Origin of the sequence: Myxococcus xanthus (assembly GCF_006402735.1) — a bacterium.
Taxonomy (GTDB): Bacteria; Myxococcota; Myxococcia; order Myxococcales; family Myxococcaceae; genus Myxococcus; species Myxococcus xanthus_A.
In genome coordinates, this window is the sequence record NZ_CP017174.1 from 5234774 (window position 1) to 5350116 (window position 115343).

Below are 115343 nucleotides of genomic sequence, written 5' to 3' on the forward strand. Positions count from 1 at the left end.
ACACCGTCCAGCCACCCGGCACCTTGCGGTCGCAGCCGCGTCAAGTCCGCGCGCAGCAGGGTTCGCAGCTCCGCGAGCAGCGCCTGCTTCGCCTCCAGATCCGCGCTCTCGGGCAACACGAGCCGCTCCAGCTCGCGAAACAGCTCGCAGCCGTAGACCCAGATTTCGTCATCGGACACGGAATCCCGAGGCAAGTCGCGCAGCCGCTCCCAGAGCGTCCGGGCTCCCATCGGCCCCAACAACCGATAACGAAACGCGGAGACCGTCGACGCGGCGAGCAGATCCTCCTTCAGTCCCCACCAGGCCTTGAAGACGTCCGTGGGGCCAAAGCCCTCGCCAAACACCGTGTCCAGAACGGAGTCGATCCCCGCCACGCCTCGCTGCTCGCGCAGGGTCGACAACCGCTCCGCACCCACGCGGCGCCCCAGCAGCGCCAGCAACTCCCGGACGCCCAGGCCCGCCAGATGGGCGCTCGTGGGCAGCATCGCGAGGTCCGCGACGCGGATGGGAACAAGCCACGTCCGTCCCGCCGCTCGGAACTCCAGCTCGGCTCCCGCCGCGGCCAGCTCGAAGTCGGAGAGCACCACCGGACCTGAGCCCGGCCCCACGCCCTTCGCCAGCTCCCTGTCCAGGTACCACCAGGACCAGGACTCCAGTCCCTCTGGCCCCTGCTGACTCCAGGTGACGGTCAATGTGCGGATGGCCGCGTCATGGACGACATCCTCGAGCCACGCCGAGAAGTCGACTTCGGCCGCGGGCGCCTCGCGCTCCTCGAAGCGCGCCGACTCGAAGGGAGCGCACACCAGCGAAGGCAGCAGCTCCGACAGGCGCACCTCTCCGTCCAGGCAGAGCAGGACGCCCGCCTCGACATTGCCCCCCTGCTCCACCCCAGACGAGAGCGCGGCGTCGGAGGCGTTGGCGGACCCGACGAGCGCATAGGTCAGCGTCTTGCCCGCGTTCGTCACCGTCAGCAAGAAGAGCTTGGCATGCAGGGGGCGTCGGCTCGCGCGCCCGGAAGGTGTCAGCGTCGCCGTCGGATGGAGCCAGAGTTGGACCTCGTGCTCGCGGACGATGCGCTCGAGGATTCGGCTCGGCGCATGGACCGTCGGGGGCTCCACGGGCCACATCCGTCCCTCGGCGATTTCATGCTCGAACGCCTCGCGCTCGTACCGCCCAAGCCGCCCGGAGCCGAGCTGGATCTCCACACGTTTCGCCGTGACGCGATTGAGCCCGAAGTACTCCAGGCGCTCGATGCTCTCGCCGTCGACCTCCTCTCGATAGCGCGAGGCCCACAGCCGTCCTTCGCCCTCCGCGAGCACGGGCATTGCCCCGCGAATGGGAGGGGCGAGGGGTGCGTCCTCCCAGGGCACGCCAAGGTCCAGCGGAGGCGGACTCCCTGGGCGAAGCGCGAGCAGCTTGGAGAGCACCGACGAAAGCCCCTTCGTGTCATTCGCGATGTCGAGGTCGTCCTGTTCGAAGAACGGGGACAGGATGCCCACACGAGTGACTCGCGCTTCCTCGGGGAGCGCCTCTTTCAGATGATCGAGCATGGACGCGCTGAAGGTGTCCACGAAGAGCGCATCCGCGGGCGCGTGGCCGCTGGGGGGCGGCGTTCCGGAGATTCTCGCCACGAGCGCGGAGCGGACCAGCGTCAGTTGGGTTCCCGGGTGGGTCGCGAGCGCCGCGCAGCTTCTGAGGAACCTGTCTACCGTCCGTAGGAACGCCGCGTCGGCGGGGACGTCGTAGCGCAACGTGCGCGTGAAGAAGAGTTCGGCGTTCTGCTCGTGGCCCGGCCTGGTGGCATTGCCGGAGCCCACGGCGACGCGTGCCTCCTCGTCGTACAGCACCAGGATGACCTTCGGGTGGAACGTCCGCTCCCGGATGAGCTGGAGGTCATACGGCAGGCGACGACCACCCCTGCGGACATGGGCGTCGACGAAGCAGGCCACCGGTGTCTCGCGGAGCGCCGCACGGGCCTCCTCGTGGTAGCGGACAGCCTCCTCCTCCGGGTCCCCCTGCAAGCGCAGCAACGCACGCAGGATGCGGTCCTCGAAATAGGAAGGGTCGAACGTGTAGGAGCAGAAGACGGCCCCCAGGCAGGGCTGCTCGGAGACGAGGACCTGCTCGATGAGCCTCCGGGATTCGAGCATCACGCGGCACCTTCCAGAGCATCCTGCTCCCAGCTCATGGGCAGCCGTCCCAGGTCCGTAAGCAACGTGCGGACCACATCCAGCTTGAACGCCGGGAAACGGGCCGCCTCCGGACGCGCGGTATACGACGTGACGACAAGCACGAGCTTGCCGGCCTCGTTGCGAATCCAGCCTTCGCCGCGTCGCCGCTCGCGCTGTACATCGGAATGATAGGCCAGCAGCAGGTCGAGCGCCGCGAGTGGGTCCGCCTCCACCAGCGCCTCGACCAATCGCAGAAAGGCGGCACCATGCATGGGCAGGCGCCGGATCGCACCGACCTCTGGTGAGGACAGCAGCGCCGCGCATGCGCCCTTCAGCGGCTCGAGTGTCCGCGCATCGAGGGCCTCGCGCCCGATGCGCTCGCGGGGGGCGACCCAGCCGGCGCCATCCAGACAGGCATAGACCCGGTCGAAGGCCCCGACGAGCTCCTGCATCACCTCACCGAAGCGGCGCGCCGTCAGCAGGAGCGCCAGCAGCTCATCCGAGAGCCGTCCCAGCCGGCCCGCCAGCGCCGCGTCGAGGATGTCTCGCGGAGCAGAGACCCCGGCCTTCGCGGCTGACTCGACCAACTGGCTCATCGCGAACGAGTGCGGGTCCCGTGCGTGCACGAAGAGGGCCTCGAACAACCGGTGCTGCTGCGCGGTGCGTTCTCGTTCGACCAGGGAGGTCAGACGGCTGAACCGCCCCACCTGAGCCAGCGTCAGCCGTCCATGGGCCCGCGCGATGCTCGTCGCTTTCCTGTCCAGCGCCAGCAGCGCGTACTCCTCGTATCGCCCCCGGTGTTTGTTCTCCGAGGGCTCGTCCCAGAACGCGTCGATGAGCGCCAGCGCGCCCGGGCCCGGTCGCAGGGAACCCTCGATGACGAGCCCGGCGCGCCGCAGCGGCGCCAGGTATGCACCCAGGTTTCCCAGCTCCTGCTGACGGGAGATGAGCTGGAAGTCGAGCGGCAGGCTCGACGCTCCGGGGCGCCACGCATTGCGGACACCTCGAACGCCCCGCATGGAATCCCAATCGCCCCGAGGAAGCTGGCCTTCTCGGAACTCGAGCGTGGCCAGAGCCCAGAAGCGCTCCCAGCGCTCGAAGAGCTCTCGCCGCACCTCGTCCGTCGCGGGGTAGGAATGGTGCTCGATGGCCCGCTCCACGAGCTGCAATCCATAGAGCACCATCGCGTAGGCCTGGGCCCTGCTGGAGCGAGTCGTCAGCGTGGGCAACCCCCAGAGCCCCACCTGCTGCGAGACATAGTCGAGCGCGAGCGGGTCTTCAGAGGTCAGCTCGGGATTCTCCGCGGACGGGGCCACCCAGCAGAGGGCATCGGCGGGACTCTTCAACGGCGTGAGCATGGGCATGCACGCGCAGGCTCGCATCTCGGCGCCGTGCTGGAAAGACGGGGGACCTACCACCCGGGGAGTATGGCCCGTGTGTCATTGGGGACCTCTCCGGCCCATGACGCAGTGGCTCATGATGAGGCTTCTGAAAGCCGTGTCTTGAAAATGTTCCAGTTCTCCGAGAGTCAAAATTGCCACTATCCGCAGTGTGTCTTGTTTGGTACACCGCGTGCGGCCTCGCTGATTACTGCCGGATGGGGGCTGGCAGCGGGCTTTTCATCATCCCTGGACCTCATCAGCTCGAGGAATGTCAAATGTCAGGTCAAACCAAACTTCAGAACATCCATTTGGACGTCAAGGCGTGGCTCTATTCCCATGACATCGACAGCATGGTCGTGGGAGCCCGGAACCAGTTGCGGGAGCAGGTGGAACTCCTGGCGCGCAGCGCCTTCCTGGAAGGAGACGACGCGGCGTTGACCGAGGCGCACCGGGTGCTCTACGCCATCAACATGGCGCTGCTCACCGCCCCGTGGTCAGTCGAGCGCCTGAACGTGGGCGATCCGCTATTTGGCCAGATGAAAAGCATCCTGGAGAAGTGTTGGCACCAGGCCTCGCGGAAGAAATACGCCCCAATCCTTGCCGCATTGCCTCCCGCGTCACAGCTTCGTGATTGGGTTACGCAGCGCGTCCAATCTCATCCATCCAACGTCACGCACCCCATCTTCGCGTTCCTGCGTGACCAGGCCACCTTCGAGCAGATGCGGGAGTTCATCCTCCAGGAGACGCCGCTCGAATCGCTGTTCGGTGACATCATCGCGTTGATGATGCCGGGCGTGTATGGCGGCATCAAGCTCGAGCTGGCCAAGAACTTCTGGGATGAGGTTGGCCACGCGCAGGACGAGCGCGTCCACCGGAACATGCGCTTCCGGCTGATGGAGTTCCTGGACCTCCCGAAGGATGTCTACACCCAAAAGTTCGACCTGCTGGTGCGAGAGGAGCTGGCGCTCGTCAACATGTACATGAGCATGGCCACGAACCGCTCGCGTCTGACGGAGATCCTGGGCGCGCTGCTCGCGACGGAGACGATGATTCCCGGGCGCTTCGAGTGGCAAATCCAGGGCTGGCGGCGACTGGGCGTGAGCGACAAGCCGCTGGAGTACCTGCTGGAGCACACCACGGTCGACGTGGAGCACGCCAACGCCTGGATGGGGGAGATCATCCTGCCACTCCTGGAGCGCAACCCGGCCGTCCTGCCCGACATCGTGCTGGGCATCCTGCTCCGCCTGGATACCGCGGGGGCCGTGATTGACAGGCTCTACCCCCACATCAAGAACCTCAAGGTGTCCACCGTCGGGCCCTACCGCGGCTCGCACGTCGTCCCTTGATGCAGGGCGCCGTGGCGCTCACGCTCGAATCGACGCGTACCGACTGTCATTCCTGGCCGCCCCATGTCCCAGCAGGGCGGCCACGCCGAGGACTCAAAATTGCCATACGTCAATGTCCAGCTCACTGGAGATAGGCTTGCCGCGGAGCAGAAGCTGGAGCTCATCCAGCGCATCACGAAGGTCTTCGTGGATGTGCTCGGCAAGGACCCCGCGACCACGTTCATTGTCATCCAGGAAATCGATCCGGAAAACTGGGGCGTTCATGGTACGAGCGTGGCCTTGCGCCGCGAGGCCCGCGCTCGGGGTGAGAAGCTCTAGGCGCGGGGGCGCCGCGCCGAGGAATTGACGAAATGAGTCAACCGATTCCCATCTCCGGGGAGCCCGCGCCCGTGGCGCGGCCGGACTGGCCCGAGCTGGGGGCGCAGGCAAGTCATCTGCTCCCCAAGGACGTCTGGCAACAGGTCCGGGCGCTGCACAAGGCCCGACCCTGGCGCAGCGTGCTGCAATATCTGGAAGTCTATGCAGGGATTGCCCTGGCATTCGCCGCCGAGGCCTGGTTCCAGCATCCTCTGGTCACCCTGCTCGCCATCGTCGTCATCGCGGGTCGGCAGCACTCGCTCTACATCCTGAACCACGATGCGAGTCACTACGGCCTCTTCCGCTCCCACAAGGCCAATGCATTTGTCGGCACGGTGTTCTCGAACCTGGTGATGTTCCACCACCCGGAGGCCTGGTCCTTCGTCCAATGGCGGCGGGTGCACATGCTGCACCACCGGCACCTGTTCACCCCGGAGGACCCCAACTGGCTGGGCAGGCACCTGCGGGGAGATACCCAGCGCCCCTATTCGCCGGGGCGCCTGCTCTGGACGTGCGTCAAGGCGGGGCTCCTGAGCGTCCTCGAGTTCTTCAAAGGCCGCCAGGACTACGTGCCGCCGCAGGGAAACCACACCATCAAATGGCGGGACAACCACCTTCGAGCGCTGCTCCTCCCGTTCCGGGACGACGCGGAGATGGAGCGGGAGCGGCGCCTCAAGCTGCTCTTCTTCGCCGTCGCGCTGGGCGCGGTGGCGTACTTTGGCCTCTGGCGCCCCTTCCTGCTCCTGTGGCTGCTCCCCATGTACACCGTGTACCCCATGATTCTCACGCTCATGGACCTCACGGAGCACCGGTGGACCCGCGAGGAGGGCAACCTCAATGTGAACGCGCGCTCCACCCGGCTGGGGCTGCTGCCTACGATGCTCATCAGCAGGCTGCCGCGCACGCTGCACCGGGAGCACCATGTCTTCCCCGGCGTCGTGGCCAGGGACCTGCCCCGGTTGAGCGCGCTGCTGTGCCAGGCCCGTGTCTCCCCCGAGCCCGCCCAGGGGCTCTCCGCGCTCATGAGGGAGCTCGCGGACTCCCAGCCTTCTTCCCCTCGGTGAATCCGTGAAACCACAGCAGCGCGAACGTCCCGTCCCTCACTCCGCCGATGAGTTCAAGGTCCACGTCCACAACTCGGGGAGCGAGGGGCTGTTCACCAACGCATTCATCGTCGAGACGGCCCGGTCCGTGGTCGTCATCGACGCGATGATGCGCGTCTCCGATGCCCGGGGGGTGCGGGCGCGCGTCGAGGCGACGGGCAAGCCGCTCGTTGGCCTCATCGTCACCCACGGGCACCCGGACCACTACAACGGCGCGGCCGAAATCACCCGGGGCCTGGACGTGCCCGTGATTGCGACCAAGGGCGTGGACGCGGTCATCCGCCGCATCGACGACGCCAAGGAGAAGCAGTGGAAGCCCATCTTCGGCGAGGACTGGCCCGCCACGCGGCGCTTCCCCAACCAGTTCGTCAAGGAGGGGGAGACGTTGCACTTCGACGGCGTCCCGTTCACCGTCTGGGAGCTGGGGGAAGGCGAGTCCCACTGGGACAGCTACTGGGTCGTCGGCCGCGCCGCGTCCGTGGCGTTCGTGGGGGACATCGTCTTCGGCGGCGTCCACTCGTTCATGAATGACGGCCACTCCGCCCTGTGGCTGAAGAACCTGGACCGCCTGGAGGCGAAGCTCTCCGCGGACGCGCTGCTGTTCACGGGGCACGGCGCGCCCAGCGCCTCCAGGGCCAGCCTGGAGGCCCAGCGCCGCTACCTGCACCTCTACCGGAAGACGGTCCGTCAGCTCGCCCAAGGAAAGAGCACCCTGGACGACAAGGCCAAGGCGCGGCTCGTCCAGGTGATGAAGCAGCACCTGCCGACGTCCGACCTGGAGACGTTCATCACCGCGGGGGCCAACGCCGTCGCCGCGGAGCTGGCCCGGGAAGAGGCGGAACGCGCCGATGACTGAGGGCGCCGATGCCAAGGGGCGCCCCCGGGCCGCGGGCATGTCCGCGGCCGAGTTCCGGGAGCTGGGGCACCGGTTGGTGGACCAGCTTGGCGATTTCCTGGCCGCGCTGCCGGAGCAGCCCGTCCGGGCCGAGGACTCGGCGCCTCGCATCCGCGCGCTCCTGGACGCGGACGCCTTCCCGGAGCAGGGAATGGCGCCCGGCGTGGCGCTGGAGCGGGCCTTCACGCTCCTGCGTGAGCACGCCGTCTCCACGGCGCATCCTCGCTTCTGGGCCTACATCATGGGCTCACCGAGCCCGCTGGGAGCGCTGGCGGACCTGCTCGCGTCCGTCATCAACCCGCCCGTCACCAGCTACCCGACGTGCGCCATCACCGTGTCGCTGGAGGCGCAGACGGTGCGTTGGCTCGCCCGGCTCGTCGGCTTCCCCACGGACTGTGGCGGGCTGTTCCTCGGCGGCGGCTCCCTGGCCAACCTGGTCGCCATGCGCGCGGCCCTGCACGACAAGGCCGGCTGGGACGTGCGCGCGGAAGGGGTGCGGGGGCCAGCGGGCGCGCCCCTGTGCCTCTATGCCAGCGCCGAGTCCCACACGAGCATCGTGTCCGCAGCCAACCTCTGCGGCCTCGGGTCGAACGCAGTGCGCAAGGTCGACACCGACCGAAGTGGACGGATGCGGTTCAGCAGCCTGGCGCAGCGGCTCGCCGCTGACAGGAAGGCGGGGTTGCGGCCCTTCATGGTCGCCGCGACCGCGGGGACCACGGGCACGGGCGCGGTGGATCCGCTGCCCGACATCTCCGCCCTCTGCCAGGAAGAGGGGCTGTGGTTCCACGTGGACGGCGCATACGGAGCGCTGGCCGTGCTGTCACCCGACGCGCCACTGGAGCTGCAGGCCCTCCGGCTCGCGGACTCGCTGGTCGTCGACCCCCACAAGTGGATGTACCTGCCCGCGGATGTCGGGTGCCTGCTCACGCGAAACCGGCGCGTGCTGTATGACACCTTCCACCAGGGCGCCTCCTACTACGCGGACAGCGACGAGCAGCTCCTGCTGGGAGGCCCGGAGACGCTCCAGCTCCGGGACCTGGGGCCGCAGACCACCCGCAGCCTGCGCGCCCTCAAGGTGCGCTTGTGCCTTCAACACGAGGGACGGGCGGGCTACGCGCGGATGATTTCCGACGACATCCGGCTCGCGCGCCGGCTCTACGCCTGTGTCGAGGCCGAGCCCGAGCTTGAGCCGCTGACCCACGGCTTGAGCATCACCACGTTCCGCTTCATCCCCGCGGACCTCGAGCCCCAGGCGGAGGCGCACCGCGACTACCTCAACACCCTGAACAAGGCCCTGCTCAAGCGGCTGCAGCGCGGCGGCGCGGCCTACCCCTCGCATACGGACGTGGAGGGCCAGGCCGCGCTGCGCGTCTGCATCGTGAACAACAACACCACGCTCGCGGACATCGAGCGCCTCCCGAGCCTGGTGCGGCGGCTGGGCACCGAGGTCGACGCGGAGCTCCGGCCGGGACGCCAGAACCGGACGGCGTGAGCCTCGGCGCGCCCGTCAGCGGGCCGGCCCACCGGGCGCATCCAGGCCGATGGTGTTCTCACACAGGTGGATCCGGCCGCGTGCCCGGTTGGAGGCATCCAGGACACCCTCCAGGAGGCCGAAGGCATCGTTCAGCCAGGCGTGCTCCGCGCTGTTGCTGCGGAACATCACGGACGCGGTGCAGACGCGAGCCTGGTCGTGGGCTCGCAGCAGCGAGACGCCATTCAACTCCAGGAAGACCTTGTCCCCCGACGAGGTGGTGAGCACGCCCCGCAGCGCGGGCAGATTCACGTTGTCAGGCCGCTTCACCGGCGTATTCAAGAAGCGCACCGGGCCCGCGAGCCGCTCGCCGGTGAGGGCTCCGTCGACGATGGCGAGGTACTGGCCTCCACTGCCGAAGTCCAGGTACTCCATCCAGGTGTAGTGAAGGTCGAAGTCGGCGAGCGTGCTCAATCTCACGTGTGATTCCTCTCCGGGGGCGCCGCGCTCGCTACCTGGGGCCGTGGTTGGCCATCCAGGTTTCATGGATGTGCAGCCACACCACACCCCCGGGCGCGGCTGCGTCCGCCTGGAACAGCACCGTGGCGTACCTGCCCGTCTTCTGCCCGCCAGCCTCGCGCCACTCCACGTACCGCACCAGGGCGACCTCATCCCGGGCCCACACCGGAGCGAAATCATCGATGGTGATTTTCATGTCCGGCTGTGCGCCGAGGGCCTGGGAGAGCCGCTCCAGCAACACCGCCTTCTTCTCAGCCACGCCGCCCGGAGCATACAGCGTGCAGTCCGGCGCGAAGGCATCCGCCATCCGGGCCGTTCCGGACGCGGCGGCGGGGCCCGTCCCCCGAAGCCACGCTTCGAGGACACGGTGGAATTCAATGACTTCCGTTCGACTGAGTTCGACGATGCCAGACATGGTTCAAGGGCTCCGCTCGAGGGTGGCCTGGCGTCAGACCTGGCCTGACGCTCTCTTGCCTTGGGGCTCCACCGGCGCATGCGCTTCACCCGGGGGCGGAAAGCGGCGCCTGAAGTCGAATGCACGGGACGAAGGCCCTTCGCTCGCGAGCAGATCGAGCCGCTCCTTGGCCTCCGCGACCGTGGGAAGATGGCCGGCGGGCACCCACCAGAGCACATACGGCGGTCCCTCGACGGGAAGGAACCACTTCCGGCGGTTGCGGAAGGGCACCACGTGCTCGCTCTTGTAGACGAAGTCGAAGAGCGACTCGACCGACTCCCACGTCGACATGTTCAGCAGGATCAGCGGGTTGTCGAACCCCCGGACTCCGGTGGCGTTGCCGTCGTCCGTCTGCAGCCGCCAGACAAATCCAGGTGAGCGGTCCGCCAGCTCATTCACCGGCCGGAGCTGCGCGACAAAGTCTTGCATCAGGGGGTGGTCAAGGGGTTCGCGTGCCAGCGAAATCGCCAGCTGCGCGACATGGAATTTCTGGGTCGTCATGGGTGCTTGCTTGGCGTTTTGAAGTGAGCCACGACTATAGCCATTGGCCCGTCTGGCACCAAGCATTCTGGCCTCCGAGCAGATGAGGTGGTGAGCAGCGATTGACCAGCGCCGTTCGCGTTCGGGCTCGCGCTGCCGGTTGGGGCGAAAGGTGCTCAGCGCTCGTGACGACCGCGCGGTCGCGACCGGCTGCTAATGTAGACGGCCATGAGCCTCGTTGAACGACTGCAAGACTCAATGCGTCACGCCGCCAGGGAGCGCTACGAGTCCGTCCACACTCCGCCCTTCACGGCTTACTTCCACCCGTCGGACGCGCTGGTCTATTTGAACTACGCCATCCCGGACGGGCCGGTGACGGGCGACGTGAGCGAGCCGCTGCGGCAACTCAGAGCCGCGTTCGAACAGCGTGTGCGCGTTCCCCGATTCGAGTACGTCGACAGCCTGGCACCGCAGCTCGCAGACATCCTTCGTGGCGCGGGCTACAGGGTGGAGGCGGAAGCACAGTTGATGGTGTGCACGCCCGACAGCTACACGCCGCTTCCGAGCCCGCCAGAGCTCACCATCTCCGCGCTCACCTCGGACGCACCGTTCGAGGAGATGCGGTCCTTCTGCGCCACGACCCAGGAAGGCTTCAATCCGGGCGCCCCCGTCCAGGTGAGCGACGCTGAGGTCTCCAAGACGCTGGCGGATCTCAAGAATGGACGCGCGCTGCTGGCGAAGTGGGATGGCGTGCCCGTAGCCGGAGGACTGGTCACCCCACCCCACCAGGGCACGTCCGAGCTCGCTGGCGTTGCGACGCTCCAGGCATGGCGCGGGCGGGGCATCGGTGCGGCGCTGGTTTCTCGCGCGGCCCAGGAGGCCTTCGCCCATGGCGTGGACGTGCTCTTCCTCAGCAGCGTCACCGAAGAAGCGGGGCGACTCTACGAACGTGCCGGGTTCCGGTTCCTCACGCGCTTGCTGTTCATGGTCGACGCCGCAGCGGCGCAGGTGTCGCCATGACGTCGACTCGCACGGGTGCATCGAAGCAGCGACAAGGGCGGCCGTCTCGGCAGGCTCCGCGAGCGGCTCGGACTCAGGGCGTCGCGCCTCGCCCCACCGTCAATCGTGACCTCCGCGGGCAGTTGTTGCGGCTGGACCGCATCGACAACACCTTGCGTTCGGAGTGGGTTGCAACGGAGTTCAAGGACCGCGACCTCGAACGCAAGCTCCAGGCCCTCACCGACGCAGGCATCGACTGGCTGCGTGAGACGATCAAGGTCCACGGCTGGCCTGGGCATCGCCTCGTGGGCCGAAGCGGGGCCGCGGCCGCCTGGCGGCTGATCCAACATGCCGAGTGCTCGCTGGCCTTTCAGAAGCGCTGCCTGACGTTGCTGCGGGACGCGGCGGCGCGCGGCGACGTTCCCATCCAGCAGGTGGCCTACCTCACGGACGTGGTGCGCATGCGTGAGAGGAAGAAGCAGCTGTATGGAACGAAGTTCCGCAAGGTGAAGGGAGAGCTCGTCCCCTACCCCATCGAAAAAGAAGCCTGGGTCGACTTGCGCAGGAAGGAGATGAACCTGCCGTCGCTCGCCGCCTACGCGCGGAAGCTCCGCCGCGCCTTCCAACCCTCTTGACGGGAGCCGCCGTGCACCGCGCCTTCGATTGGCAGCCCTTCGTGAAGCAACATTGGGAGAAGACACCCGCGCGTCTGGCACTTCCTGCCCCCATCCTCCCCGCCGAGCAGGTCTTCCAGGCCGCGGTCTCCGCCTGTGCCCCCTTCCGCCATGGAACGCGCTTCCGCGCCCTTCCCGACGCGCGCTTCTTCGTGGAGGCCGCCAGGCTCGCCGCCCCAGGAACGCTCCTCCCCGGCGAAGACGACGCGTCCATGGAGTCCTTCTCCCGCCGCGCCTCCAAGCACCTGGATGGCGCGTCCTTCCAGCTCCACATCGAACAGCCGTTCATGTTCGACTTCACTCTCTGGAGCGCCTTGCGAGACTTCCTCCGGGGGCTGCTGGAGCGCGTGGGCGTCCCGGTGCTGCCCATGGCCACCGACCTGTTGCTGGGCCGCTTCTCACGAGGCCCACCAGGCGTCGCGAAGCGGCCCCACCATTCGCTGGTGACGCTGGTCCTCCAGGGCCGGCTGCGCGTCCGGCTCTGGAAAAAACTCTGGGGCACCCCTCCCAACGAGACCGAGGACTTCGAGCGCCACCTCGACAAGGCCACCACGCTGGAGGCCGGTCCGGGCGAGTTCCTCTACATCCCCTCTCGCTACTGGCAACTCGAAGAAGCCCAGGGCGACTGCATGGCCGTCCGGGTGTGGATTCCCGTCAAGGGAAGCCGGCCCACGGACGCGGTCAAGGACGTGCTCGTGGGGCTCCTCGAAGAGCAGCATGCCCACGACGAGACCGTGCCCTACCATCCCTACCCCTGGCGCCGGCCACGCACGGGCGCACAGGCCACCATTCCGTCCGTCGAGCAGACCGCGGACACCCTCCACACGCTGACTCGGGAAGAAGACGTCCAGCAGGTCCTGCGCCTCATCTGGGCCCGGAGGGTCAGCGCGTGCGCACTCGAGCCCGTGCCTCCGCCGGACCAGGCCCCTTCCCTGTCAGACACGGACCGGGTGCGGAAGACGCCTGCCACGGACATCATCCGGGTCAAGGACCCGTCGGGGCTGTGGATCTGGGCCGTCAACGGACATGCCTTTCCCGGTCCCAACGAAGCCGTGGGACAGCGGCTCCTCAATGCCCTGTCCTCGGAAGTGCCCCCTCGCGTCGGTGAGCTGTGCAACCTGGCTCGCCCCGGTCCTCATCGTGAGGCCATCCGCGCCTCGCTAGCGGCGCTTCTCCGGCTGCGCGGGATTCACGTCATCACCGGAGCGGAGGTCTGACGGATGCCCGCCTTGGAAATCGCAACCCGCTTCGACTGGGACACCTTCGTCAGGCGCTACTGGAACCAGCGCCCCGTGCTCTTCAAGGGAACGCAGGCCTCGCCCTTCACCGTCGGCGACGTCTTCGACGCGTCGGCCGGCGCCACCCAGCGCTACCTGTCCCGCAGCTACGCGCCGACGTCACGGCCAGACGTCACCTTCACGGTGGACCGCCTGCGGCAGCTCCGCTCCCGGGAGTGGCTGCCCCGCGCGTCCGACGGTTCCCTGGACGGGTATGACGCCCGCATCGCCTCGCAGCTGGGCGAGCGCCGGTACGCCCTCATCATCGCCACCCTGCACGCCTCCGGCTTCCGGCTCTGGTCACGGCAGCGCGCCTTCTTCTCCGGCCTGTGGCAGCACGTGGGCATGCCCGTGACGGGCGCCATCACCACGCTGTTCCATGGGACGTACGAACACAGCCCCGTGGGGGTCCACCTGGACCGCTTCACCACGTTCTTGTTCGCGTTGCGCGGACGCAAGCGGATGCGCTTCTGGCGCAAGCGGCCGTGGCGCGAGGACGTCTCCACCATCCTGGACTACCAGCCCTACCTGGCGTCTTCCTTCGTCGCGGAGGTCGAACCCGGCGACATCCTCTACTGGCCTTCCACGTACTACCACGTGGGAGAGAGCGCCGGCTCAGGCGTGGCCAGCAGCGTGAATGTCGGCATCCCCATCACCGAACACCGCGCCATCTATTCCGTGGACGACCTGCTGCGCGGGATGCTCGACGAGACGTCGCTCGCCGACCAGGAGTGGAAGCAGACGCGGCTCTCGCGGGTGTCTGCATCCCCCCTGGCTCGCGGAGCCCTGACGAAGAGCGGCGTACTGGCCACGGAGCTGCCCCGGGCGCTCACCGAAGCCGTGAGCGCGTTTCGCGACGTCAGCCACCCGAAAGAGGCGCGGCGGCACATCCAAGCCACCTGGCTCAAGCGGTTGACCTCGGGAGGCTTCGAGCCCGTGCCGCCGCCCACCCGTGAAAGGCCGTTGCGTGACTCACACCACGTGCGGGTGGACCCAAGCTTCCCCGTCCTCTTCGAACGTGACGGCCCCACACGGTGGATTTGTTCCGCAAATGGACATGCCTTGCGCGGCGTGGGTGGCGGACGCGCCGTTGAAATATTCTTCCGAAAGCTGAACTCCGGCGCGGATGTAAGCGTCAAAGAATTGCTGAGCCCGTTTCGGACACAACGCACTGCGAGGCATGACTCAGAAATCATTGCCGCGACGCATGAAGGAATGCGCGGACTCCTGAAAAAACTTCACGCCTTTCACGCAATCACTCTCAGCGCTTGACGCATTTTCCGTCAGCGCCCAGGCTTGGCCAGCAGTCCACATCCATCGACGGAGGAGAGTCATGACGAAGACGAAGGCGAAGGCCCCCCGGTCGTCCAAGCAGGCCAAGCAGAAGCTCGTGAAGCTGATGAACGTCATGGAGAAGGCCACGGTTCCCGCTGCCACGAAGGCCATGGCCGGAACCTGCATGCGCATCTACTGCTCCCCCTACTAATGCCCTCGGGCCGCTGGGAATCGTCCCAGCGGCCCGCTTCCCAACCTGCGCAGTGTGCCTCGCAGAACCGATGTAAGGCATTCTGGAGCATGCAGCCCCCCTCACTATCCTGTCACCCTCCTGAATCTCCCGAGGAGCCGTGACATGAAAAGCGCTGTCGACCTGCAGGGCAACCCACTGAGCGACATCTCCCTCGCCGCGATGCGGCGATGGCTCCTCGAAACGGATGTGCTGGGCTACCTGCCACAGATTGCCGCCACGGAGTCTGAAGGCCGCCTCTGGACGTACTACTGGTTCGGCGTCCGGCGCATTGATGAGTTCGTCCGCGCGAACGGGTACGCGGTCCTCGACGACGCCTCCGTCCTCACCGAGGACCTGGACGCCGTCGTGGCGCTGCGGGAGTTCATGGCCGCCGCGCCCCCACTCATGGACGGCCACCGGAGGCTCGTGGAGCAGCTTCGCGCCTTCGCCGCGGAACGGGATGCGCTGGACCAGGGCCGTCCGCTCACCGCGCACGAGCTGTTCTCCCTCTGGTACCTGAAGGCCGTGCCGGGCGCCTACATGGCGCAGCGGCTCCAGCTCGCGGACGTGGACGAAGCCACGGTGCGGCGCATCACGAAGCTCTCCGCCGTGGGACTCCAGATGTTCGATGACGGGGTGGACCTCCAGGCAGACCTCGACCGGGGGCGCCTGTGGTTGAGCGCCGAGGAGCTCGACTTGCTGGGGTTGTCCACGACGCCGCCCGCGACGCTGGCCACCACCGCGGGGGAGCGCATCATCCGGCTGCGCAAGGCCATCTGCCTCGAGTACTTCCTCGCGGTGTATGACGAGGCCTCCCGCATCGCCTCGCCGGAGAGCCGCAAGCGCGCCCAGTCCTTCGCGGAGGGCTGGCTGAGCTTCCTCCAGCAGGGCTACCTCAAGCTCTACACGCCCGGAGGCCCCAAGCCCTGGGACTCCGTGCAGCGCGTCCTGAAGGCGCTGCCGGGCTCGGAGACGGTGAAGCTTCCCGTGCTGCACTCGCTGTTCTCCCTCATCGCCGCCCTGCCGCTTCCGCCCGTGGACGTGGAGGCCTGCCGGCGGGAGCTGCAACAGCTTGGGGGCTGCCCACAGGCGCTGGCGCCAGAAGTGGCCCTGGACGTCATGGGTGCCCGCGAGGCGGAGGGGGACTCCGCGAAGTTCGACGCGGCCGGGCCGGAGGCTTCGGTGCTGGAGCGCGTGCTGCTGGCCTCACCCTCCAAGCACACGGCGGCGGACTTCGCGCGGCGCTGCCGCGAATCGACCGAGGGCTCTCCGTCCAACCTGCGCGACCCCAACCTGTCGGAGGTGTTCGCCAGTGGGCTCAAGCTCGCGGAGCGCTCCGCGCGGAACTCCGTCACCGCCCGGGAGAACTTCCTCCAGCAGCTTCGCCCTGGCTCACGACGGGCGCCGGTGGTGGACGCAGAGCTGGCCGAGCGGTTCTCCCGCGACGGCGCGGACTGGCTCGCGTTGGGAATCGAGACCCTCGCGGCGACGGCCCGCGGGGTTCGCGACGGCTGCCGGAAATAGGTCCTCTGTCCGTTACCCCATCCATCGTCAATGAATCCTGAATCCAGCATCGCGGCGGCCGAGTCTCCCTGGCTCGTCCGCCGCAAACCCCAGGCGTCGCCTCGTCTCCGGCTGTTCTGCTTCCCCTACGCGGGAGCAGGCAGCCTCCCCTACTTCCGTTGGCCGGACCTGCTCCCAGAGGCGGACATCGAGGTGTGCGCCGTGCAGCCGCCCGGCCGGGAGAACCGCCTGCATGAGCCGTCCGTCGAAGAACTCCCGCAGCTACTGGACGCGCTCGTCCGGGAGCTGTCGCCCCTCTTCGATGGCCCCTTTGCCTTCTTCGGCCACAGCCTGGGCGCGCTCATCGCCTTCGAGCTGACGCGCGAGCTCCGCCGCCGGGGCATGCCGCTGCCTGGCACGCTGCTCGTGTCCGGCTCCGAAGCGCCCTCCCGGCGCAGTGGACTTCCGCCACTGAGCGGCCTGCGACGAGACGACTTCATCCGCGAGCTGTCCGCCCGCTACGACGGCATTCCGCAGCAGGTCCTGGCGCAGCCGGAGATTCTGGACCTCATCCTTCCCATCCTGCGCGCCGACCTGAAGATTTCAGAGCGCTACTCCTACCAGGAGGAGCCTCCTCTTCCGGTGCGGCTGTGTGCCTTTGGTGGTACTCGCGATCCTCGCGTCTCGGAAGCCGCGCTCGACACGTGGCGACTGCAAACACAGCAGTCCTTCTCGATGAAGATGTTTCCAGGCGGCCACTTCTTTCTCAACGAGCTGACGGCCCAGGTGGTTCAGGCCGTCCATGCCGAACTCGCAGTCGGAGCAACCCCAGCACCATGAACAGAGACGACCTGCTCGATGTCCTGACCCGCTATGTCGCGGATGAACTCCTGGACGGGGACGCGGAGGACCTTGATTCCTCCACGCCCCTCTTGGAGCTCGGCGTGCTGAACTCGCTGGAGACCGCCCGGATGATGGGCTTCGTCCAGAAGAAGTACGGCATCACCATTCCCTCGGAGTCGCTGAAGGTTGAAAACCTCCAGACGATCTCCGCCATCGCCGACCTCGTCTACGACGCGAGGCCCCGGCAGCCGTAGCCGCTCAGCGGCCCCGGCGCAGCATGGCCTGGACGGCGTCATCGTCCAGGCTGTCTACGTCCGCCAGGAGCGCATCCAGCTCCGCGTCCTCGGGAGCCTCCTCCACGGGCGCGGCCGCCTCTTCCTTCAGGCCCAGGACCTCGGCCGCCAGGTAGTCCACCAGCCCGTTGACGGTGGGGTTGTCGAAGGCCACCGTCGCGGGCAGCGAGGTGCCCAGGCTCCGCTGCAGGACGTTGCGCAGCTCCACGGACATCAGCGAGTCCATGCCGAACTCGAAGAAGCCCTGGTTCGGGTCCAGTGGCTCCGTCGTGGGACGCCCCAACACGCCGTTGACCAGCTCGCCCACGTGCGCACGCAAGGCACCGCGCCGCTCCTTGAGCTCGAGCCGCTCCAGCCGCTGACGAATCCCCTCGCTCGCCGCGGGGCTGGCCTTCTCGATGAAGGCCTCGAACAGCGGCGAACGTCCGCGCCGCCCGAGCACCGCCCAATCCACGGGAAGAACACCGAGCTGACCGCTCAGCCCCAGGGACTGCTCGAACACCTGGAGACCGTCTTCCGGAGGAATCACGCCGAAGCCCAGCTGCTCCATTCGGCGGCGGATCTGCTCCTCCGCCGCCGCGCCCACCTCTGCCCAGGCGCCCCAGTTGAGGCTCAGGGCGGGCAGCCCGTCAGCCTGGCGGGAGCGGGCCAGCGCATCCAGGAAGGCATTCGCGGCCACATAGTTGGCCTGTCCCGCCGATCCGATGAGCGACGCCGCCGAGGAGAACACGACGAAGAAGTCCAGCGCCGTGCCTTGCAACGCACGGTGGAGGTTCCATCCACCGGAGACCTTGGGCGCGAAGGCCTTGGCCAGCCGCTCCGGCGTCATCTGCACGAAGAGGCCGTCATCGATGACGCCCGCGGAGTGGATGACGCCGCGCAGGGGCGGCACGCGTCCTGAGAGCCAGGCGAGGACGCGCTCCACGTCGGCGGCCACGGCCACGTCGCCCTGCACGCAGTGGATGGTGACGCCACGCTGCTCCAGCGCTTCAAGGCGAGCGCGCGCCTCGGGCCCCGGCTCACGCCGCCCCATCAGGACCAGGTGACGGGCTCCACGCTCCGCCAGCCGCTCCGCGACGATGAGCCCCAGTCCGCCAAGGCCACCCGTGACGAGATAGCTCGCGTCCGGCTTCAGCGCGGGCTCGCCGCTCGCCCCACGGAGCTTCCGGCTGCGCACCAGTCGGGGCACTCGGCGCGTCGTTCCTCTCAGCGCGATTTCGTCCTCGCCGCTGCCACCGAGCAGCTCGGCATGAAGCTGGGCGACTTCGTGCTCGGACGCGCTGGCGTCCAGGTCCACTCGCCGACAATGGAGGTCTGGATGCTCGCGGGTGATGGACTTGCCCAGGCCCCAGAGGACCGAACTTCCCAGGTGGGTGATGCGCTCCTTCTCCGAGGTCGCCTGGGCACCGCGAGTCACCAGCCAGAGCGAGGTGCTCTTTCCCTTGGCCTCGACGAGCGCCTGGGCGAGCGCGAGCACACGGGTGCCATGGCCCAGGGCCTGCGCGGGTACGTCGTCCCCACCACCGTCGAGGCTCCACAGGTCGATCACATGCAGAGGCCCTTGCAGCGCCTCCGGGCGCAACTGGCCCAGGAGCACGAGCGCCGAATCGCGGCCATCGACCGTGGCTCGCGCTCCAGCAGGGACCGTCACCACGTGCCAGCCTTGCTTCGTCAGTCGCTCGGCCAGGCGCGCGCCCAGCCCCGCCGCGTCGGCGAGGATGAGGCACTGTGTCCCAGCGTGCGCCGCCTCCGCCCCTGCCGCTGGAGCCTCCAGCTGCCGGGGTTGCCACTCCAGCTCGTACAGCCAGTTCTGGTAGCGCTTGCTCTTCGCGCCCAGGAGTCCCTCCCGGGTGATTCGCCGGAGCAGCAGCTTCTCCACCGTGGCCACGCGCTCCCCATCCGCCGTGAGCAACTGGATGTCGCACACGTAGCCCGGGCCCTTCGGGTCGTCGCTCCGCGCCAGGGTCGCGTGGGCCCACACCTCACCCAGCCCGCCGCGCTGCACCTGCACCTGGCCGACACCCACGGGGAGGTAGGCGGCATCCCCTTCCTCGTCGAGCACCGCGCCCACCATCTGGAAGCACGCATCCAGGAGCGCGGGCTGAAGCTGGTACTGCCCCGCATCCGCCGCAGCGCTGCCTGACAGGGCCAGGCGCCCCAGCACCGCGTTCTCACCCCGCCAGAGCGCCTGGATGCCTCGGAAGCTGGGGCCATACGCGAGCCCCGCCTGCCCCAGCTTCGCGTAGTAGCCCTCCACCGGCACCTCGCGAGTCAGCGAGGCGCGCAGACGCTCCAGGTCGACGCGCTCAGCTGGCGCGGCCGTCGTCGCGGAGAGCTTTCCGTGGGCATGGAGGATCCACGCGGGCTCACCCTCTCCCGTGCGCTCCTCCTGGCTGTGGATTTCGAAGCGCCCGGTGCGCTCACCTTCCGGTGAATAGAGCAGGTGCACCCGGCGCGCCCCTTCCTCCGGAAGGAAGAGGGCCTGCGAGAAGGTGATTTCGTCCACCGTCCCGCCCGCCGAGCCGAAGAGCGAAGCCCCCGCGGCGAGCCCCATCTCCACGTAGGCAGCTCCCGGCATCAGAATCTGTCCGTAGACGCCATGGTCCTTCAGGAAGGCGGGCTTCGCGGCGCCCACGGAGGACTCGAACTGCCGCATCTGTGAAGGCGACGCGTGCGGATGGCCCAAGAGGGGATGTCCTCGCGTGGCCCCTGCCTCCGGCGCTGTGCTTACGCCCGGGACGTCCCAGGTGGACCCGTTGAGGTCCATCCAGTGATTGCGCCGCTGGAAGGGATAGACGGGCAGCGCGACCTTGTGGCGCTCGCGCCCCTGGTCCACGCCCCGCCAGTCCACCGGCACGCCCGCGACGTGAAGGGCCGCGAGCCCCTCCAGCATCTGCTGCCAGTCCGAACGCTCCGGCCGCAAGCTTCCCACCCAGAGCGTGTCCTCCTTCGTGATGCAGGACTGGCCCATGGTCACCAGCGTGGGCTTCGGGCCGACCTCCAGGAAGGCCTTCACGCCGGCCTGCTCCAGCGTCTGCATGCCCCTGGCGAACATCACCGGCTCACGAAGATGCTGCACCCAGTACCGAGGCGTCAGGATTTCCTTCCCCGCCTCGCGCCCGCTCAGGTTCGAAATCAGCGGGATGGCCGGAGGCTGGAGCTTCACCTTCGCCACCGCCTTGGAGAACGCGTCGAGGATGGGGTCCATCAACGCGGAGTGGAACGCGTGCGAGACGCGCAGCATCGTGCCGCGCTTGCCCTTCCGCGTCAGCTCGGCCACGCATTCGTTGACGGCGGCCTCGCGCCCTGAAATCACCACGTTGCGGGGGCCGTTGAGTGCCGCGATGGACACCTGCCCGTCATACTGGGAGAGCAGCGCCTCCACCTCCGCGGCATCCGCGGACACTGCGGCCATCGTCCCGCCCGCGGGCAGGGACTGCATCAGCCGGGCGCGCGTGGCGATGAGTTCCAGTCCTTCTTCCAGGGTGAAGACGCCGGCCACGCAGGCCGCCACGAACTCACCCACGGAGTGTCCCATCACGAAGTCCGGCCGGAGGCCCCACTGCATCCACACCTGCGCCAGGGCGTACTCGAGCGCGAACAACGCGGGTTGGGTGAAACCCGTCTCATCCAGCCGGGCTCGCGCCTGCGCGTCACGCTCAGCGGGGTGCAGCAGGTCGATGAGCGACTGGCCCATCAACGGCTTCAGCACCGCGTCGCAACGCAGGAGCGTCTCGCGGAAGGTCGGCTCGGTGCGGAAGAGTTCCTCCCCCATGCCCAGCCACTGCGCGCCCTGCCCGGTGAACAGGAAGGCCAGCCGGGGCTCCCCGTCCGCCTTCCCGCACAGCACCGACGATGACGTCTGCCCGGACAGGAAGGACGTCAACTGCGCCTGCATGGCCTCCTGTGAGCTTCCCAGCACCGCGAGCCGGTGCCGGAAGGCGTCCCGCCCCGTGTTCGCGGTGAAGCAGATGTCCTCCAGCGCCTGTGACGCGAGCCCAGGGCCACCGAGCGCCTGCGCATAGCGCTGCGCCAGCTCGTTCAGCGCCTGGGGGCTGCGCGCGGACAGCGTCAGGACGTGCATCGGCCGCGGCGTCGCATCCGGCGTCCGGGCAGGCGCGGGCGGGGCTTCCTCGATGAGGACATGCGCGTTGACGCCGCTGAGCCCGAAGCCGCTGACACCGGCCACGCGGGGCCTGTCGCCCTTGGGCCACGGCGTCACCTGCGTGGGGATGGAAATCTGCAACTGCTGCCAGTCCACGGCCGGGTTGGGCGTACGGAAGTGCAGGTGCGGAGGAATCTCGTCCTGTCCCAGCGACAGCACGACCTTGATCATCCCCGCGGCACCAGCGGCGGACTCCAGGTGCCCGAGGTTCGTCTTCGCGGAGCCGACGAGCAAGGGGGCGTCCGCGCCGCGCCCGTGCCGGAGCACCGCGTCCAGCGCCCGCAGCTCAATCGGGTCACCCAGCGGCGTCCCTGTTCCATGGGCCTCGATGTAGTTCACATCCGCTGGGGCCAGGCTCGCCGACTCCAGCGCCTTGCGCAGCAGCTTCTCCTGCGCGGGCCCGTTGGGAACCGTCAGGCCGCCACTGAGCCCATCATGGTTCACCGCGGAGCCACGGATGACGGCGAGGATGCGGTCCTTGTCCCGCTGCGCATCCGAGAGCCGCTTGAGCACCAGGACGCCGCAGCCTTCGCCGCGCCCGTAGCCATTGGCGGACGCATCGAACGTCTTCGAGCGCCCATCCGGCGCCAGCGCCCGCATCTTCGACAGGACGATGTTGTTGTCCGGCCGGAGAATCACGTTCACCCCGCCCGCGAGCGCCAGCGAACACTCCCCCTGCCGCAGCGCCTGGCAGGCCAGGTGGGCGGAGACGAGCGCCGAGGAGCACGCGGTCGCGACCACCATGGACGGCCCCTGGAGGCCCAGGACGTAGGACACACGTCCCGCGGAGAAGCTCAGCTCGTTCCCGGTCCCCATGTACGGCAGGTCCCGCGTCTGCACCGCGTTGAAGGGAACGCGCCCGTAGTCGCTGCTCAGGAAGCCGACATAGACGCCCGTGTCGCTGCCCACCAGGGAGCCCGGGGCGATTCCGGCGTCCTCCAGGGCTTCCCAGGACACCTCCAGCATCAAGCGCTGCTGCGGGTCGACGTAGTTCGCCTCGCGCGGCGACAGGCCGAAGAACTCGCTGTCGAAGCCGGCGATGGGTTGGTTGAGGAACCCACCCTCACGGACCACCATCTTCCAGCCCGCGTCCGGGTCCGCCGCGTAGTACGCATCCACGTCCCAGCGGTCCGGCGGGACGGTGCTCACGGCATCGACGCCGCCGCGCAGCAGCTCCCAATAGGCGCGCGGGTCATTCGCGCCGCCGGGGAACCTGCACCCCATGCCGATGACGGCGATGGGCTCCGAGCGCGCGCGCTCCAATCCATCCACGCGCGCCCGGAGGGTCTTGATTGCCAATGCCGCCCGTTGCAAGGGCGTCATCGACTCCATCGAGAGAGCATTCTCCTCGTTGGACATCCTCACTCGAATGGACTCATCCGACACTGCCCACCCCTTTCGTTTCGACTAGCTGATGGAGATCTTTTCCAACGGTTCCGGTGCAGGGCTGGACGCAGCGGCCGGGCTGCTTGAATCCGGAGAGGTAGCGCTCGCCGGAGGCGCACGGCGGTCACTGGGCCGGGCGCCCGCCTCGGAACCCGTCGTCCCCTTCGGCCGCTTCGCGAGGATCAGGTCCCCCGCCTTCTGGATCACGTCGCCAAACGACACCCCGGACCGGTGCGGCTGGCCCGCCGCCGGAGCCGTGTGCGCCTGCTTCGCCCGGTCCTCGATGGCCGCGTCGATGTGCTGCAGCTCGTGAATCTGAGCATCGAGGATGTGCGCGACACCCTTGAGCGCCTCCTGCTTCGCGCGGAAGAGCTGCTGCACCAGGCCTCGCCCGCCCGGAATCAGGGCGTTGGTGAGCTCGGCGAACCGAGCGCCGTACTCCGGCGAAGCGCCAAAAGAACCCTGCGGATAACGATCATCTTGCGTGGACATCAAACACCTCTTTCTTTTTGGAAACTCACGATGAGCCGGTCACCCTCCATGCGGGCGCCCGACGTCGGGAGGAGTGCAATCATCCGAGGCAACACGACGTTGCGCCGGACGGCCCCGACCTGGATGACGAACTCCGCGCCGCGGCGGGAGAGCTCGACATCACTCTTCGCCACGAAGGGGAGCCGCACCTCCAGCGAATACGCATCCACTGCGTCCTTGCGGATGCCCAGGGCAGGGTGCGGGGCCATGAGACGGACGGGGTCCTCTCCCTGGTAGAGCTGCTCTGCGAAGACCTCGAGCGGCTTCTCCCCCACCACCTCGGTGGCCTGGTGCGGGACCTTCAACACCAGCAGCGACGAAAAGGCGCTCTGGAGCTTCTCCACGTGTGACTGCTGCGCCCGCACCCGTTCGGAGCCGGCGTCGGCGGCTTCCGGTGCGAGTCGGTTGATGACGACGCAGTCCACCGCGAGGCCGAGCAGGCTGAAGTACGTGTACGCCCGCTGCGCCTCCTGTCCGGACACCGTGTCCGCGGTGGTCACCAGCCGGAGGGTCGTCACCTCCGGGTCGTGCAGCAGCGCGTCCACGGCGGTCAGCCGGTCGCGAACCTCCAGGCTCGCGTCCGCGCCGTGGAGGCTCGCCGCCAGCAGGCGTGCCTTGCGCCCCGGCTGCGTGGGTGCCTGCTGCTTGCGCGCGTACCAGCTCATCGCCGGCACGGTGTTGAGCAACTGCAGGGCCGTGCGGGTGGACGGGCAATCCACGATGACGAGGTCGTGCTGCTGCTCGCGGAGGTACTCGTCCAGGCGGAGGAGCATGACGACGTGGGCCGCCTCGGCCGTCATCGCCACCTCCTCCGCGTTCACGCGCTCCAGCCCGCCATCCACGAGCGCGGCCAGTCCGCCCTGGCCCCCGTTCCATCCCCGGCGGAGCTCTTCTCCAACGTCCACCTCGTGGAAGGACAGGTGGTCGTTGACGCCCACGGGAACGCCCCGGGGGCCGGAGAAGAGTGGACTCTCGACGCCCATGGCGGCGCTGAGGCCGCGGGACAGGTCGAACGAAAGCACCAGCGTCCGGAGACCCCGGCGGGAAGCCGCCAGCGCCGTCGCGGCCGCCACCGTGGTCTTCCCTGAACCGCCGGTACCGGAGACAAGAATGATCCTGGCCATCTCAATCCACCTCTCGCGCTAGGTCGCCTTCGCCGCGTCAGACGCCCAGCCTGATTTCCCGATCCACGTCTGCGCACGGTTGAGCTGCGAGACGGTGGACTGGGTGCTCAGCAGGCTCTGGACGGTGGACTCCACCTGCTTGAGGTTCGCCGCGGAGAGCGTCTGGTCCACCACGGGATTCAGCCGGAAGTACTTCTTCCGCAGAATCATGCGGCACTGGTAGTCCGCCGCGTCCGAGCCGGCCTCCAGCATCATCTTCACGAGCACCATGGGGTCGTGGAAGTCCAGCAGCCACTTGGAGAAGCCCCAGTTGGCCACGCCCTTGCAGAAGTGCGGCGTGAGGTACGACGACATGCAGCCGTTGCCCACCGACATCATCAGGATGTTCGTCAGGTCGGGCGGCTCCGTCTCCAGCGTCTCCACCTTCTCCGAGCGGCTCTTGCGGGTGATGTTGTTGATGATCTGCGCCAGCGCCACCAGCGACGGGTTGTTGGCGAAGATGCCGCCGTCGACGTAGCCGCTGCCCTGCTCCCGGATGCCCTGGTAGACGGGGTAGGAGAGCGGAGGCGAGCCGCTGCGCATCAGCACGTCCACCACCAGCTCGTTGTGGTCGGTGTCGTTGTCCGGACCGGTGTTGTGGAAGACCTTGGCCTTCCAGGTCCGCAGCGACTTGCGGTGACCGTCGAGTTGGAAGGATGGCAGCGCCACCTTCCGCTTTAGGTCTCCCAGGCGCAACGTGGCGCCAAAGTAGCTGCAGAAGAAGTCGCGCATGTAGCTGGAGTCGAGCAGCGCGGCGTTGCCCGTCAGCGCCATGGCGGTCCGCCCCAGTGACACCGCCTTGCGGTTCATCTGGACGACCTCGCCCCAGAAGTCGAGGATCTTGGGGAAGGCGTCGTCGGGGTTCTCGTAGGTGGCGAAGAACGCGGCGTTGAAGGAACCCGCGGACGTGCCGGAGAACAGCTCCACGTCGTTCAGCAGGCTCTGCCCGCCTCCGCGGCTGGTCAGGGTCTCCTTCAACGACTTGAGCAGTCCCGCGGTGACATACCCCTCACCGCCGGAAATAGACGTACCATCCATTGCAAGGACTCGGTGCGGCATTACATGACCTCCATGGGGAGCTGCGCAGCCAGCCCCGTTGCTGGCATTTCCGCCCGAGACACTTCTGCGATTGGCGGGAACGTCAAAACCCTATCCAGACATTTCTGTATTTCAATTGCAAGCACGACCACGTTCCGCTCATCCATGATGAGCGTCATGTGATTGCCTGGAACCGGTATCACTTCCGTCCCCGAGAGTGCGAACCTGCGCACACTGTCGACGAGCGGGTCGCCGCCAATCGTCACAGGACCCGTCCTGAAAAGTGTGGCGGAGCCTCCGTACGCAGAGAACGTATAGAGTTGCTCCGAGCGGCGTGTTGCCAGGAAATTCCGGGCTGTCAGCGCGCTGTCTCGCAAGAAACGCCACAGGTATGAATACTGCCCATCTGTATCCCGACGAAGCAGGTCTGCCCATGCCTCGGGGAGGCTGATGCCCATCCATTCGCCTATCAATCTCAGGCTGGCGTAGTCCCGCGGCATCTGGGCCTCCCCCAGCACCTTGATGAGCTGGGAGCCCGCGGGAATCTCCTGCGGGGTGCCGTCATGCGCGGCCAACCGGTCCAGCGCCGCGCCGTCAATCAAGCCGAGCAGCGCCACCTGTTCCCCGAGCGCCTCGAGCTGCCGCGCCATCTCACAGACGACGAGCCCTCCGTAGGACCAGCCCGCGATCCGGTACGGCCCACTCGGTTGGACCTGCCGCAGGGCCGCCACATACAGCGCGGCGGTGTCCTCGATGGTCTCCGGTGGCCGCTGGTCGTCCATGACGCCAGGCATCTGGAAGCCGAACACGGGCTGCTCCGCGTCCAGGTGGCGGGCCAGGGTGACGTAGACGGCCGGGCTGCCCGCGGACGGCGGGGCGAGGAACAGCGGCGGTTTGTGCCCCAGGGGCTTCAGCGCCACCACACAGGCGGGCAGCTGGCGAATCAGCGCGGTGACCTTGCTGGAGTGTTCGTCAACCCAGTGCGCCAGGGCCTCCACGGAGGGCCGGTCGAACACCTCGTTGAGGGGCACCTCGATGCCCAGCTTCGCGGAGATGCGAGAGATGAGCGTAACGGCGAGGAGCGAGTGGCCCCCCAGTTCGAAGAAGCTGTCGGTGGGCGCCACGGTGCTCAGTCCCAGGAGTTCGCCGAACAGCGCCTGGAGCTGCCGCTCCGTCTCGGTCCGCGCCTCCGTGCGGGCCAGCGCGCTGGCCACGGGCGCTTCGGACACCACGGGCGGGAGCGCCTTGCGGTCAATCTTCCCACTGGGCGTCAGCGGCAGCTCAGGGAGGACCGCGATGACCTCCGGCATCATGTATTCGGGCAGCACCTCACGCAGGGACTTGCGCAGCACGGCCCGCAGGTCATCGTTCTCCATCGACTGGGGCTGCACGTAGGCCACCAGGCGCGGCGCTCCGCCTGGGAGACGCTGCAGGAGCACCGCGGCCTGGACGACGTCGGGATGGCGGCCCAGCGCGGCCTCCACCTCTCCCGACTCGACGCGGTGACCTCGAATCTTGAGCTGGTCGTCCTGGCGGCCCAGGTACTCGATGCGCCCGTCGGAGAGGTACCGGGCGTGGTCCCCCGTGCGGTAGAGCCGCGAGCCCTCCGTGCCCATGTCGAAGGGATTGGGGACGAAGCGCTCCGCCGTCAGGTCCGGCCGGCGCAGATAGCCTCGGGCCAGGCCGACGCCGCCGATGTACAGCTCGCCGGGTACGCCAACGGGCACCGGCTGGAGGTACCGGTCCAGGATGTACAACCGCATGTGCGGAATGGGCCGGCCAATGGGCACGCGCTCCGGCGGCGTCGCGCCATCCGGGAGCAGTGTCTCGAAGCAACACGCCACCGCGGCCTCGGTGGGGCCGTACTCATTGATGACGCGCGTGGGGATGCCCTGCTCCCGCCACGCGGCCAGGTCCACGCCGTGCAGCCCTTCTCCGCCCAGCACCACCGCGTGGGTGCGGCCCAGCACCTCGCGCGTGCGTCCCAGGCCGTTGAAGGCCCGCAGATGCGACGGCGTCATTTTGATGAAGCTGAAGCCCTGCTCGGGGTAGTCCCGGGACGTCAGCTGGTCGATTTCGTGGCCGCGCGGCACGAGGAACAGCGCGCGTCCCGCCAGCAGCGGCGCGAAGAGGCTCGTCAGCGTGCCGTCGAAGCTGACGGAGCCAATCACCGGGCTCCCCGTCCCTTCGCGAAGCCGGTACGCGTCCACACTCCAGCGCAGGTAGTTGACGATGCTCCGGTGCGTGATTTCCGTGCCCTTGGGCCGGCCCGTCGAGCCCGACGTATAGAGGATGTAGGCCAGTTGGTCGGGGAGGACGTCGCGGCGGAGTTGCTGGCCTGGCGCGGCGGGAATGTCCCGATAGCCTTCGTCCACGTGGAGCGTGACGAAGCCCCCCATGCCCCAGAGGCGCTCGGACAGCTTCGTGGAGGAAATCACCACCCGGGGCCGCGCATCCGCGACGATGTGGCGGAGCCGGTCCGCGGGCTCGTCTGCGTCGAGCGCGAGGAACGCGCCCCCTGCCTTCATCACCGCCAGCAGGCTCACGATGAGCTCCGCCGAACGGTCCAGGTAGACGCCGACCACCACCTCCGGTCCCACGTCCAAATCCTGGAGCGACGCGGCGACCCGGTCGCTGAGCTGGTCGAGCTCGCCGTATGTCAGCTCCCAGTCGTCCACGACGACGGCCACCGCATCCGGCGTGCGCAGCGCCTGGGCTTCGATGAGCGCATGGAGGCACGCGCCTTCCGCCTCCGGCGTCCCCGTGTCGTTCCACTGCCGGAGCACGCGCTCGCGGACATCCGAGGGGAGCACGGGCAGCTCGCCCACCGGACGCTGGGGCTCGGCCACGAGCCCTTCGAGCAGAACCTGGAAGCAGTCCATGTAGTGCTGGATGGTGCCCTGCTCGAAGAGGTCACGGTTGAACACCATCCGCGCCGACAACCGGTCGCCGTGGTCATCCACGAAGAGGTTGAGGTCGAAGCGCGATGATTCCGCTTCGAACTCGAGCGGCCGCATGCGGAGGCCCGTCTCGTCCTGGGCCTCGCCGGAAGCGCGGACCCAGGCGAACACGACCTGGAACAACGGGTTGAAGCCCAGGCTGCGCGCGGGCCTCAGCTCCTCCACGAGCAGGTCGAAGGGTAGGTCCTGGTGAGCGAAGGCATCGAGCACCGTCTCACGCACGCGCTCCAGCACCGTGGCGAAACCCGGGCTGCCACCGAGGTCCACCCGCATCACCAGGTTGTCCACGAAGAAGCCCACCAGCGGCTCCAGCTCCGTGCGCGTCCGGTTGATGGAGTTCGCGCCCAGGACCAGGTCCTCACGCCCCGTGAGGCGGTGCAGGAGCACGAAGAACGCGCTCAACATCCCCACGAACGGCGTGGTGCGGGCCGCGTGGCTCTGCGCCTTCAAGGCGGCGGTGAGCTGGGGGCCCACTTCGAAGCGGACCTCGCCGCCTCGGTTCGACTGCACCTTGGGGCGCGGATGGTCCGTGGGCAGCTCGAGCAGCGGAGGCGCCCCCTCCAGCTTCTTGCGCCAGTAGTCCACCAGCTTCTGGCGAACCTCGCCCTGGAGGTACTCCCGCTGCCAGACAGCGAAGTCGGAGTACTGGAGCGTCAGGGGCGGCAACGGCGAGGGCTGGCCGCTGGCGAAGCTGCCATACAACGTCACGATTTCGCGGACGAGGATGGCCTGCGCCCATACGTCCGCCGCGATGTGGTGCAGACAGAGCTGGAGGTACTGCCCCCGCGCGCCCCGCTCGATGATGAGCACACGCATCACGGGGCCCGTGGCCAGGTCGAAGGGCCGCTTGCCCTCACGCTGGAGGAAGGCCTCCACGCCCGCGGGTTCGGAGGCCAACACCTCGCGCTCGTCGAGCACGCGGAAGTCGAACCGGGGCTCCGGGTCGACAATCTGGACCGGGACGCCCGCGTGCTCGGCATAACGCGTGCGGAGCACCTCGTGGCGGCGGATGACCTCGGTGAAGCAGCGCTTCACGATGGCGACGTCGAGGTGACCGTCGATCTGCAAAGCCAGCATCAGGTTGTAGGCGGTGCTCCCGGGCTCCAGACGGTCCAGGAACCACAGCCGCGTCTGCCCATAGGAGAGCGGCGCGGGCCCGGTGCGTTGAACCGGGACGATGGGCGCCTCCTCCTGGCCCTGGTCATGGGCACGCAGGAGCTTGAGCAGCTCGGGTTTGTGTTCCGCCAGTGACTGCCGAAGCTCCGGGCTGGCGGCGCCTTTCGGTCCGCGAAGCCTCAGCGCGTCGCCTTCTACCCGGACTTCCAGGCCCCGCCGATTCAGCTCGGCGAGCAGTTCCCCCAGGTTCATACCGTCAACTCCTCGATGTCGGCTGCGGCCTCTGCCGCGGGAGCACGCGCGAGCAGATCCTTGAGCTCGAGCTGGGTACTCAGCGCATCCACAATCCCGTCGAGCGTGGTGCCGTCGATGAAACGCGCCATGAGCAGGTCCACACCCAGCTCGCGGCCAATGCGGTTCTTGAGCTCGACCGCGCGCAGCGAATCGAGCCCCATCTCGTTCAGGGAGATCTTCTTCTGGAGGACCTCGTGGTCCGGGGCGAAGCCCAGCAAGGGCCCCAGCCGGCTCTGCACGTATCGGGTCAGCAACGCTCGCCGGCGCTCTCCGTCCGCCCGCTTCAGCTCGTCCATCAGCTCATGCATCCGCGAAGCCGCCGCGGACCGGGCCTGCTCACGGAGCATCAGCTCGGAGAACAAGGGGCCATGGCCGGGCGAAGGCCCCGCCTCCATCGAGGAGACGCTGAAGGGCACCACGCCCACCTGCACGGCCCCCTGCTCCAGCAGCTGTTCGAAGACATGGAGTGCCACTTCGGGTGAGAGGCTGGCGGCATCCGACGCCTCCGAGCGGTCCGCGCTCTTTGCCGCCATGCCCGCGCCCGCCCACCTTCCCCAGTTGATGCTGAGGGCTGGCAGACCCTGGCGGTTCCGGTGATGCGCCAGTGAATCAAGGACACTGTTCGCCGCCACGTAGTTGGACTGTCCTGCCACGCCCACCAGCGAGGCCGCGGACGAGTACATGACGAAGAGGTCCAGCGGCATCCCGGCCGTGGCGCGGTGCAGGTTCAACGCGCCCTGCACCTTGGGCGCGAACACGCGCGAGAAGCGCTCCGCCTCCTGGTGCAGGATGACGCCGTCCTCCAGCACGCCCGCCGTGTGGATGATGCCTCGCAGGGACTGGCCCCGCTCGGACACGCCCGCCACCAGCCGCTGCACGTCCTCCTGTCGTGAGACATCCGCGCGCGCGACGTTGACGTTGACGCCCCGGGCGGTCAGCGCCGCGAGCCGACCGTTCGCCGCGTCCGAGGGCTCGCTCCGCCCCACCAGCAGCAGGTGCCGCGCCCCCGCCCCCACGAGCCATTCCGCCGTCGCGAGCCCCAGCGCGCCCAGGCCTCCCGTGACGAGGTAGACGCCATCCGGGCGGATACGCACGGGGGCAGTGCGTTCAGGTGGCTTGCCAGGACGCACCAGGCGCGCGCCCAGGAGCCGGCCGCCGCGCAGGGCCATGACGTTCTCCTGCGGCGGCTGCGCCATGAGGTGGAACAACCGCTCCAGCGATTCAGAGCCCGGCTCCAGGTCCACCATGCGGCACGCGAGCTCCGTGTGCTCGATGGCCACCGCGCGGCCGAAGCCCCAGAGCGAGGCCTGAGCGAAGCCCTCCACCGCATCCGTGGGCGTGGCGGCCACCGCGCTCTCCGTCACCATCCACAGGGCAGGCGGCTGCGCCCAGCTGACACGGGCCATCGCCTTCACGAGGTGAAGCGCGCCCACGGTGCTCGACGTCACCGCGCCGGAGAGGGCTTCTGGGGAACGGTCATCGAGCCCCCACAGGTAGGCCACTGCCGCCGGAGCCGAGCCCATGGCGGAGACGTCCTGGAGCAACCGGTCAAAGCCGGCCGCGTCATGGGGGTTGAGCCGATAGTGGGTCGCGTCGATGCGTTCGTAGGACGCACCGGGCGTGGCCACCACGCAGGACCAGGCGCGTTGCCGCGCCAACGTCCTGACTTCGTCCGCGACGCGGTCCGAGTCCACCAGCAACAGCCAGGCCCCGGACTGCGAAGCCACCTGGTCACGTGCGGTGGGCACGGGCTGCTCCCGCCATGCCAGCTCGAAGAGGAGTTCCTGCATCGCCCCGGAGAAGGCGGCCTGGAACGCGCGGCGGTCGACCTGCTTCAGCAGCAGGCCTTCCACCTCGGCCACGACGGCGCCATCCTCGTCCAGGATGCGGAGGTCGGCGCTCACCAGTCCCTCAGAGAGCGACGTGCCCGCCCCGGTTCGGGCATGCACCCAGATGCTGCTCCCGGGCCGCTTGAACCAACGCAGCCGCTCGATGGCGACCGGAATGCGCCCCTGCCCGTCTCCCGCCACCTGCGCGCCGCCGCCGATGAACGCCGCCGCCGCCGTCTGGAAGCACGCGTCGAGCAGCAGCGGATGCAGCCAGTAGTCCCCCAGACCGATGACGAGTTCATCGGGCAGCCGCACGTGGGCGAGGCATCCCTCCCCGCCGAACCGCAGCGCATCGATGCCTCGGAACGAGGGGCCGTACTCCAACCCGCCGTGCGCCATCATGTCGTAGTGCGCGCTGACGGAGCCCTGTTGGGGGAACGCCGGCAACAGCCCCGACTCCAGCGCCACGTTCTCCGGGTGTGCGCGGCCTTCGGTGATTCGACCTTGCGCCAACCGGGCCCAGCTCCGGTCCGACGTCCCTGTCCCCTGCCCGAAGATTTCGAAGCGGGAGCCCTGCTCCTCGGGCGTCAGGACCGTCTGGACGTTTTGTGCCTGTCCCTCCGCGAAGACCAACGCCCGCTCCAGCTCGATGGCCGTGAGCTCCAGGGGCTTCCCGCCCGAGGTCGCGTGGTGCGCGGCGCCGAGCGCCATCTCGACGTAGCAGGAGGCCGGCAATACCGGGTTGCCCAGCACACGATGCTCCTCGACGAAGGCGGGCTCGTGCCTGCTCAGCCTGGCTTCGAACCGTGACTCCTTGGCTCCCGCGAGCGACAGCGGTGTCCCTGGCAGGGAGTGCGCGTCGCCTCGCCCGGCATCGTCACGCGCAGCCTGGCCGCGGTGCTTCTCGGGGCTTCGCGAGTCCATCCAGTAGCGCTCACGCTGGAAGGGATGCGTCGGCAAGCAGCGTGGGCGCCGCTCGAACGGCGCATCGAACGCGGCCCAATCCACGTCGAAGCCGCGCATGTACAGCTCCGCCACGCTGGAGAGCAGCTGCGCCGTCTCTCCAGTGGACGGACGCAGGCTGGGAAGCCAGCACAGGTCCTCCGACTGGAAGGTCCTGCGGCCGATGCCAGCCAGGATGGGCGCTGGCCCCAGCTCCAGATAGGTCCGGTGCCCCTCCTCGCGCGACGCCTCCAGCGCCTTGCCGAAGGCGACAGGCTCTCGGATTTGACGGCACCAGTAGTCTGGCCGGGTGATTTCGTCACCGACACGCCGGCCTTCCAGCGTGGACACCAGCGGGATGCGTGGCGCCGACAGCGTGAGCCCTCGGAAAGCCTCCGCGAACGGCTTCAGCACGGGCTCCATCTGCGTGGAGTGGAACGCGTAGGACATCCGCAGACGCTTCGTCTGGACGCCCTGGCTCGTCAGGGCCTGCTCCACCTCGGTGATGGCATCGGGCGTCCCGGAGATGACCACGTCATCGGGACCGTTGACCGCCGCCATGGAAACCGTGTCGGCGTGCGGCGCAATGGCCCGGTTCACCGTTTCGAGCGACGCAGAGACCGCCAGCATCGCGCCCGTGCCCAGCAACTCGCCGATGAGCCGCGCGCGCGTCACGACCAGGCGCAGCGCCTCCTCGATGCTGAACACCCCCGCGACAGCGGCCGCGGCATACTCTCCCAGGCTGTGCCCGATGAGCGCCGCTGGCGTGACGCCCCAGGCGCCCCACAGCTCCGCCAGCGCATACTCCAGGGCCACCAGCGCGGGCTGCGCATGGCGCGTGTCCTCCAGGAGCGTCGCTGAGGATTCACCGAAGAGGAGCGCTTCGAGGCTGCAGTCGAGCAGCCCCTCCAGCGCCTTCGAGCACCGCTCCACCGCTGCACGGAACACCGGCTGTGTCTCGAAGAGCTCCCGTCCCACGCCGGGGCGAAGCGCGCCCTGCCCCGTGAAGAGGAAGACGGGCCGGGGGCTCTCCGTTCCGCGCAGGGGTTCGCGCGCCGGGCGCAGCTTCTCTTCGCGCAGCCGCGTCAGGTTCGCGCGCAGCTCCGCGGTCGTGGCGCCCGAAACGGCGGCACGGTGCTCGAACTGGGAGCGGCCCGTGTTCGCCGTGTAGCACCAGTCTCCCAGCGCCGCTGCGTCCTCCGGCAACGCGCGTTCCTGCGCTTCCATCAGCGCTTCGAGCGCGGCTTCGCTCTTCGCCGACAGCGTCAGCACATGGGCCGGGCGCTCCGCATCCACGCGGGGGCGCGCCAGCACGGGGGCCTCCTCCACCACCATGTGCACGTTGGTGCCACTGAAGCCGAAGCTGCTGACTCCGGCGATGCGGCGCTTGTCACCGCGCAGCCAGGGCCGCGTGGCCGTGGGGATGGTGACGGGCAGGTCGTCCCAGCGGATGTTCGGATTGGGCCGCTCGAAGTTCAGGTGGGCGGGGATGGCCTCGTTCTGCAACGCGAGCAGGACCTTGATGAGCCCCGCGATACCGGCGGCGGCCTCCAGGTGCCCGATGTTCGTCTTTACCGATCCGACGTACAGCGGCTCACCGCGAGCGCCCTTGCGCCCGAAGACGGACCGCAGCGCCTCCATCTCGATGGGGTCACCGAGGAGCGTCCCCGTCCCGTGGGCCTCGATGTAGCCCACCTGGTCCGGCTCCACGCCACAGCTATCCAGGGCCGCCCGGATGACGCGCTCCTGCGAGCGCCCGTTCGGCACCATCATCCCGCTGCTGCGGCCGTCATGTGTGACAGCCGAGCCCCGAATGACGCCGAGGATGGCATCGCCCTTGGCCAGCGCGTCCGACAGGCGCTTGAGTACGACGACGCCACAGCCCTCGCCGCGCCCGAAGCCGTCCGCGGACGCGTCGAACGTCTTGCAGCGGCCATCCGCCGCCAGCATGCGGTTCTGGCACTCCACCATCACCGTGACGGGAGAGAGGTTCAGGTTCGCGCCCGCGGCGAGCGCGAGGTCGCTCTCGTCGTTGCGGAGGCTCTGACAGGCCAGGTGGATGGCGACGGCGGACGACGAGCACGCCGTGTCCACGGAGACCGCGGGCCCCTGAAGGCCCAGCGTGTGGGAGATGCGTCCCGCGGCGACGGACGGGTAGTTGAGCGACGCCGAGTGGAACTCCATGTTCTCGGCGATGCCCAGCAGGTTGTAGTCGTTGTGCATCAGCCCCAGGAAGATGCCGGTGCGGCTCCCGGAGAGGCCCGCGGGCGGAATGCCGGCGCGCTCCAGGGCTCGCCAGCACTCCTCCAGCAGCATGCGCTGCTGCGGGTCCATGCCCTTGGCGTCACGCGGCGTGATGCCGAAGAAGCCAGGGTCGAACAGGTCGACGCCGTCGATGAACGAGCCTCGGCGCGTGTACATCTTTCCCGGGACGCCGGGCGTGGGGTCGTAGAACGCGTCGACGTCCCAGCGTGAGGCAGGCACGTCCCGTGTCGCGTCGCGGCCCTCGGCGAGCAGCTCCCAGAACGTCTCTGGCAGGTCACCTCCGCCGGGGAAGCGGCAGGACATGCCCACCACGGCGATGGGCTCGGCCGCCAGCAGCTCCTTCTTCGAGCGCAGCTGGCTCGCGAGGTACGCGAGCTTGACGACAGGCAATTCCGAAATGCGTGTAGATAGTTTCGCCATCAGGGTCTCATCTGGTGAGCGCGCTCTCCAGCTCCTGGTCGATGAGGGATGTCAGCTCCTGCTCCGACAGCCCTTGAATCTCCGCGGAGAGCGCGCCCTGCGCCTCCCGCGATGCTTCCTGCTTCTTCTGAGCCTCGGTCCCCATCCCCAGCTCTTCGGCCAGATGCGCGACGAGTCCGTTCACCGTGGGGAAGTCGAAAATCAGCGTTGAACGCAGGCTTCGCCCGAGGCTGCTCGCGAGCCGGTTCTTGATTTCGATGGCCAGCAGCGAATCGACGCCCAGTTCGAACAGGCGCTCGTTTCCGGACAGCCGCTCCGACTCCGGCATGCCCAACGTCGCGGACACCTGCCCCGCGACGTGCTGACGCAGCAACTCCGCCTTGCGATTCGGCGGCGCCGCGTCCAACTGCGCGCGGAAGGCCGGCGCTTGCACCCGCTGTGGCACGCTCCCCAGCAAGCCCTGGACGAGCGCCTGCCGCGCGAGCCCCGGCAGTTGCTCCGCCAGCCGCGCCCAGTCCACGGGGAAGACGCCCCACTGGACCTGCGCGCTCCCGATGAGCCGCTCCAGTACGCTGAAGCCCTGCTGGACGGGAATGGCGCCGAAGCCCTGCGCCCCCGGCCGCGCGGAGGCGGCCCGCTCCAGCCGCGCCGCCATGCCCGTCTCCGCCCACGAGCCCCAGTTGAGCGTCAGCGCGGGCAACCCCTCCGCGTGGCGCAAATGGACCAGCGCATCGAGGAAGGCATTCGCGGCGACGTAGTTCGACTGGCCCGGAGACCCGATGAGCGAGGCGGCGGACGAGAAGCAGACGAAGAAGTCCAGCGCCATGCCCTGGCTGAGCACATGGAGGTTCCACGCGCCCCGAAGCTTGGGGGCCAGCACCTCCCGGAACTGCTCGGGCGTCTGGTTGGCGAGCGTTCCGTCGCGGAGGACGCCCGCCGAATGGATGATGCCGCGCACGGGCGGGGCTTCGCGCAAGCTCGCGAAGAGGTCCGCCATGGCGTCGTGAGACGCGATGTCTACCCGTGCGACCCGCACCTTCACGCCCTGGGCCTCGAGCGCATCGAGCTGGGCGCGGGCTTCAGGAGCCGGAGCACTGCGCCCCATCAGGACCAGATGCCGTGCGCCCTGCGCCGCCAACCAGGTGGCGGCACGCAGGCCGAGTCCCCCCAGGCCTCCCGCGACGAGATAGGTGGCCTCCGCGAAGATGGACACCTTCTTCGCCGCGACCGTTCGAGAACGGGCCCGCTCGAGCCGGGGGGTGTAGAGACCGCCGCCACGAATGGCAGCGCCGGACTCCCCATCCGGCAACGCGAGCGCCCGCATGAATGTGCCCAGGTCTTCGGACCGGGGCTCCGCGGGCAGGTCGATGCGGAGGCACCGCAGTTCGGGCAACTCCGTCGCCACGGCCTGTCCGAAGCCCCACAGCGGCGCCTGCGCGACGCGGGCGCCGTGCGTATCGGAGGGCAGGCTTTGCGAGCCCCGCGTCACCAGCACCAGCCGGGGCGACGCTCCCTGCCCATGCGCCAGGGCCTGCGTCAACCGCAGCGCGCCCAGGCACCCCGACTCCTGAGCCGCGTCGAGCCAGGCGCCTGCGTCACCCGTCTGCGCCCCCTCATCGAGGCCCCAGAGGTACAACAGCCCCGTGGGAGGCTGATTCGCCCACGCCTTGACCAGCCGCGCAGAGTCCTCCGGGTTGGCGGGATTGATGCGGAAGCCCTCTAGCGTGCTGCTGAACGACTCCCCCTTGCGAACCAACGTGCAGCGCTCGCCACGCTGCGAAAGCACCTGCACCAGGTCCGATGCGAAGTCGTCCTCGCTGGTGAAGACGGCCCAATGTTGATTCGCGGAGCGGGCTTCCTCCGTGACGGCACGCGGCACCCAGTTGAGGCGGTACAGCCAGTCCTGGAAGTCGTTGTCGAGCCCGCGCAGCAACACATCGCGCTCGGCCTTGCGCACCGAGAACCCCGACACGACGGCCACCACCGCGCCCTCTTCGTCACACAGGGTCAGGTCCGTCGCGGAGAAGCCCTCCTGCCCCTCCCGGGGAGGCTGCGTCGCATACGTCCAGACGCGCTCCGGCAGGGGCCGGTACAGGTCGAGCGTCTGCAAGGCCACCGGGAGGTGCAGCGCGTCTTCCTCGGTGAGCTGCGACACCGCCGCCGCCGTGCGCAAGCAGCCGTCGAACAGCGCCGGGTGGACGCGGTAGTGCCCGCTCCGGTCCTCCACCCGGCCCAACGACAACGCGGCCCCAGTCCCCCGATGCAGCGACGTCAGCACGCGCAGGGACGGCCCGTAGTCGAGTCCGTGGTGCGTGAAGACGGCGGAGAGTTCATCGATGGAAACAGGCGTCGAGCAGCCACGGCCCCACGCCTCCCGATCCACCGATGGGGCCACGGCGCTCAGTGCCGACACCCGGCACGTCACATGGGTGACCCAGGCCGTGCGCGCGCCGCCGCCGCCCTCCTCCGAGCGCTCGTCCCCTCGGCTCACCACCTTGCACGCAAGGCCCGCCTCGCCCTGGTCCTCCAGCAACGTCTGGACGACCCGCGTCTGCTGTTCGGGAAGCACCAGCGGCTGAAGCAGGGAGATGTCCTCCAGCCGCAGCGACTCCGTTCCGAGCACCTGCGCCGCCGCCGAGGCCAGCATCTCCACGTAGGCAGCGGCGGGAACCACCGCCTTGCCGTACACCCGATGGTCCGCAACGAATGGCACGGTTCCCGCCGACAGCTCACTGGAGAAGACGGTCGTCCCCTCCTTCAAAGCGGCGGACTCCAGACGCGTCCCCAGCAATGGGTGAGTCGACGCACGGCGCGACGTGCGCGTCCACGGCGCGGGCACGTCCAGCCAATACCGCTGCCGCTCGAAGGGGTAGGTCGGCAGGGCCTTGCGAGTCCGCCCATAGCCCGCATCGAAGCGCTCCCAGTCCAGCCTGGCGCCGCGCACATACAGCTCGGACATCGCCCGGAGCAGGCCGGCCCAGTCGGAGCGGCGCGGGTGAAGCGTCTCCAGCCACAGCGCCTCCTCACCCGCCACCACGTCCCGCGCGAGGTTGGACAGCGAGGGCTTGGGGCCCACCTCCACGAATACACGCACCCCGCGCTGGAGGAGCGTCCGGATGCCCTCCTCGAAGCGTACGGGCTGGAGGACATGGCGGGACCAGTAGGCCGGCTGGGTGATGGCCTCGCCTGCTTCGCGTCCGTCGAGGTTCGAGATGAGGGGAAGGCGCGGCTTCTGGAAGGCGGCGCGGCTCGCGGCCCGCTCGAACTCCGCCAGCATGGGCTGCATCAGCGGAGAGTGGAACGCGTGTGACACCTTCAGCCGCCGGCTCTCGATGCCCGCCTCCACGAGCGCCTGGTGCACGGTGTCAATGACCGCGCTGTCCCCCGAGATGACGGTGTTCCGCGGCCCATTGATGGCCGCCAGCGTGACCCGGGGATGCCCGGCGATGAGCGGCAGCACGCGCGCCGGCTCAGCGAACACGGCCAACATCGCGCCGCGCTCGGGCAGCGCCTGCATCAGCCGCGCGCGCTCAGCCACCAGGGGCAAGCCGACCTCGGGCTCCAGGACACCCGCGAACATGGCCGCCGCGTACTCACCCACGCTGTGGCCCAGGACCGCGTCGGCGCGCAGTCCCCACGCTCGCAGCAGGTGCGCCAAAGCCAGCTCCAGCGCCACCAGCGCGGGCTGGGTGTATCGCGTCTCGTCCAGCGCCCCTTCCGTGTCCTGGAAGAGCACCTCGGTGAGCGGCCGCTCCAGGTGCGGCTTCAGGATGTTCTCGAAGCGCACGAGTTCCCGGCGGAACTCGGGCTGCGTGTCGAACAGCTCCCGGCCCATGCCCACGTACTGGGAACCCTGGCCCGTGAAGAGGAACGCGACGCGCGGTGCCTCGGCGTCGCGGCGGCCTTCCACGCAGGTCCCGGGGGCAGTGGGCGCTCCACGGCTGAACGCACGCAGCGCCTCGGTCAGCTCCTCGGAGGTCGAAGCCGTGAAGGCCGCGCGCTCTTCCATGGCGCTGCGGCCGGTGTTCGCCGTATGGCAGACATCCGCGAGTCCTTCCGTGGGGCACAGCGGCAGCTCCTCCGCGATGGACCCGGCCAACCTGCGAAGACTGGCGTTCGAGCGCGCGGAGAGCGCCAGGACGTGACGCGGGCGTTCCACCTCCCGGACCGGAGACTTCGGCCGTGGCGCGGACTCCAGGACGACGTGCGCGTTCGTCCCCGAGAAGCCAAACGAGCTCACCGCCGCGAAGCGCGACTCCGCCCCCTGCCACGGACGGCGCGACGTCGGCACTTCGATGGACAACTGCTTCCAGTCCACGTGCGGCGTGGGTGAGCGCAGGTGGAGGTGCGGCGGGACCTCCTCGTTCGCCAGGCACAGCGCGGATTTGATCAACCCCGCGATACCGGACGCACCTTCGAGGTGCCCCATGTTCGTCTTCACCGAGCCGGCCATCAGCGGCTGCTGCCGTCCCGTCCTGGCGCAGTAGACAGACGCGAGTGCCTCCAGTTCGATGGGGTCGCCCAGCGACGTCCCCGTCCCGTGGGCCTCGACGTAGCCCACCTTCGCGGGCTCCACCTGTCCGTCCCGCAGCGCATCCCGGATGACGCGCTGCTGGGCAAGCCCGTTGGGCACCGTGAGCCCGCTGGTCCGCCCATCCTGGTTCACCGCCGAGCCGCGAATCACCGCGACGATGGGGTCCCCATCCGCGATCGCGTCCGACAGGCGCCGCAGGAAGACGAGCCCACAGCCCTCCCCTCGGCCGATGCCGTTCGCCGAGGCGTCGAAGGTCTTGCACCGGCCATCGGGCGACAGCATGTGCGTGCGCGACTCAATCAGCGTCGCGACGGGAGAGAGGACCAGGTTCACCCCGCCCGCCAGCGCGAAGTCGCTCTCCCGCTGACGCAGGCTGCGGATGGCCAGGTGCACCGCGACCAGCGACGAGGAGCACGCGGTATCGACCGTGAGGCTGGGCCCTTCGAGTCCGAAGGAGTACGACAGACGTCCCGCGGCGACGCTCGCGCCATTCCCCGCACCGGTGTGGGCGTCGATGAGCTCCGGAGACTGGGTGGCAATCTGCGTGTAGTCCTGCCCCATCATCCCGACGAACACGCCAGTCCGCGTCCCGCTCAGGCTCGTCGGATTCCGGCCGGCGCGCTCCACGGCCTCCCAGGCGACCTCCAGTAACAGCCGGTGCTGCGGGTCCATCCGCGCCGCCTCACGCGGGGAGATGCCGAAGAAGCGCGGTTCGAACTGGTCGATGTCCCGCAGGAAGCTCCCGTGGCGCGTGTAGATGCCACCGGGATGATCCGGGTCGGGATGGAAGAAGCCGTCCGCGCTCCATCTGTCGGATGGAATCTCGGTGACGGTGTCCACGCCCTCTGAGAGCAGGCGCCAGTATTCAGCAGGGCTGGTGACGCCCCCCGGTAACCGGCAGCCAATGCCGACAATGGCAATGGCCCCGTGCCGCTCCTGCTCATGGGCATCGAGCTTCGACTGCGTCTCCTGCAACTTCAGGAGCGCGCGCTTCATCAGCTCGCCGTAGCTCGTATCGCTTCCTTGCGCTGACATCGATCCGTCCCTAGTTCATCTTCGACAGCTGCTCGGAGAGCAGGTGCGCGAGGTTGGCTTCAGCCAGCCCTTCCAGCGGGCTCTCGACCGAGGCGTCTGACTTCGACGTGGCGCGCGCTTCCTCCGTGAACTCCAAGGGGATGAACGCGTCCATGAGCTGCATCGCGAGCTTCTCTGCCGTCGGGTAGTTGAAGACGAGCGTCGCCGGCAGCGACACGCCGAGCCCGCTCTGGAGCCGGTTCTTGAGCTGGAGCGCCGCCAGCGAGTCGATGCCCAGCTCGTGGAACCCACGCGCCGGGTCGATGGACTCGCCGGAGCCCACGCCTCGCATCCACGCGACCTGCTCGCGCACGTAATCCATCAGCAACTGCCGACGATTCTCGATGGCCGCCGCCGAGAGCGTGTCCAGGAACGACGCGCGCTCCACAGTGCGCTCGCCCCCTGCCCGCTCGAGCAACTCCGCGACGTAGGGCGTGGACCGGCCGCTTCCGAAGACAGCCCAGTCGATGGCGGCCACGCCTACCTGAGGAACGCGCGACGTGAGGAGCAGCTCCAGCGCGCGCAGGCCCTGCGCCTTCGGAATGACGCCGAAGCCCGGCGTCCGAGCCTCCTCGCTCACCGACACCTGGGCGCCCGCGTCACCGGCCCAGATGCCCCAGTTGATGCTCAGGGCAGGAAGACCCAGGGCGCGGCGGTGGTGCGCCAGCGCATCCTCGAAGGCGTTCGCCGCGCAGTGATTCGACTGTCCCGCCGAGCCGACGAGCGACGCGACGGAGGAGAACATCACGAAGTAGTCCAGCGGCAGGCCCGCGGTCAGACGATGCAGGTTCCAGGCGCCACGCAACTTCGGCCGCAGCACGGTCTCGAAGCGCTCCCAGCGCTGCTGCCGCAGCACGCCGTCATCCAGCACACCGGCCGAGTGGAACACGCCGCCCAGAGGGGCCATGTCCCGCGCCACCTCGTTCAGCAGCGCGGCCAGCGGCTCCGCATCCGCGATGTCGACTTGCCGGTACTCGACACGGACACCCTGCTGGCGCAGGTGCTCCAGGCGTTCCGCCGCGTGCGGCCCCGGAGCGCCCCGGCCTGTCAGCACCAGGTTGCGTGCCCCCCGGCTCGCCAGCAACTCCGCCGTCAGCAAGCCCAGGCGTCCGAGCCCGCCCGCCACGAGATAGCTGCGGTCCGCTCGGAAGGCCTCGACGCGCTCCGCGGACGGCTCGACCAGCTTCCGTGACTCGACCCTCCGGAGTCGCGCGACGTAGCGGCCATCGCGATAGGCCACCTGGTCCTCCGCCACCTCCGCGCGACGGCGAATCTCCTGCGCGAGCAACTCCACCTGGGCGCTCGATTCTCCCTGGACATCGAGGTCGACACACCGGCAATCCAACTCCGACGCCTCGATGGCCAGAGGCCGCGCCATGCCCCACAGCAACGACTGGGCGAGCCCGGGCAACGGGGCGCCCGGCTTCACGGGCTGCGCGCCACGCGACACCAGCCACACCGTGCCGGAGTACCCACGGTCCAGCAGGAACTGGAGCAGGCCCAGCGCGCCACCACCCGTCACCCGAGCCGCCTGCCCCAGCGCATCGGCATCCAGCATCTCCGCCTCCGCGGAGTAGGAGCCCCACATCAGGATGACGTCGGACAGTGCCGCCGGAAGCGGCAGTTCGCGCAAGGCCTCCACGAGCGATTCGGGCGCGTCAGGGACCTCGAAGGTGGTCTCATCGATACGGCGCGGCTGTGTGCCACGGATGGCGACGAAGCAGGCGCGGCCATCGCGCGTCAGCACCTGTGCGAGCTGCTGCCCCGTGCCGTCGCGCTCCGAGAGAATCAGGCACGCGCCGCTCGCGGGCACCAGCGTCTCCGGACGACTCCCCTCCAATGCGAGCGGCTCCCACCGCCGCTCGTAGAGCCACTCATCCAGCGAGGTGGAGAGCGCGGCACGCAGCGCCTCCTGGCTCGTGCGCTGAAGCTCCAGGCCGCGCACCCAGGCGCGCAGCGCCCCATCTCTTCCGAAGATGCGGACATCCGCACGCAGCCGCTTCCCAGCCTCATCCACCGGCCGCACCACCGCATGGCTCCACACGCCGTCTTCGATGCTGCCCAGCACGTGAAGCCGCTCGATGTGCACCGGCACGTACAGCTCGGTGCCATCCATGTCCGGATAGGCGCCGCCCACCACCTGGAGGCAGGCATCCATCAGGGCGGGATGCGCGAGGTAGCCACCGCCGCTCCCGAGGCCGGCCGGGCGCTCGATGCGCGCCAGGACCTGCTCGCCTTCCCGGCGCAGCTCGGTGATGCCCTGAAACTCCGGCCCGAAGTCGACGCCCGCGTTCCGTGCCCGCTGGTAGTAGTCCTCGACGGGAAGCGGGGTCTGCAGGTCCTTCAACACGCTGTCGAGGTCGTGCGCCCCGGTGTCCGATGCATCATCACCGAGGACGGCGAGCGTGCCCGTCGCATGCAGGCTCCACGCGCGCTCCGAGCCCTCACCCGTCCGGCTGAAGATGCGCACAGCGGCCTTGCCCTCTCCGTCGCGGCGCACGGCGCACTGCACCTTCCGCTCGGCATCCTTCGGGAAGGTCATCGCGTTGAGGATGGCCAGGTCCGTCAGCTCCAACGCGGTCGTGCCCAACAGCCGGGCCCCGGCGGCCAGCGCCATCTCGACGTAGCCCGTCGCGGGCAGTGTGGGCGTTCCGAAGACGCGGTGCTGACCCAGGAACGCCTGCGAGGCAGGCCCCAGCGTGGCCTCGAACAACAGCTCACCGGCCTCCAGGATGGCCAGGGGAACGCGCTCGCCAATCAGCGGGTGCTCGGCGCGGGAAACGCTCCGCCCGTTGGGACGCTGGAGGCCCGCGCCCTCCTCCCAGTAGCGTTGACGCTGGAAGGCATAGGTGGGGACTTCCACCTTGCGCCGTGGGTAGCCGGCATCCACTGCCGCCCAATCCACCGGAACGCCGCGCACGTACAGTGCCGCCAGACTCTCCAGCATCTGCCGCCAGCCGCCGTCATCGGCGCGCAGGCTCGGCAGCCAGGTGCCCACGCCCTCGGGCACCGAGCGCGCCGCCATGCCGAGCAGGGTCGCCTTCGGGCCGACCTCGACGAAGACGCTCATGCCGTCGCGGTACAACGCTTCCACGCCCCGGCCGAACTGCACCGGGTTGCGAAGCTGGCTGCACCAGTAGTCCGGCGTGCAGAGCCCGTCGGTGATGAGCTCGCCCGTCATCCCGGAGACCATCGGAATCGACGGCGGCGAATAACGCAGCGTCGCGGCGACGGCCCGGAACTCCTGGAGGATGGCCTCCATCATCACCGAGTGGGCCGCGCGCGGGATGTTCAGCCGCTTGACCTTGTAGCCCTTCGCGTCCAGCGCCCGGCCTATCTCCACAATCTCCGCGGGGATGCCGGAGATGACGATGTTGTCCGGCCCGTTGACGGCCGCGATGGAGCTGGCCCAACCACCCTGGGCGAGGAACTGGCGCAGCTCCGGCTCCGCGGCGGAGACCGCGATATTGCTTCCCTCCGGAAGCTGCTGAATCAACCGGCCGCGGTGAACGGCCAGCTTCAGGCCATCCTCGACGCTGAACACGCCCGCGATGCAGGCCGCCGCCAGCTCGCCCGTGCTGTGTCCCAGCAATACGTCCGGCTGGATGCCCCACGACATCCACAGCTCGGCCAGCGCGTACTCCAACACGAAGACCACCGGCTGGGCGTAGTCGAGCTGGTCGATGGGAGATGGCGTCCCCGGCTCCGCGTAGAGGACGGAGATCAGCGAACGGTCCCAATACTCACGGAGCATCTGGTCGAACGAGTCGATGCGCCGGCGGAAGCCCGGATGCGTCTGGTACAGCTCACGCGCGGCTCCGACGTACTGCGAGCCCTGACCGGAGAACAGGAACGCGACCTTCACCGCTTGCTTCGCGTCAGCCTCTCCCTGAACGAACCCCGGGTGCTCTTCCTTCCGCTCCGCAGCGCTCAGGACGGCGGCCACCTGCGCGGCGTCCGCGCCCACCACCGCGAGTCGGTGGTCGAAGGCAACACGGCCGGTGTTCGCGGAGAAGCACACGTCCGCGAGCGATGCGCCCGGCGCCTCGAGCACCGCCCGGTAGCGGCCCGCGAGCTGCCGCAGCGCCTCCGGGCTCCGCGACGAGAGCGCCAGGAGGTGCCGCGAGCGGTCCACTTGCTGCGCGTCCGGCGCTGGCGTCGTCTGCGGCGGCGCCTCTTCGAGGACCATGTGGGCGTTGGTGCCGCCGATGCCGAACGAACTGAGCCCCGCCCGCAGGACGCCCTGCGTCGCGGTCCACGGCCGGGCCTTGTCCACCACGTAGAAAGGCGTCTTGTGGAGCTCCAGCCGCGGGTTCGGCGACTGGTAGTGGAGCGTGGGCGGCAACGTGCGGTGCTGAAGTGCCAGCACGACCTTGATGAGCCCAGCGATGCCCGCCGCGCTGTCGAGGTGGCCGATGTTGCCCTTCACCGAGCCCAGGCCGCACGACTGCGTCTGGACCTGTCCCCCAAACGCCTCCGTCAGCGCGGAGACTTCAATGGGGTCGCCAATGGACGTTCCGGTGCCATGGGCTTCGACATAGGAAATGGTCCGCGGGTCCACCTTCGCGTGCTGATGCGCACGGCGCACTACGTCCGTCTGGCCCTCGACGCCGGGCGCCATGAAGCCCACCTTGCGGTGCCCGTCGTTGTTGATGGCGGAGCCCTTGATGACGGCGAGCACCCGGTCTCCATCCGCCAGCGCCTGGCTCAGGCGCTTGAGGACCACGATGCCGGCGCCGCTTCCCGGAATGGTTCCGTTGGCCCCGGCGTCGAAGGGACGGCAGTGGCCGTCGCGCGAGAAGACGCTGCCTTCCTCGTACAAGTAGCCCACGCGGTGGGGGACCTTGATGGCCACGCCGCCCGCGAGCGCGAGGTCGCAGCTGCCCTCATTCAGCGCCGCGCACGCCGCGGACACCGCGACCAGGGACGTGGAGCACGCCGTCTGGACGTTGATGCTGGGCCCGCGCAGGTCGAGCTTGTAGGACACCTGCGTGGCCAGGAAGTCCTTGTCCTGGGCCATCAGGTCCTGGAAGAAGCCGATGGGCCGCGTCAGGTCCGGATAGGGATAGCGGTAGTGGCTGACGCTCTTCCCGGCATACACGCCCACGAGCCCGTTACGCTCCGACGGCGGATAGCCCGCGTCCTCCAGCGCCTCCCAGGCGCACTCCAGGAACACCCGCTGCTGCGGATCCAACGCGCGCGCCTCGCGGGGCGTCAGCGAGAAGAACTCCGCGTCGAAGGCGTCAAAGTCCTCCATCACCGCCGACGAGCGGACGTACCCGGGATTCCGGAACGCCTCCGGACTGACACCCGCGGCCAGCAGCTCGTCATCGGTGAAGGTGCCCACCGACTCCACGCCCTGCATCAGGTTCTGCCAGAACTGCTCGGGCGTCGACGCCCCGGGGAAGCGGCAGCTCAAGCCGATGATGGCGATGTCCCGCGCATCCTGCGTCCGCGGAGTCTCCTCGCGCGGCGCGAGTGCCACCTCGGGCTTCGCCTCACCGCCCGCCGCCGCGAGCCTGGCCGCGAGCACCTTGACGGTGGGCCTGCCGAACAGGTCCGTGACGGGAACCGAAAGCCCCAGCTTCTCCTTGAGCTCGAGGTGGAGCTTGATGAGGTGTACCGAGTTGGCGCCCAGCTCGAAGAAGTTCCGGTCCGGGTGGACCTCTGGAACGCCCAGCACCTCCGCCACCGCCTTCGCGATGGACTGCTGAAGCGCCTGGGCCTCACGGCCAGGCCGGGTGGCGGCGGGCTTGCTCGCTTCGCGCTGCGTGGGCTGCGCGACGTGGTCCGGGTGCGGCAGCGCCTTGCGGTCCACCTTCGCGTTGCGGGTCAGCGGCAGCGCCTCCAACACGACGTAGGTCGATGGGACCAGGTGTTCGGGCAGCTTGCGCGACAGGAACTCGCGGACGTGCCGGGTCTCCACACCGCGCTTCGTGTCCGAGGGGACGACGTAGGCGACCAGGCGCTTTTCGTGGTGCTCGCCGACCGCCCCGACCACCGCCGCGCTGATGCTCGGCTCCTGGAGCAACGCGGCCTCGATTTCACCCGGCTCGATGCGCTGTCCACGGATGGAGAGCTGGAAGTCGACGCGGCCGAGGAACTCGATGGTGCCATCCGGCAGGTACCGTCCGAGGTCGCCGGTGCGGTAGAGGCGCTCCCCCGTCCGTGGATGCACGGTGAACTTCTTCGAGCCCGCACCCTCGCCCACGTAGCCCAGCGCCACACCCACGCCCGCGCAGCACAGCTCGCCGGGCACCCAGATGGGGCGCTCGTCCAGGTGCTCGTCCAGCACGTAGTACTTCGTGTTCGAGATGGGCTTGCCGTACGGGATGCTGCGGCGCCGCTCGTCGGCTTCGACGACTGGATGGGAGATGTTCCACAGGGACGTCTCCGTCGGGCCGCCGACGCTCATCAGCTTCACGTCGCCGAACTTCGCCCGCAGCCGCGCGGGCATGGTGACGGGGAGCCAATCTCCTCCGAGCATCACCAGACGCAGCGGGCAGGTCAGCCGGGCGTTGCTGCCTTCGAGATACGTCAGCAGCATCTCCATCATCGCCGGCACGGTGCTCCAGATGGAGACGCCATGACGGGACATCAGCTCGGCCCAGTGGGAGGGGTCCCTGCGCGAGGAGGCGTCCGGCATGACCAGGGCCGCGCCCGCGCTCAGGGTGCCGAAGACGTCGTAGACGGAGAAGTCGTGGTGGAGCGCGCTGAGCGCGATGACGCGGTCATCCGGCCCGACGCCGAACTTCCGGTTCGTCCACTCCACGCCGTTGACCATCCCCGCGTGGGTGAGCATGGCCCCGTTGGGCTGTCCCGTGGAGCCGGAGGTGTAGAGGATGTGCGCCAGGTCCTCGGGCTTCTGCACGGGCGCCAGCGGCGCTTCGCTGTACTCGCTGAAGGCGTCCGGCGTGACGACGAGCACCTGCACCCCTTCGGGCCAGGACTCCTGGGCGAACTTCGGCTGCGTCACCGCCAGCTCAGCCCCGCCGTTCCGCATCATGAAGACGCGCCGCTCGTGCGGCAGCCCCGCGTCGATGGGCAGGTACGCCGCTCCCGAGCTGAGAACGCCCAGCGCGGCCACGACCTGCTCCCACCCCTTCTCCATCACAATCGCGACGATGCGGTTGGGCGCGGCACCACGCTCGCGCAGCGCATGTCCGAGCCGGCTGGAGCGCCGGGCGAGCTCGCCATAGCTCAGGCTGACGCTCGACGAGGCCAGCGCCAGGGCGTCCGGGCGCGCCGCGGCGTGGCGGTAGAAGCCGGTGTGGAGCAACTCCCCGCTCCTCGGGCGCGCCGTGTCGTTGACGCGGGCCAGCAGCTCCACCTGCCGGACCGGACGGGTGTCCAGCCCCGGCTGGTCCCACGCCGCGTCGTCCTCCGCCAGGCGCCGCAGCAGCGCGCAGAAGCTGGAGAACATGTCTTCAATCATGCCGGACGGGAACAGCTCCTCCGCCACGTCCCAGTTCAGGAAGACGCCGCCCCGCTGGTAGACAATCTGCAGGTCGATCCACACCTGGGGCGTCTGCGTCAGCGCCTCGATGAGCTCGCCGAACTCCTCCGCCAGGAAGTCGACCCAGTGCGAGTCCTTGCTCTTGGAGTGAGACGCGAAGCTCGTCATCACCACGGGCATGATGGCGCCCGCGATACGCCCCTGGGCCCGGAACAGCTCGCGCAGCAGCTCGACGCCGCTGACCTCTCGGTGCTCCAGCGCCAGGAAGAGCTGATCCCGGATGGCCAGCGCCCGCTCCGTGAATGTCCGCTCCGGCCGGTGGTCCACCTCGATCAGCGTGAAGCTGGCGAAGGTGCCGACAATCTCATTGACCTGGGGATGAAGGGGCAGCCGGTTGAAGTGCGGGACGTTGAGCGTGAAGCGAGGGCTGCGGCTCCAGCGCGCCATGACCTCCGCGTACGCCGCCAGCAGCAGCTCCGGCTCCGTCAGCTTGCGCGCGCGGGCTCGCTGCTTGAGCGGCTGCCAGATATTCGGCCCCAGCCGTTCGAACACGCGCCCGAAGCGGGGACGCCGGAGTGAACCCGGGTCCTTGTCGAGCGGGAGGTCCGGCGCGGGCGGGAGGTTCGGAAGGCGGGAGCGCCAGTACTCGAGCGAACGCGCATAACGAGCACCGCGCGCATGCTGCACCGCCAGCGCGTAGTCACGGAAGGACAGGTCCAGCTGGGGAAGCGCGGGCGCCCCACCCAGGTGTTTGTAGAGGTGGACGAGCTCCCGGTAGAGAATCTGGAAGCTGTAACCATCGATGAAGGTCCCATCGATGCTCATGAAGAGGCGCGAACGGCCCCCATCGAGCTGGCACACTCGGAGCTCGAACAACGGCCACTGGTCGAGCGCCAGCACCTGCTGCGACAGGCGCTCGCGGATGGCCTGGAAGCGAGCCTCCGTCTCTTCCAGTTCGCGTCCGCGCAGGTCCTCCACGGGCAGGACGTAGCGCGGCACGTCGGGGAGGATGCGCTGCTGGAAGCCCGGGAGCGCCACCACCCGAAGCATCTCGTGGCGGGCGATGAGCAGGTTCCAGGCGTCCTCGAAGCGGGCCAGGTCGAGCGCGTGGCAGTCGATCTCGTTGTACGCGTGCATCGCCGCGTTCATCTCGAGCTCGGCCTGCCGGCCCACGCTGTAGGCCTGCTGGATCTCCGTCATCGGGAACGGCTCGTGCCGCTCCTCGGGCCGGGGCGTGATTTGCGGCAGCGTCTCCGCCTGGGGCACGCGCTGCTCCGACAGCAAGGTCAGCAGCGCCGCCTTGTTCGCCACGAGCTGCTCGCGCAGCGCTCCCGGAATCTCGCCTGTGGGTGAATCGACCGCCAGGCGGTCCCCCTCCACCGACAGCTTGATGCCATGCCCGGCCAGGGCCTGAAGAAGCTCATTCAATGTCATAGCAGGACCCGCTTCGAATCATTGCGCTCCGAGGAGGCAGCGCCGAGCACACTGGCCACAGCGAGCTTTTCGAGAAGCTCAGCCGTCACCTGCTCGATGGAACGTTCATCGACGAAACTCTTGAGAGGCATGCTCACGTCGAGTTCGCCCAGCACCATGTCCCGCAACTCGAGCGCCATGATGGAGTCGAACCCCAGCGCGTCGAACGAGTCCGTGGACGAGAGCTTCGCCGTCGGAATCTTTCCGACCTCGCTGACCATCTCCTTGAGACGCGCCTCCAGGACGCCACGGCGCGCGGAGCCTTCCAGCGCGAGCAACACCTCGCGCAGCTTGCGAGGCGCCTCCACGGCGTCAGGAACGTGATCGGAGACAGAAGCGGGCCGGAACAGCGACGACGCCACGATGGAGGGATGGCTGGCGGTCCATCGCGTCACATCGAAGCGCGCGATGCCCCGGGTGACGCGGTTCTCCGCGAGCACCAGCGCCATGGACGCCAGGGCTTCGTCCACGGACATGGGCGACATGCCCCGCTCCGCCAGCCGGTCGCCACGCCGAGCATCCGCGACGGCCATGCCGACCTCGCCCCAGCTCCCCCAGTTGAGACTGAGGGCCGGCAGACCCCGTGCGCGACGGAAGTGCGCCAGCGCATCGAGAAATGCATTGGCCGCGGCGTAACTGGCCTGCCCAGGCGAGCCGATCAACGACGCCGTCGAGGAGAACAGGACGAAGTGCTCGATGGTGGTGTCGGTGGCCAGCGCATGGAGGTTCCAGGCACCGTCGACCTTGGGGCCCATGACCGTTTCAAAGTCCTGGGGCTCCCACTGCAACAACGAGCTGTCCGCCAGCACACCCGCGCTGTGGAAGATGCCCCCCAGCGGCGCTTCGCCTCGGCGGACGGCAGCCAGCATCTCCGCCACCGACTCCGGGCGGCTCACATCGACGCGGAAGGTCTCCACCCGCGCGCCCGCCGCACGCAGCGGCACCAGGGCCTGCCGGGCCTCGTCGGTCTCGCCCTTTCTTCCACACAGGGCAAGGTGCCGCGCGCCGCGCTCCACCAGCCAGGAGGCGAGCCGCAGTCCGATTCCACCGAGCCCACCGGTAATCAGATACGTACGGTCATGCCGGGGACGAAACGCTCCCGCGCCTTCCGGAATCGTTTGTGTCTGCGTGAGCGAGGGCACCAGCCGCCGCTCGCCGCGCAGCACGACCTCGTCGTCGTCAGCGGCAGCAGGAACCTTGCGCGCCAACTCCGTCACCAGCGCACCGAAGGCCGCGGGGTCGATGTCGATGCGCTTGCAAGCAAGCTCCGGGTGCTCGTAGGCGACGACGCGTCCCAGGCCCCACAGTGGCGCGCCAGCGATCGCCGCCGGTCCAGCCGCTTCGCCAGCGGCTTGCGCGCCCTGGGTGACGAGGAACAACCGGGGCAGCGTGGGCACCGACTGCCGCGCCAGGGTCTGCACGAGCGACGCCGCCGCGTGGACCTCTCGCTGAACCGATGTGTGCAGCCCTTCCAGTGATTCGGGGTGCTCCGAACCCGACAGGTAGATGACGCCTCGGGGCGCCGGGCTCTCAGACAGCCACTCCCGCAGCACCGACGCCTGCTCGGGGGCCACGTTGGCCACGCGCACCGAGCCCCCGGCGGTGGACAGGGCCTGCCGAAGCGATTCCGCGGCAGCCTGCTGCATGCTCACGATGAGCCAGCGCCCCTCCGCGTCCACGGGCTCCTGCCCCACCGTCCGCGCATGCCACGTCAGTTCGCAGAAGAGGTCCCGGGGGGATGCATCCCGGACGGTCTGCTCGCTGCTCGGCGCTGGAGCGACCTCTCCGTCCCACCAGTAGCGCTCACGCTGCCACGGGTACGTCGGAACCACCGTCTTGCGCGTCCCCGTGAAGAGCCCCTCGAAACGAATGGAGCCTCCGGAGGAGTACCCTCCCGCGACGACGCCCAGGACACCCGTCCAGGCCTCATCACCGGGCCTGCTCGCACGCACGATGACGGCCTTGCTCCCACGGCTTCGTGCAGCGGCCTCCAACGCCTCCCCAACGGCAGCCTCACAAGAGACCTGGATGAAAGCCGAGGCGTTCCGCGCACACAGGTGCGCCACGGACGACGTCAGGTCGCTCACCGCAGCGCGCTGTCTCTCCCAGTACGCGTCCGGCACCGTGGCGCCCGCTTCGACCCAGGTGTCATCGACGGTGGAGAAGAACGGGCACTTCACGGGTTGAGGACGCACGGGCTGCGCTGGAGCCAGTTGCAAGGCGAGCCGCACGGCGTCTTCCACGCTGAGTGCTCCCGCGACCACTCCTGCCGAGAGCGCTCCCACGCCGGCTCCCGAAACAGCGGCGGGGGTCAGACCGCACGCGCGCCAGAGCTCCGCCAGCGCGAGCTGCAGCACGAGGAGAACGCCCACCGGGTGTCCTTCGCCCGCGTGCCCTCCCGCTACCTGCTCGATGACGGACCACCCCGCCACCTGCCGGAGGACCGCGTCCACCTTCTCCGCGTGGGCTCGGAAGACGTCCCGGCCCAGCAGCTCACGCATCAGCCGGTTGGCCTCGGGCTCCGTGCCACCGAAGAGGAAGACGGGCTCGCCCTCACTTGAACCTCGAGTGACACCCGGCGCATCGCGTCCCTCCGCGACAGCGTGAAGGGCCGTGCGAAGCGCCTCGGGCGTCCTCGCCACGAGCGCCGCACGGTGCGCATGGTGTGAGCGTCCAGCGCCCGCCGTGAAGCACGCATCCTGGAGCCGCGTTCCAGGTCCTGCCTCCGACACATACCGGAGCCATGACGCCGCCAGCGTGCGCAACGCCGGCTCCGAGCGCGCGGAGAGGGGCAGTACATACGGCCCGGCCTCCACGGCGGAATGGGTGGCCTCCGCGTACGCCTCGACGAGCGCATGCGCATTCACACCGCTCATCCCAAACGAGCTCACGGCGACGCGATGAGGGCCGTCCTTCTCCGCCAGGGACGTGCGCGCTCGAGGCACCGCGAGCCCTGAGCCCTCCCACGTGAACTCCGGGGTCGGGTGCTCAAAGTTGATGGAAGGAGGCACCTCGCCCGCCTGGAGCACCAGGACGGCCTTGATGAGTCCCGCGATGCCGGCCGCGGCCTCCGTGTGACCGATGTTCGGCTTGACGGATCCAATCCACAGCGGGCGCTCCGAAGGCCGCGCTGCGCCATAGACGCGCGACACGCCGTCCAGCTCGATGGGATCTCCCAGCCGCGTTCCCGTCCCGTGCGCTTCCAGGTAGTCCACTTGCCCGGGCTCGATGCCCGCGCGCTGCAACACGCGCCGGTACAGCGCTTCCTGCGCCCCGACGTTCGGCACCGTGAGACCACCGCTCGCGCCGTCGTGGTTCATGCCCGTGCCGCGTAAGGTCGCGAGGATGCGGTCGCCATCCCGAACGGCGTCCCGCAGCCGCTTCAGGACGACCACGCCACAGCCTTCCCCCTGGACCATGCCGGCCGCGTCCCGGTCGAACGTGCGGCAGTGGCCGCTGGGGGACAGGGCTCCCGCCTTGGACAGGAACACGCTGAGTTGCGGCGCCAGGATGAGCTTCACGCCTCCGGCGATGGCGAGCGTCGACTCCTCCGTCCGCAGGCTCTGACACGCCAGGTGCACGGCGGACAGAGAGGACGAGCACGCGGTGTCCACCGCCATGCTCGGCCCTTCGAGCCCGAGGAGGTACGACAGCCGGCCCGCCACATAGCTGGCGTCCACACCCGTGGAGTAGTGGGCGCTCACCTTCTCCAGCCCGCCCCCCGTGACGAACGCGTAGTCCTTCGCGTGGACGCCCGCGAAGACACCGGTCCGCGTCCCCTGGAGGTGGTGCGGGGGAATGCCAGCGTCCTCCAGTGCCTCCCAGCTCACCTCCAGGAAGAAGCGCTGCTGCGGGTCCATGCCCTCGGCTTCACGCCGGGAGATGTGGAAGAACTCCGCGTCGAACCGGTCCACCTCGTCGACGAAGCCGGCGCGGCGCATGGACAGCTTCCCGGGCCTGGAGGGGTCCGGGTCATAGAGCCCCTGGAGCGCCCGCCGGTCGCTGGGAATCTCCGTCAGCGCCTCCCCTGCCCCCCACAGCAGGTCACGGAACTTCGCGGGGCTGGTGGCGCCCCCCGGAAAGCGGCAGGCCATGCCGATGATGGCAATCGGCTCCCGCTCACCATTCGAGGCCGCGGCCAGCTTCTTCTGCAGCTTCTCGATGGTCAGCAGCGCCTGCTGGAGTGGCGACAACTCCGCCACGAATCCGTCCTTTCGGTTCATCACGCGACCTCCAGGCTGAGTTCCGCCAGCGTCCGGGCGATCTGCTCGCGCGCTTCGTCCTCGGACAGCCCGGCAATGCGCTCCATCAGGCCCTGCTCCTCCTGCTCGGACGTGCTCATGTCGCCCGGGTCCGACGGCAGGCGGCCACGCCGCGCCTCCAGCAGGGACAGCAGCCGCTTCGCCAGCGGCTCCAGCCGGGGCAACTCGAAGAAGAGCGTCGTCGACAGCCGGAGCTCGAGCGCCCGCGAGATGCGCTCCTTCAGCAACGTGGCCCCAATGGAGTTCAGGCCCAGCTCGAAGAAGGTCCGCCCCTGCACATCGAGCGTCGCGGGCTCGACCTCCAGCACGTCCGCGAGGTGCCCACGCAGGAACGCCCGCATCTGGGCCTCCCCATGCACATCGGGAACGCGGGAAGCATCCCCCGCGGCCACCGCGGCGGCCTGAAGCAGGGTGGCGGCATCCGGCCGCGCGTCCTTGGGTGAGCGGCAGACTTCATCGGGTGAAAGCCACTCGGGCCACAGGCGCTGACGCTGGAAGGGGTAGACCGGCAGGCTCACGCAGCGCCCTGCACTCACCGGGAAGACCTCGGGCGGCACGGCCCCATCCGCGACGAAGACACGGCCGGCCTCCACCTGCTTCAGCGGCATGCCCTCTTGTGCGAGGAGCGTCGTCCCACTCGACGTCGCAAGCGAATCCAGGAGCGCCACGAGCCCAGCACGGTCGCCCGCAATCACCGCGGCACGGTGACGGTGGTGCTGACGCTTGAGCGCCGCCGTGAAGCAGATGTCCTCTAGCGTCGCCACCGAGTCCGGCGTCGCGGCGAGGAAGTCCCGAAGCTGGAGCGCTCGCTGACGAAGCGCGTCCTGAGAGAGCGCCGAGAGCACCAGGAAATGGACCGGCGCTGGCGTCCTCTCCAGCACCGCCGCCGGAGCTGCCTCCAGGACCACGAAGCCGTTGGCACCGCCCAGGGACGTGGACACGATGCCCGCTCGCAGAGGCACGCCAGGCTCCCGAGCGGCCCAGGGCTCCAGCTCCGTCTGGATGCTCAGCCCGAGCGCGTCGAACGAAACCAGCGGGTTGGGCGCATCCACGTGAATCGTCGGCGCCAACGTGCGGTGGTGCAGAGACAGGCACACCTTGATGAACTGCGCGATGCCCGCCGCGGCGCCCAGGTACCCCACGTTGTTGCTGATGGCGCCGAGCCTGCAGGGCACCGGCCGCTGCGTCCCGAGCGCCTCCCCGATGGCCTCCGCCTCGGCCGCGTCGCCCTTGAGGAACGACGAACCGTGCAGCTCGATGTAGTCGATGCTCGCCGGAGCCACCCCGCCCTGCTCACACGCCTGCCGGATGACGTCCGCCTGCGCCGAGGCGCTGGGCGCCATGATCCACTCGTTCCGGCCGTTGTGATTGGCGGCGCTGCCCCGAATCACGGCGTACACGCGGTCACCGGGCTCAACCTTGGACAGGCGCTTGAGGACGACGACGCCAGCGCCCTCCCCGCGCACGTAGCCGTCCGCCCGGGCATCCAGGGTCCGGCACTGCCCTCGCTCGGAGAACACGCCAGCCTGGGACAGCATGATGCTGCTGTCCGGCGACAGCATCAGCTCGACGCCCCCGGCGAGTGCCATCTCCACCTCGCCCAGCATCAAGCTGCGGCACGCCTCATGGAGGGCCACCGTCGAGGAGGCACACCCCACGCTCGACACGGTGCTGGGCCCTCGGAAATCAAACGCGTAGGAGAGCCGGTTGGCCGCGAAGGACGCCGTCGTTCCCAGGACGGAATAGCCATCCAGCGCGGACCAGTCCCGCGCCAGCATCCGCTGGAAGTCGCTGAAGTTGACGCCCATGAAGACGCCCGTGCGGCTTCCCCGAACGGCGTCGAAGGGCAGGCCCGCATCCTCCAGCGCATGCCATGCACACTCGAAAAGGAGACGGTGCTGCGGGTCCATCTGCCGCAGCTCCCGCTTCGACAGCCGGAACGCCGCGGGGTCGGCCAGCTCCACGCCTTCAATCAGTCCGGCCTTGCGGTTGCGAATCGTCCCGGGGCGATCAGGCGCCGCGTCGAAGAGCGCGGCCGAAGGCCAGCGCCCGGACGGGATGTCCCCCGTTGCATCAATCCCATCACATAGCATTTGCCAGAGCGTACGCGGGCAGTCCGACATGGGGAGACGCAGCCCCAGTCCAATCACAGCAATGGGTTCACACCACATCAGAGCACGGCTCCGCTGGCGACTCGAAAGCCGCTCAGACTCATCACCTGTTTGAACTTCATTCTCAACCAACAAGAATCAATAAAGACATACATCCGGAACATCTCTCACTGCGGCCGGCGCGGAATCTCGCGGCCCAAGGCCTCCGTCCTCCACCACGGACAGATCGCCGAAATCGAAAAGGGCGTGCTTGTACAGCTTGAGGCGCGGACTCAATCCTTCGGGCCCCACCCGAACCGCGATGAACTTCGCGCGATCGGTCTGCATCATCCGCTCGAAGTCCCGAACGGATTGCTTCGAGGACTCGGGATACCCGAACCGGGAGATGGCTTCCAGAACCGCAGAGGTCTGGATCCCGCTGTAGATGAGGTTGACTCGCTTGGGCTGGGATTGGGACTCGGAGGCCTCGATGGCGACCTGGGTCATCTTGTCCGCGGAGTGCTCCCAGAGCAGCGCGTTCAGCTGGCGAACCCGCTCCAGCTCCGGGGCGGACACACCCATGTCCTGGAGGAGGCGCCACAGCTCCGAGCCAGACTGAAATGGAGCTTGCTTCTCGTCGAAGCGCACCAGGTACATCTTGGATTCGAGCGTTCCGTCCTCCAGGAAGCTCAGTCCCAGGAACAGGGGGTAGTACTCGGTCCGCAGCGCGGAAGCGAAGGTCTTCACCCGCTCCGCGAAGGGCCCTACCCGGAAGCGCTCCGGCAGGCGGCTCATCGCCTCATCGAAGCCGGAGTGCCCGCGCATGGGGTCGAAGTGCCAGCTGGCGGCAATGGAATACCGGGTGGGGCCTCCGGGCTTGAACTCCGCGCGCACCAGGCCCAGGTCCGATGACCGGAATGTCTCGCAGATGGCCACGGACCGCTCGACGCCCTCGTTGGAGATGCCGAGCTGACGCGTGTACTCCCGGAAGGCCTGCGTGACCGTCCCATTGTCGCTGTAGAGCATGAAGCCCAGGCCGGGCTCGTCCACGTTGTAGGAGAACTCAATCAACGCCTTCTTCGCGATGCCCAGGCCCTGCACCGGGAGCCAGTACTCCAGGAACCGCCGCACCTCGGAGGCCTCGCTCAGCAGGCCTTGGGCGCGCAGGGCATCCCGGACGAACCACCCCAGCGTCTTGTCCGGCTGCCACATCGCTTCCGTGTCGAAGTGGCAGATGCGATCACGCGGTCCAACCCGCTGAGGAGCCACCAGGTTGGCCAGCACCCGTCCCGCGTAGCGCGCTCCCAGCGCCACCCGGCTGGCGGGCCACAGTGCCTCGGTGCCCAAGCCCTTCACGGACTTCTGCTGCCAGGCGCGCTTCGCGAGCCGCAAGGCGATGTCCGGGCGCAGGAGGAACTCCGCTCCCGCCTGGACGTGCATCAGCTTGAGGAACTCCTGGTAGATCTCCGGATGCTCGTGGTTCAGCGCGTAGAGTTCCTCCACGTACCACTGCGCCAGCTTGATGAGCCGTGTCCGCTCGCCGGGGACGTGGGGGTGCCGCATGGCCTCCGCCGTCACGAAGAACCAGAGTCCCTGGATCCACTGCGCGCCCGTGCGCAGGTACGACGCCGTCCAGGCCTGGGTCACCGCCTCCAGGCTGTCGAGCTGATGCAGCGCCTCGTTGAGGAGGTTCGCCTCCAGCATCGCCACCGACATGCCCTGGCCGAAGACGGGGTCGAAGTAGCACCACGCATCCCCCAGGACGAGCAACCCCGCGGGGAAGTCCCGGATGCGCTCGAAGTGGCGCCATTTCACGTCCGGCACCCGGTACATCTGGACGTCCGAGACGGGCTTCGCGTCCTTGATGGCTTCGTAGATGTCCGGCTCGCGGAGGCCGCGGGCGAACTCCACGAACCCGTCCTCGTCGCGGGGTGGGTGGTGTCCTTCGTAGCCGAACAAGGACACGATCCAGCGATTGCCCTCCACGCCCTGCATCGCCCCGCCGCGTGGCGCGTCGGGCGGCAGCGGGGTGATCCACAGCCCTCGCCAGTCTCTGGCGGTCTCCGGCTGCTCGAAGAGACGTGACACGTAGCAGAGGTTGATGGGCAGCCGGCTCTCCTCCGGCGGGCTGAACCCCAACTCCGACAACCACTTTCCCAGCTGCGAACCGCGCCCGCTCGCGTCGACGACGATGTTGGCGAGCCGGTTCGTCACCGCGCCGCCGTCCCCATGGCGGTCATGCGTCTGGACACCGAGAATCCGCCTTCCATCCGGCGTGGCCAGCAGCGCCCGCACGGCGGTCGACTCCAGGATCTCCACGTTGGAATAGGCGCGAAGCCGCTCTCTCAGGTAGCGCTCCAGGGAGAAGCGTGTCTGCGGGTACAGGGTGATGCCGCTGCGGTGGCGCGGCATCCAGTCTCCAAACTGCAGCCACCGGAGGTCCTGGGTGAAGTCGAAGGGCTCGATGCCGTCTGCCTTCATCTGCTCGACGAGGCCGGGGAAGTACTGCTCCAGCAGGTCCACACCCTTTCGCAGCAGGACGTGGATGTGATTGCCCTGGGGCGCGCCCTGGCGCGGGCCGTCCTGGAGCACGTCCCGTTCAATGACGGTGACGCGCTCGAAATGGTCCGCCAGCACGCGCGCGGCGCTGAGCCCACCAATGCTGGCGCCAATGACAATGGCGCTCCCAGGAAGTTTGTTCATGCCGTGTCCCGCCTCTTGCAGCGTCAACGCTCGGGTTGCTCGCGGAAGCCGTTCAGGCCGCCGCCTGCTGTCCGGTCAGGTGCGCCAGGATGAGGTCGTGGACTTGCGTGGCGTGGAGTGTATCTGCCTCGATCAGTTCGCCATGTCGTGTCATCAGCACCGGCCCATCCTCCGGGCCGGTGGGCAGGCCATGCGCCCCTTTGAGGAGGGAGCCGTCCATCGAGACGACCTCCAGTCGCGATCGCACGCCCAGCATCTCCTTCACGACACTGCCCCCCAGTTCCAGCATTCGCAGACCGAGCTTCGGGTCCACGAACATCTCCAGCGGGTCGTAGCCCGGCTTGCGGTAGATATCGACGGTCCGCGCGTAGTCCGGCGCACGCGCATCATCGAGCCAGTAGAAGTACGTGAACCAGGCATCCGGTTCAGCCAGGGCCACCAGTTCGCCGGAGCGTGGGTGGTCCAGATGGTGGGTGCGCTTGCCCTCGGCATCGAGCACCTGGGCCACCCCGGGCTCCGCCTCGACCAGCGCCTTGACCTCGTCCAGGAGCGCCGGGTTCCGGACGTAGATGTGCGCGATCTGCATGTCCGCGACGGCGAACGCCTCACTGCCGCTGGGATAGACGACGTCACGGCCGCCCTCCTCCCGAATCGCCAGCCACCCTCGGCGGCGGAAGAGGCGGTTCAGGTGGACGGCCCGGGACACGGGGACCGCGCCGAACTCCGAGAGGATGATGACGCGCACGCCGCGCGACTCATAGAAGCCAATCAGCTTCCCGACGACGTCGTCGAGCTCGCGAAGGCTCTTGTGGATCTCCTTCGCGTCCGGTCCAAACGTGTGCGGCGTGTAGTCCAGGTGCGGCAGGAAGACGAGCGAGAGCGTGGGGCTGTGCCGCTGCTCCAGCCACATGGCGACGTCGGCGATCCACTCCGAGGAGCGGATGCTGTAGCGGGGCCCCCAGTAGTCATACGCGGGGAAGTTCCCCAACGCCTCGACGAGCGGCTTGCGCAGGTGGAGCGGCTCCGTGAACACGTCTGGCAGCACCCGCCCGTCCGCGGTGAAGGACGGCTGCGGCGTGATGGCGTAGTCCGCCTTCGAATACATGTTCATGAACCAGCACACGCGGGCGCAGGTGAAGCTGGGGTCGAGCTTGCGGGCGGCATCCCAGAGCTGCGGCGTCTGCACGAGCCCGTCGGACTGGGGCCAGAAGCGGACCTCTCCCAGCTCCCGGTTGAGCCATCCATCTCCGACGATTCCGTGCTCGCTGGGGTATCTTCCGGTCAGGAACGTCGCCTGCATGGTGCAGTTCAGCGCCGGCAGGACGGGCTGGAGCGGCACCATGCGCCCCCGCTCCACGAATGCCTGCATGTTTGGCGTCGAGGGGCCGACAAACCTCGCGCTCAATCCAGGCAAGTCCAAAACGACGCAACGTTCCATGCCCGAAGCAAACTGCCCACGAGCAAACCAGTCAATCACCGACCAGGTTGTCCCATACCCTGGTCTGAGATGAGTGTTTAGCCACTTCAACCAGGTCAGCCGCGTGTAGAATTTTACCGCGGCCATAGGCTGGAAAGCACTGACGCGAGCGCTCGCGCCTGGAATGAGTGACACCGCACCCAGTGCACTGGGTAGTGAAACGAAACGGAATACATGGTCTGGAGGGGCGGGTCAGGGGTGCGCGGCCGGCCTTCGTGACCACGTCCTCCGCGGCGGCGAAAAACCGCGCCCAGGCCCACTTGTAACTCATTGAGTCCACCCCGGGCCAGACCCACCAGATAGGAATTGAAGCCCCCCGCGCATCAATCCCATCCAGCATCACCCCAAAAGACACACTTGCCGACGACCATCCCGGAGGTTCTTGACGGCTCGTTCCCACGCACGCGAGACTTCGCCTGACGCCTTTCACGTCTCACCATCCATCTCCGAGGGTCATACCGCGCGAGCGCAAGGCGTTCGAAGCGCGCCCCCTCGTTGCTGTCACCCGTTGGAACACCAGGAAAACATGGACTTCAGTTGGACTCACGAGCAGGTGGAGCTCTATGACCGTGCCCTCGCCTTCGCGCGAGCGCAGTTGCCCGAGGCCGCAAAGCCCAGCAAGGAAGTGCTGCCACGCGACTTGTGGCAGCGCTGTGGTGAATTCGGCTTCCTGGGGCTGCCCGTGCCAGCGGCGCATGGCGGACTGGGGCTGGACACGCTGACCACGGCGCGGGTGATGGAAGCGCTGGGGCGCGGCTGCGTGGACACCGGACTGGTGTTCTCCGTGGGAGCTCACCTCTTCGCCTGCGTGATGCCCATCCTGGAGAGCGGGGATGACGCGCAGAAGTCCCGGTACCTGCCCCGCCTCTGCTCAGGGGAATGGGTGGGCGCCAACGCCATCTCCGAACCGGAAGCGGGATCGGATGTGTTTGCCCTGAAGACGCGCGCGGTGCGGGACGGCGACAGCTACGTGCTCGACGGAGGCAAGAGCTACGTCACCAATGGCCCTTCCGCGGACGTCTTCCTCGTCTATGCCGCCACGCAGCCTGCCCATGGGTACATGGGCCTGAGCGCCTTCCTCGTCGAGAAGGACACGCCGGGACTGTCCGTCGGGCGCGCCTTCGAGAAGATGGGGCTGTCCACGTCGCCCATCGCCCCCATCTACCTGGAGGGGTGCCGTGTCCCGGAGTCCGCGCGGCTGGGTGCGGAGGGACAGGGCGCGGCGCTCTTCAAGCGCTCCATGCAGTGGGAGCGCGCATGCCTCTTCGCCGCCTACGTGGGCGTCATGGAGCGCGTGCTCGAACAGACGGCGGACTTCGCCCGGACCCGCAAGCAGTTCAAGAAGGCCCTGGGGAAGAACCAGGCCATCTCCCACAAGCTGGCGGACATGAAGCAGCGGCTGGAGGCATCCCGGCTGCTGCTGTACCAGGCCTGCTGGAAGATGGACCGAGGCCTGGACGCCGTCATGGAAGTGTCCCTGGCCAAGCTGGCCATCAGCGAGGCCGCCATCCAGAGCGGCCTGGACGCCATCCAGATTCACGGCGGCATGGGCTACGTGGCCGAAACGGGCATCGAGCGCGTGCTGCGTGACGCCATTCCCAGCGCCATCTTCTCCGGCACCTCCGAAATCCAACGCGACATCATCGCCAACCAGCTCGGCCTATGACACTCGACCAAATCGTCATCCGTGCAGCGGCGAAGGCTCCCGAGTCCATCGCCATCAAGGGTCCCGACGGGACACTCACCTACGGCCAGTTGGACGCGCTCGCCAACCGCATCGCCCGCGCGCTCCAGGAGCTGGGCGTGAAGCAGGGAGACCGCGTGGGGCTGTGGACAGAGAAGTCCGTGCGCGCCGTCGCCGCGATGCAGGGCATTGCCCGGCTGGGCGCCGCCTACGTCCCCCTGGACCCGCTGAACCCCGCGACGCGGACGCGGCTCATCCTCGACGACTGCGGCATCGACGTGATGGTGACCACCACCACGCGCGCCTCCGAACTCCACAACGCGGGCATGAGCCGGCTGCGCTACCTGCTGGTGGACGACAAGGGGCCAGAGATCTGCTGGAACCGGCTGTGCGGTTTTTCGTCCGAGCCGCTGCCGCCGCACGGCTCGGGCGACCACGACCTGGCGTACATCCTCTACACGTCCGGCTCCACGGGAACGCCCAAGGGCGTGTGCATCAGCCAGCGGAACGCGATGGCCTTCATCGAGTGGTGCCATGCGCTGCTGGGCACCACGCCGGAGGACCGCTTCAGCAACCACGCGCCGTTCTTCTTCGACCTCTCGGTGCTGGACCTGTACGCGGCCTTCATGGGTGGCGCGTCCGTCACGCTCATCCCGGAGGCGCTGGCCTTCGCGCCGGAGAAGCTGGTGGAGCTGGTCCTCCGCGAGCGGTTCACCTGTTGGTACTCGGTGCCTTCGGCGCTGATGCTGATGATGCAGGAAGGCGGTCTGCTGAAGCATGGGGCGCTGCCCTTCCGCGCCGTGCTCTTCGCGGGCGAGCCGTTCCCCATCCGGCACCTGCGCCCGCTTCGTGAGCACCTGCGGCAGGCGCGGTTCTTCAACCTCTATGGACCCACGGAGACCAACGTCTGCACCTTCCATGAGGTGACGGACATTTCGCCCCACCGCACCGAGCCGGTGCCCATTGGCCGAGCGAGCTGTGGCAACCGCGTGTGGTTGGCCCGGCCGCCGCCGGACTCAGAGGAAGCGCGGGAGGAAGGCGACGGCGTGGGCGAGCTGATGGTGGAGGGCCCCACGGTGATGCTGGGCTACTGGGGCCAGCCGCGCCACGGGAGCGGGCCGTATGCCACGGGGGACCGCTGCCGCGAGCTGCCGGACGGCACGTTCGAATACCTGGGCCGCCGCGACAACATGCTGAAGGTGCGCGGGCGCCGCATCGAAGCGGGCGAAATCGAAGCGGCGCTGCTCACGCACCCGGACATCCGCGAGGCGGGCGTGATCTCCACCGGCTCCGGCCTGGAAGCGCGGCTGGTGGCCTTCGTGGTCAGCGGCGCCAGCAAGCCCCCTTCCCTGCTCAAGGTGAAGAAGCACTGCGCGGAGCGGTTGCCTCGCTACATGATTGTCGACGAGGTCCGCGTGCTGCCCGAGCTGCCCCGGACTCCCAACGGCAAGCTCAACCGGCGCGCACTGAGGGAACTGACGCAGGCGCCTTGAGTTGGTGACGGGCCGCCAGGGAGCCTGGCGGCCGTCCCCACACCGCCCGTGCAACCGCCCCGCGCCTGCCGCAACGTCTCCTCGACTTCGTACAGGCCCCCGACCATGATGGCCGCGCGCGTCAACCGGGCCACATGGATTCCACCACAGCTGAACGGCCTCGCCGGCGGTGGGCTCGAATCATCGCGGGCGGGGTTTTTACAATCCTGGTCGTGCTCCCCGCGCTGGCGCTGGTCGCTGCCGTGGTGGTGTTGCGCAACCTCGACAGTCCCTGGCTGAAGCAGCCCATTGTCTCCGAGGTGGAGGCGGCCACCGGGCTCCAGGTGGATTACCAGGTCGCCCAGGTCGAGCTCCTCTCTGGGTTGAAGCTGGAAGGGCTGGTGGTGCGGACACCCGCTCCGTTCCACAGCGCCGCGCCCGAGCTGCTGCGCGTCGGAACGTTGGAGGCGCACTGGTCGCCCGGTGCGCTGGTGACCGGCCCCATCCGGATTGAGCGGGTGGTGGTGCGAGACGTGGCGCTCGCCCTGGTCACTGACGATTCAGGTGCCACCTCCCTCACGGGACTGACGGGACCTGAAGCCCCAGAGCCGCCACCCGTTGAAGCGCCGGTGGGGGCCTCCCAGCAGGTCGCCGACCTCCTGGGAGCGCCGCTTCCTGTCGGGCACGTCGATGTGTCGGGCGTGTCGCTGAGCTACGTCCGCGTCCAGCGTGGCGAAGTCGCCGAGCGCTGGTCCCTGGGCGGGCTCGCGGCGCGAGTCGAAGCGAAGCAACACGACGGGGAATGGAAGGTCTTCGCGAACCTGGGCCAGGCGGGCGCCCCGCTGCCGCTGGAGCTGCGCCACGAAGGCTCCGCCACGCCCCTGGCCCTCGCGGAGCTGGCGTTCGCCCTTTCGATGGAGGCTGGCGCTTCGGCCGCTCGCGCGCAGGTGGACCTCGATGTCACCCGGCAGACCTTCGACCCACGCTTCTCGGTCCGGTCGCTGCTTCACGGCGCGGTGGCCGCGCGGTTCGATGTCGAGAAGCGCCACATCGCCGTGGCGCTGGAGCGCACCCAGCTGACAGACAGCGCGGAGCTCGAGGCCCAGGCCGTGCTCCCGGATGCCGCGGACGCGCCCCCGGTCGTGACACGCGCCCTCGCGGACATCGACCTTGGAAGGCTGCTGGCGGCAATCCCTCCCGAGTGGCGTCCGTTCACGCTCGAGCGCGGCAAGGTGAAGCTGGACGCACAAGACGTCACCCTGAGCGCGATGCCTCAACTGGGGCCTCGCGGCAAACTGGGCCTGGACGTGGACGTCGCGTCGCTCCGGATGACCGGTGAGCCAGTCCAACTGGCGCTCGGCGGAGGACGCGTCACCCTGGTGGCGACACCTGATCCGCGGCAGGGGCTCTCCGCGCAGCTGACGTTCGGAATCGATGGGCTCGACGTGGGAGGCCCCATTGCCCTGCGGATTCCAAAGGCCCACGGTGAAGTGAAGGGACATCAGCTCCGCCCTGAGCCCTCATCCCCGCTCCAGGTCGCCGGGAACGCGAGCCTGTCGGGCATGGTGGAGTCCCTGGACCTCCGGACTCCCGACCTCCGAGCGAAGGCCGAACGGATGGGCTTCCAGCTCAGCGCGCCGCTGGCGGCAGCGCCTCCCTTCGCACTGAGCGCGAACGTGCCCGTCGGGGCGCTCCATGTGTCGTCGCCGGATGGGCGCACGCTGCTGAAGGGCCCCGTGCGCGTGAAGCTCGATGCGTCGGACGCGTTCCCGCAGCTCGACGAGCCCCAGCTCAGCCGAGGCCGCGCGCAGCTCGTGCTCGACGTCGGCGACATGCAGGCGTCCCTGGATGCCACCAAGGGCACTGACGCGGTGTCTTACACCCTGGCCGCTCGGACACCGGACCTCGCCGCCGCCCGCCCCTTCATTCCCGAATCGGTCGCGGCGCGCATTCCGTGGCGGCACCTGGGCGTGAGCCTGGACTCCAAGGGCAGCGTGAAGGCGCTCTTCTCCTCCGCGCCACGGCTGGAGCACCGCACGGAGCTGAAGCTGCAACGGCCCGCGTGGGACCACGTGACGGCCAGCAACGTCGCCGTCGTGATGCGCTCGCGGGGTGACGCCTGGCGCCACCAGGGCGACGTGGACCTGCGAATCGAAGGGCTCCGGGCTGGGGAGAAGGACATGGGGCTCCAGCATCAGACGCTGACCCTGGACCTCAACCGCCGGAAGCCCGCGTTCCGGTTGGGCATCACCAGTCATGAAGGGCCGAAGGTCATGCTGGACGCCGCGGCGGCGTTCGACCGGAAGGCCCGTGCCCTTCGCATCGACGTGAAGGGCGACATTCCCCCACTGGGAACCCTGGCGCCCTTGCTGGCCATGGCGCAGGTGCCCCCGGAGCTGGATGCCGGGCGGCTCGCGGTGGGCATCGAGCTGCACGGCACGCTTCGCGGCGTGCTCACGGGTGTCACAGCCGATGGCACGCCGCGACTCGCCCCGGACCCGGCGCGTACCGCCAGCTTCGATGGAACGGCGGTGGTGCGCGCGCGGGGCCTGCGCTGGAGGCAGGACGCCCTGTCGCTCAACGTTCCCGCGCTGCATTGGCAGCTGGGCTCTCGCGTCGAAGGTCCCAAGCGAACCGTTCACAGTGACCTGCGCGTGGAGAAGCTCACGGTCGGAATGAGCGATCGGCGGCTGTCCTTCTCGGAGCTGACCAGCGACACCACTGCCAGCTTCACCGAGGCGCTGGAAGCGGACGACATCGAGCTGAAGCAGCACGTGAAGCTTCGCGCGCTCGAACAGAACCCGGCGCTGCCCTATCCGGTCCAGGACGTGGAAGCGACGTTCTCGGCGCGGCGCAAGCCCACGGGCGTCATCCACGTTCCCCAGCTCCAACTGACCAACGCGGGGACCCGCACCCATTTGAAGGTCCGGGGGCGGCTCGACCTCAGCGAGGACCGGCGCCGCCTGGGACTCCGGGGCGAGCTGTCGCAGGACATGGCCAGGCTCGCGCGACCCGGGATTCTGGAGGGAAGCGGCAAGGTCACCGTCGACTTCCGCGTGGGCTCACCCGACCTCGTCGTCTTCCGGACCATCTCCAACCTGCTCCTCCAGGACTTGAACCTGCGCCTGCCCGAGCAGGGGTTCGAGATTGAAGGGATGGACGGCAACGTCCCGCTCACCGAGAACCTCGAGTACAGCGAGGGACAGCTGCGGCTGCTGAGCGACATCGACGTGAACCCGTACCCGATGCTTCGTTTCGCCGACCAGCATCCCCTGCTCTCCCGCAGCGGGTATGTGTCCGCCAAACGCATCAGCACGCCGCTCGTCGCCGTCGCGCCCCTGGCGGGGAATCTGTCCATCGACCAGCACGTCGTCTCCATGACGCAGTTGGAGATGGGGGTTCGCGGTGGGCGCATCACCGGACAGTGGCTCCTGGACTGGCAAGGCAAGCACTCCACCCTGGAGGCCCGCGTGCGAGCCACCGGGGTCCAGTCGTCCCGAGGCGAGCCCTTCGACGGCAATGCCGCCGTGGTCATCTCCGCGAAGGACCGCAGCATCAATGGCCGCGCGGAGATTCTGCGCATTGGCAACCGCCACCTGCTGGACCTGCTCGACATCGAAGACCCCCGCCATGTCAACCCCGCCACCAACCGGGTCCGCTATGCCTTGCGGCTGGGCTACCCGGAGCACGTGCGGGTGAGCTTCAACCACGGCTTCGGCAGCCTGCGCATCACCATGGGCGGCCTGGCGAAGCTGCTCAGCATCGACGAAATCCGGGGCATCCCCATGGGCCCCATCGTCGACCAGCTCATCAAATCCATGACTCCTCCGGAGACCACGCCATGAAACACCGTGGGTTGCTGCTGTGGGCCGCCCTCGCCACGTCCGGGTGCATCAGCGCGCCGGAGATTGTCATGGTGGACCGCGCGACGGCGCTCGAGGAACAGGCCTCGGGCTCGTTCAAGGACGTGGAGCAGCGGCTGGCTCGCGCAGGCATGAACCCCACGCCGGTGCCATTCACACCCAATCAGTTGGAAGAGCTGGGCATCCAGCCCACGCCGCTGGTGGAGAACATCGGCAGGACGCCCGCGGACCGCGTTGACGACCTGCTGCGTCGCCACTGCGTGGGCGAAGGGCGGGACGGGCTGCTGGCGACGACCCGGCGCCGCTGCCAGGCCGGGCGCATGACAGCCGACGACATGGCCCTGGTCGAGCGGGTGAATCGCTCCCGTCAGTTGCTCTGGAAGTGGATGCGGTCGGCCCGCCCCGACGTCCCGGAAGTGACGCTGCGCCGGAACTGGCACAAGGTGCACGCGGAGGGCGTCGTCTGCGGCGGTTGGGTCGAGGCCGAGGATGGGACCTGGGGAGAGAAGCAGTGCTGACGCGGCGGAGACGGGGCGTCGTGGCCCTGGTGACGCTGATCGCGGGGAGCGTCTGGGCGCAGGACGATGAGAACGATGGAGGACTGCGCACGCCCACCCGGCTCACCGTGGGCGTGGGCGACCAGTTCCTGGGGCAGCTGACGCCTGACGGGAACACGTTGATCTTCGCGTCCAACCGCAGCATCGCGACCGAAATCTTCACGCAGGACCTGGAGCGCGGCCGCGAGCGCCGGCTGTTCGACGAAGGCGCGGATGTCACCTGGCCGCGCATCAGTCCCGACGGCAAGCACCTGCTCTACATCTCGTTCCGCAACCAGGCCGGTGGCCAGCTGTGCGTGCGCGAGCTGCCCACCGCGAAAGAGCGCCGGTGCCTCGAAGGAGACGCCAACGCCCTCCAGGCGGAGTGGATGGACGCCTCGCACATCGCGCTGGTGAGCCGGGCCACCATCCAGGGCGACCTTCACCTGTCGCGAGTCGAGCTGGGCGGCAAGTGGCGTGTGACGCCCCTGCTCGAGCGGAACCTGACCAGCCCGACCCTTTCCCCCGATGGGCGCTGGCTGGTGTACGTCCCCATCGAGCGCTCCGTGCGGCAGGTGGGCCCCGGCTTCGCCGCGCGCGCCGCGCCCCATCTGGAGGCGTTGCGCCTGGATGCCCCCGGCGCGAAGCCCGTCCCGCTGTCGCTCGACATCCCGGGGCAGACGGGACAGCCGGCGTTCTCCCGGGATGGGCGCTACCTGTACGTGGTGCAGTTCTTCACGGACTCGAATGCGGATGGCGTCATCGATGCCAGCGACAGCGGCGTGCTGTTCCGGGTGCCATTCGCGACGGAGCGTGACGACGCCGCCGAGCAAGCCGCCGCCGCCAATCCGGACCAGCTCACCAGCAAGTCCTGGAACTGCCAGTACCCGGCGCCCGCGACCACGTCTCTGGCGGCGACCTGTTCACGCTCGCAGTCCCTGGACGTGTACCAGATGCCGCTGGATGGCCAGGTCCCCAGTGCATGGGATGCGCGCCGGCTCAGCGAAGAGCTGAGGATGGTGGGCCGGCGCGCCGATGAGCTGCTCCTCTATCGCCACCGGCTGCTGCTCGAGACGCGCCCCAGGCTTCGCCGCCTGCTGATGATGCGCATGAGCATGCTGCACCTGGCCTCCGAGGACTTCAGCGCGGCGGAGTTCTACGCCCGCCACCTGGGCACGGTGAGCGACCCCGCCACCGCGGGCCTGGAGGAACCGCTCCGCATCCTCATCGACCACCGGCGCGCCATGAAGGAGCGCGAGCGGGGCCGCATGGTGGAGGAGCAGAGCGTCGCGGAGCAGAAGCGCATGGCCGCGCTGGATCCCGCGAACGCGCTCAGCCCCGCTGCCGCTGTCTTCCAGCACGTGGTGCGCAGTGAGCTGGCGGATGACGCAGGTGACTTCACGCGGGCCCGAAAGGAGCTGGAGGCGGCCGAAATCGCCGACACCACGCCGCGCGCGGTGCTGGAGGCATACCACGCGCGAGCGGACGTGCTGTACCGTGAGCTCGATGAGCGCGAGCCCCTGATTGAAGCGGGCCGGCGGCTCTCCGAGCACCGCATCTTCCCGGCCGACGACCAGCTCGACTTCGCTCGCGCCGCGGTCCGCGCCCTGTACCGGGGACGCCCCTACGACGAGGCGGACGCGGCGATGGCGCAGGCACTCACGACAGCGCCCGCCGGTTCGGCCTACGCGTACGCGCTGGAGCTGGGCCGCCACATCAATGCGCTCCGAAGCGACCGGCCTCCTCGTGCCGTGCGGGAGGCCCTGCTCGGCTTCTACCAGCAGCAGAAGGACCCGCTGCGCAGACGGGTCCTGGTTCAGGACGCCGTGGAGCGGGCGGCGGGGCTCGGCGCCGACAGCATCATGGAATCGCTGGCGATGGTCTACGTCGACGACACGCCCCCGGGTAGCGAGGAACGACGCCGCGCCGAGCGGCTCTTTCGCCGCGCACTGATGGGCCGCGCCTACCGGCGGCTGGCGCGGCAACGCCAGGACATGGCGCGTGCGGACTTCGACCTGGTGACGCAGCGGACGGGTTCGCTGGAGAGCGCCGTCGAAGCCATGAACCTGCGCTTGCGAGCCGGCGTCAGTCCGGACGTGGTGGAGAAGGAAGTCACCACCACCGCTCCGAACATGGCGAAGCCGCTCGCGCACTTCGTGAAGGCCTACGTCACCGCGCGCCAGCTCTCCAAGTTGGAGGGGGATGCCCATGCGCAGGCCGTGACCTCGGCGGTGAGGGAGCTGCGTGCCGCGTGGCCGGAGCTGAAGAACCAGCGCGTGGTGCAGGCGCTCCTGGGTGCCATCCATCACGAGGACTTCCTGCGCAACCGCGACCCCGCCGCCGCCGAGCGCGCCAACCGCTACTACATGGTGGCCCTGGACTTGATGCGGAACAACGTCCGCTACCGGGCCATGATTCTCGGCGCGCTGGGGCTGCTGCACACGCAGGTGGGCAACTTCCACATCGCCCTGGGCTACCTCGAACAGCGGGACAAGCTGCCGTACGTGGACAATTGGGCGGGGCTCGCGGTGTCCATGGCGCGGGCCCACGCGCTGCTCCACGTCGACCGTGAAGCCGACGCGGCCCAGGCGGCGGACAAGGCCCTGGCCATGGTGGAGACCACGCAGCGGCTGTCCAGGTTCCTCCCGCTGGCCCTGGACCGTGCCGCGCTCTACAACCTCGCCGCGGGCCGCTTCGAACGGGCGCTGACGCTCTATGACCGGGAGCTGCCGCTCTTGGAAGCGAGCCCCCAGGACGAAGAGGGCCTGCGCAACCGGATGGTGGTGCGGCTGGCGCGCGGCGCCGCGGCGCTGGGTGCTGGTCAGCCGCAGCGGACTCTGGAGGACCTGGAGCAGGTCGAGCGAGACCTGGCGACGCCCGGGGTTCGGAGCGCGTTGAAGTGGGCCCACTCCACGCCGGAGCATGTCCTGCGCTCCTATCGCCTCATCGCCTCGGGCCTGCGCGCGAACGCGGAGACCCGGCTGGGACGCCTGGACGCCGCGGCGCGGGCGCTCGAAACGCGGCGCAAGCTGTACCTGGATCAGTTCGACCAGTTGGACCGCGATGAGGACATCCGCGCCGTGACGCTGGCGGAGCTGCGGCTGGCGGAGAACGCGGTGGACCAGCAGGACCCGGCACGGGCGGCGCGTTGGCTGGGCGAGGCGTTGAAGCACTCCGACTCGCTGGTCGCGCGGACGCACGCGGAAGTCGATACGGGGCAACTGGACGTGCTCTGGTTCGCGGCACAGCTGAATGTGAAAGGCGACGGAGGCTTGCCCTTCGACGTGTCCCAGCGACTGGGCAAGGCGCGCCGCTCCCTGGTCGAGCGGCGTGACCCGGCCTGGCGCCCGTACCTAGCGTGGTTCGAGATCTATCAGGCGCTCGAAGCGCCTGCGGCCGAGGAGAAGCGCGAAGCCCTGGTGCGTCCCGCCGAGCCGTAGGAGCCCCGCTCGACTGGCAAGGCGCGTCCCAGGGAGCCCAGAGGTTCCAGGCGGGCGAGCTCAGGAGGGCAGCGCGCGTGACAGCGCCTGCCGTACCGCCGCGCGCACGGGCGCGGGGACCTCATCCCCGGGGATGCGCCGGCACAGGGACACCGTGCGCTTGAGCGCGTCACACGCCTCGCTGCAGCGGGGGCAGCGGGACAGATGGTCCTCCAGGCGCACACAGGCGGCCTGGTCCACCTCCTCCACGGCGAACTCCGACAGCTCCTGCGCCAGCTCCGGACACCCCGCGCCCTGTCCGTGGGCGCCCTCCCCCAGGAGGGTGGCGAGGTGCTCGCGCATCTGGAGCCGAGCGCGGTGCAGCCGGCTCTTGAGCGCCCGCACCTCGATGCCCACCACGCCAGCCGCCTCCTCGGCCGTGAGCCCCTCCACGTCCCGGAGGATGAGCACCTCTCGATGCGCCTCCGGCAGCGCGAGGATGGCCGCCTGCAACACTTCGCCCATCTGCCGCGCGTGGGAGACCATGTCCGGCGTCGCCTCCTCCGCCGCGACGTGCGTGGCCGCGGGCGAGTCGAGCGGCTGGAAGTCCTCGGGCGCGCCGACGCGGCGGCGGCGCAGGCGGAAGCAGTGCGTGCGGGCCACCTGGTACAACCAGGTGGACAGCGCCGCGTCCCCTCGGAACGCGTGGATGCCCCGGAAGGCGGAGAACAGCGTCTCCTGGAGGACCTCCATGGCGTCCTCCTCGGAGCCGCACATGCGCAGGCCAAAGCGGTACACCTGCTTCTCGTGGCGGGCGAGGACTTCGTCCAGGGCCTTGTCGTCGCCAGCGCGCGCGGCCTCCATCAACTGCTCATCGGTTCGCGTCGACATCCGCCCTTCGCCTCCTCATCGGAAGAACGCCCAGTCACCAGGATGCCTTCCTGGATGGCGCCAGGAGGTTACATCGCGCAATACCTAGCGTCGGTGCTGAAGCGACAGGCCGAGTTGTCCACTGGCCGCGCCATGGCCGGGAGGCCGCCAGCTCCCTCCCAGCGTGGCTCGAAGCGTCTGCCGGTGGAGATACCAGCTGAGCCCGGCATCCAGCCGCGCGCCGCCCGGGGCGTCCGCCAAGGCGCCGCCCGTGACTCGCGCCACCAGCGCCCACGGCTCGAGCACCGTGGCCCCCGGCCCCGGCAGGTTGAGGCCCGCGCGGACATGGGCGAGCAGCGCGTGTCCCTGGGGGAAGGCCACCTGGTGGAGCTCGGCGGAGAGCACCAGCGGACGCAGGCGCAGGAGCGCGTCCACGCCCCAGGAGCGTGCGTCGCCCCCGGGCTCCGTGCTCCCTTGCAGGGCCAGGGTGAAGCCCTGCCTGAGGCCGAAGTCATTCATGGGCAGGCTGAGGGAATACGACTCCGCCTCGGGCGCGCCCAGGGTGAGGGCGGCGCGGGCCACGAGCAGGGGCGGTCGCCACGCCCCCTCCGGCCCGGGGCGGTACACCACCAGGCCCGAATCATAACGCACGCTCCAGCCCTCCCCCCGGAGCAGGCCCCCCACGTCCACCCCCGGCGCGCGCCCAGACTCCGTCCCGGTGAGGTGCTCGCGCAGGGGGCCTTGCGTGATGGCCTTGTCCAGCGAGTCCACCTCGAAGCCACTGGTGAGGCTCTCCCGGCCCACCTGCGGACGGAACAGCCCCACGCTCAGCCAGGCACGCTGGGGCAGCACGGTGAAGGTGGCGCTGGCCTCGTGGAGGGCCAGCGGCGGCCCCTGGAGCGGACCGGGCAGGAGGACGAGCCGGTCGAACGACACCTCCAGTCCGCCCCGCACCCACGGCGACCCGGTCAGGTGGAGCCCCACCCGCCCACGTCGCAAGCTCACGGTGGCGGCGCCCGGGGTGCTCAGCCCCTGGTCGATTCGGACCTGGAGCGCCTTCCTGATTTCCAGCCGCGGCCCCTCCTCCACCACCTCCTCGGCCCGGCCCGGCCGCGCCATGCCGGCCAGGGCCAGCAGGCAGAGGGACAGCACGGTCCGCGTCCTGCGCGTCGCGCGCTCCATGGGGGGCCACGACTCGCTAGTAGCGGATGACCTGGTAGCCCTCGGCCACCAGGCGCGACAGCTCCGCCACACCGTCATCCACCACGTCGGCCTGGGGCTGGAGCTTCTTCGGGTCGATGCCAAACTTCTGCAGCGCGGTGCCGCACGCCACCAGCCGCACGCCAGCGGCCTTCGCCGCATGGGCCGCCTCGCGGACCTCCGCCGGCACGGCCTTCACCGTCGGGTCCAGCGCCACCACCGCGCGGCCGTAGGTGAGCCACACCACGTCCGAGAGGTAGCCCGACTCCTTGGCGTTCTTCACGTGCCGGAGGGAGCTGGAGAGGGTGCCGATGTCCTCCAGGCCCGTGTTGGCCACGAAGACGAGCTTGCCCTGGCGAGCGGGCACCTCCTTCTTCGCGGGCTGGGACGGCGACGCGGCGAGCGTGGCCAGGGGACCGGTGACGAGCGCGATGACGAGCAACGGCAGGAAGCGATTCATCTGGACGGACTCCGAAGCGGTTCGAGGACGACTGATTCGAGGACTACTGGATGGACAGCACATGGATGAGCCCCCAGGCGGACAGCGCCAGGGCGGCGAAACCAACGAGGCCCGCGTAGACGACCCGCATGCCCGCGCGGCGGACCATGCTCAGGTGGGTGCCAAGCCCCATGGCCGCCATGGCCATCACCATGAGGAAGACGCTGGCGGTGGAGAGCCACGCCTTGGCGACGGCGGGCACCACGCCCACCGTGCCCAGCACGCCCACCGCGAGGAAGCCGATGACGAACCACGGGATGGGCGGCTCCTTCAGCGAGTAGCGCACCTGCCCGCCCGCGCCGGAGACCAGCCCCAGCACCACGAGCGCGGGGGCCAGCAGCACCACGCGGGTGAGCTTGACCAGCGTGCCCAGGTCCCCGGCGGAGGTGCCCCAGGTGAAGGCCGCGGCCATGACCTGCGCCACCTCATGCAACGTGGCGCCCGACAGGATGGCGAGCTGCGCGGTGCTCAGCCCCAGCAGCGGCCCCACGAAGACGTAGAAGAGGACGCCCACCGTGCCCAGGATTCCGCACAGCCCCACCGCCAGCGTGGTGTCCTCCTCCTCCGCGCGGGTGACGGAGCTGGCGGCCACCACCGCACTGGCACCACAAATGGAAGTCCCCACCGCCAGCAGCGTGCCCAGCTTCTCCGGCACGCCGAAGCGCTTCGTCACCCAACGGATGCCCAGAATGCCGCCGACGATGACGGCCAGGGCCAGCAGCAGCACGCGTGGGCCCACCTTCGCCACCAGCCCGAAGTCGAGCCGCGCTCCCATCAGCACGATGCCCAATCGCAGCACCGTGCGCGCCGAGTAGCGCGTGCCCTCCATCAGGCCGGGGGCCAGCCCCAGGGCCGTGCGCAGTGAGATGCCAATCAGCAGGGCCACCGTGAGGGGCCCCACCACCTTGAGGCCGGGGAGCGTAGCCAGCCCGTAGCTGACCACCGCCAGTCCAGCGGCGAGCCCGAGCCCCGGCAGCCGCCGGCGCCAGGGGCCTCCGGGCGGAGGCGCGGCGGAAATCGAGTCGGAAGCGGCGAGAGGTGCGGTCATTTCGGGGGGACGGTGGGGGGAAGTCGCGCTCACGGTTGAACCTGCTGGGTGCGGAGCACGGCCGGCAGGTCCTCGCCCACCGCGCGGCCCTCCAGCGACTCGCTCAGTCGCGGCTTGCCGGCGAGGAAACGGCGCACCGCCTCGTGCGCGTCCACGTCGAGCACTTGCGGCTCCTGGACGCCGGGGATGCGGCAGAGCATGTCCGGCGAGTCCCCTTCCCGCTCGCAGGCCGTCACGGTGTAGAGGCGCTCGTCCACCACCGGCTCGCCAGCGACCTCCAGGGCGAGGAGGCGCTGCCCCTTGGGGGCCTCCGAGCGGAAGCGCAGCGTCATCCCCGAGGGGCGCGGCAGCCACCCGCCGAAGCGCTTCTCCGGGTTCTTCGCGAAAACGTTCTCCAGCTCCTGCTCCCAGAAGGCGCGAAGCTGGCGGCCACTCACCTTGCCCGTCTTCAGCTTGTTGGTGATGGGAAAGAAGTTCCACAGGTCCGCCTCGCGCACGGGCCCGGGCAGCAGCGGCGTGCCGAAGCGGAAGCCGTTGGAGAGGCCGATCTCCGTCCCGCCAGCGGCGCGGATGGCGTCAGCCAGCACGTTGTCCAGCGGGTTCTCCACCACCGCGTAGCGCGCGAGCGTCACGTCGGTGTGCCCCACCGGCGAGGACAGCTGCTCCTCATAAGGCGCGAGCGCGGCGTCCACGAGCCGCGCCACCTCCGGGTCCTCGGGGAAGCGCGACGCGGTCAGCTCGATGAGCTCCCAGCGGCGGTCCACCACCTTCCCATCCTCCAGCCACAAGTCCATCCGGCCGAGGAAGGAGCCGAAGGCGCCAGGCTCCACCACCCAGCTACCAGCCTGCTCGATGGGTTCATAGGTGCGCTCGTGCGTGTCGCTGGACAGGTGGGCGTCCACGCCAGACACCCGGGCGGCGAGCCCCACGGCCTTGGCGAGCCCCACGTGCGACATCAAGAGCACCACCTGGGCGCCCTCGCGCTCGCGCACCTCGCGCACCAGCTCCGGCAGCGCCTCCGGGCCGTCGTAGCGCAGCCCCTTGCTGTACCCCGGGGGCTGACGGCGCGGGACGTCCGGGTCCGTGAAGCCCACCACGGCCACCTTCACCCCGCCTACCTCCTTCACCAGGTACGGCGGGAAGAGCCGTTCACCGCTGGCCGCATCACGCAGGTTGGCAGCGAAGAGCGGATGCTTCAGCTCACGGGCGCGCTGACGCAGCACCGCGGGGCCGTACACCACCTCCCAGTTGCCGGGGACCGCGCCGTCCAGCCCGAGCGCATTGAGCGGCTCGATGAGGGCGCCACCCTCGGTGAGGGCCGCCGCGCCCGAGCCTTGAATCGTGTCGCCGGCGTCGAGCACCAGCACGTCACCACCTCGCTCGGCCCGAATCTGTTGGATGGCGGCGGCGACGCGGGCGAAGCCGCCCGCCATCTCGATGCGCTCCTTCCCGTCGCGCCAGAAGAGCTCCGGGTGGGCGCGCATTTGCGCATGCAGGTCCGCCACGTAGAGGACGGTGAGCTGCTGGCGCTGGGACGTGGGAGCGCTGGCGGTGACGGGGGGCCGGGATGAAGCACAGCCGGAGGCCAGGGCGACCAGCGCGCCGAGCGCGAACAGGAGACGGGACATCGTGGAGCACCTTGCGAGGGGTGAAAGGAGACAGCGGAGGTGACACGAGGTGCGCCGCGCGAAGTTCCCGGACGGCGGCTCACCTCGAACGCCTCGCGCATCACGGCCACGTCGACATGGGGCCGAGATTGAAGACGTCCTGGAACCCCTGCTCCTTCAACAGGCGCTCGGCACGGCCGCTGCGCGCGCCACTGCGGCAGTAGACAACCACGGGCGTCTGTGGCGAGCCAAGCTCTCCAAACCGCCGTGCCAGTTCATCCACCGGGATGTTCACCGCGCCTGGCAGGTGACCGGAGGCGAACTCCTCGGGCGTGCGGACATCCACCAGCGTGGCGCCCGCCTCCACCCTGCGGCGGGCCTCGGACCCCGCCGCGGCGTCACCTGGACGCGGGCGCGTACAGGCGGCGAAGAAGAGACCCATGAACACGGCGGCGACGACGAAAATGACCTTCATGGCGCGGCTCCAAGCGACACCGGTGGCCACTGGCCCCCGGGAAGTGCGTACAGCCTGATGAGAGCCGTGGCGACGGCCAAAGGATTCAGCGCCCGTCCCGCCCGGCAGCCCGGTCGCGACAAGGGCACGCGGACGCGCGCACTCCCGCCTCCCCCAACGGCCGTCGGGGACGGTTCGGCCGCCGCTTCCGGCCTGGCCCCGCCCCAGCCGCCTTAGGGAGAGAGGCGGGCCAGCGCGGCCAAGAGCACCGCGGGCTCCAGTTCAGAGACGGCCAGCGCGGCCCGCTCGCCCCCACCAGGCAGCACGCAGATGCGCTCTCCCACGGGCCCTTGCGTGCACCGAGGCCCGTCACCAGCGAAGCGGGCTGCCTCCTGCGCCGCCGTCGAGCCCGGCAGGGGAAGGAAGAGCGTCATCGCCTTGCCCCCTTCGTGCCGGTACAGCAACGAGGCGGAGAGCTTTCCATGCAACCGGCAGCGACGGGCCCCCAGCAGCGTCGCGCCTGGCACCACCGGCACCTCCACCGGATAGCCCACCTCCCGCTCCACCCACGCCTTCACCTCGGCCGGGTCCGAGGACTCGAACTCACAGGGGGCGATCCGGGAGAAGGCCTTGAGGTGGTGCCGCTCGAGGTCCATCGCCAGCGCCTCGTTCATGCCACTGGGCCATGATGTCCAGAGGACCCCCACCGACGCGAGCACCGCGGCCAGGCCCGCCGCCAGCCTCCGCCTGGGGAAGAACGGCCGGGGGCGCGGCGCCAGCCGCGTGACACGCTCCGCCAGTTCGGGCGGGACTCGCTGCTCCGCGGCGCCCTCCGCCCTCAGCGCCTGCCGCAGCGACGCATAGCGGGCAGCCTCCCGGGCACAGCCCGCGCATCGGGACAGGTGGTGCGCCACCGCCTGCTGCTCATGCGCCTGGACCTCACCGTCGAACCACGCGGAGAGACGCTCCTGCCACTGGGGGCTACAGGCTTCCATGGACCTTCTCCTTCTCGAGGAAGTCGAGCATCGCCAGCCGCGCCCTCGCCAGCCGCGAGCGCACGGTGCCCACCGGGCAGCCATGCACCTGAGCAATCTCCTCGTAGCTCAGCTCCTCGACTTCCCGCAGCCACAACGTGTCGCGCCACTCCGGCGCCAGGGAGTCGAGCGCCGCCTGCATCCCCGCACTCAAGGTGCGGGCGTGCAGCTCCGCCTCCAGGTCCGCGGAAGGCTCCGGAGGAAGCGCCCGGCCCAGCCCGCCCTCCAGCACCTCCAGGTGAGGCCGCAGACCCCGGCGGGAGTTGAGGTACACGGTGCGCTGTATGGTGAGCAGCCAGGCCTTGAGGCGCTCGGTCTCTCTCAGCGCGCCGCGCTGCTCCAGGGCGCGCGCCAGCGTCTCCTGTACCAGGTCATCCGCCTCCGCGGCGCTGCCCGTCAGCCGACGCCCCACCCGTCTCAAGACGGGCAGGTGCTCCAGGGCACGTTCGATGAAGGCGCGGGCGCTCACGGGCATGAGGACACGACGGGGCGGGTAAAAGGTTCCCGGTGAAGGACGAGGGTGCTCGGGAAGCTGGAGCGCCCTTGTCTCCTCGTGGCGGGCACAGGGTCACGGAGCGGGCGTCGCGCCCACGCGCGGCGTCCCAGGACGCTGTGAGCCCGCGCCTACACCGATTCGAGCTTGCAGCACCTGCGCCAGGTAGAAGCCCGCGAACATGGCGGGCACGAAGACAAGCAACGGGAAGGCCCCGGTCGCCAGCGAGGTGAGCGCGGGACCGGGGCAGTAGCCGCCCAGCCCCCAGCCCACGCCAAAGAGGGCCGCGCCCACGAGGAGCTTCGAGTCCGGCTTGCTGGCTGGGAGCGAAGGGAACTTCGCGGCGAACAGCGGCTGCGCGCGCTGGTGGATGAGGGGCCGCAGCGCCGCGTGAACGGCGATGGCGCCGCCCATCACGAACGCGAGCCGGTAGTCCCAGTCGCCTGCGATGTCGAGGAAGCCGAGGACGTTGGCCGGGTCCGTCATGCCGGCGAGGCCCAGGCCGAGGGCGAAGATGAGGCCGCTGAGGAACGCACTGAGGGAGGGACGCATGGGGGCTTTCTCTAGAGGACGTGGCGGACCAGGAAGACGGTGAGGACGCCGGTGGCCATGAAGGTGAGCGTGGCGGCGATGGAGCGGACCGAGCCCCGGCTGATGCCGCAGACGCCGTGCCCGCTGGTGCAGCCGTTGCCCAGCCGCGAGCCGAACCCCACCAGCAGTCCGGCCCCCGCCAGCAGCCAGAGGCCGCCCGCGTTCGGGGCCGAGGGCGCCGGGAAGGAGCCAGGGCGCAACCAGGAGAGCAGCAGGCCCCCGGCGAGCAGCCCGGCGAAGAAGAGCACGCGCCAGGCGACGTCACCGCGCACGGGGGCCAGCAGCGAGCCCACCACGCCGCTGATGCCGGCGACCCGGCCGTTGGCCAGGAGCAACAGGGATGCGCTCAGCCCGATGAGGGCCCCGCCCAGGAGAGGAAGGAGGATGGAGGAAGTCATGTCTCAGTAGGAGCCAGGTTTCGGTGAAAAGGATTCACCGACGTCGGCCGAATCCTTTGTTCGCGCCCCGGGCTCTCATGGGCAGGAGGCTTCGACATGATTTTCCGGCAGCTTTTCGATTCCGAGTCCTCGACGTACACCTACCTCATCGGCGACGAGGCCACCCGCCAGGCCGTCCTCATCGACCCCGTGTTGGAGCAGGTCGACCGCGACCTGCAACTGGTGGCCGAGCTGGACCTCACCCTCACCCACGTCTTCGACACCCACGTCCACGCCGATCACATCACCGCGTCGGGCGCGCTGCGGGAGCGCACGCAGGCCACGGTGGTGGGGAGCGTGAACGGCGCCAGTTGCGCCAACGTCCAGGTCCGCCACGGGGACGAGGTGCGCGTCGGGAAGCTCGTCTTCCAGGTGCTCGCCACCCCGGGGCACACGGACGACAGCATCAGCTACCTGCTCGGCGACCGCGTCTTCACCGGGGATGCGCTGCTCGTGCGCGGCAACGGCCGCACCGACTTCCAGAACGGGAACGCGAGCCAGCTCTACGACAGCCTCACGCGCGTCCTCTTCGCCCTCCCCGATGAGACACTCGTCTACCCCGCCCACGACTACAAGGGCCGCACGGTGACGAGCATCGCCGAGGAGAAGCGGCACAACCCCCGCGTGGCCGGCAAGAGCCGGGAGGAGTTCATCCACATCATGGAGAACCTCAACCTGCCCAAGCCCAAGCTGATTGACGCCGCCGTCCCGGCCAACCGCGCCTGTGGACACACGGCGCCCTCACCCCAGGGGGCCTGAGCTCCCTGGCCTCTTCGCAGGAGTCCCGACCATGACACCCCGCCCCTATCAAGACATCACGCCCTCGCAGCTCGACACGCTCGGTCCCGAGGTGCGGCGCATCGACGTGCGCGAGCCGGACGAGTACACCGGCCCCCTGGGCCACCTGCCCGGAGCCGAGCTCATCCCCCTGGGCACGCTCGAGGCCGCCTCCACCGCGTGGCCCCGCGAGGCGCCGCTGCTGCTCATCTGCCGCTCGGGCGGGCGCTCCGCGCAAGCGGCGCGGTTGCTCGCCCACGGCGGCTTCAAACACCTCTTCAACCTGGCGGGCGGGATGCTCGCCGTGCGCGAGCCGCTCGCGCCGCGGCCCCAAGGCTGAGCGCGCGTCGCGACAGGACGGACACCATGCCCCTTCTCGGCTTCTCCCTCGCGGCGCTCATGGGCCTGTCGCTCGGCCTGCTCGGCGGCGGTGGCTCCATCATCACCGTCCCCATCCTCGTGTACGTCCTGGGCTTCGGGGCCAAGGAGTCCATCGCCATGGGATTGGCCGTGGTGGGAGTCACCAGCCTCTTCGGCGCGGCGAGCCACTGGCGCAGGGGCAACGTCCAGTGGAAGGCGGCCCTCATCTTCGGGGCGGTGGCCATGGCGGGCACCTACGCCGGGGCGCGCCTGTCCGCGCTCATCTCCGGGACGACGCAGCTCCTGCTCTTCGCCACGGTGATGCTCGTCTCCGCCGTCTTCATGTTCCGCAATGGCCGGAAGGACTCCGCGCAGGCGCCCGAGCCCCGGAAGGCGTCCTTCCCCCTCATGGCCCTGGCCGCGCTCGGGGTGGGGGGCCTCACCGGTCTGGTCGGCGTGGGCGGCGGCTTCCTCATCGTCCCGGCGCTGGTACTGCTGGTGGGCCTGCCCATGAAGCAGGCGGTGGGCACCAGCCTGCTCGTCATCGCCCTCAACTCCCTCGTGGGCTTCGCCGGCTACCTCGGCCACGTCGAGGTGCCCTGGGTCTCCCTTGGCATCTTCACGGCTATCGCCGTGGTGGGCATCCTGCTGGGCACCTGGGCGTCCCACTTCGTCTCCCAGGCGACGCTCAAGACAGCCTTCTCCGGCTTCCTCGTCGTGATGGGCGTCTTCATCTTCTTCAAGAACCGGGAAGCGTTGGGGCTGGGGGGCGGCGCCTCCACGACGCAGAATGCCCACTGACGTCACGCAGGACTCCAGGAGGAGCACCATGGCCGAGCAGCCCCCCGACGCCGCCGCTCAATGGGACGCACGCTTCAGTCACCCGGCGTATGTCTATGGCACCCAGCCCAACGACTTCCTCGTGGAGATGGCGCCGCGCCTGCCTCCCGGCGGGCGCGTGCTGAGCCTCGGTGAGGGCGAGGGCCGCAACGCCGTCTACCTCGCCTCCCTGGGCCACGCCGTCACCCCCGTGGACGCGTCGAGCGTGGGACTCCAGAAGGCGAAGCAGTTGGCAGACGAGCGCGCCGTCAACATCGAGACGCGCGTCAGCGACCTGGCGCACTTCGCCTTCGCGCCGGAGGCGTGGGACGCGGCCATCGTCATCTTCTGTCACCTGCCCCCCGCACTGCGGCGGCGGGTGCATGGCGCGCTGGTGAAGAGCCTCCGCCCCGGTGGCCTGGTCCTCCTCGAAGCGTACACGCCCGCTCAGCTGGGCTTCCGCACGGGCGGACCGCCTGTCGAGGAGCTCCTCTACACGGCGGAGGCCCTGCGCGAGGACTTCGCGGGGCTGGAGCTGCCCGTGCTCCGTGAGCTGACGCGCGAGGTCCGCGAGGGGACCCTGCACACCGGAAGGGCCGCCGTGGTGCAGCTCGTCGGGCGCAAGGCGACGTGAGCCCGGACCTGCGCGGGCGGAGGACACCTGCTCCGGCGCCGTGTCCGCCCTCGCCACCGACAGAGCCCAAGTCGGTGCGTCGCGGCCTCGTGAAGACGTACGGCGTGCGCGAGGTGAAGGACGACATCTCCCGGCGCGTGCTCACTCGCTTCCGCGAGGAGGGCAGACCAGAAGAAGGAAGAGCCTTGATCCAGGTCCAGCTCTCCCTCATCGAGCGCACCATCAACGCCCTGAACCGTGCGCATCGAATGCGGTCAGGGACGTTCTGGGAGCGCATGGAGGAAGAAGCTGCCGTCCTCCGGAGCGCATTCGAGGAGGCCAAGGGAACGTGCACCGCTGACCTCCGCGCCGCCATCACAGCCCGCGACCACGCCCGTGACGAAGTGGCCCGGCTCCGAGAGGCCCTGACGGACGTGCTGCTGGAAGCCGAGGTGCAAGATGACATCATCGCTCGAATCGCCACCTCAGCACTCAGCATCGGTAGTCAGTAAGACTCAGGCGCTCCGGTCACACGCTCGAAGGACACTCCGAGATTCCCAACCCCCGCAAGCGCACTCTTGATTTCCTCAGAGACGATGAACGCAGAGGAATAGCCTTGTATCCGGAAGACGCGGGCTCCTTCTGCTTTGGACGGGTCGATACGCAGTCCGTAGATGGCGCGGTACGTTCCGACTCGCTCCGGTGCGACACCATCCGGAGGATAGATTTGCACCTCTTTGGAGTTCTTCTCATCAACGCATTTGAAGCATTTAGTTGCATTGATGACATAGAGCAGATTCTTCGCCCCTTCGACTTCGATGGGGAATACCTGGACATCTTCAGGTGCCAGTTTTCGAAAGATACTCGCGACCTGTTCGTCTGCGATAGGAGTTCTCCCTGAATTCGCTACCGAGAAGGACCGTTGTGGCCCGTCACGAAACGGTCTGCTCTTGAGAGGTCCGGGGTCAGGCAGGCGCCGCCCATCCCCAAACATCCACGGGTCATCTAGCTCGCCGCCAGATGCGGGAACAGGCAATTCCAGAACCCACTGAGGGACATCCGCAATTCCAATATCGTAGTAGTTATCATCAGACATCCACTAGCCCTCCTTCGGCACAATCAGGCGCCGAAGCTCTGAACCCTGCGTCAGAAGCTCATCTGCGATTTTCGCAAGCTCCTCGACCAAGCGACTCCGACACGCATCTTTGTTCCTGCATTTTCCTAGTGCGTCATTCAAGCGCCGCAATACGGCCTCATGGTATTCACGCGGATGAGGCCCTTTGTGGCCCCCCAGTCGGACTTTGTTGGCGACGTCTTCCAGGGACATCCCGGCTCGGGCGAAAGCCTCTACGCACAGCGGCGTCCAAGGACCACCAGTCACAGCGGATTTTGTGTTCTTGTTCGTGCAGATGTGATGAAAAGGCCCTACCTCGTCGCCAGGAGACCGCCCTTCAGAGTACATCGCAAGGGCCGCAGCAGCTCCCGGAGCGAGCGCGACATTCAGCACACCAGCAGCGGGAAGCGCGATGGACGTGACACCGCCGCCCATCGCCGCTCCGAGCTGAAATCCCGCCTCGGCCTGCGCTCGAATCGCGGCCTGGGGGAAGCCCGGGAGCTTCGGCCCCTGGGCCGCCATCGCGTTCTTTCCTCCAAGCGCCGCCATGACGACGAGCACAAGGACGCGCGTGCCGTTCGTGCCGAGCACCCGCCCGAACCGATGCCCGATGCCTTGTAGCTCGATGACGCTCATCGCCGTCCCCGCATCATCCCACAACCGGACGAATCCGCGCCCAATCTCCCAGACGGGCACCACGCCCAGGTAGGCCACCATCGCCGCCGTCAGAGCTACCGCGATGACCTTGGTGACGGGCTCGGGCAACGCCAGCGTGAGGAGCAGCGTCAGCGCGGCTGACGTCACCAGGGCCTTGAGCGCCACTGGGTTCAGCACCTTGCCGACCTCGGCCTCGACGCTCTCCCATACAGTGTCGAGTGCGAAGGACAGCGCCATCAGCGTCCGGTCCCTCCGGGAGAACGTCAGCCCCGTTCCACCCACCAGGGTCAAGCAGTCGTCCGCGTCGGGGCAGATGCGCGCGTACAAAGACTCAGGTGAACTCCCCGAACCTGAATCCGCGAGGCCCTTCGAGGACGCGAGCAGGGTCCTGGAGCGCACCCATCCTCGCTCATCCGCCGCTTCAGCCGCTCGGAACGCAACATCCATGCGCATGTCGAGGATGAGCCGCGTGAGAGCAGACTTGAATTCGTCCTCGCTCACGTCGACTGGGTCAACATCTACCGACTCGTGGACGACTCGCTGACCATTTCCAGCATCGATATGGACAATGCGAGTGGTCGCACACCCCGTCGAAAGAAGCAGCAAAGACACCACTGCAACCAATCTCATAGCATCCCCCGAAGACGCCCCTGGGAATCAGGAGGCGCTGCAGCCTGACTTTGGGGTCTGACAACTTCAGCGGAGTTCGCGCGGCAGCCCCCCTACTACACGCATCCCAACTCTATTTCCATACCCTTCAGGTTGCGTTGCCATTCAGGCGACACCGGGCGAAGAGTGGATTGCCCCACCACCCTCCTGGTAGGTTGTCCGCTCAATGAGACCTACCCAATTCACAAGGTCTATCCTGACTTTCGCAGCGCTAGCGACGTTGAGTGCGCATGCCGCCGATCACTATCGGCGGTCCATCCTGCTCTCCGAGCATCCGGAGAACGGGACTCACTCCGTCTACGTGAAGGGGCAGGTCATCACGACGTTGCGCTTCGAGCAGCCCGTCAACCCGAGCAAGACGAAGATGCTCGGCTGGGAAGGTCGACTCGAACCACTCACGGTGGTCCACAACAAGGTCATCCTGGAGCCCATCCGGGATCTCCACCGCGATGACGGCCTTCCGTTGGTCGTGACCCTGACGGATGGCACGGAGGTCCCGTTCCTTGTGAGGCCACCTTGGCCGAGGAGGGACAACGACTGGGCACCAATCCTCGACCAGCAGGTCGACGTGTTCAAGAACCGGGAGAGCCACGCGTCGATGCACGCAGCGCTGGTTGATGCACTCGCGAAGAACGACGCCCTGATGGAAGAGAACGAACGCTACCGCAAAGAGGAGACCTCCGAGGACCACGCCCTGGCCGCCCTGCTCGCGTCGGGGGCGGTTGCGCAGACCCCGTTCACGATCTTTGACCACGTTTCTGGCAAAGACGCGGATGCCGCAGTTGATGCCACGATCTTCAAGGGCAAGGGCAAAGCGGCCGTGGTCTTCAAGGTCAAGAACCTTGCCACCGAGAAATCCTGGAGCGTCAAAAGGGTGCGCCTTGTGACTGTGAATGGCGGTCATGACCGAGCGGTCGCTGTTCGTGCGACGGTTCGCGAAGTCATGCCCGGCGGGTCTGGTGTACTGGCCGTTGTCGCTGACGGTGCCGCTTTCGTGGACGACGGCGAATTGACCAGCCTTTGGCTGGAGCTCTACCAGCACGATGGGCTGCGGCAGGCATTCGTCCAGCTAGCTCCCACTCTCATTGCGAGGTAAGAGCGGAGGGCATGGCCTCCGACAAGTTCGCGCTCTTGGGCTGCGTCGTCCTGCTCGTCACGTCCACTGGATGCCCTGGCTCCGCGACGGGTGGTGTTGCCGTCCGTCCCGATGGCAGCCCAGGGCCCCAAGCGTGCCCCGAGAAGGCTCGTGAGGCGATGAACTACCTCCGCATGTTCGTGGGGGAAGCCGCGTGGGCACAACTCGATGCGAACCAAACACGAGCGCGCCCCATCACTCTGTACGATGGGAACATCGAGTCCGTGCTCGAAGAGAACATCGGACTGCTGGAGGCCCCCGCACGACTTTACGGCCGAGTCTGGACTGGCGGGCCACAAGTCGTCATCCGGTACTACGCGGCCCAGCCGGTGAAGGGTGGCGCCCCAGTGCCCATCTGCGCAGTGGCTCGCCTCGGGTTCGGGCAGCTCCGAAAGCACCCGGAGTCCAAGCCAGGGACAGCCATCCTCGATTCGCCCCGCGCAGGGGCCTACATCGTGGACGAGTTCCGGTGAGGAAGCAGGACCGCTGAAATTGTCGCGGCCCCTCGGCCTGGTTGGAACAACGCCCGAGCGTTGATCGCGGCGGAAAAGAAAAAGGGCTGGTTGCTTGAAGCAACCAGCCCTTCTTTCTTCGTGGAGCCGACACCCAGGCTTGAACTGGGGACCTACTGATTACGAATCAGTTGCTCTACCGCTGAGCTATGTCGGCGCGACAGGTGCGCGGGGAGTACCATGGCGGCTCATGTCCGGCAAGCAGAAATGAAGGCAGGATCCCACCATCCCCGCCAGCACGCCCGTTTCCGCGCGCCCGCATCGTTGGCTTTCCAACCATCCCCACGATTGACCACCCTGACACGGATGACACACCGCGTCTGTCGCAGGTGACACATCGCGTTGGCATAAGTGCCCGTTATCGCTCCAGATTCTCGGGAGAGGACGGGTGCATGGCGCGGTTGAACTCTCGGAGCGCCTATGTACATAAGGGCCCCGCTACCCCCACGTGCCTCGCCCACGAGCGGCGACGCGACAAGGAGCATCTTCCGTCATGGCCAGCGAAGAGAATTTCATGCGTGCCCCGGCCCCTACGCCCAAGCGCACCGTCTACACCGAGGCGATGGAGATCTTCCATCGTGCCGCGGACCTCATCGCGCTGGACAAGCGCGTCCGCCTCGAGTTGGAGGAGCCGGACTACGAGCACATCTTCTATGTCACGGCGAAGCTGAAGGACCGCCTCGTCCCGCTCTCCGAGGAGAAGGCGCGCACGTTCTCCAACCTTCCCGAGACGCAGGTCCGGAACAAGGAGGGCCTGGAGCTGCTGGCCAACGGCAACATCATCCTCAACGGCCGCGCCCTGCTGGGCTCGGACGTGGACATCCGCCAGGGCCACCTGCGCCTGCCCGACGGCAAGGTGTACCAGTTGGTCCCCGGTGAGTCGCAGCGCTTCAAGGCCTACCGCGTGCAGCACAACCAGGCGCGCGGCCCCTACAAGGGCGGCCTGCGCTACCACCGCGAAGTGTCCCTGGACCTCTTCAAGGCCCTGGCCGCGGAGATGACCTGGAAGACGGCCATCGCCGAGGTTCCGTTCGGCGGCGGCAAGGGCGGCATCCAGATTGACCCGCGCGAGTACGGCCGCGAGGAGATCGAGGCCATCACCCTGCGCTTCATGTACCGGCTCAAGAGCATGATTGGCCCGGACATCGACATCCCGGCGCCGGACGTGGGCACCAACCCCGGCATCATGGCCCTGCTCTACCGCCAGTACTCGGACGGTGAGCGCGAGCGCCACAACCTGCGCGGCATCGTCACCGGCAAGGACGTGCGCATCGGTGGCTCCGAGGGCCGCAACAAGGCCACCGGCCAGGGCGTCGCCTTCTGCATCGAGGACTACTACGCCGACCGCGGCGAGTCCGTGAAGGGCAAGACGTTCATCCTCCAGGGCTTCGGCAACGTGGGCAGCCACGCCGCCAACATCCTGTCGCAGATGGGCGCCCGCCTGCTCGCGGTGAACGACGCCGACGGCACCATCTTCAATGGTGACGGCATCGACGTGGCCGCGCTCTCCGCCTACGTGCAGGACTCGAAGAACCTCAAGCGCAGCGTGCTCGGCTTCCCGGGCGCCCAGCGCATCGAGAAGAAGGACCTTTGGGACGTCCAGGCGGACATCCTGGTCCCCGCGGCCCTGGGCGGCGAAATCACCGCCGAGGTGGCCGAGCGCCTGCGCGTCAAGCTGGTGGCCGAGGGCGCCAACGGCCCCACCACCCCGGAGGCCGACCGCATCCTGGAGAAGCGCGGCATCGAGCTCATCCCGGACATCATCGCCAACGCCGGCGGCGTGACGGTGAGCTACTACGAGTGGATCCAGAACAAGCGCATGGAGCGCTGGAGCGAGGCCGAGGTCGACCAGCGGCTCGAGCGCGCCATGAAGCGCAACTACCGCATCATCCGCGACATCTCGCGCAACCAGCCGCGCAAGACGGAGATGCACGACAGCCGCCAGTACTGCATCGGTGAGACGGTGGACACCCGCTGCGCCGCCATGATTCTGGCGCTCAAGCGCATCGAGGCCCACTACCTCCTCGAGGGCTTCTCGCAGTAGTCGAAGCCACGGGCACCCGCCCACCGCTGGAAACACGAAGGGCACGGTCCTCCATCTGGAAGGCCGTGCCCTTTCGTTTGTTCCGGGCCCCGGGCGAACGTCAGTGCATCACCCGCTCGCGGTCCACCAGCAGGAGGGGCGCGTCGTCCTGCGTCTCATAGGCCACGATGCGCAGCCCCACGCCGCGGCTGCTGCCCTCGCGCCCGTCCTTGCGCCCGAAGGCCAGGGCCACCTGGTAGCGGACCTCGCACAGGCACGTCATCTCCGTCCCGTCCTCGCCAGCGAACGTCACCTTCAGCTTCTCGCCCAGGCCCACCTGGTCCCGCACCTCCACGAACATGCCCCGCGTGCTGATGTTGCGGCCCACACCCCGAAGCATCCCATCCTGGGTGGTGAGGTAGACGGTGAAGACCTTGTCGAAACGGAGGTGGGAACGGCGCTCGTGAGGACGCTCAAACATGGGGGTAGCTCCCGGAACAGGTGGTGACAGGCGCAACCTACACGGTAGCTACATGTAGGCAACTTCTTTACCTACATCCACCCCTACACACCCATGTAACGAGTGCCGGACGCTTTCCGAAATGGCACGATTCCAGGCTGAACCCCTGTTCCCCGGAGACCCCGCCCGTGAATCGCATCCTCCTCGCCGCCGCCCTCTTCCTCGTGCCCGCGCTTGCCCTGGCGGACGCGGACCCTCGCTTCGCCAAGCTGCGTGACGAAGCCGAGCCGCTGGGCGGGCTGGGGACCTTCCTGGATAAGTTCGTGGGCGCGTGCGACGGCCCCTTCGTGGACTCGCAGTGCAAGGCCAACGCGGAGGCGTTCCGGAAGAAGTACCAGGGCAAGCGGCTGTACATGATCGTCACCGAGGACGACGCCACCATGCTCACCCCGGGGCCCTATTCGCTGGGCACGGGCGAGTACAGCATCAACATCACCCCGTTCTTCCCCGGCGGCAGCTCGGCGCTCACCCACGGTGCGCCCAAGAAGACGGACGGCAACGGCAACCCCATCCTCCCCTACCTCACCGTCACCGGTGACATGCCGGCGGGGTGGAACCTGCAGATGTTCAACCGCCTCTTCTCCGCGCGCTCGGTGCGGGCACAGATTGTCTTCACCCCGCAGAGCGTGTGGACCCTGCCCAAGAAGGGCGGCGGGAAGAGCCACGGCGTGACGGCGCGCATCGAGGCCATCTTCATCACCGAGGCCCGCAGCGGCCAGACGATGGGCCTGTGGCTCAACGGCAAGGACGCCAAGAAGCGCTAGCCGGGCGTCACCTCACCGGGCGATGGCGATGTACTGGAGCGCCTCGCCCCGCTTCACCCGCAGGAGGATGCTGGCCCCGGCGCTCCCCTTCCCCAGCGCCGCGCGCACCCCGGCCACGTCCTTCACCCGGCGGCGGTTCACTTCCGTCACCACGTCTCCCGCCCGCAGGCCGGCCGAGTCCGCCGGGCTGCGCGGCGTGACGCCCGACACCAGCACCCCGGACCAGGCCGTCTCCCCCAGGGGCGCGGCCACCTCCGGCGTGAGGTCGCGGATCACCAGCCCCATCTCCTCCTCGCTGGTCGTCCGCTGGATGAGCCCCTCGGTGGCCTCCTGCGCGGGGCGCGCCACCAGCCGCACCGTCACTTCCTGCGTCTCGGTGCCACGCGTCAGCGACAGGCGCGCCTCGGTGCCCGGCGCCAGCAGCGCCACCTTGCGCAAGAGCTGCAGGTAGGAGCCGATGGGCCGCCCGTTCACCGCCACCAGCCGGTCTCCGGGGCGGATGCCCACGGCCGCGGCGGGGCTGCCCTTGTAGACGTCCTTCACCAGCGGGGCCCGGCGGTCACCGCCACCATTGCTCCCGTCGTCGTTGATGACGACGCCCAGCCACCCACGCTCCAGCTTGCCGTTCTCCCGAAGGTTGGGCAGCAGCTCCTTCACCAGGTTGCTGGGGACCGCGAAACCAATGCCCTGCCCCTGACTGATGATGGCGGTATTCACCCCCACCACCTCCCCCTTCATGTTGAAGAGCGGCCCACCGGAGTTGCCGGGGTTGATGAGCGCGTCCGTCTGGATGAAGTCGTCGAACTGGCCCACGCCCAGTACGCGCTCCTTGGCGGAGATCATCCCGTGGGACACGGAGTGGTCCAGGCCAAAGGGGTTGCCAATGGCCACCACCCAGTCGCCCACCGCCATCCGGTCCGAGTCCCCCAGGTAGACGGCGGGCAGCTTGCCCAGGTCCACGCCGCTGAGCCGCAGCAGCGCCACGTCCGTGGAGGCGTCACGGCCCACCACGGAGGCGGCGAACTCGCGGCCATCCGCCAGGCGCACGGCGATCTGCTGCGCGCTGGCCACCACGTGGTTGTTGGTGACGACGAGCCCGTCGGGCGTCAGCACGAAGCCGGAGCCAGTGGACTTCTTCATCCCCTCCAGGCCACCAGCCCGGGGCCCCACGGTGGTGATGTTGACGACGCCCGCCTCCACCGCGCGGATCAGCGGCGCCAGCGAGGACGGGGGCACGAAGTGGGGGATGCCCGGGTCTCCCTCGGCGCGCTCAAGCCACAAGCCCAGGCTGCCCGTCTGCCCCTCGACACCCGCGGCCTGCGCGGCGAACCACGCGGCATGCTCCCGGGCCCGCGCGGGAAGCCACGCGTCGAGTGGACCCTCGGCGGCCGCCGCAACCGGGACGAGCGCCAGCACCAAACACAGGGAGAAGAATCGGGAGAGCACGGAGAGGCAGCTTACACGGCGGACCATGGTCGAGCGGGCTCAACAACCTGGCCCGGCGCCCCCTTCCCGTGACGGGGGCGCCCTGGACGGCGGCGTCAGGCCTGGACGGGGGCGACGTACTTCGCCACCTTCACCCGGGCCGGACGGATGATGCGGTCCTTCAGCCGGTAGCCCGCACGCAGCTCGGCGACGATGCGCTGGTCATCGTCCGGAGTGGCGGTGATCTCCATGTCCACCGCCTCGGCCGTGTTCGGGTCGAAGGTCTGCCCGACGACATGAAGGCGCTCGATGCCCGTGGACTGCGCCTTGCGCAGGAGCCCGTCACGAATCATCCGGACGCCCTCGGCCAGCGGCGTGGCGTCCTGGGCGCTGACGGACAGGCAACGGTCCAGCTCGTCGATGGCCTCCAGCAGCGTGACGGCCACGTTGCCGCGCTCCACGTCCAGCATGCGCTCACGCTCCCGCGTCACGCGCTGCTTGAACTCCTCGCGGTCCTTCTCCGCGGCCTGCACCGCGCGGACGGCGGTGTCGAACTTCTTGCGGAGCGTCTCCAGCTCCGCCACCAGCCGCTCCCGCTCCGCGTCCTGCCCGGGAGCCGCATGCTCCTCCCGAGCCTGCTGCTGGGAGGAAGACTCCTCGGCGGCGGAAACAGGCCCCTCGCCGTTGGCGGAGGGGGGCTGCTGGGGGGATTCGGGGGCTGCGTCGGTGCGGGTGTTGCCGGCCATGTCGAACCTGAGGCGATGGTGGGTGCGCAGTCTCGCGCGAGAGGTAGGGAGCCACTGCTGCCCGGAACCTAACCGCGAGAAGGCCCCTGTCAACGCGGGAGCGAGCTAGTGCTCCTGCGGCGCGGCGGGAGACTCGGCCATGAAGCCGTGGTCCACCTGCCCTGTCACCTCGTCGATGATTTCCACCTGGGCGGCCCGCAGCGAGTAGTAGAGGAGCCACCGCTCCGCCGCCGTCAGGGATCCCGCCGGCAGGGCCTCCTCAATCTCCTGAACCGTGAGCCGTCCCTCCTTGAGCCCCTTCGCGAAGAGGGCCTTGCGGGCGATGTAGCTCTTACCGATCCTGTTCTCCACGGCGACGCCTCCTTTCCTCTGAAGATAATTTCGCCCACCGCTCGCCGCAGGGCGTCGTGGTGGCGGTGGGCTTCGGGACGGCAGGAGGGCAGGCGCCCAGCCAGTCGAAGTCTCAGGAGTCGAGCGCGTCCGAGTGCTGCGTGGGCGGCGTCTGGTCGTCACTGCCCCCGACGTCCACCGGGTGCGCGGAGATGACCTGACGCGCCTCCGGGTGCAGCAGGCCGCGCTGCGCCAACACCTTGGGCCCCAGAATCGTCACCATGGTCTCCTCCTCCACCACCTCCACGGCCAGGAGCCGGGCCGCCAACGCCTGGGCCCTGTCCTTGTGAGTGGTCAGCACCTGACGGGCCCTGTCGAGCGCTTCACTGACGAGCTTGCGCACCTCCTCGTCAATCATCCGCGCCGTCTGCTCGGAGTAGCTGCGCGTCTCCGGCACGCCCGCCGAGCGGAGGAAGCCCGGGCCATGTTCCGCGCTCAGGGCCACCGGCCCCAGCGTGCTCATGCCGTAGTCCCGCACCATCATCCGGGCCATTTCCGTGGCCTGGCGGATGTCGTTGGACGCGCCGGTGGAGATTTCCCCGATGAAGATCTCCTCCGCGGCCCGGCCGCCCATCATCCCCGCCATCTTGTCGCGCAGCTCGTCCAGCGACATGAGATAGCGGTCCTCCAGCGGCAGCGACATCGTGTAGCCCAGCGCCGCCAGACCGCGTGGGATGATGGACACCTTCGTCACCCGCTCCGCGTGAGGCAGCATCCACCCCACCACCGCGTGGCCCGCCTCGTGGTGCGCGACAATCTCCTTTTCACGCTCGTTCATCCGGCGGTTCTTCTTCTCCAGGCCGGCGACGACACGCTCGATGGCTTCCTCGAAGTCCGCCCGCATCACCGCGTCGCGGTTGCGGCGCGCGGCCAGGAGCGCGGCCTCGTTCACCACGTTGGCCAGGTCCGCGCCCGCGAAGCCCGGGGTGCGCGAGGCAATGGCATTGAGGTCCACGTCCGGTCCCAACTTCACGCCCTTGGCGTGAATCTCCAGCACGCGCTCGCGGCCCCGCTTGTCCGGCCGGTCCACCAGCACCTGCCGGTCGAAGCGGCCCGGACGCATCAGCGCGCTGTCCAGGATCTCCGGACGGTTGGTGGCAGCCAGGATGATGAGACCCGCGCGGCTGTCGAAGCCGTCCATCTCCGCGAGCAGCTGGTTGAGCGTCTGCTCACGCTCGTCATGTCCACCGGCCACGCCCGAGTTGCGGCTCTTGCCAATGGCATCCAGCTCGTCGATGAAGATGATGCACGGCGCCTTCGCCGTGGCCTGGGCGAACAAGTCGCGGACTCGCGCGGCGCCCACGCCGACGAACATCTCCACGAACTCGGACCCCGACAGGCTGAAGAAGGGAACGCCCGCTTCACCGGCCACGGCCCGTGCCAGCAGCGTCTTGCCCGTACCCGGAGGGCCCACCAGCAGCACACCCTTGGGGATGCGCCCGCCCAGGCGGCGGAACTTCTCGGGCGTCTTGAGGAACTCGACGATTTCGCGCAGCTCGTCGACCGCCTCATCCACGCCGGCCACGTCATTGAAGCCCACGCCGGTGTCGGCCTCTGCCTGCACCTTGGCGCGCGTCTTCCCGAAGCTCATGACGCTCTGTGGGCCCTGCCCCATGCCGCCGGCCACCCGGCGCATCATGAAGCTCCAGAAGAGGAAGAAGAGGCCCAAGGGCAGCAGCCATATCCACAGCGCCTCGCCCAGCCCTGACTGCGGCACGGCCTCGAACTGGATGCCCTTCTGCTCCAGCAGCGGCACCAGCCCCTCGTCACCGGCGACGCGGTAGGCCATCCACGGCAGGGCGCTCGGCTCGCCGCGCAGCGTGCGCTCCCCGTCTGCCGGGGGAGGCGGCTGCGCCGTGTCCTTGAGGAAGCCCTTTACCCACTCGTTCGAAATCTGGACCCGGCTGAAGTTCCCGGCTTCCACCCCGTCGCGGAACTGGCTGTAGCTCACGCGCCGGACGCCCGCGTCCTGGAAGACGTTGCGGAACAGCAGGAAGCCCAGGACGAGCAACAGGATGTAGCCCAACGGTGAGCCGAACTTGAACCCCTTCCCCGTTGGCGTTGGCTTGTCTGTCTTCTTTCCGCGTGGGCCCATCCCAGGCGGCAAATCCTGTGGCTTCATCGTCGGCACGCTCGACCCTCCCCCTCCCCCGCACACGCGGACACCGCGACCGCGAGGCGTCTTCCCTAGCGGGCCAAAGATGTTCACCGTTGCCATACCGTCAACCCGCCAGGCGGGCTTCACGGCATGTGTGGGCCCTTGCGGCGAATCAGCGACACCCGATCAACCACAAGGGTTGGCCAGTGAACTCCGTGCCCAACAAATAGCCGTTGCCGTCTTGCAGGAAGGTGATGGCTTCTGCCTGGGCCTGGCTCCCGCTCGGAACCTCGACGAGCTGTCCTTGCAACAGGTCCTCCAGCCGCGCGGCGTCGGGGCGGCGCAGCTCGTACGCGCGCGAGTAGGTGCGCAGCAACAGCCGCTCACCGGACGGATGCAGGGAGGCCGAGGTGGTGGCCCGGTCCATCCCAAGTGGCGCCGTCAGCGTCCCCAGTTTCCGGGCCTGGATGGAGGTGTCCGCGCTCAGACCATCCAGCGCGAAGACATCTCCCAGGGAGTCCAGCGTCTTGGTGATGACAGCCAACCGGCCGGAGCGTGCATCGATGATGACCGACTCCGCGTCGCGGGGCCCGTCCGGGTACATGAAGGGCAGCACCTCCACCGGCACCGTGGCGTCTTCGAGCGCCTCCGGTTCTGGCAGCCGGTAGAGCCGCACCTGCTCCCGGCGCGCGAAGTTGTCGCCGATGTCCGCCAGGTAGACGCAGCTGCGCGACGTACCCGGGGCGCAGGGACCCACCGTGACGTCCTCGATGTCGCGCGGAGTGGCACCGGTGAGCACCAACCGGGCGAGGATGGCGCCCTTCGCGTCCATCGCGAACAGCTCGAAGCCGTTGCCGGAGTCGTTGTGCGCCCAGAAGGCGCCCGGGTGGCGCTGGCTGGCGGCCAGGCCGGAGAGCTCGGGCAGCACGTCGGGCACGGTGCCGGACTGCTGAGGCTCGCCGTAGAGCGTGCACCCCGGCACGCCCTGGGCCGGGACCTGGTTCGTCGCCTCGGGTGGAGGCGGCGCGGGCGGCGGCTTGGAGCGGGAGCACGCGCCCAGCACTCCGGCCAGCAACGCCAGGAGGAGACGGCGCGGCACGTCAGCTGTCCAGGTCGAGCAGCTTCGCCAGCGTCTTGGCATCCGCGTCCGGGAAGCGGTACGCGGACATCTCCTCCAGCGTCACCCAGCGGTGGTCATGCACGCGCAGGTGTTGAATCTTCTCCGTCGGCCGCGAGAGCCGGCAGTGGAAGACGCGGAAGTCGATATCGTAGTTGGGGTACTCGTGGTGGGTGTGCATGGCCTGACCCAGCACGTCCACCTCCACGCCCAACTCTTCCTGGATTTCCCGGGCAAGGGCCTCGGCGTCCTCTTCGCCCTCCTCCACGCGCCCGCCGGGGAACTCCCACAGCAGGGGCAGCGACGCGGTGGGGGGGCGCTGGGTGATGAGGTAGCGCCCCTGCTCGTTCTGGAGCATTGCACCGACGACACGGACCTGACGGCGGGCCATTCGCTTCTCCTCTTTCTGGCGGGACACCGGGGGGAGGGGCGAACTAACACAGCCCTCGCCCGGCGCCAATGCCGCAACCCCAGTCGCCCAGCCTGCGCACGTCCGTGCAGCCCGGCCACCCTCCCCCTGGGCCGCACAGTCGCCGCGGACGCCCGGGGGGCTTGCCCCGGCCGCCCGCCCCCCGGGCAGTGTTCGGGTCCGTGCGCCAGCGCACCGGCATGTGGTGAATTGGATGACGGGAACGCGAGAAGGCGTCATGCTCGCCCCATGACGACGAGTCGTAGGGAAAGGGCCGAGGTGCTCGGAGCGGCACTGAAAGCCGCCCGCCAGCAGGCGGGGCTCGGCATGGAGGAGGTCGCCGAGCAACTGGAAATCCCCGTGGAAGTGCTCGCTCGGGTGGAACGAGGGGTCATGGTGCCGACCATTCCCACCCTGACGCGCCTGTGTGTGATTCTGAAGCTGGACCCGGATGTGCTGCCCGAGCTGCCGGAGATGAGTGACTGACGTCCGGGCGTGGCCGTCCAAGCTCCCGGTCCCGAGCTCCCACGCCCATGCGCTGCCCCACCTGCCATCGCCGCGTGGCCGAGCGCTGTCCTCGCCACGGCCCGGTCGAAGCGCGTGCCCCAGGCTCCTTGCCAGAGCCTCCGGATGTGGCGGGCCATGTCCTGGGAGCGCCCTTGGGGCGCGGTGGGTTTGGACGGGTGTTCGCCGCGCGACGTGAGGTGGATGGGCAGGACGTCGCGCTGAAGGTGTTGGAGCCGCTCGCAGGCGAACGGCTGGGGCGGGAGTTGGAGGCCCTGCGCCGCATCGGTCCCCCCGCCGTGCCGCGGCTGCTGGGCGAGGCCACGACCCGCGCCGGTGAGCGGGTGGTCATCATGGAGCGCATCGAGGGCCCGACGCTGGCTCGACGGTTGGCGAAGCTGCCGGGCGCCGGGGCCCTGCCCTGGGTCGATGCGGCCCCGCTGATGCGAGCCCTGGCGGAGGCCCTGGCCCAGGTCCATGCGGCGGGCGTGGTGCACCGGGACCTGAAGCCGGAAAACGTCGTGCTGTCCGAAGGGCGGCTCGTGCTGCTGGACTTCGGGCTCGCGCGGCTGACGGCCCAGGATGATGGGGAGGGGCTCTCGCCAGGGCTCACTCGCACGGGTCAGCGGCTGGGGACCCATGAGTACATGTCACCCGAGCAGTGCCGGGACGCGCGGTACATCGACGCGCGCGCGGACCTGTATGGGCTTGGGGTCATGTTCTTTGAGTTGCTGTGTGGTCGGCCTCCCTTTGTCGGAGAGGCGGCAGCGGTGCTCCAGGCGCATGTCTCGCGGCGGCCTCCGGCGATACGGACGCTCGCGCCCTGGCCGGTACCCGCGGCGGTGGAGACGTTGGTGCAGCGGCTGCTGGCCAAGGCTCCCGAGGACCGGGGGGACAGTGCGCGGTCGCTGGCGGAGGAGTTGCGCGAGCTGCAGGGCGCTGGCGATGCGCTGGTCACACATGCGGTGTCCGGTGCCTTGGCGGAGAACCCGCGCCGCGCCACGGAGGCGTCCCGGACGGACGCAGGCCCTTCAACCGCCCCCACCCCAGACACCAGCCGAGCCACGCACGAGGTGGCGGTGCTCGGTGTGAAGTCCTCACTGGACGCACCGGCCTTGCAGGCCTGCCTCGCCGGAAGCGGCGTCATCCTCGCGCGCGTGGAGCCGGGCCTTTGCCTCTTCGCGTTCCCCCACGAAGTGGCAGTGGAAGCTGGGCTGCGCGCCGCGCTCCGGGCCGCAGAGGTGCTGAAAGCCGCCCTCCCCCCAAACGCAACGCTCGCGCTTCATTGCGCACCGCTGCGCATTCGTGAGCGTGCAGGTCGATTGACGGTGGGTGGCGCGGCGGTGGAGCGGCCCGAGCGGTGGTGGCCATCGTTCGAATCCGCCTCCACCACTGAGACCGTCGCACTGACGGCCAGCGCCCGAGCCCACCTGGGCGACCTGCCCTACAGCACGCCGCATGGGGCCGCGCTGATATCTCCTGACGTCCTCCTGGGCCGGGACACGGAGCGGCAGTGGCTGCGCGAAGCCCTGTCGCGCGTGCAGGCACACGGCGCGCCCGTGCTGCGCACCCTGCTGGCGGAAGAGGGCCTGGGCAAGACACGCCTGCTCACGACGTGGCGGAGCGAGCTGGAGGGCACGCCCGGCGTCTCCGTGCGCTTCGTCGAGGCGCTCCCGGATGAAGGCAGCGCGAGCGAAAGCGGTCTGCGAAGTCTCATCAACACCGTCCTCGGCCTGCCATCTCAGACTCCCTCGGATGAAGCGCTGCGCCGGCTGCTCGCGGACGCGCGTCCCCCGTTGGATGTCGCCACCGTGCACCCGGCGGCGCGCAGGCAACTGGTGGCGAGGGCCATCGCAGCGCACCTGTGGCGGCTCGCGGCCGCTCAGCCCCTGGTGCTGCTGGTCGATGACGCGCACACGCTGGACCCCACGGCCCTGGATGCACTGGAACTAGCGACGCTCTCTGGAGAGGGTGCCCCACTGTGCGTGGTGCTCGCCGGCCGGCACCGGCTGTTAGGCCTACGCCCCTACCTGGGGGAACGCGCACGAGACGCCGAACAGCGAGAGCTTTCTCCCCTTCCGGAACACGATGCGCGCGAGCTGCTTCGCCAGTGGCTGCGCCCCGTAGACCTGATTGCCGAAGGCGTGTTGCGAGAGCTGGTGGAGCGCTGCGGCGGCTCGCCATTGCGCATGATGGAGACGGTGCGTGCCCTCCGAGGCGCGGGCGCCATCCGCACCCGTCCGGATGGGGGTGGCTACCTCGCCGCGGACGCGCTGAACGGGCTGGCTCCGGACCGCCCGGGCGCGGATGAACGGCTCGCCGAGCGCAGCCTCGCGGCCCTGCCCCCTGGCCTGCGCGCCCTGCTCCAGGTCGCGGCGCTCCTGGGAGACGACGTGCGGCTGGAGGAACTCACCGCCACGCTCGCCCACCTGGAGGCAGACCCGTCCCTGGACCTGTCGCTGGACCCGGGCGTCGCGCTGGAGCGGCTGGCACGCGCGGGCATGGTGGAACCCCGAGGGCCGCGACGCTGGCGCTTCGAACACACCACCCTGCGCGAAGCCTTCACCGCACTGCTCCCTCCGCCCCTGAAGCGGCGCATCTGCACGGCCGCATTGCGCGCCCTGCCCGCTACGCCCACCGCCCGAAGGGCGCGTCTGGCCGAGGCCGCCGGAGATTCCCTCCAAGCCACGTCCCTCCACTGGAACCTGGCCGAATCCGCTCGCCACGCGCACCGGCTCCTGGAGGCGGAACGGCACTACTCGGCCGCCCTGTCGCTGGTGCCGCGCACCGAAGAGGCCGTCCGGCTGGAGCTGCTGTCGGGACGAGGACGCGTGCGCTACCGCCTCCAGCGCATCGACGATGCCGTGGAAGACCTGCGCGCCGCCCGCCTGCTGGCCGAGGCCCACCGCGATGTGGTGCGCGAGGCGGACTTGCTGCTGGAAGAAGCCACCGCCCTCGACTGGCAGGACGACGCGATGGGCTCCACCGCGCTGCTGGAGCAGGCCCTGCACTGCCTGAAGGAAGCGGTCCCTCCGGAGCTGGCCGCGCGCCATGCCCTGGCCCAGGCGCGCGTCTTCGTGCGGCAGGAGGACATCACTGGGGCCGTGCCCGCCCTGGAGCGAGCCGTGGAGGCCGCGCGGTCCGGAGAGGACTCGGAGACGGAGGCCATCGCCCTGGCCATGCTGGGCGCGATGCTGGCGTGGACCGACCGACTGGACGAAGCCTCGCGCCGCTTCGACGAAGCCATCGCCCTGTGCGAGGCGACCGGCGACACCCTGCACCTGGGCGTGGCCCTCAACAACCGGATGGTGCTGCATGTCCAGCGCCGGGACGCGGCGGGCGCTCACGCGGACCTGGAGCGCGCGGTGACCCTGGGACGCGAGCTGGGCAACGTGCAGATTGAACGGACCTCCGCCTTCAACCTGGCGCTGCTGCTCGGCTACCAGGGCCGGGCCGTGGAGGCATTGCCCCTGGCGCGGCGGGCCGGAGTGCTCAGCCAGCGCTTCTTCCCCCGGTCCATGGCCCAGGATGCCCTGCTGGTGGCGCGCCTGTGCTGCGAGCTCGGAGACATGTCCGAAGTCGCACGTCAGCTCGCCTGGCTCGAGGAGCCGGACACGCGGCAGCGTCTGTCACCTTCGGACGCGCTGATGCTGTCCGTGGTCCGGCGCGTCGTGAACGAGGCTCGCGACGCCCTTCCCTACGGCGCCGATGCCTGGGCCCACCTGGTGGATGAGTCACGCCAGTTGGCCACGCCTGATGAGCGGCTGGAGATTCTCGTCTGGGCGGCACGCGCGGCTCGCAAGGCCGGAGACACGGTGACGCTGCGGGCGCGGGTCGCGGAGGTCGAGGAGACCGCACGCGAAGCGCCGCTGTGGACGGACCGCGTCCGCGCGCTGGCGGCCCCGGCCGAAAGCCCCTAGCGGGACGGCCACGCCCAGTGCCGGGGCCAAGAACCGTGTTAGCACGGGGTGTCGCCGCAAAGGCACGGAGGGACGTCCCATGGCCGGTGGGCCCCCACGCGAACACGCCATATCGTTATATGGAGACGAACTGGAACCCGGAGCGCTGGTGGGCGACTGGGTCATCGAGTCACGCGTCCACGCGGGTGTGACCGCGTGGCTCTATCGCGCGTCGCACCTGTCCACCCGGGCTCCCGCCGCGGTGAAGGTGGTCCGTGCCGAGTTCAACCACGTCACCAACGTGCTCCGCCGCTTCCAGCAGGAAGCGGACACGCTCCGGGTGCTGCGCCATCCCCACATCGTGGAGGTGCTCGAGCATGGCGACCTTCGCGACGGACGCCCCTGGCTGGCCATGGAATGGCTGGAGGGCGAAAGCGTGGACCAGTGGCTCACGCGCCGAGGCCCCTTCTCCCTCGCGGAGACGCTGACGGTGATGGAGGAACTGGGCGCCGCGCTGCACTTCGCCCATGGCCGCGGCATCCTGCACCGGGACCTCAAGGCCCAGAACGTGATGGTCATCCCCCGGGCGGAGGGCTTCACGGTGAAGCTGGTGGACTTCGGCATCGCCCGCGTGGAGCCACCTGAAGGACTCTCCGGCCTGACGTCCGGCGGCGCCGTGCTCGGCACTCCCGTGTCCATGGCCCCCGAGCAGATTCGCGGGCAGGCCATGGACGCACGCACCGACCTGTACGCGATGGGCGTGCTTCTCTACCAACTCCTCACCGGGAGCCTGCCTTTCGAGGGCACCAGCGTGGTGGAGGTCGAGGAGCAGCACCTCCATGCGCCGCCGCCGCACCTGGATGAACGGGGGCACGCACCGCCAGCACTGGACGCCGTGGTCCAGCGGTGTCTCGCGAAGGCCCCTGGGGACCGCTGGCCGGACGTGCCCGCCTTCCTCGATGCCTTGCGCGCGGCGCTGGCGCCCGCCCCGGATGAGACGTGGGCCGTGGCTGTCTATGTGGACCTCCGCTTCCCGGTGGCCCTGGACGAGCACACCGACGCGGACCTGGATGCCAGGGACGCCGCGCTGGACGCGACGCTCACCGAACTGGAGACCCGTGGATGGGCGCTCGCCATGGAGAGTGGAAACGCCGTGCTCGCGTGGCGGTTGCTGCCTCCCGCGGCCGAGGCCCGTGTCCCCACACTGGTGGAAGCGCGCCATGTGGCGGACGCGCTGTTGCGGCAAGCGTGTGAGGCCGCGGGTGACAGCGTGGAAGTCCGCGTCTATGCACACGCAGCCTTGTGTGAGCTGAACACGGACGCCCAGGGCCTTCCGAGGTTGGCGGGCGGTGAGTTGCTCCGCCTGGAGTCCTGGGCTTCGGGAGGTACCGCGGGCGAAATCCTACTGTCGGATGCACTCGCCAGCCGCTGAGCGAGCTACGTCCGCAGCCGGTGCCGGCGCAGCAGGCGGTACAGGTACACGCGGTCCATGTCCGCGGCGGTGGCGGCCTGCGACACCTTGCCTCCGTGGAGCTTGAGGAGCGCATCCAGATACTCGCGCTCGAAGACCTCCAGCGCGCGGCGACGGGCCTCCGCGTAGGGCTGCTTCGGGTCCACCAGGCTGCGCAGCACCGCTTGCGCGCTCACCTCGTCGGCGTCAGGCGGCATGGCGTCCTGGAAGACGAGGCAACGCTCCAGGTGGTTGCGCAGCTCGCGCACGTTCCCCGGCCACGCGGCGTGCTGGAGCTGCGCGATGAACTCCGGAGTGCTCAGCGCCGCGAGCTGCTCGGAGCCGGCCCCGAAGGCCGTGAGGATTCGCTCCGCGATGAGGGGGATGTCCTCGGGCCGCTCCCGCAGCGCGGGGATGATGATGCGCACCACCGCGAGGCGGAAGAACAGGTCGGAGCGGAAGCGCGCCGCGTTCACCTCGGCGCGCAGGTCCCGGTGCGTCGCGGCGATGACGCGCACGTTGACGGGCTGGTACCCGTTGGCGCCCAGGCGGCGAATCTCCTTGTTCTCCAGGACGCGCAACAGCTTCGGCTGCAGCTCCGCGGGCAGCTCGCCAATCTCGTCCAGGAAGATGGTGCCGCCGTCCGCCTCCTCGAAGGCACCAATGCGGCGCTGGATGGCGCCGGTGAAGGAGCCCTTCTCGTGACCGAACAGCTCGCTCTCCAGCAGGTTGCCGGGAATGGCGCCGCAGTCCACGGTGAGGAAAGGCCCTGAGGCCCGGGCGCTGGCCTGGTGGATTGCGAAAGCCGCGCGGCTCTTGCCCGTGCCCGTCTCCCCCTCCAGCAACACCGTCGCGTCGCTCGCGGCGGCTCGCTCCATGAGGGCGAAACTGGCGCGCGTCACGGGCGACGAGCCCACCAGCTCACCGAACGTCGTGCGGTCGGAGATGAGCAGCCGGTTCGTCTCCGGGCTGAAGTCGAACCGGACGCTCACCCGGCCCAGGCGCAGGATGCTGCCGCCACGAAGGTACGCGTCGCGCACGTGGACGCCGTCGAGCACGGTGCCGTTTCGGCTGTCCAAATCCCGCAGGCGGGCACCCTCGTGGTCGACCTTCACCTCGCAGTGGAAGCGCGAGACGGTGGGCTCCTCGATGACGAAGTCGTTGAGCCCATGCGAACCGATGGAGAACGTGTCCGCGTTGCTGTCCTTGGACTGCCCAGGCTGCGGACCTTCGAGGACGGTGAATCGGAAGCGGCGAACAGCGCCCGAGCTCCCGGGCCTTCCTGTACCTGTGGGCCGCGTCTGCTGGACGGAATCAGGCCCTTCGGCTGGACGGCCCGCCCCCTGGGGTCGCTCGGTGTGACTCATAAGGGATGGACGCTATCACCGTGGACGTCACGCCAGCGGGCCCCGTGGCCACTTGACCTACCGGAGGCCCCATTCGACGACGAAGTCCGGCATGTCCTCCGCGCGGGACAGCCGGGCAAACGACTCCGGGCGTTCGTCCCCCGTCCACAGACCGACGAGGTCGCCCAACAGCCAGTGGGACAGTGAGCGCGCCACCCGCTGCACCCCGTCTCGCGGCACACCCGACAGCGAGCGCTGCGATTCCATCATCGCGCGCACCGTTCGCGACGGAACCACCCAGCACTCGGCCCGAGGAAACGGAGGCGCCAGGAACAGGCAGAACGCGGCATCGGTCCGCAGCAACTGCGCGTCCAGGTGCTCCCGGCCCAGCCGGAAGGCGGGCAGCCACTGACCTTCTCCGCGCTGTTCGAGCTTCACCACCTGCACGGACACCACGCGCCGCGTGCGCAGGAAGTCGCCCACCGCCACGTCGAGGACGAAAGCCACCTCCACCCCAGGTCGCGCGACGGCCAAAGGCGGAGGTACGGCGGCCGGAGCCGCCTCGCCGTCCACCGGCACGGGCACGGGCTCGGGCTCCGGTTCACGGCGCCGGACCGTCATCGACAGCTCCCACGGCGAGGGCTGCCCCTGGGACATCAGCGCGGCGACGTCCGCCTTCACCCGCGCCAGCTCGGCGCGCAGCGCTTCGAGCAGGTCCGCCGCCAGCGTCTCGGTGTCCTCGCGGAAGCGCTCCGGATAGCGAGAAGAGAACTCCGCCTCCACTCGACCGAAAGCGCCCAGCAACAGCTCCTCCAGGTCCCGGTCACGCAGCCACGTCCGGCCGCCGAGCGGCACCGCGCGCGTCACATGCAGGTGCCGCAACGCCTCCGTCAACGTCGCGGGGCCCGAAGCCTGTGAAGGCTCCACGGGGGCGCCCGGCTTCCCCTTCGCCGACGAGCCCTGGAACCAGGACTGGAGCGTCCGGACGCGGAGGCGAACGCGTGACGACGGGTGCTCCTTCAGCCGCTTCACCTGTCTCCGGTCGGTCGCGGTGCGCACCAGCGCCAGCACCGTGAGCTCCGCCTCGGACGAAGCGGCATCCGGCGCGCACCAGAGGAAGAACTCGATGGCCGCCTTGCGCAGCACGGGCTTGCGCCCCACGCGGTCGGCGACTTCCTGACGCCACGCCGCCAGCTCGTCCAGACCGGGCCGCACGGCACCGGGCATGAAGCGAGGCCACAGCTCGGCACATTCTTCCGCCAGCCAGTGGAGCTGGTCGAATCCCGGCGCCCCCGGCTTGAGCTTCGACAGCGCGCGCTTGCGGCGGTCGAAAGCATCTGGCGCGCCCTTGCGCACAGCGGCACGGAACAACCGCTCCTCCAGCCACAGCAGCGTGAGCACCAGACCCGGCTCGCCCTTGCGCAGCGTGGCCTGGCAGTGGTCGAGAACGAAGCGCACGGGGCCCAGGTCCGCCGAGGCCTCGAAGTCGCCGTGCACCAAAGCGCCCAGCGCCCCGCGCAGGCCGTCCACCGGCGGCGCATCGAAGCGCGCCAGCAGCTCGCACAGGTTCTCCACCACTTCGGGAGGACCGCCGACCTCCAGCGTGCGCGACAGCAGCAGCCCCGCCCGAGCGCACCAGTCCGGCTCCTTGCGTCCACCGGGGTAGCACGCCAGGAAGCCACTCATGCCGCTGCGGCCCTCCGGCGACGTCGCCAGCGAGAAGAGCCGCTCGGCCAGGACCTCCGAAGCTTCCCGCCACGGCAGCCGCGCGGCCCGTGTCCGGATGAACTCCGCCAACCGGTCGCGCCCGTCCGCCGCCGTCGCCGGCATCAGCGCGCGCAGTTGCTCCAGCAGCGCGACGGACTTCGCGCCGGTGCCCAACACCTGACGCAGGTCCACCTCCACTGCGCCGTGGAAGCGCAGGGCCCGGCCGTCGAAGGTGCACGGCGCGTCGCCGACGAGGGACTGGAGCGCGTCCGGGTGCCGCTTCAGGATGCGCGTCAGCACCGTGGTGACGGTGGCCTCCGTCTCACGCCGCACCCGCGCGGCCGTGTCCGCATCCCCCACCTCCAACAACGCAGCCAGCATCGTCTCCTGCCGCGCCATCAAGCGCGGCAGCAGGCCTCGAGGCGGCGCGGCGTAGGGCCACAGCAACTCACTGCACGAAGAGAGCAGGAACAACAGCTCGCCGAGGGTCCGCTCGCCCTCGTCCAGTCGGCTCCAGGCCGCCGCTTGCGCCAGGGTGCGCTCATCCAGCGAAGCGCCTCGCACCCAGGCCGCGAAGGACTCGCGCCACTGGGCCGACGCGGTCATGGCATCCGCCGCGGGCGTCCCCGTCACCGTCTCATAGAGGGACCGGAGCGACTCCGGCCAGCCGGTTTCATTGACGGGCTGCATGCTCTCTCACGCACCTCATGCCACCGCGCCAGCGGGCAGGGCCCGCGCTTCTCCGGCCGGGGTGATGCTGATGACCACCGACTTCGACGTGGGCGTGCGGCTCTTCTCCGCGAAGCTGTTCACGGGGACGAGGACGTTGGCCTCGGGGAAGTAGGTGGCCGCGCACCTGCGCGGGATGTTGTACGGCACCACGCGGAAGCCACGCGCCAGCCGCGTCTCGCCTTCGAAGTGGCTCCGCAGGTCGACAAGCTGGTCCGCGGCCAGCCCCTGCGCCTTCATGTCGGCGGGATGCAGCAACACCACCCGGCGGCCATTGCGGATGCCCCGGTAGCGGTCGTCCAGCCCGTACACCGTGGTGTTGAACTGGTCATGCGTGCGAATCGTCATCATCAGGAGCTGACCCGGCTCCAGGGCAATTGGCTGCAGCGCATGCACCGTGAAGTGCGCCCTGCCACTCTTCGTGGTGAAGCGTCCCTCGCGCGGACCGTTCGGCAGCGCGAAGCCGCCCGGCTCCCGCACGCGGCGGTTGAAGTCGTCGAAGCCGGGGATGACGCGCGAAATCTGCTCACGGATGCGGTCGTAGTCCTCCACCAGCGTCTGCCAGGGCACGCGAGAGCGCTCCCCCAGCACCGCCGTCGCCAGCCGGGCGACGATGACGGGTTCGCTGAGCAGGTGCTCCGACGCGGGCGCCACCGAGCCCCGCGAAGACGACACCACGCCCATGGAGTTCTCCACGGTGACGAACTGGGCCCCACCGGCCTGAACATCGCGCTCGGTGCGGCCCAGGCACGGCAGGATGAGCGCCCGCCGTCCGTGGACCAGGTGCGAGCGGTTGAGCTTGGTGGACACGTGGACGGTGAGGCGCGTGCGGCGCAGGGCCTCGGCGGTGAACTCCGTGTCCGGCGTGGCGGAGAGGAAGTTGCCACCGAGCGCGAAGAACACCTTCACCTGGCCGTCGTGCGTGGCGAGCAGCGTGTCCACCACGTCCATGCCGTGGTGCCGCGGCGGCTCGAACCCGAACTCCCGGGACAGCGCCGTCAACAGGGCCTCGGGCGGCTTCTCCCAGATGCCCATGGTGCGGTCGCCCTGCACGTTGCTGTGACCGCGCACCGGGCACAGGCCCGCGCCCGGCTTGCCGATACCGCCGCGCAGCAGCGTCAGGTTGACGATCTCCTGAATGCACGCCACGCCGTTGCGGTGCTGCGTCAGCCCCATGGCCCAGCAGAAGATGGTGCGCTCGGAGCGCGCGAGGATTTCCGCCGCCGCGAGCACCTGCGCGCGCGGCACCCCACTCCCCTCCTCGACGTCCTCCCACTTGACCGCGCGCATGTGGGCCGCGTAGGCCTCGAAGCCCAGCGTCTTGTCGTCGATGAAGCCCTTGGCCACCACCGAGCCGGGGTTCGCGTCCTCCATCTCGAACAGCGCCTTGGCGATGCCCTGGAGCAGCGCGGCGTCGCCGTTGATGCGGACCTGAACGAACAGGGAGTTGAGCGCCGTCCCGGGCCCGATGAGGTGCAGCACGTCCTGCGGGTGCTTGAAGCGGTTGAGCCCCGTCTCCGGCAGCGGGTTGATGCTGACAATCTGGCAGCCCCGGCGTGCGGCGGCCTCGAGCGACGACAACATGCGCGGATGGTTCGTCCCCGGGTTCTGCCCGATGACGAAGATGGCATCCGCCTTGTCGAAGTCCTCCAGCGTGACGGTGCCCTTGCCGATGCCCACCGTCTCGTTGAGCGCCGAGCCGCTCGACTCGTGGCACATGTTCGAACAATCCGGCAGGTTGTTGGTGCCGAACTGCCGCACGAAGAGCTGGTAGAGGAACGCCGCCTCGTTGCTGGTGCGGCCAGACGTGTAGAAGCTCGCGGCGTCTGGCGTGTCGAGCGCGTTCAGCTCCTCGGCCACCAGCGCGAAGGCTTCGTCCCAGGACAGGGGCTCGTAGTGCGTGGCGCCTTCGCGGAGCACCATCGGGTGCGTCAGCCGGCCCTGCTTGCCCAGCCAATGGTCCGTCTGGAGGGAGAGGTCCGCCACGCTCCATTGACGGAAGAACTCCGGCGTCGCCCGCGCGGCCATGGCCTCTTCCGCCACCGCCTTGGCGCCGTTCTCACAGAACTCCGCCATGGAGCGGTGCCCCGGGTCGGGCCACGCACAGCCGGGGCAGTCGAAGCCCTCCTTCTGATTCACCTTGAGCAGCAGCTTCGTCCCGCGCACCACGTCCATCTCACCGTAGACGTGCCGCATGGCGGAGATGACGGCGGGGATGCCGCCCGCCACCGTCGCGACGGGCCCCACGGAAGGGCCATGGGCCTCCTCGGGAGGCTGGGCGCAGGGCGTTGCCTTCGCGAGCGCGGACGACGCTTGCGCGCCAGGCCCCTGTGCGTTCCGGCTCCCGTCGTCCATGGCACTCCCTCCAGGCATCGCGCGGCCGGCTGGCTGGCTGGTCGCGGCAGGGGACTCTACCGCGCTCTGGCCGCGCGGGAACGCTCATGGAACGACTGGCGCCTCCCCCGGCATACGGCGGCCACTCCAGGGCCCCCATGCCCGGCCGAGCCCCTGGCGGGGCCTGCCTGCATTGCCAGCAGCGCTCGCGGTCCAGAACGTCAGGAGACAGGCCCTGGGCGAACGCTTAACGAGAGGAGGCCATCCAGATGAACGGCAGGCGCGATGACGACCGGCGATGGGGAGACAGGGAGCGGGAGCAGCGGCCCTCGAGGGGCTGGGAGGACGAACACACCCATCCGAGGGACACCTGGGCCCGCGCCCCGGCCAGGGATGATGAGCACGGCTACGAGCGCGGGTCCGAACGCAGGGGCGACTTCGAGCGGGACGACGCCGGCGCCGAGCGACGACGGGGCGATCCGCACCGGGGCCACCACCGCCGAGGCGGTTGGGCCTCCGAGGATGATGCGTTTCCACGCTCCTTCGACAGCGAGCGGCACTTCCGGGACGCGGCGAGGGACCGGGACACACGCGACTACCAACAAGACGTGGACTTCGGACGCGCCGCGCGCGCCCTGGACCAGGGCCGGGAGTATGGCCGCGACTTCGACCTGGACCGGGAGCTGGACCGCCGCGCCCGGAACTTCGACCCGGAGCGCATCGCCAGACGGCCCGGCTACAGCCCGAGCGGCACGTTCCGCGAAGTCGAGGAAGACTGGCGCCTGGAGCCTCCCTACCTCGGCGTCCTGGAGGACGTGGGGACGGAGGTAGGACGCCGGGGCGGACACGAGAGGCCAGAGCGCCGGGGGCACGGCGGAAGGCACCATGGCCACCGAGGCGCCGACGACGCCCACGAGCGCCGACGACGGGAAGCGGGCGGCATGGACCGGGGCCGGCCCTGGCGCGCCGCCGGACGCATGGCCGAAACGGATGTCCGCTACGGGGGCACACAGCCCGCGGGCCACGGCCCTGGTGTGGAGAACATGGCGCCACCGTGGGATGGGTACGCCACCAGTCCGTCACGGCCGGACGACCACGATCTGGGGCAAGGTGGCTTCTCGGGTGGGCGCTACCGGCCCGAAGGCCCTGTGAGGGCGCCACCCCGGGGACGCGCGCCGCGAGGCTACCGGCGCTCCAGCGAGCGAATCCTGTCGGACCTCTGCGACCGGCTGATGCAAAGCTGGGTGGACGCCGAGGACGTGGACATCCGCGTGCGGGACGGCGTGGTGCTGCTGGCCGGCGTGGTGCGCAGCCAGGATGAACGACACGCGACGGAAGCGCTCGCCCGGGACGTGCTGGGGGTGAAGGAGGTCATCAACGACATTCGCATCGACCGCGAGGACGGCGTCGTGGACCGGCCCGCGTCACGCAGCCCCGTCCAGACTCCGGGTATGGACGCCTCCGACGACGACACGCTGCATTCGTGACGCGGCAGACGCGACGCGGCGCGACGCGGACATCGCGGTGGCCCGGAAGCACGCTGGTTCAGGTAGTGTGCCGGGCCTTTCCGTCCGCCACACTCTAGGAGTCCGTTCATGTCCCGCGTCATCCGCGCCCCCCACGGTTCCACCCTGTCCTGCAAGGGCTGGGTCCAGGAGGCCGCGCTCCGGATGTTGATGAACAACCTCGACCCGGACGTCGCCGAGCGCCCCGAGGACCTCGTCGTCTACGGCGGCACCGGCAAGGCCGCCCGCGACTGGCCCTCCTTCGACCGCATCGTGTCGAGCCTCCAGAACCTGGGCGACGATGAGACCCTGCTCGTCCAGTCCGGCAAGCCCGTGGGCATCTTCCGCACGCACCCGGACGCGCCGCGAGTGCTCATCGCCAACTCCAACCTCGTGGGCCGCTGGGCCAACTGGGAGCACTTCCACGAGTTGGAGAAGAAGGGCCTGATGATGTACGGCCAGATGACCGCGGGCTCGTGGATCTACATCGGCACGCAGGGCATCCTCCAGGGCACCTACGAGACCTTCGCCGCCGCCGGCCGCTTCCACTTCGGCACCGACGACCTGGCGGGCCGCCTCATCCTCTCCGGCGGTCTGGGTGGCATGGGTGGCGCGCAGCCGCTGGCCGCCACCATGAACAACGCGGTATTCCTCGGCGTGGAGATCGACCCCACTCGCGCTCGCCGCCGCGTGGAGACGCGCTACCTGGACGTCGTCGCCAAGGACCTGGATGAAGCGCTAGCCCTGGTAAAGGACGCCCAGGAGAAGCGCGTGGGCCGCTCCATCGCCGTCATCGGCAACGCGGCGTCGGTGTTCCGCGAGCTGTACCGCCGCGGCATCAAGCCGGACCTCGTCACGGACCAGACGAGCGCCCATGACCCGCTCAACGGCTACATCCCCACGGACCTGTCGCTGGAGGCCGCCGCCGAGCTGCGCCAGCGGGATCCGGAGACGTACGTCCGCCGCGCGCGCGAGTCGATGATGATGCACGTGCAGGCGATGAACGACTTCCAGAAGGCCGGCAGCCACGTCTTCGACTACGGCAACAACCTGCGCGGCCAGGCGGAGCTGGGCGGCATGGAGAACGCCTTCGAGTTCCCCGGCTTCGTCCCCGCCTACATCCGTCCCCTCTTCTGCGAGGGCATGGGGCCCTTCCGCTGGGTGGCGCTCTCCGGCGACCCGGAGGACATCCGCGTCACCGACCGCGTGGTGCGCGAGCTGTTCCCCCAGAAGGCCTCGCTCCAGCGCTGGCTGAACATGGCCGAGGAGCGCGTGGCGTTCCAGGGCCTGCCCTCGCGCATCTGCTGGCTGGGGTATGGCGAGCGCGCCAAGGCGGGCCTCGCGTTCAACGAACTGGTGCGCAAGGGCGAGGTGAAGGCGCCCATCGTCATCGGCCGGGACCACCTGGACTGTGGCTCGGTGGCGTCGCCCAACCGCGAGACGGAGGCGATGAAGGACGGCACGGACGCGGTGGCGGACTGGCCCATCCTCAACGCGCTGGTGAACGCGGTGAACGGCGCCTCATGGGTGTCCTTCCACCACGGCGGCGGCGTGGGCATGGGCTACTCGCTGCACGCCGGTCAGGTCATCGTCGCGGACGGGACGGCGGAGGCCGCGCGCCGCATCGAGCGCGTGCTCACCAGCGACCCCGGCATGGGCGTGCTGCGCCACGCGGACGCGGGCTACCCGGAGGCCATCGAGGTGGCGAAAGAGCGCGGCGTGAAGATTCCCGGCATCACCACCTGAAGATGAAGCAGGAGGCCGCAGTGAAGCGCTTGTGCGCGGCAGGGGTCGGACTGTGGGGCGCCGCCGTCGTGGGACTGACGGGGTGCGCCCCCACGGCGATGGGCCCCATGGTGATGCGGATGGGGCCCGGGGCGCCGGACCGCAACGTCATGCAGGTCGGCATGCGCTCCGGCCCCCGGCTGAGCGCGCCCATCGCGGGGACGCAGGCCGGCGTCGGAACGGGAAACAGCTTTCGGGGAAACGAGTCGAGCTTCTCCACGCAGCAGTGGGGCGTGGCGTTCGACGCGGCCCTGACGGTGCCCCTGTCCGAGCGGCTGCACCTGCACACCGGACTTCAGGGCGAGTTCCTCCTGCCCATCCCGCTGCCCGGGTACGGGCTGTACGCCGGGGCCTCGTACTACGTGGGCTCGGAGCAGCTGGGCCTGGCCCCGGCGTTGTCGCTGCGAGGCGCCTCTGATTTCGGGCTAGGCACCCCGCGCGGCGGGCCGGGCAGCATCTTCGGCGCGGAGGTGTCGTGCGCGCTCACGATGCAGCCGGAGAAGAACGTGTCCATTGGCCTGGTGCCCTTCGCGTCGTGGCACACGGTGGCGTCGCACGGGCGCAACGAACAAGCGTTGTATTACGGCGGCGTGGTGGCGGCGCGCGTCTCCTGGGGCGGAATGAACGACTTCGAGCTGTCGGGCGGGTTTGGCCGCGCGAAGGTTGGCAAGGGTGTGAGCTGGAACGTGCCCATCATGGGCGCACGCGGAGGACGTTGAGACATGGACGTGCTGGACCTGCTGGTGCGCAACACCTCCGAAGTGCTGACGGTGGAAGGCTCGCACCGCGAGCGCGCGGAGGACGCCCTCACGCCGCGCCCTGGCGCCGTGGTGGGTGTGCGAGGAGGCCGCATCGCCTACGTCGGCCCCGAGGCGGAGCTTCCCTCGAGCGCGGTGGGCCCTGACACCGAGGTGGTGGACGCCCAGGGTGGCTTCGTGGGCCCCGGCTTCGTGGACCCGCACACGCACCTCGTCTTCGCCGGTGAGCGCTCGGCGGAGTTCGACCTGCGCAACCAGGGCGCCACCTACCTGGAGATTGCCAAGGCGGGCGGTGGCATCGCCGGCACGGTGCGGGCCACGCGGGCCGCGAGCGAGGACGAGCTGGTGCGGCTCGCCCTCCCCCGCACGAAGCGCCTGTTGGAGCAGGGCGTGACGACGGCGGAGGTGAAGAGCGGCTACGGGCTCGACCTGGAGACGGAGCTGAAGATGCTGCGCGCGGTGCGGCGGCTCGGAACGCTGACGCCGCTTGAGCTGGTCCCCACGCTGCTGTGCGCGCACGCCGTGCCGGAGGAGTATCGCGGCAAGCGCGAGGACTACGTGCGGCTGTGCATCCAGGAGATTCTCCCCGCCGTCGCGCGCGAGGGGCTGGCGCGCTTCTGTGACGTCTTCGTGGAAGACAGCGCCTTCACCGTGGACGAGGCGCGCCGCATCTTGAGCGCGGGCCGGGCACTGGGAATGGTGCCGCGGCTGCATGCGGACCAGCTCACCGCGTGTGGTGCCTCCGAGCTCGCCGCGGAGCTGGGCGCCGCCACGGCGGACCACCTGGAGCAGGTGACGGACGCGGGACTCAAGGCGCTGGCGGACGCCAACGTCACGGCGGTGCTCGTTCCCACCTCCACGCTGTTCCTGCGCATGCGGCCCTACGCGCCTGGACGCCGCATCCGCGATGCGGGGCTCAACGTCGCTTTGGGTACCAACGTCAACCCCGGTTCCGCCATGAGTGAAAACACAGCGCTGGCGCTGGGACTTGCGTGCCTGGAAAACGGGCTTACTGCGGCAGAGGCGTATTGGGGAGCCACCCGTGGCGCGGCGGTGTCCTTGGGACTGCAACAGCACGGCAGGCTGACCGTGGGTGACCCGGGCGACCTGGTGGTCTTCAGCTGTGCTTCGTACCGCCATCTGCCCTACCATCTAGGGGTAGCGCACGCGCGAGTGGTCGTGAAGGCCGGACGCATCGCTGTCCGGCAGCAGATGGAAGGCTGCGCGTGAACCGGCGTCGCAGAGACACAGCGGCTCCGAGTGGATAAAGACGGGACGACATCCGTCAGGGCCGGACGTTAAGAGTATTCGTTGCTAGCCATGTGCCGACTATTTGGATTCCGTTCAGCGATTCCCGCCGCCGTGCACCCCTCCTTGGTGACGGAGAAGAACTCGCTCCTCATCCAGTCGCGCGAGCACAAGGATGGATGGGGCATCGCGGCCTACGGCGCCGAGCAGGCGCCGGTGGTTGCGCACGGTGTGGGGCCCGCCCACAGTGACCCGGACTTCGAGCGGGTGAGCAGCCGGGTGTCCTCCCACACGGTGGTGGCGCACATCCGCCTCGCTTCGGTGGGCGCGGTGGAGCTGCGCAACTCGCACCCCTTCCTCCATGGCCGCTGGGCGTTCGTACACAACGGTACGGTGCGGGAGTTCGCGCAGCACCGGGCTGCCGTGGAATCGCTCATCTGCCCGAGCCTTCGGACGAACATCCAGGGCACCACCGATAGCGAGCGGTGCTTCTACCTGTTCCTCACCCGCCTGGCGGCCCGGCATCCGATTGACCGGCAGGTTCCGGTGGAGGCCGTGGCGCGCGCGCTGGCGGAGACGATGACGCTGGTGGCCGCCATCACGGATGCCGCGAATCAGGATGGCCGCTCGGCGATGAACTTCCTCGTGTCCGACGGCGAGCTGATGGTGGCCTCGCGGCGCAACCGAACGCTGTTCGTGTCCACGGGCTCGTCGCGCGACGACGTGTCGACGCTGCCGGCGCCAGGAACGAAGCTGGAGCAGCTCGTCGTGGCCAGTGAGTCACTGTGTGGCGGGCCGTACTGGGCACCGGTGGCCGAAGAGGACGTCATCGGCGTGGACGCGAACCTCGTGTTCCACCACTGGCGCGTGCCGGAACTCGCGGGTCCGGACCTCTTCCCCGCCGTGAAGCCGGACACGTCGCGCGGCGTGGCCTGAGGCCTCCGCTGCGCGCCGAACTCATCGAACGGTGGCAGACGGCCGACGGTCAGCGGCGGCGCTCGGAGTTCCTGCAAATGGGGCTGCGGGGCAACTGGCCCGAGGCCTTGAGCGGTTTCGTGGCAACCTCCGAGCTGGGTGACAACCCAAGAGACCTCCGAGGCATCGACTTGTCAGGGCAGGACCTGGCATCCGCAGACTTGGTGCGCGCGCGGCTGGAGGGGGCGAGGCTCGATGGCAGCGGGCTGGAGTACGCCCAGCTCGACCTGGCAACACTCACGGGCGCATCGCTCCGGCTCGCCCGGCTGAACCACGCGAGCCTCCACGCGTGTGTCGCGTTAGGTACTCAATGGGATGACGCTCAGCTGGAAGGCACCCGGCTCACGGCGTCCAACTTGACGGGGAGTTCCTTCCGCCGAGCCCGGTTTCGAGGCGCTCAGCTCGAACAGACCATCTTGCTGAACGCGGACCTCCGCAACGCGGACCTGCGTGACGCGAGGTTGTTCCTCTGCGACCTGGAAGGCGCACTCCTCACTTGCGTCCAATGGAATCCGCCACGAACGTATCCCGTCACGAGCCAACACCTGGCCGAGATTGCTCGTCGTGCCGGATTCCCCTCATTCATCGAGCCGCTCCTGGTGCCCGGCGGCATCATGGACCTTCTCCACATGTCGAACAGGCAGGTTCTGCTCCACGTGGAGGCCGCGATAGAGGCCAGCACGGACGTCCAGTCGGAGCTGCGCGCCATTCTGCACGAGAAGAACTGGCGCATCGTGCTGATGGCGGCTGCAGGCATCGTGCTAGCGGGAGCCGACGAGGTCACGTTGGCGGCGCTCTGGGCGCGGATCGATGAAGGGAGCTGGGTCCACCCTCAGCTCACGGTGGCCGCGGTGCTCCGCGATCCATCCTGCGATGACCGGGTACGCGAGCGACTCATGCATCATGAGTTGCCGCGACGGAACAACATCCGAGAGAGCCTGGAGTGGGCGGCGACCGTTGGACGCAACGTGCTCGGCTTACGCGAGCCCCACTCCGGGCACCACACCTGCCAGGCTCACCGCTGGCTGAGACAACTGCAAGCCTTCGCCCCCCTGAAGGTCCAGGAACAGTGGTTACGCGGAGGCAGCGCCAAAACGTGAACAGGCCACGCGGGCGGCGGGGCCCCGATTGAGATTGAGCAGCTCCTGTTCGGAAATGTCGGGACTTTCGCCGCCGCCAAAACCCCCGACATTTCCGAACAGCACGCGCTCAGACCGCCCAGGGAGGCAGGGCCTGCCTGATGGGAGTCCGGTACCCCGCTTCGAGTCAGCCCATCCACGCGTCAAGCAACGCCGC

At 69.0% G+C, this 115343-nt stretch carries 76 protein-coding genes and 1 tRNA gene (2 of these 77 running past the window's edge); 36 read left to right on the forward strand and 41 right to left on the reverse strand.

The window, feature by feature from the left end:
- Positions 1 to 2150, reverse strand: partial view of a phospholipase D-like domain-containing protein gene (locus BHS09_RS21540; RefSeq protein ID WP_140800731.1) — the 5' portion only. Its footprint begins 43 nt before the window's first position; 2150 of the gene's 2193 nt are visible here — the first part of the coding sequence; it begins with the start codon at positions 2148 to 2150; its stop codon lies off the left edge, out of view.
- Entirely contained in the window at positions 2150 to 3535 is a 1386-nt protein-coding gene (locus BHS09_RS21545) for a hypothetical protein (protein ID WP_237079746.1), read from the reverse strand. The genes BHS09_RS21540 and BHS09_RS21545 overlap by 1 nt, the downstream gene beginning before the upstream one ends.
- Positions 3536 to 3828: 293 nt before the next feature.
- Here BHS09_RS21545 and BHS09_RS21550 point away from each other — a divergent pair, with 293 nt between their 5' ends.
- The 5 genes from BHS09_RS21550 (at position 3829) to BHS09_RS21570 (ending at position 8746) form a co-directional block, all read left to right on the forward strand.
- Positions 3829 to 4899, forward strand: coding sequence for an iron-containing redox enzyme family protein (locus BHS09_RS21550; RefSeq protein ID WP_140798794.1), 1071 nt, complete (start codon positions 3829 to 3831; stop codon positions 4897 to 4899).
- Positions 4900 to 4998: 99 nt separating this feature from the next.
- Complete coding sequence (locus tag BHS09_RS21555) at positions 4999 to 5217, forward strand: tautomerase family protein (RefSeq protein ID WP_140792773.1); 219 nt, start codon at positions 4999 to 5001, stop codon at positions 5215 to 5217.
- A 32-nt stretch (positions 5218 to 5249) separates the two neighbouring features.
- Positions 5250 to 6320 (forward strand): fatty acid desaturase family protein, encoded by a 1071-nt coding sequence (locus BHS09_RS21560; RefSeq protein WP_140798795.1) that lies wholly within the window; start codon positions 5250 to 5252, stop codon positions 6318 to 6320.
- Between the two features lie 4 nt (positions 6321 to 6324).
- The gene (locus tag BHS09_RS21565) at positions 6325 to 7215 is read left to right on the forward strand and encodes an MBL fold metallo-hydrolase (RefSeq protein WP_140792775.1); all 891 of its coding nucleotides are present in this window, start codon (positions 6325 to 6327) and stop codon (positions 7213 to 7215) included.
- Complete coding sequence (locus BHS09_RS21570; RefSeq protein WP_140792777.1) at positions 7208 to 8746, forward strand: pyridoxal phosphate-dependent decarboxylase family protein; 1539 nt, start codon at positions 7208 to 7210, stop codon at positions 8744 to 8746. Before BHS09_RS21565 ends, BHS09_RS21570 begins: the two co-directional genes overlap by 8 nt.
- Before the next feature lie 15 nt (positions 8747 to 8761).
- On the opposite strand, the gene BHS09_RS21575 is transcribed toward BHS09_RS21570, so the two are convergent.
- Genes BHS09_RS21575 through BHS09_RS21585 form a run of 3 tightly spaced genes read right to left on the reverse strand, consistent with a single transcriptional unit; the run spans position 8762 to position 10199 of the window.
- A complete protein-coding gene (locus BHS09_RS21575; RefSeq protein WP_140792779.1) occupies positions 8762 to 9205 on the reverse strand; it encodes a hypothetical protein in 444 nt (147 codons plus the stop codon).
- Positions 9206 to 9236: 31 nt separating this feature from the next.
- Entirely contained in the window at positions 9237 to 9659 is a 423-nt protein-coding gene (locus BHS09_RS21580) for a DUF4440 domain-containing protein (protein ID WP_140798796.1), read from the reverse strand.
- Between the two features lie 33 nt (positions 9660 to 9692).
- Positions 9693 to 10199 carry a DUF3291 domain-containing protein gene (locus tag BHS09_RS21585; RefSeq protein ID WP_140792782.1) on the reverse strand — a complete coding sequence of 169 codons (507 nt, stop codon included), beginning with the start codon at positions 10197 to 10199 and terminating at the stop codon, positions 9693 to 9695.
- 237 nt (positions 10200 to 10436) lie between these two features.
- Here BHS09_RS21585 and BHS09_RS21590 point away from each other — a divergent pair, with 237 nt between their 5' ends.
- The 8 genes from BHS09_RS21590 (at position 10437) to BHS09_RS21620 (ending at position 17235) form a co-directional block, all read left to right on the forward strand.
- Positions 10437 to 11198, forward strand: coding sequence for a GNAT family N-acetyltransferase (locus tag BHS09_RS21590; RefSeq protein ID WP_161605165.1), 762 nt, complete (start codon positions 10437 to 10439; stop codon positions 11196 to 11198).
- On the forward strand, positions 11195 to 11812 hold the full coding sequence (locus BHS09_RS21595; protein ID WP_140798799.1) for a DUF6624 domain-containing protein: 618 nt from the start codon (positions 11195 to 11197) through the stop codon (positions 11810 to 11812). Before BHS09_RS21590 ends, BHS09_RS21595 begins: the two co-directional genes overlap by 4 nt.
- An 11-nt stretch (positions 11813 to 11823) precedes the next feature.
- Positions 11824 to 13068, forward strand: a complete 1245-nt coding sequence (locus tag BHS09_RS21600) for a cupin domain-containing protein (RefSeq protein WP_237077311.1) — start codon at positions 11824 to 11826, stop codon at positions 13066 to 13068.
- 3 nt (positions 13069 to 13071) lie between these two features.
- Complete coding sequence (locus BHS09_RS21605; protein WP_140798800.1) at positions 13072 to 14400, forward strand: JmjC domain-containing protein; 1329 nt, start codon at positions 13072 to 13074, stop codon at positions 14398 to 14400.
- Positions 14401 to 14461: 61 nt separating this feature from the next.
- Positions 14462 to 14614, forward strand: a complete 153-nt coding sequence (locus BHS09_RS38890; RefSeq protein ID WP_174258857.1) for a hypothetical protein — start codon at positions 14462 to 14464, stop codon at positions 14612 to 14614.
- A gap of 144 nt (positions 14615 to 14758) precedes the next feature.
- Positions 14759 to 16159: a hypothetical protein gene (locus BHS09_RS21610; protein ID WP_237079747.1), complete on the forward strand. Its 1401-nt coding sequence runs from the start codon at positions 14759 to 14761 to the stop codon at positions 16157 to 16159.
- A gap of 30 nt (positions 16160 to 16189) precedes the next feature.
- The gene (locus BHS09_RS21615; protein ID WP_140792791.1) at positions 16190 to 16978 is read left to right on the forward strand and encodes a thioesterase II family protein; all 789 of its coding nucleotides are present in this window, start codon (positions 16190 to 16192) and stop codon (positions 16976 to 16978) included.
- On the forward strand, positions 16975 to 17235 hold the full coding sequence (locus BHS09_RS21620; protein WP_090490716.1) for an acyl carrier protein: 261 nt from the start codon (positions 16975 to 16977) through the stop codon (positions 17233 to 17235). Before BHS09_RS21615 ends, BHS09_RS21620 begins: the two co-directional genes overlap by 4 nt.
- Positions 17236 to 17239: 4 nt before the next feature.
- Here BHS09_RS21620 and BHS09_RS21625 read toward each other — a convergent pair whose 3' ends face one another.
- The 12 genes from BHS09_RS21625 to BHS09_RS21680 form a co-directional block, all read right to left on the reverse strand.
- On the reverse strand, positions 17240 to 22798 hold the full coding sequence (locus BHS09_RS21625) for a type I polyketide synthase (protein ID WP_174260570.1): 5559 nt from the start codon (positions 22796 to 22798) through the stop codon (positions 17240 to 17242).
- 48 nt (positions 22799 to 22846) lie between these two features.
- The gene (locus BHS09_RS21630) at positions 22847 to 23317 is read right to left on the reverse strand and encodes a hypothetical protein (protein WP_237077313.1); all 471 of its coding nucleotides are present in this window, start codon (positions 23315 to 23317) and stop codon (positions 22847 to 22849) included.
- Positions 23317 to 24480 (reverse strand): ArsA family ATPase, encoded by a 1164-nt coding sequence (locus BHS09_RS21635; RefSeq protein ID WP_140798803.1) that lies wholly within the window; start codon positions 24478 to 24480, stop codon positions 23317 to 23319. Before BHS09_RS21635 ends, BHS09_RS21630 begins: the two co-directional genes overlap by 1 nt.
- Before the next feature lie 18 nt (positions 24481 to 24498).
- Entirely contained in the window at positions 24499 to 25578 is a 1080-nt protein-coding gene (locus BHS09_RS21640; RefSeq protein WP_140792797.1) for a patatin-like phospholipase family protein, read from the reverse strand.
- Complete coding sequence (locus BHS09_RS21645) at positions 25578 to 29885, reverse strand: non-ribosomal peptide synthetase (protein ID WP_140798804.1); 4308 nt, start codon at positions 29883 to 29885, stop codon at positions 25578 to 25580. Before BHS09_RS21645 ends, BHS09_RS21640 begins: the two co-directional genes overlap by 1 nt.
- A complete protein-coding gene (locus tag BHS09_RS21650; RefSeq protein ID WP_140798806.1) occupies positions 29882 to 35383 on the reverse strand; it encodes a type I polyketide synthase in 5502 nt (1833 codons plus the stop codon). The genes BHS09_RS21645 and BHS09_RS21650 overlap by 4 nt, the downstream gene beginning before the upstream one ends.
- A 7-nt stretch (positions 35384 to 35390) precedes the next feature.
- Positions 35391 to 40952: a type I polyketide synthase gene (locus BHS09_RS21655; protein WP_140798808.1), complete on the reverse strand. Its 5562-nt coding sequence runs from the start codon at positions 40950 to 40952 to the stop codon at positions 35391 to 35393.
- A gap of 10 nt (positions 40953 to 40962) precedes the next feature.
- Positions 40963 to 49881 carry a non-ribosomal peptide synthetase/type I polyketide synthase gene (locus BHS09_RS21660; protein WP_140798810.1) on the reverse strand — a complete coding sequence of 2973 codons (8919 nt, stop codon included), beginning with the start codon at positions 49879 to 49881 and terminating at the stop codon, positions 40963 to 40965.
- On the reverse strand, positions 49878 to 54143 hold the full coding sequence (locus BHS09_RS21665) for a type I polyketide synthase (RefSeq protein ID WP_174260571.1): 4266 nt from the start codon (positions 54141 to 54143) through the stop codon (positions 49878 to 49880). Before BHS09_RS21665 ends, BHS09_RS21660 begins: the two co-directional genes overlap by 4 nt.
- Entirely contained in the window at positions 54143 to 56305 is a 2163-nt protein-coding gene (locus BHS09_RS21670; RefSeq protein ID WP_237079748.1) for a beta-ketoacyl synthase N-terminal-like domain-containing protein, read from the reverse strand. The genes BHS09_RS21665 and BHS09_RS21670 overlap by 1 nt, the downstream gene beginning before the upstream one ends.
- Before the next feature lie 126 nt (positions 56306 to 56431).
- Entirely contained in the window at positions 56432 to 58975 is a 2544-nt protein-coding gene (locus tag BHS09_RS21675; protein WP_140798815.1) for an NAD(P)/FAD-dependent oxidoreductase, read from the reverse strand.
- 52 nt (positions 58976 to 59027) lie between these two features.
- Positions 59028 to 60413 carry an alkaline phosphatase family protein gene (locus BHS09_RS21680; protein ID WP_140798817.1) on the reverse strand — a complete coding sequence of 462 codons (1386 nt, stop codon included), beginning with the start codon at positions 60411 to 60413 and terminating at the stop codon, positions 59028 to 59030.
- Positions 60414 to 60978: 565 nt separating this feature from the next.
- On the opposite strand from BHS09_RS21680, the gene pigA reads away from it, so the two are divergent.
- From pigA to BHS09_RS21705, 5 genes are all read left to right on the forward strand, one after another.
- On the forward strand, positions 60979 to 62118 hold the full coding sequence (gene pigA, locus BHS09_RS21685; RefSeq protein WP_140792815.1) for a prodigiosin MBC biosynthesis dehydrogenase PigA: 1140 nt from the start codon (positions 60979 to 60981) through the stop codon (positions 62116 to 62118).
- Complete coding sequence (locus BHS09_RS21690; RefSeq protein WP_140798819.1) at positions 62115 to 63629, forward strand: amino acid adenylation domain-containing protein; 1515 nt, start codon at positions 62115 to 62117, stop codon at positions 63627 to 63629. Before pigA ends, BHS09_RS21690 begins: the two co-directional genes overlap by 4 nt.
- Positions 63630 to 63763: 134 nt before the next feature.
- A complete protein-coding gene (locus BHS09_RS21695) occupies positions 63764 to 67453 on the forward strand; it encodes a hypothetical protein (RefSeq protein WP_140798821.1) in 3690 nt (1229 codons plus the stop codon).
- The gene (locus BHS09_RS21700) at positions 67450 to 67989 is read left to right on the forward strand and encodes a DUF1318 domain-containing protein (protein ID WP_140798823.1); all 540 of its coding nucleotides are present in this window, start codon (positions 67450 to 67452) and stop codon (positions 67987 to 67989) included. Before BHS09_RS21695 ends, BHS09_RS21700 begins: the two co-directional genes overlap by 4 nt.
- A complete protein-coding gene (locus BHS09_RS21705) occupies positions 67983 to 71447 on the forward strand; it encodes a TolB-like translocation protein (RefSeq protein ID WP_237079750.1) in 3465 nt (1154 codons plus the stop codon). The genes BHS09_RS21700 and BHS09_RS21705 overlap by 7 nt, the downstream gene beginning before the upstream one ends.
- 60 nt (positions 71448 to 71507) lie before the next feature.
- Here the strand turns inward: BHS09_RS21705 and BHS09_RS21710 are convergent, their stop codons facing one another.
- From BHS09_RS21710 to BHS09_RS21755, 10 genes are all read right to left on the reverse strand, one after another.
- A complete protein-coding gene (locus BHS09_RS21710) occupies positions 71508 to 72317 on the reverse strand; it encodes a sigma-70 family RNA polymerase sigma factor (protein WP_140792828.1) in 810 nt (269 codons plus the stop codon).
- An 84-nt stretch (positions 72318 to 72401) separates the two neighbouring features.
- Entirely contained in the window at positions 72402 to 73448 is a 1047-nt protein-coding gene (locus BHS09_RS21715) for a hypothetical protein (RefSeq protein WP_237079751.1), read from the reverse strand.
- A gap of 46 nt (positions 73449 to 73494) precedes the next feature.
- Entirely contained in the window at positions 73495 to 73956 is a 462-nt protein-coding gene (locus BHS09_RS21720) for a DsrE family protein (RefSeq protein WP_237079752.1), read from the reverse strand.
- Between the two features lie 43 nt (positions 73957 to 73999).
- Positions 74000 to 75076, reverse strand: coding sequence for a YeiH family protein (locus BHS09_RS21725; protein ID WP_237079753.1), 1077 nt, complete (start codon positions 75074 to 75076; stop codon positions 74000 to 74002).
- Positions 75073 to 76671, reverse strand: a complete 1599-nt coding sequence (locus BHS09_RS21730; RefSeq protein ID WP_140798828.1) for a bifunctional metallophosphatase/5'-nucleotidase — start codon at positions 76669 to 76671, stop codon at positions 75073 to 75075. Before BHS09_RS21730 ends, BHS09_RS21725 begins: the two co-directional genes overlap by 4 nt.
- Positions 76672 to 76771: 100 nt before the next feature.
- A complete protein-coding gene (locus BHS09_RS21735; RefSeq protein WP_140798829.1) occupies positions 76772 to 77125 on the reverse strand; it encodes a rhodanese-like domain-containing protein in 354 nt (117 codons plus the stop codon).
- Between the two features lie 212 nt (positions 77126 to 77337).
- Positions 77338 to 78099 carry an anti-sigma factor family protein gene (locus BHS09_RS21740; RefSeq protein ID WP_140792838.1) on the reverse strand — a complete coding sequence of 254 codons (762 nt, stop codon included), beginning with the start codon at positions 78097 to 78099 and terminating at the stop codon, positions 77338 to 77340.
- Entirely contained in the window at positions 78086 to 78613 is a 528-nt protein-coding gene (locus tag BHS09_RS21745) for an RNA polymerase sigma factor (protein WP_140792841.1), read from the reverse strand. Before BHS09_RS21745 ends, BHS09_RS21740 begins: the two co-directional genes overlap by 14 nt.
- Positions 78614 to 78706: 93 nt before the next feature.
- Positions 78707 to 79183, reverse strand: coding sequence for a DUF6691 family protein (locus BHS09_RS21750; RefSeq protein WP_140798830.1), 477 nt, complete (start codon positions 79181 to 79183; stop codon positions 78707 to 78709).
- A gap of 11 nt (positions 79184 to 79194) precedes the next feature.
- Positions 79195 to 79620, reverse strand: a complete 426-nt coding sequence (locus BHS09_RS21755) for a YeeE/YedE family protein (RefSeq protein WP_140798832.1) — start codon at positions 79618 to 79620, stop codon at positions 79195 to 79197.
- Positions 79621 to 79716: 96 nt separating this feature from the next.
- Between BHS09_RS21755 and BHS09_RS21760 the strand changes: the two genes are divergently transcribed.
- The 5 genes from BHS09_RS21760 (at position 79717) to BHS09_RS21780 (ending at position 82740) form a co-directional block, all read left to right on the forward strand.
- Positions 79717 to 80418: an MBL fold metallo-hydrolase gene (locus BHS09_RS21760; protein ID WP_140792847.1), complete on the forward strand. Its 702-nt coding sequence runs from the start codon at positions 79717 to 79719 to the stop codon at positions 80416 to 80418.
- 31 nt (positions 80419 to 80449) lie between these two features.
- Entirely contained in the window at positions 80450 to 80776 is a 327-nt protein-coding gene (locus BHS09_RS21765; protein WP_140792849.1) for a rhodanese-like domain-containing protein, read from the forward strand.
- A gap of 26 nt (positions 80777 to 80802) precedes the next feature.
- Complete coding sequence (locus tag BHS09_RS21770) at positions 80803 to 81597, forward strand: sulfite exporter TauE/SafE family protein (RefSeq protein ID WP_140792851.1); 795 nt, start codon at positions 80803 to 80805, stop codon at positions 81595 to 81597.
- A 28-nt stretch (positions 81598 to 81625) separates the two neighbouring features.
- Complete coding sequence (locus tag BHS09_RS21775) at positions 81626 to 82249, forward strand: class I SAM-dependent methyltransferase (protein WP_140798833.1); 624 nt, start codon at positions 81626 to 81628, stop codon at positions 82247 to 82249.
- Between the two features lie 74 nt (positions 82250 to 82323).
- A complete protein-coding gene (locus BHS09_RS21780; protein ID WP_140792855.1) occupies positions 82324 to 82740 on the forward strand; it encodes a hypothetical protein in 417 nt (138 codons plus the stop codon).
- Here BHS09_RS21780 and BHS09_RS21785 read toward each other — a convergent pair.
- Together BHS09_RS21785 and BHS09_RS21790 are read right to left on the reverse strand one after the other, a co-directional pair.
- Positions 82734 to 83324: an imm11 family protein gene (locus BHS09_RS21785; RefSeq protein ID WP_140792857.1), complete on the reverse strand. Its 591-nt coding sequence runs from the start codon at positions 83322 to 83324 to the stop codon at positions 82734 to 82736. The two genes, BHS09_RS21780 and BHS09_RS21785, sit on opposite strands and share 7 nt — an antisense overlap.
- 3 nt (positions 83325 to 83327) lie before the next feature.
- The gene (locus BHS09_RS21790; RefSeq protein ID WP_140792859.1) at positions 83328 to 84629 is read right to left on the reverse strand and encodes an AHH domain-containing protein; all 1302 of its coding nucleotides are present in this window, start codon (positions 84627 to 84629) and stop codon (positions 83328 to 83330) included.
- A 205-nt stretch (positions 84630 to 84834) separates the two neighbouring features.
- Between BHS09_RS21790 and BHS09_RS21795 the strand changes: the two genes are divergently transcribed.
- Together BHS09_RS21795 and BHS09_RS21800 are read left to right on the forward strand one after the other, a co-directional pair.
- A complete protein-coding gene (locus tag BHS09_RS21795; protein ID WP_140792861.1) occupies positions 84835 to 85764 on the forward strand; it encodes a DUF2381 family protein in 930 nt (309 codons plus the stop codon).
- Positions 85765 to 85775: 11 nt separating this feature from the next.
- Positions 85776 to 86276, forward strand: coding sequence for a hypothetical protein (locus BHS09_RS21800; RefSeq protein ID WP_140792863.1), 501 nt, complete (start codon positions 85776 to 85778; stop codon positions 86274 to 86276).
- Positions 86277 to 86397: 121 nt separating this feature from the next.
- Here BHS09_RS21800 and BHS09_RS21805 read toward each other — a convergent pair.
- A tRNA-Thr gene (locus BHS09_RS21805) sits at positions 86398 to 86472 on the reverse strand.
- A gap of 336 nt (positions 86473 to 86808) precedes the next feature.
- Here BHS09_RS21805 and BHS09_RS21810 point away from each other — a divergent pair.
- Positions 86809 to 88359: a Glu/Leu/Phe/Val family dehydrogenase gene (locus BHS09_RS21810; RefSeq protein ID WP_140792865.1), complete on the forward strand. Its 1551-nt coding sequence runs from the start codon at positions 86809 to 86811 to the stop codon at positions 88357 to 88359.
- 100 nt (positions 88360 to 88459) lie between these two features.
- On the opposite strand, the gene BHS09_RS21815 is transcribed toward BHS09_RS21810, so the two are convergent.
- Positions 88460 to 88819: a PilZ domain-containing protein gene (locus tag BHS09_RS21815; RefSeq protein WP_002638616.1), complete on the reverse strand. Its 360-nt coding sequence runs from the start codon at positions 88817 to 88819 to the stop codon at positions 88460 to 88462.
- Positions 88820 to 88986: 167 nt separating this feature from the next.
- Between BHS09_RS21815 and BHS09_RS21820 the strand changes: the two genes are divergently transcribed.
- Positions 88987 to 89622, forward strand: a complete 636-nt coding sequence (locus BHS09_RS21820) for a DUF6066 family protein (protein WP_140792867.1) — start codon at positions 88987 to 88989, stop codon at positions 89620 to 89622.
- 12 nt (positions 89623 to 89634) lie between these two features.
- Here BHS09_RS21820 and BHS09_RS21825 read toward each other — a convergent pair whose 3' ends face one another.
- The 6 genes from BHS09_RS21825 to BHS09_RS21850 form a co-directional block, all read right to left on the reverse strand.
- Positions 89635 to 91095, reverse strand: a complete 1461-nt coding sequence (locus BHS09_RS21825; protein ID WP_174259319.1) for a trypsin-like peptidase domain-containing protein — start codon at positions 91093 to 91095, stop codon at positions 89635 to 89637.
- A gap of 68 nt (positions 91096 to 91163) precedes the next feature.
- A complete protein-coding gene (locus BHS09_RS21830) occupies positions 91164 to 91793 on the reverse strand; it encodes a nucleotide exchange factor GrpE (RefSeq protein WP_140792869.1) in 630 nt (209 codons plus the stop codon).
- A 105-nt stretch (positions 91794 to 91898) separates the two neighbouring features.
- The gene (locus BHS09_RS21835) at positions 91899 to 92144 is read right to left on the reverse strand and encodes an RNA polymerase sigma factor region1.1 domain-containing protein (RefSeq protein WP_140792871.1); all 246 of its coding nucleotides are present in this window, start codon (positions 92142 to 92144) and stop codon (positions 91899 to 91901) included.
- Between the two features lie 112 nt (positions 92145 to 92256).
- The gene (gene ftsH / locus BHS09_RS21840) at positions 92257 to 94278 is read right to left on the reverse strand and encodes an ATP-dependent zinc metalloprotease FtsH (protein ID WP_140792873.1); all 2022 of its coding nucleotides are present in this window, start codon (positions 94276 to 94278) and stop codon (positions 92257 to 92259) included.
- Between the two features lie 175 nt (positions 94279 to 94453).
- Entirely contained in the window at positions 94454 to 95380 is a 927-nt protein-coding gene (locus tag BHS09_RS21845) for an SdiA-regulated/phytase-like domain-containing protein (RefSeq protein ID WP_140792875.1), read from the reverse strand.
- Position 95381: 1 nt separating this feature from the next.
- Positions 95382 to 95789, reverse strand: a complete 408-nt coding sequence (locus BHS09_RS21850) for a (deoxy)nucleoside triphosphate pyrophosphohydrolase (RefSeq protein WP_140792877.1) — start codon at positions 95787 to 95789, stop codon at positions 95382 to 95384.
- A 267-nt stretch (positions 95790 to 96056) separates the two neighbouring features.
- On the opposite strand from BHS09_RS21850, the gene BHS09_RS21855 reads away from it, so the two are divergent.
- The 3 genes from BHS09_RS21855 to BHS09_RS21865 all read left to right on the forward strand — a co-directional run bounded on the left by BHS09_RS21855 (position 96057) and on the right by BHS09_RS21865 (position 101642).
- Positions 96057 to 96293: a helix-turn-helix domain-containing protein gene (locus BHS09_RS21855; RefSeq protein ID WP_013940940.1), complete on the forward strand. Its 237-nt coding sequence runs from the start codon at positions 96057 to 96059 to the stop codon at positions 96291 to 96293.
- Between the two features lie 47 nt (positions 96294 to 96340).
- Positions 96341 to 100231, forward strand: coding sequence for a serine/threonine-protein kinase (locus BHS09_RS21860; RefSeq protein WP_140798834.1), 3891 nt, complete (start codon positions 96341 to 96343; stop codon positions 100229 to 100231).
- Between the two features lie 148 nt (positions 100232 to 100379).
- Positions 100380 to 101642, forward strand: coding sequence for a serine/threonine-protein kinase (locus BHS09_RS21865; protein ID WP_237077326.1), 1263 nt, complete (start codon positions 100380 to 100382; stop codon positions 101640 to 101642).
- A gap of 5 nt (positions 101643 to 101647) precedes the next feature.
- Here the strand turns inward: BHS09_RS21865 and BHS09_RS21870 are convergent, their stop codons facing one another.
- Genes BHS09_RS21870 through BHS09_RS21880 form a run of 3 tightly spaced genes read right to left on the reverse strand, consistent with a single transcriptional unit; the run spans position 101648 to position 107797 of the window.
- Complete coding sequence (locus tag BHS09_RS21870) at positions 101648 to 103027, reverse strand: sigma 54-interacting transcriptional regulator (RefSeq protein WP_140792883.1); 1380 nt, start codon at positions 103025 to 103027, stop codon at positions 101648 to 101650.
- 57 nt (positions 103028 to 103084) lie between these two features.
- On the reverse strand, positions 103085 to 105403 hold the full coding sequence (locus BHS09_RS21875; RefSeq protein ID WP_140792885.1) for a hypothetical protein: 2319 nt from the start codon (positions 105401 to 105403) through the stop codon (positions 103085 to 103087).
- A gap of 15 nt (positions 105404 to 105418) precedes the next feature.
- Complete coding sequence (locus BHS09_RS21880) at positions 105419 to 107797, reverse strand: FdhF/YdeP family oxidoreductase (RefSeq protein WP_140792887.1); 2379 nt, start codon at positions 107795 to 107797, stop codon at positions 105419 to 105421.
- Positions 107798 to 108045: 248 nt separating this feature from the next.
- On the opposite strand from BHS09_RS21880, the gene BHS09_RS21885 reads away from it, so the two are divergent.
- The 6 genes from BHS09_RS21885 (at position 108046) to BHS09_RS21910 (ending at position 115147) form a co-directional block, all read left to right on the forward strand.
- Positions 108046 to 109263: a BON domain-containing protein gene (locus tag BHS09_RS21885; RefSeq protein WP_140798835.1), complete on the forward strand. Its 1218-nt coding sequence runs from the start codon at positions 108046 to 108048 to the stop codon at positions 109261 to 109263.
- 108 nt (positions 109264 to 109371) lie between these two features.
- On the forward strand, positions 109372 to 111027 hold the full coding sequence (gene hutU, locus BHS09_RS21890; RefSeq protein WP_140792892.1) for a urocanate hydratase: 1656 nt from the start codon (positions 109372 to 109374) through the stop codon (positions 111025 to 111027).
- A gap of 2 nt (positions 111028 to 111029) precedes the next feature.
- Positions 111030 to 111785 carry a hypothetical protein gene (locus tag BHS09_RS21895; protein ID WP_140792894.1) on the forward strand — a complete coding sequence of 252 codons (756 nt, stop codon included), beginning with the start codon at positions 111030 to 111032 and terminating at the stop codon, positions 111783 to 111785.
- Positions 111786 to 111788: 3 nt separating this feature from the next.
- Positions 111789 to 113054 (forward strand): imidazolonepropionase, encoded by a 1266-nt coding sequence (gene hutI / locus BHS09_RS21900; protein WP_140792896.1) that lies wholly within the window; start codon positions 111789 to 111791, stop codon positions 113052 to 113054.
- Between the two features lie 90 nt (positions 113055 to 113144).
- Positions 113145 to 114008, forward strand: a complete 864-nt coding sequence (locus BHS09_RS21905) for a class II glutamine amidotransferase (RefSeq protein ID WP_140798837.1) — start codon at positions 113145 to 113147, stop codon at positions 114006 to 114008.
- A 119-nt stretch (positions 114009 to 114127) separates the two neighbouring features.
- Positions 114128 to 115147, forward strand: coding sequence for a pentapeptide repeat-containing protein (locus BHS09_RS21910; RefSeq protein WP_237079755.1), 1020 nt, complete (start codon positions 114128 to 114130; stop codon positions 115145 to 115147).
- A gap of 166 nt (positions 115148 to 115313) precedes the next feature.
- Here the strand turns inward: BHS09_RS21910 and tsaE are convergent, their stop codons facing one another.
- Positions 115314 to 115343 carry the 3' portion of a tRNA (adenosine(37)-N6)-threonylcarbamoyltransferase complex ATPase subunit type 1 TsaE gene (tsaE, locus tag BHS09_RS21915; protein WP_140792900.1) on the reverse strand. Its footprint extends 456 nt past the window's final position, so only the last 30 of its 486 coding nucleotides appear in the window; the start codon falls outside the window, past its right edge; it ends in the stop codon at positions 115314 to 115316.

Excerpts from the sequence above, each read along its gene's own strand:
- BHS09_RS21545 (WP_237079746.1), bottom strand. The coding sequence starts at position 3,535 with ATGCCCATGCTCACGCCGTTGAAGAGTCCCGCCGATGCCCTCTGCTGG.
- BHS09_RS21550 (WP_140798794.1), top strand. The coding sequence starts at position 3,829 with ATGTCAGGTCAAACCAAACTTCAGAACATCCATTTGGACGTCAAGGCG.
- BHS09_RS21560 (WP_140798795.1), top strand. The coding sequence starts at position 5,250 with ATGAGTCAACCGATTCCCATCTCCGGGGAGCCCGCGCCCGTGGCGCGG.
- BHS09_RS21570 (WP_140792777.1), top strand. The coding sequence starts at position 7,208 with ATGACTGAGGGCGCCGATGCCAAGGGGCGCCCCCGGGCCGCGGGCATG.
- BHS09_RS21580 (WP_140798796.1), bottom strand. The coding sequence starts at position 9,659 with ATGTCTGGCATCGTCGAACTCAGTCGAACGGAAGTCATTGAATTCCAC.
- BHS09_RS21585 (WP_140792782.1), bottom strand. The coding sequence starts at position 10,199 with ATGACGACCCAGAAATTCCATGTCGCGCAGCTGGCGATTTCGCTGGCA.
- BHS09_RS21590 (WP_161605165.1), top strand. The coding sequence starts at position 10,437 with ATGCGTCACGCCGCCAGGGAGCGCTACGAGTCCGTCCACACTCCGCCC.
- BHS09_RS21595 (WP_140798799.1), top strand. The coding sequence starts at position 11,195 with ATGACGTCGACTCGCACGGGTGCATCGAAGCAGCGACAAGGGCGGCCG.
- BHS09_RS21605 (WP_140798800.1), top strand. The coding sequence starts at position 13,072 with ATGCCCGCCTTGGAAATCGCAACCCGCTTCGACTGGGACACCTTCGTC.
- BHS09_RS38890 (WP_174258857.1), top strand. The coding sequence starts at position 14,462 with ATGACGAAGACGAAGGCGAAGGCCCCCCGGTCGTCCAAGCAGGCCAAG.
- BHS09_RS21610 (WP_237079747.1), top strand. The coding sequence starts at position 14,759 with ATGAAAAGCGCTGTCGACCTGCAGGGCAACCCACTGAGCGACATCTCC.
- BHS09_RS21615 (WP_140792791.1), top strand. The coding sequence starts at position 16,190 with ATGAATCCTGAATCCAGCATCGCGGCGGCCGAGTCTCCCTGGCTCGTC.
- BHS09_RS21620 (WP_090490716.1), top strand. The coding sequence starts at position 16,975 with ATGAACAGAGACGACCTGCTCGATGTCCTGACCCGCTATGTCGCGGAT.
- BHS09_RS21625 (WP_174260570.1), bottom strand. The coding sequence starts at position 22,798 with ATGTCCAACGAGGAGAATGCTCTCTCGATGGAGTCGATGACGCCCTTG.
- BHS09_RS21630 (WP_237077313.1), bottom strand. The coding sequence starts at position 23,317 with ATGTCCACGCAAGATGATCGTTATCCGCAGGGTTCTTTTGGCGCTTCG.
- BHS09_RS21635 (WP_140798803.1), bottom strand. The coding sequence starts at position 24,480 with ATGGCCAGGATCATTCTTGTCTCCGGTACCGGCGGTTCAGGGAAGACC.
- BHS09_RS21640 (WP_140792797.1), bottom strand. The coding sequence starts at position 25,578 with ATGCCGCACCGAGTCCTTGCAATGGATGGTACGTCTATTTCCGGCGGT.
- BHS09_RS21645 (WP_140798804.1), bottom strand. The coding sequence starts at position 29,885 with ATGAACCTGGGGGAACTGCTCGCCGAGCTGAATCGGCGGGGCCTGGAA.
- BHS09_RS21650 (WP_140798806.1), bottom strand. The coding sequence starts at position 35,383 with ATGGCGAAACTATCTACACGCATTTCGGAATTGCCTGTCGTCAAGCTC.
- BHS09_RS21655 (WP_140798808.1), bottom strand. The coding sequence starts at position 40,952 with ATGTCAGCGCAAGGAAGCGATACGAGCTACGGCGAGCTGATGAAGCGC.
- BHS09_RS21660 (WP_140798810.1), bottom strand. The coding sequence starts at position 49,881 with ATGACATTGAATGAGCTTCTTCAGGCCCTGGCCGGGCATGGCATCAAG.
- BHS09_RS21665 (WP_174260571.1), bottom strand. The coding sequence starts at position 54,143 with ATGAACCGAAAGGACGGATTCGTGGCGGAGTTGTCGCCACTCCAGCAG.
- BHS09_RS21670 (WP_237079748.1), bottom strand. The coding sequence starts at position 56,305 with ATGTCGGACTGCCCGCGTACGCTCTGGCAAATGCTATGTGATGGGATT.
- BHS09_RS21675 (WP_140798815.1), bottom strand. The coding sequence starts at position 58,975 with ATGAACAAACTTCCTGGGAGCGCCATTGTCATTGGCGCCAGCATTGGT.
- BHS09_RS21680 (WP_140798817.1), bottom strand. The coding sequence starts at position 60,413 with ATGGAACGTTGCGTCGTTTTGGACTTGCCTGGATTGAGCGCGAGGTTT.
- pigA (WP_140792815.1), top strand. The coding sequence starts at position 60,979 with ATGGACTTCAGTTGGACTCACGAGCAGGTGGAGCTCTATGACCGTGCC.
- BHS09_RS21690 (WP_140798819.1), top strand. The coding sequence starts at position 62,115 with ATGACACTCGACCAAATCGTCATCCGTGCAGCGGCGAAGGCTCCCGAG.
- BHS09_RS21695 (WP_140798821.1), top strand. The coding sequence starts at position 63,764 with ATGGATTCCACCACAGCTGAACGGCCTCGCCGGCGGTGGGCTCGAATC.
- BHS09_RS21700 (WP_140798823.1), top strand. The coding sequence starts at position 67,450 with ATGAAACACCGTGGGTTGCTGCTGTGGGCCGCCCTCGCCACGTCCGGG.
- BHS09_RS21710 (WP_140792828.1), bottom strand. The coding sequence starts at position 72,317 with ATGTCGACGCGAACCGATGAGCAGTTGATGGAGGCCGCGCGCGCTGGC.
- BHS09_RS21720 (WP_237079752.1), bottom strand. The coding sequence starts at position 73,956 with ATGAATCGCTTCCTGCCGTTGCTCGTCATCGCGCTCGTCACCGGTCCC.
- BHS09_RS21730 (WP_140798828.1), bottom strand. The coding sequence starts at position 76,671 with ATGTCCCGTCTCCTGTTCGCGCTCGGCGCGCTGGTCGCCCTGGCCTCC.
- BHS09_RS21735 (WP_140798829.1), bottom strand. The coding sequence starts at position 77,125 with ATGAAGGTCATTTTCGTCGTCGCCGCCGTGTTCATGGGTCTCTTCTTC.
- BHS09_RS21740 (WP_140792838.1), bottom strand. The coding sequence starts at position 78,099 with ATGGAAGCCTGTAGCCCCCAGTGGCAGGAGCGTCTCTCCGCGTGGTTC.
- BHS09_RS21745 (WP_140792841.1), bottom strand. The coding sequence starts at position 78,613 with ATGCCCGTGAGCGCCCGCGCCTTCATCGAACGTGCCCTGGAGCACCTG.
- BHS09_RS21750 (WP_140798830.1), bottom strand. The coding sequence starts at position 79,183 with ATGCGTCCCTCCCTCAGTGCGTTCCTCAGCGGCCTCATCTTCGCCCTC.
- BHS09_RS21755 (WP_140798832.1), bottom strand. The coding sequence starts at position 79,620 with ATGACTTCCTCCATCCTCCTTCCTCTCCTGGGCGGGGCCCTCATCGGG.
- BHS09_RS21760 (WP_140792847.1), top strand. The coding sequence starts at position 79,717 with ATGATTTTCCGGCAGCTTTTCGATTCCGAGTCCTCGACGTACACCTAC.
- BHS09_RS21765 (WP_140792849.1), top strand. The coding sequence starts at position 80,450 with ATGACACCCCGCCCCTATCAAGACATCACGCCCTCGCAGCTCGACACG.
- BHS09_RS21770 (WP_140792851.1), top strand. The coding sequence starts at position 80,803 with ATGCCCCTTCTCGGCTTCTCCCTCGCGGCGCTCATGGGCCTGTCGCTC.
- BHS09_RS21775 (WP_140798833.1), top strand. The coding sequence starts at position 81,626 with ATGGCCGAGCAGCCCCCCGACGCCGCCGCTCAATGGGACGCACGCTTC.
- BHS09_RS21785 (WP_140792857.1), bottom strand. The coding sequence starts at position 83,324 with ATGTCTGATGATAACTACTACGATATTGGAATTGCGGATGTCCCTCAG.
- BHS09_RS21790 (WP_140792859.1), bottom strand. The coding sequence starts at position 84,629 with ATGAGATTGGTTGCAGTGGTGTCTTTGCTGCTTCTTTCGACGGGGTGT.
- BHS09_RS21795 (WP_140792861.1), top strand. The coding sequence starts at position 84,835 with ATGAGACCTACCCAATTCACAAGGTCTATCCTGACTTTCGCAGCGCTA.
- BHS09_RS21800 (WP_140792863.1), top strand. The coding sequence starts at position 85,776 with ATGGCCTCCGACAAGTTCGCGCTCTTGGGCTGCGTCGTCCTGCTCGTC.
- BHS09_RS21810 (WP_140792865.1), top strand. The coding sequence starts at position 86,809 with ATGGCCAGCGAAGAGAATTTCATGCGTGCCCCGGCCCCTACGCCCAAG.
- BHS09_RS21815 (WP_002638616.1), bottom strand. The coding sequence starts at position 88,819 with ATGTTTGAGCGTCCTCACGAGCGCCGTTCCCACCTCCGTTTCGACAAG.
- BHS09_RS21825 (WP_174259319.1), bottom strand. The coding sequence starts at position 91,095 with ATGGTCCGCCGTGTAAGCTGCCTCTCCGTGCTCTCCCGATTCTTCTCC.
- BHS09_RS21830 (WP_140792869.1), bottom strand. The coding sequence starts at position 91,793 with ATGGCCGGCAACACCCGCACCGACGCAGCCCCCGAATCCCCCCAGCAG.
- ftsH (WP_140792873.1), bottom strand. The coding sequence starts at position 94,278 with ATGGGCCCACGCGGAAAGAAGACAGACAAGCCAACGCCAACGGGGAAG.
- BHS09_RS21850 (WP_140792877.1), bottom strand. The coding sequence starts at position 95,789 with ATGGCCCGCCGTCAGGTCCGTGTCGTCGGTGCAATGCTCCAGAACGAG.
- BHS09_RS21855 (WP_013940940.1), top strand. The coding sequence starts at position 96,057 with ATGACGACGAGTCGTAGGGAAAGGGCCGAGGTGCTCGGAGCGGCACTG.
- BHS09_RS21860 (WP_140798834.1), top strand. The coding sequence starts at position 96,341 with ATGCGCTGCCCCACCTGCCATCGCCGCGTGGCCGAGCGCTGTCCTCGC.
- BHS09_RS21870 (WP_140792883.1), bottom strand. The coding sequence starts at position 103,027 with ATGAGTCACACCGAGCGACCCCAGGGGGCGGGCCGTCCAGCCGAAGGG.
- BHS09_RS21875 (WP_140792885.1), bottom strand. The coding sequence starts at position 105,403 with ATGCAGCCCGTCAATGAAACCGGCTGGCCGGAGTCGCTCCGGTCCCTC.
- BHS09_RS21880 (WP_140792887.1), bottom strand. The coding sequence starts at position 107,797 with ATGGACGACGGGAGCCGGAACGCACAGGGGCCTGGCGCGCAAGCGTCG.
- BHS09_RS21885 (WP_140798835.1), top strand. The coding sequence starts at position 108,046 with ATGAACGGCAGGCGCGATGACGACCGGCGATGGGGAGACAGGGAGCGG.
- hutU (WP_140792892.1), top strand. The coding sequence starts at position 109,372 with ATGTCCCGCGTCATCCGCGCCCCCCACGGTTCCACCCTGTCCTGCAAG.
- BHS09_RS21895 (WP_140792894.1), top strand. The coding sequence starts at position 111,030 with ATGAAGCAGGAGGCCGCAGTGAAGCGCTTGTGCGCGGCAGGGGTCGGA.
- hutI (WP_140792896.1), top strand. The coding sequence starts at position 111,789 with ATGGACGTGCTGGACCTGCTGGTGCGCAACACCTCCGAAGTGCTGACG.
- BHS09_RS21905 (WP_140798837.1), top strand. The coding sequence starts at position 113,145 with ATGTGCCGACTATTTGGATTCCGTTCAGCGATTCCCGCCGCCGTGCAC.